Source organism: Nocardia sp. NPDC059240, assembly GCF_042753865.1.
Classification (GTDB): domain Bacteria; phylum Actinomycetota; class Actinomycetes; order Mycobacteriales; family Mycobacteriaceae; genus Nocardia.
In genome coordinates this window covers 168,476-281,871 of sequence record NZ_JBHZAC010000007.1, presented here as the reverse complement: position 1 = coordinate 281,871, position 113,396 = coordinate 168,476, and the positions used below count along the sequence as shown (strand labels likewise).

Below are 113,396 nucleotides of genomic sequence, written 5' to 3'. Positions count from 1 at the left end.
CGCAGAAACCGCCACCGCCTACGTCGTCACGGCCGTGGAGGCCAAGGGCACCGCAACCCGGCACGACTTCGACATCCCGGCCATCGTGAGCGCCACCCACAGCCTCACCGAGAGCTGGGATTTCCACAGCGTGGACCGGGGGATGTTCTGGAACATCGTGGCGACGTTCCTGGAGCACTAGACGCCGTCGACGGACAGCACCGCGGTCATCAGGGCCATCGCCGCCGCGCAGGGATCGGGCCGGGCGGTGTGATCGCGGTTGTGCACCCACCAGGTGACGGTCCCGGTATCGGCCACCGTCACCGCGCAACTGCCCGGATCCTTCGGATCGCGCCAGTACATGCCGCCGAAGTTCCGGACCACCAATCGTTCGATCTGGTAACCGAATTGGCCCGCGACCTGAACCTCGCGGGAAAGCGTGTCGTCTCGCAGCCAGGCATAGGTGAGGTCGACCGCACCACCGCCCGCGTTGACGGCGGTCCAGTCGCAGATGGTGGGCTCGCTGAGCCGCTTCATACCGGTGACATTGATGGCGCTCGCCAGCTTCTGATCTTCCAATGGTCCGCAACCGGCCAGGAAGTTCGGATCCGAGGACACGCGCGCATCGTCCTGTTTGCCCCCGTGCGAGCAGCCGGTCACCGTGGCGATCAGCAACGCCGCCACCGCGATTCGGGAGTACCAGCGTGCCATCAGCCCTGTCCCGCCTGTTGCAACGTGGCCGCGGCCAGCGCTTCGACGCCCGGGCAGGACTGGGTGTTCGAACCGCCGGGCACGGTGTGCCGCACCGTCCAGTCGATGAAGTCGGTATCGCCGAACGCGACCGCCACCTCACACCCGCTCGCGTCCCGCCATTCGATCCCGGCCTGCCCCGCGACCTGAACGGTGGCGGGCTTGCCGGTGGTCACCTGGGTGCGGCGTTCCTCGAGCGAACTGCCCCGGAACCAGTGGAAGATCACCGCGTCGCCACCGCTGCCCGGCTGCCATACGCAACTCAGGGCATTCACCGACACCCGAGCCGGATCGGCGAGCCCCGCCTGCCGCCCGACCTCCGCGTCCGACACCCCACCGCAGAGCCCGATCGTATTCGGTGACGCCAGTACCGCTTTGGGCGCGGCACTCGTGGTCGTGGCCGCCTGCGGCGTCGAGGTGCCGCCGCAGCCCGCGACCGCCACCCCGATCAGGGCGATCCCTGCCGCCACGCCCACCGCTCTCATCACGCCGACCAGCGTAGGCGAACGCCACCGGTCGTGCGATCCACGCCACGATCGAATATGAATTTTGACAATTCACAGGACATTAACTACGTTCGATGTCGCACCTCGATAGGCGAGGCTCCTGTACGAACACAGGCCACTGATCTGACGACGTCGAGAGACGCCCAAGGTTAGGACAGATTTCCCCGGATTAAGGGGTTATCCAAAGTGGCTTTCCCGCGGAAGCGGAATACGTCGCACAGTGCCAAAACTCTGACGAGAGGGTGTTCGTCCCGTTCCGGTTTCGCCGGACGACCTTCCCCCGTGTGCGCTGTCGTATCGCGTTCAACCAGTTTGAGGAGGTCGGGGCAGCCAGATGACGCCCTCTGACAGTCCGGAGTCTCCGGGCCGGCCCCTCCGCCTGCGAGCGGGCCACTAAACATATCGACGTCGCGTCGCCTCGACGCGCGTAAATCCACCGATATTCCGGTGCCGCACACTGCGCGGTTCCGTGATATTCGCATGCCGATTTCCGACTGAATTCGGAATTCCGCCAATGCCATATGCCGTCCGCGCAATCGTGCGCGACGGAATTCACCGCTGCCCGCAATACCGTGCCGGGCGGCGGCAGATGAGGGGACACCATCCTGATGAGAATTCGCATGTTCGCCTGGCTGGCCGCGTTGACCAGCGCCGCCCTGCTGACCACGCACGCCACCGCGCACGCCGAACCCGCGGCCATCGAGGCCCGGGCCACGATCGTCGATCGGACGGTCCAACTGCACACCGACGCGGGCTCGCTGCGGGTCGATCACGACCGCCTGCAGATCCTCGACCCCGCCGGGATCGTCGTGAGCTCGCTGCCGTTGCAGCTGGCCAAGCAGGGCACCATGTACCCGATCGATGCCCGAATCGACGGCAACACGGCCGTTCTCGCGCCGCGCCCCGACCGGGCCCGGCCGCTCACCGACGAGGAGCGCGCCCAGACCGAACAGGCCGTCGGCGCACCCGTGCGGACCTTCGATCTGAGTCCGATCAGCGACAGCGACAGCCCCGAGGATCGCTTCAACAATGCGATGGGCCACGTCAACACCGAGATCGGTGCGGCCGTCGCGGTGGCCACACTGCTCGGAGCCGTCATCGGCGGCCCGCTCGGGTGCCTGTTCGCCGGTGCACTCACCACCGTCGCGGCCGGTCCGGTGGGCGCGATCGTCGGCTGTCTGGCCGGGGCGGTCATCGGCGCGGGCATGGGGGTCGTGGTGTTCAACGTGCTCATCGGCGTGCCCGCGCTGATCGGGTCGGCGATCCACTTCTTCAATGTCGTGAACGCGCCGCCGGCCGCCGAATGAGGTAACAGACATGACTCTGCAAATTGCAATCCCCAACAGCCCCAAGACAACTCCCGAGGTCCGCCGGGCCCGCAACGGGCTGCGCCCGGCCGACTATCTGCTGCTGGCCGCCGGCGTGGTGCTGACGGTGTTGGTGGTCAAGCTCTTTCGCGACATCTCGGTGCCGTGGATGCCGGGCGACAGCCCCGACACCGTCTCCACCGATCCAGCGAACCTGCCCTACTACGCGGCGCGCACCACGCTGCGGATGTTCGCCGGGCTGGTCGCGTCCCTCATCTTCACGCTCGTCGTCGGCCAGTGGGCCGCGCACTCCCGGCGCGCGGAGAAGGTGCTCATCCCGTTGCTCGACATTCTGCAGTCGGTGCCGGTGCTGGCGCTGGTATCGATCACGGTGACGGCGTTCATCGCGCTGTTCCCGGGCTCGTATCTGGGCGCGGAGGCGGCGTGCGTGTTCGCCATCTTCACCGCGATGGCCTGGAACATGACCTTCGCCTACTATCAGGCCCTCCGGAATATGCCGCGTGAGCTGGACGAATCGGCGCGCATGATGCGGCTGACCCGCTGGCAGCGGCTGACCCGGGTCGAGATTCCCGCGGCCATGATCCCCATGGTCTGGAACGGCATGATGAGTTTCGGCGGGGCCTGGTTCATGCTGGCGTCCTCGGAGGTCATCAGCGTGTCCGGCAATGATCAGGCGCTGCCCGGCATGGGTTCGTTCATCGCCGCCGCGACGTCGGAGGCCGCGGTCGGCAAGCTCATGATCGGCGCTGTCGTCATGGTCGCCACCATCGTGCTGGTGAACGTGCTGTTCTGGCGGCCGTTCACGGCCTGGTCGGAGCGATTCCGGGTGGAGCACACCGAATCCGCGCAGGCTCCACGCAGTCTGGTGCTGGATCTGTTGCGGCGCACCACGATTCCCACTCGGATCGCGACCCGGTTGCGGCCGGTCGGCGAGGGCATCGATCGCAGCATGCGGATCTTCGGGCGCGCCACCCGCTCGCCCTACGACGCCAAGCGCGGCAGCCTGGCCGGGGATGCGGTGTTCTTCGCCGTGCTGTTCGCGGCGCTGGGCTGGGGCGCGTGGACGCTGGCCCGATACTTCGAGCGCACAGTCGGTTTCGCCGAGTTCGGGCCCGCCTCGCTGATGGGTCTGGCCAGCCTCAGCCGGGTGGCGGTGCTGCTGGTCTTCTCCACCATCGTGTGGGTGCCGGTCGGCGTGTGGATCGGCATGAATCCGCGCATCTGCCGGTTCGCGCAACCGGTGGTGCAGGTGATGGCGAGTTTCCCGGCCCAGTTCCTGTACATCTTCGTGGTCGCGGGACTGACCTACACCGGCATCTCGCTCAATATCGGCGGCACCGTGCTGATGGCGCTGGGCGCGCAGTGGTACGTGCTGTTCAACGTGATCGCGGCCGCCGGGCAGATCCCCACCGATCTGCGCGAGGCCATGGACGATCTGGGCGTGCACGGGCGGGAACGCTGGAAGTCGTTGATCCTGCCCGCGATCGCCCCCGGCTATGTGGTCGGTGCGATCACCGCGTTCGGCGGTGCGTGGAACGCCACGCTCGTCGGCGAGGTCGTCGAATCCGGCGGCACGCACCTGGAGGCCTTCGGTCTGGGCGCGTACATCACCAATGCCACCACCAACGATCAATTCGCGAAGGTGCTGCTCGGCACGCTCGTGATGTCCGTGGTGACCGTGGCCATCAACCGCCTGGTCTGGCGGCGACTACAGCGCACCGCCGAGACCCGGTACGCGCTCGTCTAGAAAGGAGGACGCCATGTCCGCACCCGTCATCACCGTGGATCGCGTCACCAAGAACTTCACCAACCCGTCCGGCGAACAGCTGGCGGTTCTGTCCGATGTCCGCATGGAACTGCGGGAGGGCGAAATCGTCGCGCTGCTCGGCAAATCCGGCTCCGGCAAGTCCACGCTCATGCGCATCATCGCCGGGCTGGTGCAGCCGTCGGCCGGGACCGCGCGGCTGCGCGAGACCGAGATCACCGAACCGAATCCCAGTACCGCCATGGTGTTTCAGACCTTCGCGCTGCTGCCGTGGCTGACCGTGCGCCAGAATGTCGAACTCGGGCTGCGCGCCCAGGGCATCGCGTCCTACGAACGCGACGAACGGGTCACCGACGCCATCGACATGATCGGGCTCGACGGCTTCGAGAATGCCTATCCCAAGGAGCTTTCCGGCGGCATGCGGCAGCGCGTCGGCTTCGCACGCGCCCTGGTGGTGCGGCCGGAGGTGCTGCTCATGGACGAACCGTTCTCCGCGCTGGACGTGCTCACCGCGGAGAACCTGCGCGGCGAGCTCATGCGGTTGTGGAACGAGACTGCCTTCCCCACCAAGACCATGCTGATGGTCACCCACAATATCGAGGAAGCGGTGCAGCTCGCCGATCGAATCCTGGTGCTGGACAACAATCCCGGGCGGATCAAGGGCGAGATCAAGATCGGGATGGCGCAGCCGCGCGATCCCCGCACCACCCAGTTCCAGAATCTGGTGGACCACGCGTACCGCATGCTCACCGATTCCCCCTACGACGGCGACCACGAGACCGTCACGCCCACACCGACCAACCGGCCGCTGCCCGAGGCCAGTGTGGACGGTATCGCGGGCATGCTCGATCTGGTCGCCATGGGCGGCGGCCGCGCCGATCTGCCGGAGCTGGCCACCGGGCTGCGCTTCGAACTCGACGACATCATGCCGCTGGTCGATGCCGCGCGGCTGTTGGGCCTGGCCACCGCGGCCGACGGCGATCTCGAGCTCACCGTCGACGGCCGGATGTTCATCGATGCCGACATCGACACGGCCAAGGCCATTTTCGCGCGGGTGGCGCGCGCCAAGGCGCCGCTGGTCACGGCCATCGACCACGCCCTGGCCGGAGCCAAGAATCAACGCATCCGCGACGGGTTCTTCCTGGATCTGTTGCGGCGCAACTTCACCGAGGACGCGGCACGGCGGCAGTTGCGCACCGCGGTGGACTGGGGACGCTACGGCGAGCTGTACGAGTACGATGCGGATGAGCGCATGTTCCTGCGGCATCCCGTGCACGCCTAGAACATTCGGCGCTCCCGTAAGGCTCAATCGTCGCGTTTGGCCCGCGCCCGGCGCTTGCCCTCGTGCATGGCCTGCACCCGGGCGACCGGAATGGTGTGTCCCTCGGCGATCAGGTCGGCGGGCAACACCTGTGGTGCGGGCATGAGCTCGGACCACGGGTCTCGATCGCCGAGCTCCTTGACGGCGGTGCGAATCGTGAACTCGCGCGGGTCGATATGAGGAAGATCGGCCCACGCGATCGGGAACGACACCGTCGCGCCCGGCCGGATGCGCGGACTGTAGGCGGCCACTACCGTCGCGCCGCCGGCCCGGGTGGAGTCCAGGAAAACCTTGCCGCCGCGGTCTTCTCGAATGAAGGCCGTGGTGGCGAGGTCCGGGTCGAGGCGTTCCGCGCGGGCCGCGATCGCGCGGGTGGCGGCCGCCGCGTCCTCGAGATCGACGCCGTCGACCACCGGCACGAAGATGTGAACACCCTTGGAGCCCGATGTTTTCACCGCTCCCGCGAGCCCGTCGGCCTCGAGGGCCCGCCGGATCAGTTCGGCCGCGCCGACCACCTGATCGAACCCGGCCTCCGGCGCGGGGTCGATATCCAGCACGAGATGCGTTGGGCTGCCGGAATAGTCGACCAATCCCGCGGCCGTCAGCAGGGTCACGTGATACTCGACCGCCCGCTGATTGCCGAACCACAGCAGCGTGCGTACATCGTCGCACAGCGCATAGGAGATCTCCCGCTTCGAACTTCCCGCCCACAGCGTGGCCCGTTGCACCCAGTCGGGCGTGTACTTGGGCAGGTTCTTCTGCATGAAGGGTTCCTGCCCCGGCCGCACCCGCACCACCGACAGCGGCCGCTCCCGCAGCACCGGCACCATGCGCTCCCCGACGGCCTCCAGGTAGTCGATCAGATCGCCTTTGGTGGCCTCGGCCCCGTCGAACAAGGGACTGTCGAGACTGGAGAACTTCAGTCCGGCCCGCACGTCATCGCCCATCGGCCCACCATGCGCCCCGACAGTTCCGTCGTCAACTACCCGCGTCAGCGCGGGGATTCGAGGTCGGCCTCGATCTCGGCCAGGATTCCTGGATGTCGTCGGCCGGCCAGCCACAACCACCCGCCGCCCAGCAGCAGGTACACCAGGAAGATGTAGGGGAACAGGTCCACCGGCCACGGCGGCAGCGGATAGAAGCTGCCGACGGCGGGGACCAGCAGGAACACGAACCCCGCCACCGCGATCACGACTGCCCGCCGCGACAGCGCGCCGAGCTTGCGCAGATACACCGGCGCGGCCACCACGACCATGAAGTAGACCAGCAGGAAGCCGAAGGCGGCCAGGGTGCCGGCGTCATTGAAGATGGTCAGGGTGTCGGTCCCGGCCGACCAGAACGCGGGCACCGCCACCATGAGCAGGATGTAGGCGGTGAGCGCGATCGACGGAGTCGCGTTGGCGGCGTGCACCTTTCCCAGCGCCGCCGGGAACACGGAATGCCGCGCCATCGGATAGATCAGCCGCGCACCGGCATTCAGACACGACAGCGACAGCGCGAAGAAGCTGATCATCGCGCCGAGGTCGATGGGGAGTTTGAAGAAGCCCACCTTGTCGAGGTCGGCGAGGGTGTTGAGCGGCATGGCCAGCGTGTCGAGGGTGGCGCTGGAATCGCGGGTGCCGTAGACCTCGACATAGCTCATCACCACGAAGAACAGTCCGGCGATGACCAGGCTCCACACCACCGCTCGCGGGATGCTGCGCAACGGATCTCGTGCTTCGCCGCCCATCGCGGTCGCGCTCTCGAAACCCACCAGGCTGAAGATGCAGGCGACGACGGCCAGGCTCATCCCGCGCGCCGAAGTCCCGTGCAGCGCCAGCTGATCGGTGTCGACGTGAATTCCGTGCGCGAACACCACCACGACGGCCAGCGCGAGAATGCAGACCACGGAAATGCCTTCGAGTATCAGCGTGAGCATCGAGGACAGCCGGACATCCTTCACCGCCAGCGCCCACGCGATAACCCCGAGCAGCGCGAAGAAGACGACCGACGGAATATTCGCGTGAATTCCGAGCAAGCTCAGCACTTCCCGGCCGAATATGGCGAACCCGGTCATTCCGGCGATGCCGATGAACAGATAACACCACAGCAATGCCCAGCCCGACAACACGCCGCTGATCGGCCCGAGCCCGCGTCCGATGTAGGCGTACATCGATCCCGGCGACGTCGAGCGCCGCGCGAACTGATTGAGATTGAAGGCCACGAACAGCAGCATCCCGGTGCCGAACAGGTAGGCCATCCAGGTGCCGGAACCGGCCGAGGAGAAGGCCAGCGGGATGATGAGCGCGGCGGTCATGGTCGGCGAGATCAGGGCCACCGACTGCGCCAGCAGCGCGGGGAAGCCGAGCACACCGCTGCGCAGTCCGGTGGCGGGTGATGTCGTGGAGGTGGCCGGTTCGAATTCTGTGTAACTCATTGCGGTGCTTCCTTATTCGCCCCCCGGGAATTTCTGACACCTCAGAGTGTGGGGATATCGCATTTCCGGAGAACGGCGCACCGTTAAGGGGTAGTTAAATGGATCTCACGCAATAATTCGATTGTTCCAATTTCACGAACACGCCGAATATCCGCCCATACGAAGGTAATTCGCACGGACGGATATTCGATATTCCCGATTTCGAATCAGTCGCGGACGGCCTCGATCAGAATCTCCAGCTCATCCACGACCGCAGCCTCCAGCGCGAGCAGCGGCGGGCGGGGATCACCGGCCTCGAAACCGAGGGTGCGCAGCCCAGCCTTCACCGTCGCCGGCAGCGGACGCGAAACCAACAGCCGCAGTAGCGGTTCCAGCCGCGCGAAGAGCCGATCGACCTGGTCGATCTCATTGGCGAGCAGCAGCTTCCAGAACGCCACCACCTGCTCGGGCACCAGACACGGTGCCGCCGTGCACCAGCCGGCCGCACCGGCCTGGAAGGCACTGCGCGCCAGCGGATTACTGCCGTTGAAGAACGGCACCGCACCGCCGGTCAGCTCGGCGATCCGGTGCATCCGCCCGATATCGCCGGTCGACTCCTTGATCATGGTGATGTTGTCGACCTCGGTCACCAACTCCACCAGGAACTCCGGCGGCATGTCGATGCCGGTGGTCCCCGGATTGTTGTAGGCCATCACCGGGATGCCCACCGACTCCGCGACCGCGGTGAAGTGCTGCCGCAGTTCACGTTCGGACAACCGCCAATACGAGATCGGCAGCACCATGATCGCGTCCGCACCCCGGCTCTCCGCGATCCGGGCCCGCTTGATGGTGCCCGCCGTGGTGACCTCGGAAACCCCGACCACCGTGGGCACCCGCCCGGCCGCGCGCTCGATGGATTCGGCGGCGACGGTGGTCCATTCGTCATCGTCGAGGTAGGCGCTCTCCCCCGTACTGCCCAGCGGCGCGAGCGCGTCCACCCCGGCGTCGATCATCCGATCGATCAGGATGTGCAGGGCGGCGGTGTCGATCTTGTTCCCGTCGGCCGTGAACGGGGTCACCGGGTAGGCCACGATTCCAGAAACAGCTACAGGCATTGCTTACTCCAAACCGCAACAGGCATTGCTTACTCCGAATTGTCGAGCTCGAACACATCTGGATGACGCCGGAGCACCCGACGCGCGTAGTAGGCGAAATTGGCCTCGCTACGTTTGGGCCGCAACGTCCAGTCGTGGGCTTCCTGCGCCAGACGTGGAGGCAGCGGCTTGATCTCGCCGGCCGCCATGGCCAGCAGCTGCAGGTGCGCGGCGCGCTCGATGAGATGCGCCAGCGAGCACGCCTCCTCGATGGTCGCACCGACGACGAGTTGCCCGTGATGGGCGAGCAGAATGGCCCGCTTGTCGCCGAGGGCCGCGGAGATGATCTCCCCCTCCTCGTTGCCGACCGGCACGCCGGGCCAGTCGGCCAGGAAGGCGCAGTCGTCGTAAAGCGGCGCGAGATCCATCTGCGAGACCTGCAGCGGCACTTCGAGCATCGACAGCGCCGCCACATGCAGCGAATGCGTGTGCACGATGCAGTTGACGTCGGGCCGGGCGCGGTAGATCCAGCTGTGGAAGCGATTGGCCGGGTTGGCCATTCCCCCGCCCTCGAGCACGGTCAGGTCCTCGTCGACCAGCAGCAGATTCGCATCGGTGATCTCGTCGAAGCCCAGGCCCAACCGCTGGGTGAGGAAGGTGCCGGGCGCGGTCGCGCGCGCCGAGATCTGCCCGGCCAGCCCCGAATCATGTCCGGCATCGGACAGCGCCCGACAGGTCAGGGCGATCTTCTGCCGATCGGTCCAGGACCCGGCCGGGATCTCCGTGCGCATGGCGCGCTCGGCGGCCGCCATCAATTCCGGCTTGCCCAGGTTCATCGTCGTCGCCAAGAGCGGATCTCCCTCCAAGAAACCATGTGCACCATATGACACCTTGTGTCATCAAGATACTCTAGGTTTCCTCATGCGCAACCCCGCGCATGCGAGCGAGGAGACACCGTGGCCGCCTTCCTGAGATCCCATCGCCGCCGGGCGGGCCTGTCCCTGGACGCCCTCGCCGAGCGCACGGGTCTGACGAAGAGCTACCTCTCCAAGATCGAACGCGGCCTCAGCACCCCCTCCATCGCCGTCGCGCTGCGCATCGCGCACGTGCTGGAAGCCGATGTCGCCCAACTGTTCTCCGACAACCCCGACCGCAGCGCGTTGATGGCGATCGAGCGCGGCAGCGAGCGGGCCGAGCCGCCGGCGGCCGGACCCGCGAACTATCAGCCGCTGGCCACCCAGATCGTCGGCAAGGCCATGCAGCCGTTCGTGGTGACGCCCAGCACCGAACCGGTCGCCGACCACACCGAACACCACGGCGACGAATTCGTCTTCGTCCACAAGGGCGCGGTCGAGGTCTCCATCCCGGGCAACGTGCTGACCCTGAACGAGGGCGACAGCCTCTACTTCGACGCCAACACCCCGCACCGGTTGCGGTCGATCTCCCCGCAGCGGGCCGAAGTGATCATCGTCGTGCACGACCGCGATGCCATCGAAAAGGCCCCGGAACCCGAGGGTTCCGAGGCCATCTGACAATCGAACGTTCGCGGCATCACCAGTACGGATCGCGCGGTCGCGGCGCGGGGCGGGTCGGCGGGCTCGGCTGTCGACGCTGCGGCATTGCCGGGACACGCGGTTGCGCCGGCGTGGCGACCGGACCGCTCACCACGAACGCGCCGTCATACGCGGATTCGGCATGCTCGGACTCGTCGATGCCGTTCACCTCCGCTTCGCGGTCGACACGGAATCCGATCAGCTTGTCGACAATCCACGCCAGCAGCAGCGTCGCCAGGAACGAATACGTCATCACGGCCAGCGCCGCGATGGCCTGCCGCAACAGCTGGGTGACCCCGCCGCCGTAGAGCAGCCCGTTGCCGCCGGCCGGATTCACCGAGGCATCGGCGAACAGCCCGATCAGCAACGTCCCCACCAGCCCGCCGACCAGGTGCACGCCCACCACGTCGAGCGAATCGTCATAGCCGAAGCTGAATTTCAGGCTCACCGCGAGCGCGCAGCACACCCCGGCCGCGATGCCGATGACCAGCGCGCCGACCGTGCCCACGAAGCCGCAGGCGGGTGTGATCGCCACCAGTCCGGCGACCGCGCCCGAGGAAGCCCCGAGCGTGGTCGGCTTACCGTCGCGCACCTGCTCGACAATGATCCACGCCAACGAGGCCGCGCCCGTCGCGATGGTGGTGTTGGTGAACGCCAGGGCGGCGAGATCGCCTGCGGTCAAGGCGGATCCGGCATTGAAGCCGTACCACCCGAACCACAGCAGGGACGCGCCCAGCAGCGTGAACGGCACATTGTGCGGACGCGGGACGGTGCGCGGCCAGCCCTGCCGTTTGCCGATCACCAGGGCGACCGCCAGCGCCGCCGCGCCCGCGTTGATGTGCACCGCGGTACCTCCGGCGAAGTCGAAGGCCTTGAGCCGGTTGACAATCCAGCCTCCGATATCCGCGGAATTACCCGACGGGTCGGTATTGGTGAACCCGCTCGCACTGAAAACCCAATGCGCGACAGGGAAATACACGACGGTCACCCACAACACGGTGAAACCCAGCCATGCCCAGAATCGCGTCCGCCCCGCGATCGCCCCGCTGATCAGCGCCGTCGTAATGACCGCGAACATCAACTGGAACATCACGAACGCCATGGTCGGAATCTGATGCCCGGCAGGCCCGGACACCGTCCCCTGCGTCGCCCGCAACAGCGTGTGCGACACCCCGCCCACCAGCCCCCGGAACACATCGCTGCCGAACGCCTCGCTGTACCCGTACAGCAGCCACAACGTCGAAACGACACCTAGACAGATGAAATTCATCATCAACATGTTCAGGACGCTCTTGCCGCCCACCATGCCACCGTAGAAGAACGCCAGCCCCGGCGTCATCAACATGACCAGCGCCGCACTGGCCAGCACCCACGCGGTATCTCCCGGATTCACAAACGCACCTCTATATCCAACAGGAATTCGGGCACAGCATCGAGAACCGCTGTTTCGACCGGACACCCGTCTGGGTTTCGAGACGATGAATTCACCGCGAGGCTCCGGACAGCTCGCCGAAATTCTCGACGGCGCAACGCTGTGCCGGTACCGTCGACTGCGACTACCCGGGGGGTCGTGCCACCGCTGCCGCCGCTCTCCGATTCGATTGAGCTGCAGGACTTGTCATGACAATTGTGTACTCTGCGCCGCAGGTGACCGATGCTCGGCGGCGTGAACTTCTCTACGGCGGCGCGGTGGTTGTCTACCCCGCGAACAAAGCCTCCACGGCCCTGACCGCCTTCGCCCAGGAACTCATCACCGAGGCCTTCGGCCCGCTGGATCCGCAGACCGCACAGCACGAACTACCGGTGGATCGGATGGTGGAGATCCTCGCGGAACTCAAGCCGCGCTTCATCCACCACGAACGCTCCAAGCAATTGGTCGCCGAACTCATGCAATCCCACGGCTGCGACGAGCACACCTACTTCGATGTCCCCCGCCTGCGCACCTCGACCTCCGACGGTTACCTGACCACCGGCATCTCCTACGTCTTCCACGCCCACCGCGACACCTGGTACTCAGCCCCCTTCAACCAGGTCAACTGGTGGCTGCCCATCTTCCCGGTGACCGAACACAACGCGATGTGCTTCCACCCCCGCTACTTCGACGCCCCGGTCCGCAACTCCTCCGACGGCTACGACTACGACGAGTGGAACCGCACCTCCCGCTACAACGCCGCCACCCACGTCGGCGCCGACACCCGGGTGCAGCCCAAAATCCTCGACCCCGCCGCCGATCTGGAGCCGACCGTGACGGTCCTCCCCGAACCGGGTGGTCTGATGATGTTCTCCGGCAACCAATTACACTCGTCGCTGCCGAACACCTCCGGCGTCACCCGCTTCTCCATCGACTTCCGCACCGTCCATATCGGCGATGTCGCCACGATCCGGGGCGCCCGCAATGTGGATTCGGCGTGCACCGGCACCAACCTGCGCGACTTCCTGCACCCGACCACCCACACCCCGATCCCGGAGGAACTGGCGCTGGACTACCAGCGTGCGGTCGGCTCACTACGGCGCAGCCACGCCGCGGGCTGAGATCCATTCGGCCGGCGACTATTTCCCGTCGCGCTTGCGCTTGATCTCGGCGGCGGCCCCCGCGAGGAGCCCCTGCGCGGTCGAGCCCGGGCGTAGCGCGGCCTTCGCCACCCGGAACTTGGAGACCTTGCCGTTCTTCCCGACCAGACCGGCCTGGCGCGCCGCCGCGGCGGCGATATCGACGGCCTCGGCGGCACGAACGACGGCGTCGCCCGCGACCTCTCCGAAAGTCGAAGGGCTTTTGGGTTCATCAGCTTCGGTCATGACAACTCTCCTCGGGAGAACGGGACGCATTCGAGGCTATGGCGCGGTGTTCGCGCCTGCCATCGGCTGAACGGCCGACAGATGGGCGACGGTGATGTTGTCGCCGCCGCCGCCGGACAAGGCGAGATCACGCAGCCGGGCCGCCACATCCGGTGCACCGACCGCGGCTATCCGGGCGATGTCGGCGACATGGGCGAAGTTGTGCAAACCGCCGCTGCACAGCAGCAGGCCCGAGGTATCCGGCAGTCTGCAGGTCTCGAATTCCGGGCGCAGCACAGTACGGCGTCCGGCTCCGAGTGCCTGCCGCACGGCCGCTCCCCTGGTCCGGTGCCGGTCGGCGGTCAGTCGTGCGAGGCGCTGTCCTTCGACTCGATAGCAGCGAGAATCGCCGAGGCTGAACGCTATCGCGTGCCCGTCGGCCAGGATGGTGGCTCCCGCGATCGCGCATCCCATGCCGGAAAGATGGGTCCGCGACGAAGAAATGTCGTTGATGACATCGGAGGCATGCTGCAGTTGCTTCGCCAGTTGTGCGGTCACCGTGTCGGCATTCCCATCCTGCGTGAGAATCCCTGGCTCGGTGAGGATTTCGCAGGCGAGCCGACTGGCCTCCAGACCACCGCTGTGCCCGCCGAGACCGTCGCACACCACCAGCGTCGTGGGCGCGTCGACATCGAGCTCGATCGCGAACGCCGCGGGGCTGTGCCCGTGCATCGACCACCCGTTCCAGCCGACACTGTCCTCGTTGCGCCGTCGTTCCAAACCCCGATGAGTCACGGTCGAGATCCGGATCCTCATGAATTGCCCGATTCCGCCGGCGCACGCCGGCTTGACTGAATGCCGTATCGACCATCGCACAGTCCATACCGGCCGTCTGTCAGCCATATGTCCGACAGGCGTTGCGGGATCGGCGTTGTCGTGTATTCGGCGTACTGACGCGATCGACCGCTCTCGATACGTTTGTCGGTGAAATATCAATGGCGACACCGTGAAAGGACACACCATGGGCGCCGGTCTCAAATGCAAGAAATGCTCCCGCCCGCTGCAGGACTGCCAGGGCTGCGGAGGAAGGGGCGCGACCAGCACTACCACCTGCAGCCGATGTAACAATTCCGGGCAGGTATGCCCGGTGCACGACGGCAACTGGAAATAGCGTGACGGAGTGAATCGATGGAGATTTTTCTGCTCTGGGTCGTGATAGGCGTCGTGGGCTTGTTCGCGGCGGGATCGGCCGGTGCCGGATCGGTCGTGGTCTTCGTGCTGATCTGGGCGGGCGCGCTCATCATCGCCGCATGGGTGATGAGCTTCCAGACCCGGCGACAGCTCGATATCCTGGTGGCCGCACCGATTCAGCCGACGGCCCAGCTGATCGAACAGCATTTCCACGGCGTGGGCTGGCACCGCGTCGACGGCCGCGGACAATTCAATTTTCAGTCGCGCGGATGGGGGCTGGGTTCGCTCCATATGGAGAACCCCGTACTGTCCATCGATCTGGAAGCCGTGGACCCGACCCGCACCGGCGTGAACATCTGGATGTCGTCCTGGTCGAGCAGGTGGGGAATGGTCTCCTCCTGCGACCGGGTACTGACCAAGCGCTGGAAGCTGACCCGAAAACTGGCGACCCTCGGCACGGTTCCGGCCACGGCGTGAACAGCCGAAGACGCGCTGACCGGGGGGTCAGCGCGTCTTCAGGCCGTCGAGTAGCAGGGTGCTGACGAATCCCGCATTGTCCTCCGCCGCAACGCCTCTGCGGGTGAAGCAGCGCAGCAGCATCGTATTGGTGACGAGTGCGGCGATATCGCGTGAGGACAAGTTCTTGTCGAAACGACCGTTGCGCTGGCCTCGCAATACGACCGGCTCCAGCAGCGCCGGGAAATCCAATTCCTCCTTGATCGCCAGCATTCCTTCCGGCTCGCTGTAGGTATCGTGGGCGACCGCGGCCATCAGGGCATCCATGAAGACCGTCTCCTGCGCCACCAGCTGCGCGAACCGTTCCAGGTGCTTGCGCACCACCAGGTCGACGTGGTCGCCGTGGATCATCAGGTCGTCGTCCATCGATTCCGACAGCTTGGCGTATCCGGTACGCAATGCGCCGACGATGATGTGCGGCTTGGTCGGAAAAATCTGCCGGGCAATGGAAACCGGTACACCGGCCACTCCGGCAATGGTGTCCAGCGAGGACGCGAAGTAGCCGCGCTTACCGAATTCGTCCCGGGCGGCTCCGATCATCGCCCCTCTGGGATCGCTCGGAACAGACGCCGCGGCAGCAGGATTCGGGGCGAACACCCCCAATTTGTCGTAGACATCGACATATTCCTGCTCGGCGTTCAACACCGAGCCGGCGATCGCCAGTACGGCGTCGGCGAGCAACTGCGCCGAGACGGCATGCGGATCGATGCGCCGGCGCAGCAACATACCGTCGAGCAGTGCGGTGAGGACCAGCGCAAGCCGCTTCACCGTGAAGGGCTTTCGCAGCGTCGCCCCCCGGCTTCCGACGAGCGTGTTGAATGCCTCCACCGCCGTGGCGTCGCGCCGCCCGTACGTCTCGCGCAGCCGGCGCGCGAACTGCCCTCGGTCATGCCCGAAAACCGTTGCCAGCATGGCCCTATCGGTACCAACCAGTTCGTCTGCCTTGTCGAAGTACGCCTCCGCCATGGCGTGCACGGCGCGCACGACATCACCGTCGTGCGCCTCGAGCATCGTCCTGCTGACCGCCTTGACATCGTCGCCGCGCACGGCGGAGCGCACCAGACCCTCCAGCACGGCGTGAATGAACTGATCCTTGGTCCCATACCGCCGGAAGAACGTGGCGCGACCGAAATGCGCCTGGTCACAGATGCGCTCGATGGGTAGGCCGCGGTCGAGGAGGGCGATCGGATCGTTGAGCATGACGTCGATCGCGGCCTCTGCCAGTTGGCGGTCCGCGGTCTGGTCGTTGTCGGTCATGACAGCCTTCCCACACCGGTTGTCGACGAACCCACCGCGCCGTGGGCATCCCCTCCGCTGGGGTTGATCAGAACATCGAGACACCCTGTTACAGCGGGTGAGACCGATCGATCTCATCGATACGGATTCGACCACAACACGATAGTGCCCGCCCTGTGGCGACGAGCTTGCATGAATAGCAACACCTTCGCATCGAACACATCGCGCGGCGAAGGTCGAACACAGGAAGGCAAGATCGATGAGCGCCGTAGTCGACAATTTCCGAACCGACCGGCCTGACGAATGCCGGGCACCATGCCGACGACCCGCCTTGACCAAACGCGAAGTCGAGGTGGTGAATGCCTGGGTAGTGGCCGACACCAAAACGGAAGTGAGCAAGCGCCTGTACATCTCCATGGGCACGGTGAACACCCACGTGCTGCGGGTGCGCGAGAAATACCGCCTGGTGGGCCGCGACGCACCGACCAAAACCGCACTGCTGCTGCGATTTCTGCAGGACGGATTCGTCACCCTCGAACAATTGCTCGGCGAAACACCGACGGCCGCGCACGAGTCGAGCGACCCGGCGTGAGCATCGTGCGACGATCGATCGTCACCGCATGCGCCCTGACGGGAACAACCGAATTGCTGAGCCGGCACCGCGGCGCGGACCGTGTGGTGCCGAAGGCATGGGTACACCGATTCGCCGGGCTCGGCGGAATCGACGAGACGCTGTTATCGACTCAGCTGCACGGCATTCGATCGTTTCGCGAGCAACCGTGGACGACCTATTGGAATCGAATCGCCCGGTCGCAGCGCACTGCGGCCGCGCTGTCGCCCACCGCGGAACTACTGCTCGACCAGGGAGCCGCCGCCCGCGACATCCACACGGTGGACGCACTGGTGAAATCGACTGTGTACGGATTGATCTCGGCGTGGCCGGGCGGTTCCCCCGCCCGTACGGCGGCATATCACGACACCCGGAGACAACTGGAGCGATTGTCGACGACGCTCGAGCCCGCCCTCGGCGTCGAATTCGAGCCCTTCACCGTGGCCGACGACGGGGAGATCGTTCACGGTTGCCTGCTGCTGCCGAAGGGCAGCGGTCCGGTGCCGGTCGTGCTCATCGTCAACGGTGTCGACGCCACCGTGCAGGAGTCCCTGCTCGCCTTTCTCGGGTATCCCTGCCGCGGAATGGCCGTCGCCGCACTGGAGATGCCGGGCACCTGGGGCTCCCGCACTCGACTGTCGACTGCATCCGCGCAAGTGTTCGACACGGCCTTGCAGCAGCTCGCCGAACATCCCCGGATCGATCGCAACCGCATGGCCATGCTGGGGCTCAGCCTCGGCGGCTACTGGACGGCGGCGGTGGCCACCATCAACCGGCTGCTGCGCTGCGCTGTGGTCAGCGGCGCACCGACCGATCGGAGCTTCGGCCCGGCGGGCATGCTCGGGGTGCCCGCGGTCGTGATCGAGACCATGCGCAATGCCCTGGGCGCGAAGACGGTACGCGATCTCGGCACCCGACTGAGCCGATTCTCACTGCGCGGCCGGTACCCACTGATCGCGATTCCGCTGCTGGTGGTCAACGGTGATGCCGACGAGGTGGTCAGCGTGCGCGACTCACGGGATCTCGCCGCCGGTGCCCTCCGGGCGCAGCTACGGCTGTATCCCGGCGACGGTCATTGTGCCGCGCGGGAATTCGCCGATTGGACGGCCATGGCCGAGCGGTGGATGTGGCGGAACTTCACGGACGACGCAGATCCCACAGCGGCACGATGACGTGTTCGTCTGCCACCCAGCGGGATTCGATACGAGTGGCGGCCAGTTCATAACGGCTGCCCATCAGATGAATGTCCGCTCCGTGCGGGCCGGGCATCAGCACCGCCACCACGTTCGCCACCACCCGCGCCTGATCCCCCGCGATCGACACGGTCACGCCCGCGACGAGATGCTGTGTTTGCCAGAACATCTCATGGTTCTTTCGCGCGACCGCGACGATCTCCTCGACGGAGACGCATACGACGTCCGCCATTCTCAGCACAGCGTCGGGTGCGTAGTAGCGGTGCAGCCTCCCGAAATCCTTCCGATCCAAACATCCGGTGATGCCCGCGACCAGATCACCGAGATCAGCTCGATCCAGCAGTTGTTGCACCCGATCAGACGCAAGCGGCACGACCCCAACCTACCGCGCCCCGCCGATCACCGCGGAGAATCCGTCGTTCGACCGACCCCGACCCGCAAGCGACACATAAAGAAAAGTGAACCTGACCGACCTGATGGCTTTCTGGGAAGAATCCGACCTTCTGACAGCCTGCCAGCCTGTATGGCGCGCCGTGACAAGGGAATCCGGTGGCGACCTACCATTACGCCTTGACAGTTTCTGTAACCGGTTCTAGATTTGGTGCCGCGCCCCGGGCAAGCGGGCAGCGCTACATCACAGATGCGCAATGCATTTGGGGGCTTCTTCCGTCTATACGCGCTACGCGTGGCGGAACTGTTACGCAACCGAATTTTCTGAGCGGTTGGCATCGGGGGGGACTTCGCGACCCTTTGTCGACCGGAAGGGTCCGAGTGTGACTACATCCTATTTGCTCGGTGGTCATATCCCACTGACAGATTCGTCCGTCCAAGAATTCTATGGCCGCTATGCGACAATTCGCCGCGCATTCGACGAGGTCGCCGAATGGACGGAACTTTCCGTCCAGGATCTGCTCGTCGGCGGCGGCAGCGGTCAGGGCAAGGAAGCGTTGCACGCTTTCGACGGATTGCGGCAGGCGACGCTGGTCGTGGGTATGTACGACGTGCTCGCCGACCGCGGCATTCATCCCGACGCCGTCGGCGGCATCAGCCTCGGCGGCGTGATCGCCGCCAGTCTGGCCGGTGCGGTCGAGCGCAGTGAACTGTTCCAGATGCTGCACCACCACCGGCTCATTCCACCGCAGTCGCCCGACTCGCGACCGCAGGGAATGGCGGTGGCCGCCTTGCGATTCGGTGACGACCCGCTCGACTACTACGGCGAGCGTCGCCCCGGAATCTATCTCGCGGCCGACTACGACGCCGCTCACGGCGGCGATGTGCACGTCATCGTGCTGTCCGGATATACCGACGCGCTGGAGAAGTTGGTCGCCGAGCATCCGCGTCGCATGCAGATGCTGGAGGAGTATCCCGGCGCGTTCCACAGTCCCCTCGCGCAGTACGCGACGGACTTCATGGAACCCTATGTCGCCGGGATGACCTTCCGGGATCCGAAGATCACGCTGTTCTCTTCGCACACCCCGGATACCGTGTCCACGGCCGAGGAAGTGCGACAGTTCTTCCGGGACAACCACATTCGTTCCGTCGGAGTCAAGCCGCTGATGACGCAGGTCGAGCGGATCGGAACCACCACGGTGATCGGACTCGGGCCGGGTCTACCGCAGCGTCTGGTGGTGGAGCCGCTGACCATGACGTTGATTCTCACGCCCGATGAGCTGGATGCGGCCACGTCGACGCAAGCGCTCGGGTGACACATGTCGGAATATGTCCCTACCGGTGACGTCATCGCGATCGTCGGCCTGGCCGCCAGTGCGGAACCGGGCGCGTTCGACGCGGAGTTCTTCGGATTCGATCGGGCGGCGGCCGAGGCCACCGATGGCCGGCTCCTGATGCTGCTCGAAACCTCCTGGCAGGCAGTGGAATACGCGGGCATCGACCCGACGACGCTGCACGGGAGCGACACGAGCGTCCATATCGGTGCCGCCGGCGGCGATTTCGGCCGCGCCGCCACCGTGCTGGGCCTGCGCGGTCCGGTGCTGAGCATCGACACCGGCGCGTCCGCCATGCTGGCCGCCCTTGCGCTCGCGACGCGTTCGTTGACCGCCGGTGACTGTTCGCTCGCGCTCGCGGGCGGCGTCGGCGGCCTGGCCGAGGGCGCGGCGGTCTTCGTGCTGGAGCGATTGTCCGACGCCCAGGAGCGCGGCCACCGGGTGCTCGCCCTGGTCCGGGGCTCCGTGATCGATCAGGGCGAATCCACCGACGCCCTGTTGCACACGGCCGGCATCACGGCCGCCGACCTCGATGTCCAGGAACAGTTGCGGGGTGATTCCCCGATGACGGGCATCTCGGCCGTGCTCGACCTGATTCGCGAGCTGGGCGAGGACTCGATGCCGCGCCGGGGCACGGTATCGGTGTTCGGCACCGGTGGCACCGGTGCCCACGTGCTGCTGGAGCGGGCACCGGAGTCCGCGCCGGCCATGCTGTCGGACCGCGGTCACCGGGTGCCGTTGGTCATCTGGCCGCTGTCCGGCAAGTCGCCCGAGGCGCTGGTCGCGCAGGCCGCGCACCTCGCCGACCACGTCCGGGCGCACCCCGAGATCACCGCGCGCGAGGTAGGCCACGCGCTGACCACGACCCGGTCGACCTTCGACCACCGTGCGGTGGTGCTGGGGCGCAATCGGGTCGAATTGCTGGCCGGGCTGACGGCCGTGGCCGCGGGCAATCCGGCGGGGCCGCCTCGGGGCCGCGCCGTGCCCCGCCGGGTGGCGTTCGTCTTCCCCGGCCACGGCCCGCAATTCACGGGTATGGCCGCGCAATTGCTGTCCGAATCCCCGGTTTTCGCGGCGTCCATCGCCGAATGCGATGCGGCTCTGGCCGAATTCGTCGACTGGTCGTTGATCGACGTGCTGAACGAAGCGCCGAGCGCGCCCTCGGTCGAACGTCCCGACGTCGTGCAGCCCGCCCTCTTCGCGGCAATGGTTTCCCTTGCGGCACTGTGGAAGTCGTTCGGAATCGTGCCCGCCGCGGTGATCGGGCACTCGCAGGGCGAGATAGCGGCCGCGTATGTCGCGGGTGCGCTGACCCTGTCCGACGCCGTCAGGATCGTGGTCTCGCGCAGCAAGCTCCTGGTCGAGCTGAAGGGGACCGGCGGGATGGCGGCGGTCAATGCCTCCGCCGCACGGGTGCGTGAACTGATGTCCGGCATCGCGGATTTGCATATCGCGGCCGTCAACTCGCCGTCGGCCACTACCGTCGCGGGCGGGGTGGCGGCGGTGGAGCGAATGCTCGCCGCGTGCGAGCGGGAAGGCGTGCGGGCGCGTCGGCTCGCGGCCGAGGCCGCCGGGCACACCGAACACGTGGATGTGCTGCGCGAACGCTTTTCCGCCGCGGTCGCCCCGGTCACGGCGCGCGCCACCGACGTCACCTTCGTCTCCACGGTTGTCGGCGGCGTGCTGGCGGGCGAGGAACTGGGTCCGGACTATTGGTTCCGGAACATGCGCGAGCCGGTGAATTTCGACGATGGCTGCCGCAGCGTCCACGCGGCGGGCTGCGACGCTCTCATCGAGTTGAGCGTGCACCCGGTCCTGGCCGCCGCCATGCACGAATCGCTGGGCGACGCGGCAGATTCCTGCCTGATTCTCAGCTCGCTCCGGCGCGACGACGCCGGTATCCGCCGGGTGTTGACCGCCATCGGCGAGGGGCATGTCGGCGGTGTGTCCCCGGCGTGGCCGACGATCTACCCGGTCGGCTCCGAGCGGCCGATCGAACTGCCCACCTATGCTTTCCAACGTCGCCGGTATCGACATACGGTCGTCTCCGACGCCGGCCCCGACCTGGGGAACGAGGCTGCGGTCGACGGCTCGCGCCCCGCGTTCTTCGGCGTCGAATGGCTGCCCCTCCAGGCGTGGCGCGGACGCTACTCCGACAGCCGGGGTGGATGGGCGATTGTCGGCGCTGGGCCGCTCGGTGTGCGAGGGGCGGTCGGCACGCACCGTGACCTCGAATCCCTCTATGCCGCGGTGCATCACGAAGACGCCGTGCCGCCCGTGGTGGTGTGGTCGCGGCTGGTCTCCGGGGACACGCGATCCGATGCGCAGCCGCCGCAGGCGCTGCGCGCCGAACTCGCCGGGATGCTGAAGACGATCCAAACATGGCTGGCCGAGCCACGATTCGCCGAGAGCAAGCTTGTCATCCTCGCCCGCGGTGTGCATTCGGCCGAGACCGACGCGGGTGTCTCCGCGCTGGTGGACGCCAGCGCGTGGGCGCTGGTGCGCACCGCGCAGTCCGAACATCCGGACCGCATCGTGCAAATCGATCTCGACGCGGACGATATCAGCCTCGACGAGATCGCGACCGCCCTGCGCCTCGAGGAGCCCGAATTGGCGATGCGCCGTGGCGAATTCCTCGGCCGCCGCCTTCGCTCAGGGGCCGATGTCGCGCCCCCGCCCGAGGCGGCCGCCGCGCCGCCCGCCTTCGATCCGAACCGCACCGTGCTGATCACCGGTGGCACCGGTGCGATCGGTGCGATCATCGCCAGGCACCTGGTCCGCGGCTACGGCGCGAAGCATCTGCTGATCACCAGCCGCAGCGGTGCGGGAGCGGCCGGAATCGCGGAACTGACAGCGGAATTGGCCGCGATGGGCACACAGACGACCGTTGCCGCGTGCGATGTGAGCGATCGCGACGCGCTGGCCGCCGTGCTGGCCCGGGTACCGGACGCGCATCCGGTCGGCGCGGTCGTCCATCTCGCCGCGGCGCTCGCCGACGCGACCTTCACCGCGCTCACCGCCGACCAGCTCGATACCGCGCTGGCCGCGAAGGCCGTCGGCGCGTGGCACCTGCACGAACTCACCGTGCACCTGGACCTGTCGATGTTCGTGCTGTTCTCCTCTGCGGCAGGGGTATTCGGCTGGCCAGGTCAAGCCAACTACAGCGCCGCCAATGTCTTCCTCGACGGTCTGGCCGGGTACCGGCAGCGGCGCGGACTGCCCGCGACCGCACTGGCCTGGGGCTGGTGGGGAGACACCTCCAGTCTCGACGAACTCGACGACGCGGACCGCGCCCGCTTCGGCCGCTTGGGGCTGACCCCGATCACATCCGCGGAGGCCGTCGAATTCTTCGATGCCGCACTGCGCGCCGGGGTGCCCTACGCGCTTCCGGTCGGATTGGACATCGCGAGGGTGGCCGACGGGTCGACCGGCGAACCCGCGCCATTGTTCCGGGCGCTGCCGCACGCCGGGGGCCGAGCCGCGGCGAAGGCCGACGACCCAGCCGCGCTGACGGCTCGGATGGCGGCGCTCGGTCCGGCGGAGCGGCTCTCCGCCATGACCGAACTGCTCAAAGCGCCGGTCTCGATGGTGCTGGGGCACGCCACACCCGATGTGGTGCAATCGGATCGGCAGTTCGCCGAGATGGGTCTCGACTCCCTGGGTTCGATCGAACTCGGTGCGCGGTTGCGGGCGATGACCGGCGTGCGGGTGGGCAATGCCGTGATCTACAAGCATCCGACGGTCCGGCTGCTGGCCGGCCACGTGCTCGAACAGATTATCCCGAGGCCCGCCGACCTGGCCGCCCCGATCGTCGTCGAGGTCGAACAGCTCCTCGATCGCCTCTCGGCCATCTATGACCGAGAACCCTTGCCCACCGACCTCATTGCCCGCCTCACCGAGGCGACGGACCGACTGCGCGACACCGCGGTCGTTACGGCGGAGTCGGTCGGGAGCGTCGGATGACCACCGCGGGGGTGGAGCCCGTCGCGATCGTCGGCATGGCGGGCCGATTTCCGGGCGCGGCGGATATCGAGGCGCTGTGGGAGCTGCTGAACACCGGCGGCGACGCCATTCGCCCGGTGCCCGAACAACGCTGGGACACCGACGCCCCGCTGGACCGAGAGCGCAGGATTCAGGCCGTCGGCGGGTTCATCGACGGCGTCGCGGAATTCGACGCGGCGTTCTTCGCCGTGTCGCCACGCGAAGCCGCCGATATCGATCCGCAGCAGCGTCTGATGCTCGAAATGGCCTGGCGCGCGGTGGAAGACGGCCGTGCGCGCCCGGATGACCTCCGTGGCTCCCGCACCGGCGTCTATATCGGCGCCTCGTGGCACGACTACGAGATTCTGCGCAAGCACCGCGGCCTCGGCGCCAGCCAGCACAGTTCGGTCGGCAATGCGCTCGATGTCATCGCCTCGCGGGTCTCCTACACCCTCGGGTTGACCGGACCGAGCATGACCGTCGAGACGGGTTGTTCCTCGGCCCTGGTCGGATTGGACCTGGCGGTCCGGGCCATCCGGTCCGGGGACATCGACGCGGCCCTGGTCGGCGGCGCGAATCTGATGCTGGCACCGGATGTTTCGGTAGGGCTCACGTATTTCGGCGGGCTGTCGGAGGACGGGCGGTGCGCGGCGTTCGGGGTCGGCGCGAACGGATTCGTCCGTGGCGAGGGCGTGATCGCGATCTATCTCAAGCCGTTGCGGGCGGCCCTGCGCGACGGCGACCGGGTGCGGGCGGTCATCACGGAAACCGTCGTGAACAATGACGGCGGCGGCGAGAGCCTGGTGACACCCTCCTCCGAGGGCCAGCGGGATCTGCTGCGGCGGGCCTACCCGACGCGAGCCCTGGACATCGACACACTCGCCTATGTCGAGGCACACGGAACCGGAACGCGCCGAGGCGATCCCATCGAGGCGCGGGCGCTCGGTGAGATCCTCGGAGCCGGGCGCGCCGCCGCGAGTGGTCCGCTGCTGATCGGTTCGGTGAAGACCAATATCGGTCACCTGGAGGCCGCGGCGGGTATCGCCGGACTGGTGAAGGCCGTGCTGTGCCTCGAGCACGGTGTGGTGCCGCCGAGCCTGCACTCCGGAGAGCTCAGTCCCGATATCGACTTCGACGAACTGAATGTGCGAGTCGTGCGGGAGCACAGCGTGCTCCCGGACGGTGATGACGTCCGCATCGGCGTGAACTCGTTCGGCTGGGGCGGCACCAACGCGCACGTGGTGTTGCGTCGCGCGCCCCGCGTCGCACCGGAGACGGCACCGAGCACCGAGGTCGCGGGATTCCTTCCGGTGTCGGCGCATACCGCGACCGCACTGCGGCAGCGGTGCCGCGATCTCGCGGATCTGCTCGACGCCGAACCCGACCGCGTGGCCCCGATCGTCGCCGCGCTGAGCCTGCGCGCGCCCGCGCAACCACTGCGGGCGGCGGTGCTGAGCACCGCCCCGGACGAACTGGCGGCGGCACTGCGCGCGCACGCCGACGACCCGGCCGCCGAATCGCCGTCCACGCTGTCTGGGCGGGCCCGCGACATCGGCCGTACCGCTTTCGTTTTCCCCGGCCAGGGCGGGCAATGGCACGGCCTGAGCGCCGCGCTCTACGGCCGGGACGCGGAGTTCACCGCGGCCGTGGACACGTGCGCCGGCGCGCTGCGACCCCACGTCGACTGGGATCCGGTCGCGGTGCTGTCGGGCGCCGCGGGCCCGGGCTGGCTCGAGCGGGTGGATCAGGTACAGCCGGTGTTGTGGGCCTTGTCCCTGGGCATCGCGGCCTGCTGGCGGCGGGCGGGCATCGTGCCCGACGTCGTCGTCGGACACAGCCAGGGCGAAATCGCCGCGGCCACGGTGGCCGGTCTGCTCAGCGTGGACGACGCCGCGCTCATCGTGGCTCGGCGCAGTGCCCTGCTGCGGTCGGTCGCGGGGACCGGACGCATGCTGGCCGTCGAGCTGCCGGTCGCCGAGATTCCCGCCGCCATCGCGGGATTCGAGGATCTGGTGGCGCTGGCCGTGCACAACGGCCCGACCTCGTGCGTGCTCTCCGGTGACGCCGACGCCATCGAGGCGCTGAGCGAGATCCTCGGGGCCGACGGCGTCTTCTGCCGAATGGTCAATGTGGACTACGCCTCCCACAGCCCCGGGATGGCGGCCGTACGAATTCCCTTGCAGGCCGAGCTGGCCGGTGTCGCGCCCCTTCCGGGCGAGCGGGAGATGTTCTCGACGGTCCGGGTGGGCACCGTCGGACCGGAAGACCTCATCGGCGACTATTGGGTGGAAAATCTTTGCAACCCGGTACTTTTCGCCGACGCGATGAACGCGCTGTTCGATACCGGCGTCACCCATGTGGTCGAGATCGGCCCGCATCCGGTGCTGTTGCCGGCGGTGGAACAGCTGGCCGCCGAGCGCGCCGACGCGCCGCGGGTGCTGCCGTCCTTCTATCGGGACTGTGATCCCGGCATCGAGTGGCCGCGCAGTCTGGCGCGCGCCTTCGTCGCCGGGCTGCGCCCCTTCGCGGCGGTCGGCTCGACGACGCAGGCGCTGCCGAGGTATCCGCTGCTGCCGCAATCGCATTGGATCCCCGACGCCGGTCCGGCGCGGCTCGAACCGGCGGTAGGAACGCATCGAATCCCCGTGTACCCCAGCACTGTCGAAGCCGGGACCTGGCACGCGACGCTACCGGTCGACCCGGCGGGGATCCCCTGGCTGGCCGATCATGTGGTCGGCGACGCGGTGGTGGTTCCCGGCGCGTTCTGGGCCGTGCTGGCGCTCGCGGTGGCGCGCACCCGATTCGGTGCGGACACGGTGTCGTTGTCGGGGTTGCGGTTCGTGGAAATGCTCACCCTGGGCGCGATGCCGTCCCGGGTCGAAATCACGCTGCGGCAGGACTTCGCGGCCGGGGCGAGCTTCGAGATCGCGGCGCTGGACACGGATGCCGAGACGTGGACGGTGCATGCGCGCGGACGTGCGCTGCGGACCCCCGACAGCCCCGCCGCGCCGCGACCGTTCCCGTCCCTACCCGGCGAACCCTTGCCCGGCGACGAGCTGCCGGTGGCCGAGTTCTACGCCACCTGCGCCCGGCGCGGGGTGGACCTGGGGCCGAATTTCCAAGGGCTGTGCGAGCTCCGGCGCGGGCGCGACGAAGCGGGTGAGTTCGCGCTGGGCAGGATCGTGCTCAGCGAGAGCGCTCGCGCCACGTCGCATCCGGGCGAGTTGCACGCCACGCTCGTGGACTGCGCCATGCAGACGGCGCTGGCGCTGTTCGAGGGCGAGCACACCATGCTGCCCGGCGGCATCGATGAACTGCTGCTGGACGGCCGACCCGCCGGACACCTCGACACCGCCTGGGCCTATGCCGTCCGGCGCTCCGATACCACGGCCGATATTCACGTCTTCGACGCTGAGCGTGCGCCGCTGGCCCGCATCCTGGGCCTCGAACTGCTCGCGATCGAGGACGTGCGCGCCGAGACCGGGACGCACGACCGTGAACTGTCCTTCCTCTGGCAGGCGGCCACCCGGGTGGAAACGGGCAGGCCCGCAGGAACTTTCGCCGTCACCGGGTCCGGAGACGCCGTCGCCGAGCTGACCGCGGCGCTGCGCCGCGGCGGGGCCACCGTCGGCGTCGAGCAGGCCGACACGATAGTGCACCTCGCGCCCCCGGCCGACGCGGGCTTGGACCTCCAGCGCCGAGGGCTGCTCGAACTCCGCGACCTTGTCACCGCATGCGTCCGATCATCCGCCGCCACACCACGGCTGGTGGTGGTGACCACGGCGGCCCAGGCGATCGACCCCGCCGAGTGCCCCGACCCAGGTGGCGCGTTGTACTGGGGATTCGCTCGGGTTCTGCGCCGCGAGCACCCCGAATTGTCCACCGAGATCATCGATCTCGGTGCGCCCGATCTCGCCGCACCGCACCGGCGGTTCGATGAGTGCGCCGCCGAACTCCTGGCGCGAACCGGCGAGGACCAGATCGTGCTGCGCACCGGAGCCGCGCGGTACGTGGGCCGTCTGGAACAGGGCGAGCAGCCGGAAAACACTGCGACAGTGCGTCCTTGGCATGCCACGACGCGTACGTTCCAGCTCGTCGGCGCTGCCGGACGGATCGGAGCCCAAACGCACCCGCGGCCGTTCGAGGTGCGTTCACCCGAGTCGGGCGAGGTGGTGATCGACATCGAGGCGGCGGCGGTGGACAACCGCGACGCGCTACTGGCGGCGGGGACGTCTCCCGGCGACGCCGCAGACCGGAATCCACTGGGCCTCGCGTGCGCGGGTGTCATCCGCGCGGTCGGTCCCGGGGTCACCGATCGCGCCGTCGGCGACCGGGTGGTGGCCTGTGGGTTCGGTTCCCTGGCAACGCATCTGACCGTGCGGGCCGATCACACGCAACCGATTCCGGACGCCATGTCGGCCGAGCTCGCCGCTGCCTTGCCCATGGCGATCACCACCGCCTGGTACGCGTTCACCGCCCTCGCTCGATTGGAGCCGGGCGAGACGGTGCTGATCCACTCCGCCGCAACGGTATCGGGACGAGCCGCACTCCGCGTCGCCCGCGAACTCGGGGCGCGGATCATCGCCACCACCGCCACCGCTGCGGGCCGGGACGAGCTGCGTCGCGACCTCGGCCTCGAGGATGTCTTCGATTCCCGGACGCCGGAGTGGGCGGACGCGGTTCGGGCGGTGACCGGCGGCCGTGGGGTCGACGTGGTGCTCGATCCGCTGACCGGGTCGACCGACGAGCTCGGCCTGCGGGTGCTGGCCGAGGACGGGCGCTATCTCGCGGTCGGTGCATCGGATATCCGGATCGATCGTCGGATCGGGTTGCGGCAGTTAGCGAACGGGATCACCCTCGCGGCAGTCGATGTCCCCGGACTGATGGTTCGTCGTCCCGAACGGTTCGCCGCCGCACTGCGGGAGGCGTGGCAGCGGGTCGGTGTGCGGGCCGCAGCCCCGGGGGCCATCACCGTCGGTGAATTCACCGGGGCAGCGGCCCTGCTGGCAGCTTTCGCAGGGATCGAGCAGGAGAGCCGGGGCGCGCTCGTGCTCACCGGGCCGAGCCGGGTCACCGACATCGCTCCGGATCCCCTGCCGGAGAGGCGTTTCCGCGCACACGGCACCTATGTCATCACCGGCGGTCACGGCGCGCTGGGCCGCAGTCTGGCCGACCACCTGCTCGCCAATGGTGCGGGCGCGGTGGCGTTGATCGGCAGGAACGCACCGGACGCGGTGGAAGCGGCCGGGCTGCACAGCTATCGGGCCGATGTGGCGGACGCGGCCGAGCTCGCCTCGGCACTGGACGCGATCCGCACGCAACTTCCGCCGCTGCGCGGGGTTTTCCACGCCGCCGGCATCCTCGACGACGCCACCATCCTGGGGCTCGAGGCGGACCGGTTGGAGCGCGTGCTTCGGCCCAAGATCGATGGCGCCCGGCACCTGGACACGCTCACCGCCGACGATCCCCTGGACCTGTTCGTCCTGTTCTCCTCGGCCGCCGCCTTGATCGGCAGCTCCGGACAGGCCGCGTACGTAGCGGCCAACGCCTATCTCGACGCGCTCGCGTCGGCGCGTCGGCACGCGGGGCGGCCCGGGTTGAGCATCCAATGGGGGTACTTCGCCGACGTGGGACTGGCCGCGGCACAGGATGATCGGCGTGCTCGGCTCATCGAACGCGGAATCACCAGCCACACCACCGGCGAGGCGTGGCACGCCATGGCCGGCTTCCTCGCCCAGGACCGAGCCGTGGCCGGGTATATGGCCTTCGACCCACGACTGTGGTTCGACGCGTATCCCGACGCCGCCGCCCAACCGAGCTGGCAGCTGCTGCGGCAGCGGAGCGTGCTCGTGTCGGCGGGGGCGGGGGCGGTCGAATTCCATGCGGCGCTGGCGGATTGCACCGCCGCCGGTCGGCACGTCCTGGTCCGGGACAAGATCACCGAAGTGGCCGCGCGCGTATTGCGCATGCAACCGGCCGAGCTCGATTCCCGCACGCCGTTCAAAGCGCTCGGGCTCGATTCCCTCATGAGTCTGGAATTGCGCAACCGCCTGGAATCCGCGTTCGGACTGCGGCTTTCGCCCACCCTGCTGTGGACCTACGGCACCGCCGAGACGCTGGCGGGCGCGATCGGCGAACGACTCACCGACACACTGCCCACGGTCCCCGTGACCGTCGGCTGACATGACATCAGGAGACACTTCCATGGACGATCCGGATTCGACGGCGGCCCTGCGCGCGGCGCTGCGCCGCGCCACCGCGACGATCAAGGAGCTACGCGAGCAGTCGCCGTCGACCCCGGTCGGCGGGCCCATCGCGGTCATCGGGGCGGGCCTGCGCTTCGCCGACGGCATCGAGGATCTGGATGCCTACTGGACGGCACTGCGCGCAGGGCGCAGCCTGATCACCGATATGCCCAGGCACCGGCGCTGGCCCTTCGAGGACGAATGGGACTACCTGCCGACGCGGGGCAGTTTCGTCACCGACCCGCTCTCCTTCGACCCCGGCTTCTTCGGCTTCGCCCCCAAGGCGGCCCAGGCCATGGACCCCCAGCATCGACTGATGCTGGAGGTGGCCTGGGAGGCGCTGGCGCACGCCGGGATGGACCCGAACGGGGAGCTTCCGGAATCGGTAGGCACCTACGTGGGCATTGCCGGACGTCAGGACTACGCGGCCTGGGAACCCGAACATGTCGATCCGCACTGGGCGCTGGCCATCGGCGGTGGTTTCGCCGCGGGCCGCATCGCCTATCACTTCGGATTCAGCGGCGGCGCGGCCGGTTTCGACACCGCGTGCTCCTCCTCGCTGGTGGCCGTCCACCACGCGGTGGCCGCGCTGCGACGCGGTGAATCCGACCTCGCGCTCGCGGGCGGTGTGAGCCTGATGCTGTCGCCGCGCTCCACCGCGGTCATCCAGCAGACCGGCGCCATGGCCCCCGACGGCTTGTGCAAGGCCTTCGACGCGCGGGCCAACGGCTATGTCCGGGGCGAGGGCGGCGCCTTGCTCGTACTGAAGCGGCTGGCCGACGCCGTCCGCGACAACGATCGGGTGCTGGGTGTCATTCACGGCAGCGCGGTCAACCAGGACGCACGCTCCTCGGGTTTCACCGCACCGAACGCCGAGGCTCAGCGCCGGGTGATCGAGGCGGCGCTCGCCGACGCCGGATGCAAGCCCGAGGAGATCGGACTGCTGGAAGCGCACGGCACCGGCACCTCCCTCGGCGACCCCATCGAGGCGAGCGCCATTGTCGCCGCGCTGGGTACCCGAAACGGCGGCAAGCCATTGCATGTGGGCGCGGTGAAGGCCAACCTCGGCCATCTCGAGGCCGCCGCCGGAGTGGCCGGGCTGATCAAGGCGCTGCTGTGTGTTCGCGAACGGACGGTGCCGCCGCTGGCGCACTTCCAGACGCTGAACCCGCGAATCGATTTGGAGGGCAGCGATATTCGGTTCTCCGGGCACGAAGTCCCGTGGTCGCTCGAAGAGGCGGGCCCGCTCGCCGGGGTGAGTTCGTTCGGCGCCATCGGCACCAATGCTCATGTCATCGTCGGCCCCGCGCCGGAGGGCACCCCGGCGCTGCCGCCGGGCGGCGACATCCAGCGACCCGGATGGAATCGGATCCCTTGCGCCCCGGCATTTCTCGGTACGGCGCCGAGAGTTCCGCGGTAGCGACCGGCTGAAACATGTCCAACTCAGTGCAATTCGAGATCGACAGGGGTATGGCGTAGTGGCTGCCTTCTTCGAAAACGTCGGCGGACAGTATGTCGCGACCGAATGGGCGGTCAGCCCATGGGCGCCGTCGCAGGTGGCCGGGACGGCGGTCTGCGGGCTCCTGGCGCGGGAGGCCGAAACACACGATCCCGGAACGCTGTTCGTGCCGGCGCGGTTCACGGTCGATCTGTTCCGACCGGTGGTCTACGAACCGATCCGGTTTCGCAGCGCGGTGGTTCGCGACGGCAGGCGGGTGCGTGTCGTCGATGTCGCGCTCGAGCAGGCCGGTGAGGTCCGAGTGCGTGCGACCCTGATGTACCTGGCCGCAGGGGAGCAATCGCCGGGACAGGTCTGGCAGCCGGACCGGCAGTTCGCGGCGCCGCCGCCGAGCGCCGAATGGAATCCGATCCAGTTCAAATTCGGCGAGCAGGACTGGACCGGTGATTTCGCGGCGGGTCTGAACGGCGATCGCAAGTCCGTGTGGCACGACGTAGCCCCGATGGTCGAGGGTGAGTCCAACTCGCCGCTCCAGATGGCCGCCTATGCCGCCGATACCACCAGCATGCTCTGCAATTGGGGAAGCGCGGGCATCGGTTACATCAATTGTGATGTGACACTTACGCTTTCACGCCTGCCCGAGAGCTCCGAGGTGGGCTTGCAGGCCCAGGAACGGATCACCGCGGGTGGCATCGCGATCGGCGCGGCCACCCTGTACGACCGGAGCGGCCCGCTGGGCGTCTCCGTCGCGTCCGGCATCTCGAACACGCGCCGGGCCGTGGACCCGGCCGCCTTCGCCGCCGAGATCTCCGCGACAGCGCAGGCCCAGTGAGCGATGGCCATCGGATGAGAACTCCACGGATCGCCATCATCGGCGCCGGAATCTCCGGCATCTGCATGGGAGTTGCGCTGCAGCGGGCCGGATTCACCGACTTCGTCATTTATGAGAAGGCTGATGACTTCGGCGGCACCTGGCGGGACAACACCTATCCCGGGCTGGTCTGCGATGTGCCGTCGCGGTATTACCAGTTGACCTTCGCCCCGAATACGCAATGGCGGCACCTGTATTCGTCGGGCCCGGACATCCAGCGGTATCTCCTCGGGGTGGCCCGCGCGCAGGGGCTGCACCGATGGACGCGTTTCGGTGTGGAGGTGACCGCCGCTACGTTCGACAGAGCGCGCTGGCAGGTCAGCGCCTCGGACGAGACGGCCGAGGATTTCGACTTCGTGCTGTGCGCGACGGGTTTTCTGCATCACCCGAGTTGGCCCGATATCGCCGGCCTGGACGAATTCGGCGGCGACGTCATGCATTCGGCGCGCTGGCGGCACGATATCGAGCTGACCGGCGCGCGGGTCGGCGTGATCGGCACCGGATCCACCGGCACGCAGCTGGTCGGTGCGCTGGCGGGCAACGCAGCCGAAGTCGTTGTGTTCCAGCGAACTCCGCAGTGGATTCTGCCGACCGTCAATCGGAAATACACGCCGCTGTCGAAGGCGCTGTATCGGCGGGCGCCGGTGCTCGGCGTGGCGTCCTACTGGTTCTTTCGCGCCGCCTTCGCCGCCGCCTCGCAGGGTCTGGTGCATCCGGGCCGGATGCGCCGGTTCATCCAGTGGGTGGTGGAACAACATCTGCGGTCGGTCCGGGATCCCGAGCTACGCCGCAAGCTGACACCGGACTACCCGGCCATGTGCAAGCGCATGGTGGTGTCGGACAGCTTCTACCGGGCCGTTCAGCGTCCCGACGTCACCGTGGTGACCGACGGCATCGACCGCGTCGAGAAGCGCGGCGTGGTCACGGTCGACGGGCGGCTGCGTGAACTCGATGTCCTCGTGCTGGCCACCGGGTTCGACTCGCACGCGTACATGCGACCGATGGCGATCACCGGCCTCGGCGGCCACACCCTGGACCAGGCGTGGGCGAACGGCCCGCGCGCCCACGAAAGCGTCATGATCCCGGAGTTCCCCAACCTGTTCATGCTCATCGGCCCACACAGCCCGGTCGCCAACCATCCGCTGACCGCGATCGCCGAGGCGCAGACGGTCCGCATTGTCGGCTGGTTGCGACGCTGGCGCGCAGGCGAATTCGAGACCGTCGCGCCGACCCGGGAGGCCACCGACCGCTATAACGCCCGCATGCGCGAGGCCGCGCCGAACACGGCATTGGCAAGCGGCTGCCGCAGCTGGTATCTGGGCGCGGACGGCGTGCCGGAAGTGTGGCCATGGAGCCCGCACCGCTACGAGAAGCTGATCCGCAGCGTCCCGAACCCACTCGACTACCACCTGATGCCGTGCCCGGCGGAACGGAAATGACACTGTGGACACGCTGCTCTGGCGCTTCCTCACCCGCGTGGTGAGCCGCTGGTGGTTCGGCCCGGCCCCGGACTGGCCCACGGTCCGTGCCCGGATCGACGCGGGCACGACCTACGCTCGTGCCCCGCGCGGTGTCGCCGTGCGAACCGGTCGGCTCGGCGGCCTACCCGTCGAAGTCCTGAAGCCCCGCGCGGCTCCTCCCGACGCCGCCGTGCTCTATCTGCACGGTGGCGGGTACGCTCTCGGCACTCCGCGCATGGCCCGCACCCTCGCCGGTGCGCTGGCCGCCGCCATGGACACCACGGTGCACGTCCTGGATTACCGCCTGGCTCCCGAACACCCCTATCCGGCGGCGATCGAGGACACCGTGGCCGCGTATCGGGCGCTCGTCGATGCTGGAATACCCGCTGATCGCATTGCGGTCGTGGGTGATTCGGCCGGAGGAGGACTGGCGCTGGACCTCGCCCTGCAGCTGCGCGGTGATCCCTTGCCGCAGCCCGCCATGCTGGGACTCATCTGCCCGATGCTGGACCTGACTTCGAATTCCTCTGCCTTCCAGGGCATTACGAACAGAGACGCGGTATTGACTCCGTCGTTGCTGGCCGGGCTGATCGACGCTTATCTGCCGGGTGTCCCGGAGTCCGAACGGCGAGATCGCTCGCCGCTCTACCGCGATATCGCCGGGATTGCCCCGATCGTCATGCATTCGGCCGGTGACGACCTGCTGAGCGGGGACGCCCGCCGCTTCGCCGCGCACGCGGCGGAATTCGGTGTGCCCCTGCGGCATCGCGAATTCCGCGGGCTGTGGCACGTCTTTCACAGCATGCCCATCGGCGTCGCCGAGGCAGCCGTCGAGGATCTCGCCGCCGCCCTGTCGGAATGTATCAATTCAACACGGTGAATATTGAGAAAGGTTGGCGCAGTGGCGTATTCGAACGCACGCGTCGATGGGGAGGGCACAATGGACATAACGCAATGTCCCGTACATCGGTATCCCTCGGAGACGAGGAGATCGTTGCACCTGGATCCGGTCATGGACGAGGTCCGGAGATCGGGCGGCATCGCGCGGGTGCAATACCCCTACGGTGACGCGGCATGGCTGGTCACCGGATACGAAGACGTACGAACCGTCTACTCTCAGAAGGCATTCAGCCGCACCGGCATGTCGCAGGAGTCCGCACCGCGGCTCACCGCCGGCCTGCTGCTCCAGGGCGGTATCGGCAGCCTCGACGACAGCATCCACACCAAACTGCGGCGGGTCATCGGCCGGGAACTGACCCCGGCGCGGATGGCCACGTTGCGCACCGCCGCCGCGGCGATCATGACCCGGCGGCTCGCGGAACTGGCCGCGACGGAACAGGGCGACTACGTATCCGTTGTCGCCAAACCCTACTCACTGAATGTGCTGGGGGAGCTGGTCGGCATCGCCGAGGGCGATCAACAGGACGTAGCGGAGTGGGTGAGCGCGCTGCTGGCCGATGCCTCGGTGGCGGACGCCGGCGCGCGCAGCGCCGAGACCGCACTGCAGGATCTCGGCAAGTACGTACTGGGGCTCATCAAGGCCCGGAGGACCACGCCCACCGGCGATTTCGTCTCCGACCTGGTGATGCACGGCGACGACCTGGAGAAGTGGGAACTGGTCACCGTCGTCTTCGCCCTCATCGTCGGCGGCTACGAATCGTCCGCGCACATGCTGAGCAAGATCGTCCTGCGGCTGCTGCTCAGCCCCGGCCTCCGCGCCGAAATGCGGGCACATCCGGATCGGATCCCAGGTGCGGTCGACGAGCTGTTGCGCACCATCGCCCTGGCCGGCGGTGAGGGACTGCCGTGGCGGGTTCGTGAGCCCATCTCGCTGGGCGGCGTGGACATGATGCCCGGCGACTTCGTTGTCCCGTCCATCGGCGCGGCCAATTTGGATCCGACCGTCTACGCCGATCCGGAGCGGGTGGATCCCACCCGAAATGCCAAGCCCCACATGGCCTTCGGCTACGGCGCGCGCTACTGCCTGGGCATCCAGATCGCGCGTATGGAACTCGAGGTCGCGATCGGCATGCTACTGCGCGATTATCCCGACGCGCGGTTGGCCCTCGAGCCCGAACAGGTGCGCTGGCACGACGGATCGGCGGTATGGCAGCTGGCCGACCTGCCGGTCGCGCTGGGCGCGCCTTCCTACGCCGATGGGGCGATTCTCGAAGTCAATGGAGGTGTGATGTGAGCCTGACCGATCAGCGCAACAACCCGTTCACCGAACCCGAGCGAGCCAAACTCATCGAGCTCGGGCGCAAACATGTCATGGGCATGGAATTCACCGATATGGAAGAGGTCTGGATCAGCTCGGGGATGGAGCATCTGCTGTTGCAGACGGTCGGCCGCAGAAGCGGGAAGACCCACAAGGTGGCGCTGCCCTTCTGGGTGGACGAGGCGGGGCACCGCATCGTGGTGGCGTCCTTCATCGGAGCGCCCCAGCATCCGGCCTGGTACTGGAACCTCACCGACACCGGCGCCAATGCCGAGGTGCGGGTCAAGGTGCGGTCCGCCTCCTTCCGAGCACAGCCGGAGATCATCGAAGAACCCGAGTACGAACGGCTTTGGGCGGCCTTGACCACAGACCGGCCGTTCTACCAGGAGTATCAATCCCGCACCGAGCGCCGGATTCCCCTCGTGCGATTGCGCGAACTGTGAGCGAGATTTCCGTGGCAGCGTTGCAGGGGGTTCCGGTCACGGCCCTGTGGACGCTGTGGACCCGGGCGGTCGAATCCGCGGCATCCTATACGGATTTTCGTGACCCTCTCGCCGAAGAGCTGTGTGAAGCAATCGATTTCGACTTCCGGACCTTCGGGCACCCCGCCCGAACCCAGGTGCTGCGGGCCCGCACCATCGACGCGGAAATACAGCGCTTTCACCGGGATTCGCCCGGCGGCACCGTCGTGGCGCTCGGTGAGGGCCTCCAGACGACCTACTGGCGACTCGGCGCACCGGACCTGAACTGGATCTCGGTGGATCTGCCGGAGATGATCGACCTGCGGCGGCAGTTGTTACCGACCGAAGCACGGATGCGGTCGGTGGCCATGTCGGCCCTGGACCGCGCCTGGTTCGACCTGGTCGACGGCACGGATGTGCTGATCACCGCCGAGGGGCTGTTCATGTACCTGTCGCCGGATGAGGTCTTCTCTCTCATCGGCGATATGGCCCAACGGTTTCCGGGTGCGAGCCTGATCTTCGACGTGCTGCCGCCCGGGTTCACCAAGCGCACGGCGAAGGGCGTGCGGCTATCACGCAAATCGGACTACATGGTTCCGCACATGCCGTTCGGCCTCACCGTGCCGCAAACTCGCGCACTGCCGCTACGAATTCCGGGAGTCGCGTCCTACCGAGAGCTTCGGATGATTCCGGGGCGCGGCTGGTCCGGTCCGCTGGCTCTCGGGGCCCAACGTCGGCTGCCGCTCATTCGCGACCATCGGCACCTGATCGCGCAGTTGACCTTCCAGTAGCCAAAAAGACCGGCTCACACTCGATGAGTGTGAGCCAGTCTTTTGAAGTGGAGCTAAGGGGACTCGAACCCCTGACCCCCACACTGCCAGTGTGGTGCGCTACCAGCTGCGCCATAGCCCCGTATTCACTTCTTTGCCAGCTGGGCGTTGCCCCGCTTGCTTGAACGAAGTTACACGACACGCGTCGAACAAACCAAATCGCCTGCGTAGAGGCTGGTGGCTGCGATCTTCTCGAGGTAGTCTCGAACGCATGTTCGATAGCCGAGAGGTGGAGGCGATGGGCGAAGAGGAGCTGATCGACGCGCTGCGGCGGGCACACGGGGCGGCGGCGTTCGCACAGGCGGCGGAGATCACGGCGGTGCGGGAGGTGTATCGCCGGCATCGGGCCGGGAATGCCGCGCCGGGGGCGGGCGGGGTGCGTGCCGGGGAGTTCGCCGCGGCGGAGGTCGCGGTGGCGGTGCACGTGTCCGAGGCGGTGGCCACGGCGCTGATCGATATCGGGTTGGCGCTGGACTCGCTACCGCAGACCAAGCTGGCCTTCGCGGCCGGGCGGATCGATCTGTCCCGGGTGCAGGTGATCGCGGACAGTCTGCGCGGGCTCGCGCGCGAGGTGCGAGAAGTGTTGGAGCCCAAGCTGATCGACGCGGCATTACGCTCGGATCCGGCTCGATTACGGCAGACCGCGCAGCGCTGGGTGGCCCGGCTCGATCCCGAGGGTGAAACCCGGCGCCGGACCGAACGCGAGCAGGACCGCGACATTCGGATTCGCGCGGTGCAAGACGGGATGGCGGTCTTCGACGGGCTGCTGCCCGCCGCAGGCGCGCAGGCCCTGGCCATGCGGCTGCGCGAAATGAGTCTGCAGGTCTGCGACGACGATCCGCGCAGCATGGCGCAGCGCCGGGCCGACGCCCTGATCGCGCTCGCCGACGGCTCGGGCCGCGTGCACTGCGAGTGCGGCAAGGACCTCGACTGCCCGAAGGCCGCGACGCCCGCCACCCCGCGCCGCCCGCTCATCCAGGTCGGAGTCTCCGCCGAAACCCTGCTCGGCCTGCGTGACGACCCGGCCTTCCTGTCCGGATACGGGCCGGTCGACGCCGCACTCGCCCGAACACTGGCCGAACATGCCCGGTTCCAGGTGATCCCGGAATACTTCCCGCAAGAAACACCCACGGCAGCAACAACACAGACGGCCGAATCACCCGCGGAGACATCGGAGGCATCGGACATTCCCGAGGCATCGAGCGCCCCCATCGCCTCCGCCCGGCCCGCCGTCGCCAAGGCTCCCTGGGAGCGCGCACTAGAGGCTCGAGAGCACCTCGCCACGGCACTCGATGACTCCGAACCCACGCCCGGCGTCGACCGTGGCCGCCTCACCTCGACCCCCGACTCCACCGAGCCCCGGGTCAAACCCACGAAAATCACCGCCGTGCGCCCCTTTTCCGCCGCCCCCGCCCGCGAGGTGCGCGCCCTCGACGGCCTGTGCCGCTTCCCCGGCTGCACCATGCCGGCCGCGGAAACCTCACTGGTCCAGTTCGATTCCCTCCCCGGCCAGCCCGTCCCGCAGCCGAGCACGGCCTACCGCGCAGTCCTGTGCACCCATCACCACCGCCTGAAGTCCTTGGCCGACAAGGGAAAACACCCGTGGCGCGTCTACCTCGCCGACACCGACCGCATGCGCTGGATCGACCCGAGCGGTGAACCACACGAAACCGTCCGCGAGGGCGCGCGCTACCTCTTTCCCCACACGGACATAGACGCCCCACCCCGCCTTTCCCCCGCACCGCTGCGCATCCTCCCGGATCTCACCGAAACCCCCACGCCGGCACGCGCTTTCACGTCGGACCTGGCCTATCCGATGGAGAACCACATCCTCATCCACCCCCAACTCTCGCGCACCACCCCCGACAACGACATCCCCGAATCCCCCACCCGAGCCGCCACCCGCTAGCCCCTCCCCGACCACGGAGCCGAGCACCCAGCCCGGCTCCCTCCCCGGGGTGCGGCTCAACTTCCGTTCCCCCGATGGGCCGCACCCCACCCAGCCCGCCGAGCATGCAGTGGCGCACGAAAAAGTCCGAATCCCCGTGCGCCACTGCATGCTGGTGACATGAGCGATCATGTAGCGGACCTACGCGACCCGGCATTGCTGGACGAGCGTCGACTTCTTCTACGAGAGCGACTGCAACAACTACGCGCCGACCTGTCCGAGCTGCGCGCCGCCTACCGCGACCTGCCGGACTCCGGCCTGCTCCTCGACACCCCCGGCACAGGCGCACTCACCTCCCCGGCCTACTGCATCGCCGGTGCCGCAGAGGTTTTCGAGGAATCCCTCATCGAACTGGACGCCGCCGACGATGCCCTCGGCCGGGCAGGCGACTACACCACCCGCCTCCGCCGCCCGGCACTCGATTCCTGAATCAAGCCCGCCTGAATCGAGCCCGCACGCAACCTATTTGGCGGCGTCGAGGACCCAGTTCGGGTTGGTGTGGTCGATCTTCTTGCCGTCGACGAGTACCGACGGGGTGGATTCGAGGCCCTTCGCCGCCGCTTCGGCGTGGGCGCGGGCGGAGTCGGCGCGTTCGCCGGAGGTGATGCACTTGGCGACATCGTCGCCCGCACCCGCCTGCTTGGCGATGTCGGCCAGTTCCTTGTTGTCATGGTCCGGGCCGCCCTCGGAGGGCTGCTGGGTGGTGAACAGCAGGGTGTGGAACTTGGCGTAGACCGGGCCGTCACCCGCCTGGGCGACGCACTCGTTGGCCGCGACCGCGCGGGTCGAGTAGTCCTTGCTCTTGGAGCTGCGGTCCAGGAAGTTCACCAGGCGGTATCGCACCTCGATCTTGCCCAGATCCACCTGCTGGGCGATCTCCTGGCCGTAGATCTTCTCCAGATGCCCGCACGCCGGGCACAGCGGATCTTCGAAGATCTCAACGGTTTTCGCCACATTCGGCTTCCCGAGCACAATGGCCCCGTCCGAATCCAGCGCCACTGTCACCGCCGGATCGTGCGCCGACCCGTACCCGTCGTTGCGGACCGTGTCCGAGGTGGAGGCCCCCCGATTCCACAGATACAGCGCGCCCACGATGGCGACAACCACCACCAGGGCCACTCCGGCCAGCGCATAGGTGGTCCGGCTGGAAACCGGCTGCGGCGTGTGCTTCGAAGTCGGATTGCTCACCCGCAACACTCTGCACCACAGGCCCGGCCGAGCAACACCCACCCCGGCCCACGAAAACAACTCGCCCGACGACATCGGATTCGACATGCTCGCCCCATGACCGACATCGCCCCGGCCCGCTATGACCGTAAAGCACTCATGCACGCGTACTTGGATGCGGTGCAAGAACTCTCCCGGCTCAACTGGGCGACCGGGGACGAAGCGGAAGCCGCGTACGCGCGATGGTCGCAGGACGCGGCCATCCGCTCCAAAACGCGACTCGCCTACCTGGTGGAGTTGGAGGCGTTGTTCCAGGTGAACCTGATGCTGGAGGATCCCTTCCCGGACGCCCCGCTGCTGATGTTGCTGCGCAGCACGGCCCGCTCGTACCACGCCATCCAGACGCCGTTCTCCAATTACCTGGCGGCGGGACTGATCGTGGAGGCCTTGGAGGAGGCAGGCATCGAGGAATCGGTTTCCGAATGCCACGACCGCATGCTGAGAGCCACCGACGCGCTGCACAAGCAACATCTGGAAATGCTCGACACGCTTCTGCGCACGGTGCTCGGCGACCAGGCTGACGCCGTCTACGAACTCGACGACCCGGCGGCCGCCGCCATCGTTCTGCCCGAGTACGGGAATCCGTGGGACGACTGGTGATCGATCAGGCGGCGACAGGTTCCTTGCGCCGCAAGGTTTCCGGGGCGACCAGCCATACCGCCGAGGCCGAGGCCAGCAGGACCGCTGTGACGCCCAGAGCGACGCCGTAGGAGACGCGGTCGGCGAGCATGCCGATCGCGTAGGGGCCCAGGAAGGTGCCCAGGTCGGCGGACATTTGGTAGCCCGCGAGCACCGGGCCCCCGCGGCGGCCGGGGCCGATGATGTCCGCCACGGACGCTTGCAGGGCTGGGGAGAACATGCCGGAGCCGATGCCCGCGACGCAGGAGGCTGCGAGTAGCCAAGGCAGCGTGGGCGACAGGCCGATTCCGGCGGTGCCCACCGCACAGACGAGCGTGCCCGCGATCAGGAACGGCTTGCGCCCCAGCGTGTCCGACCAGCGACCGGCGAGGAACAGCACCGAAGCATTGCCCAGTGCGAAGGCCGTCAAGGCCACGCCCGCGAGGGCGGCATCCTGCTTCAGCACCTCGACCACGATCAACGGCACCAGCGCCATCCGAACGCCGAAAACGGCTGCGCCATTGCCGAAGTTGGCCCACAGCGCGGCTCGATAGGCAGGCTGCGCAATCCCTTCACGGAAGGTCATGGCGGGTGTCCCGGTGCTGGTTTCCGGCAACGCCAGGGGCGAGTTCCGCAGCGCCACATAAACGATCAGGCTGGCGATGAGCAGCGCGATGCAGTAGATGACGAACGGTGCGCGCAACCCGAGGAATGAGAGAGCACCACCCACCAGCGGCCCGCTGATGGACCCGATCAGAAAGCTGGTCGAATACACCCCCGACACCCGCCCCCGTTCAGCGGGCGGCGACATCCGAATCACCAGTCCCAGCGAGGACACCGTGAACATGGTCGACCCGATCCCACCGAGCGACCGCAATACCAACAGCTGCCAATAACTTTGCGCGAACGCGCACGCACCGGTCGACACCGCCACGATCAGCAGCCCGGTCAGATAAACCGGCCGCTCCCCCAGCTTCTGCAACAACCGCCCCGCCATGGGCGCGAAGATCAACCGCATCAACGCGAACGCACTCACGATGAACGAGGCCGCCGCCACCCCGACATGAAAACTCCGCGCGAATTGCGGCAAAGCCGGCGCGACCAACCCGAACCCGATAGCGATCGTGAACGCCGACCCCACCAGCACCCAGATCTCCACCGGCAGCCGGTGCTTCCCAGCCCCGCCGTCCACCTGCTCACTCACCACAACACATCCAATTCACCGCTCCACGTGGCGTCCGCCCCACCGCAGCCGCACCGATCCCCTTGCCATCGAGCCGAATCCACGAGCTCGACCCGCCACGCCGAACGGCAGCAACTGCTGTAAGCCCAGCGCGGGCCCCGATGCCGTGCCGGCGCCGGCTGATCACGATGGCGAGCATCCATCCCGTGCGTCTGGCCGGGATCGCCCCACCGCGTTGGATTCCGGCCGAAAGCACGCCGGAATGACGGGGTGAGGCCAGGCCGGAGTGGCAGCGCGCCCTGGACCGGGCGATCACTCACCGGATGTACCGGACAGGGCCTGTCCGACGATCTCTTCCGCTGCCGCCTGCACCTGGGCCAGATGTTCGGGCCCTTGGAAGGATTCGGCGTAGATCTTGTATTTGTCCTCGGTCCCCGACGGTCGCGCGGCGAACCAGGCGTTCTCGGTGGTGACCTTGACTCCGCCCAGGGCCGCGCCGTTGCCGCGGGCGCGGGTTTGGATGGCGGTGACGGGCTCGCCGGCGATTTCGGTGGCGGTGATCATGTCCGGCGTCAACGCCGCGAGGCGGGCCTTCTGTTCCGCGGTGGCGGCGGCGTCGATGCGGGTGTAGGCGGGTGAGCCGTAGCGTTTTTCGAGTTCGGCGTAGCGGGTGGAGGGGCTCTGCCCGGTGACGGCGGTGATTTCCGCGGCCAGCAGGGCGAGCAGGATGCCGTCCTTGTCGGTAGTCCAGACGGTGCCGTCCATGCGCAGGAATGAGGCCCCGGCGGATTCCTCGCCGCCGAAAGCCAGGCTGCCGCTGAACAATCCGGGCACGAACCATTTGAAACCGACCGGTACCTCGTAGACGTCGCGTCCGAGGACCCCAACCACGCGGTCGATCATGCCGGACGTCACCACCGTCTTGCCGATCTTGGTCAGCGCATCCCACCCCATCCGATTGGCGATCATGTACTCGATCGCCACCGCCAGGTAGTGGTTCGGATTCATCAGTCCCGCATCGGGAGTCACGATCCCGTGCCGGTCCGCGTCCGCGTCGTTGCCGGTCGAAATGTCGTAATCATCGCGAATCGCCACCAGCGAGGCCATGGCGTACCGCGACGACGGATCCATCCGGATCCGCCCGTCCGCGTCCAGCGTCATGAACCGCCACGTCGGGTCGACGAACGGATTCACCACCTCGAGCTCGAGGTCGTAGCGCTGCCCGATCTCCTCCCAGTAATCCACGGAAGCCCCGCCCATGGGGTCCGCGCCCAGCCGAATCCCGGCGCCCCGAATGGCGTCCAGATTCAGCACATTGGGTAGGTCCGAGATGTAGCGATCCAGATAGTCGTAGCGCTCCACATTGGTCGCCAGCGCGTGCGCGAGGGAGGTGCGCCGCACATCGGCGAGCCCGGTACGCAACAGTTCGTTCGCCCGGGTGGCGATCGCGTCGGTGGCGATGGTGTCGGCCGGACCACCGTGCGGCGGATTGTATTTGAACCCGCCGTCACGCGGCGGATTGTGCGAGGGCGTCACCACGATGCCGTCGGCCTGATGCCGCGTCCCGCCCCGATTGTGCCGCAGCACCGCATGACTCAAAGCCGGTGTAGGCGTGTACCGGTCCCGCGAATCGATGATGGCGGTGACGTCATTGGCGGCCAGCACCTCGAGCGCCGTGGTCCAGGCCGGCTCCGACAGCGCGTGCGTATCCCGCGCCAGATACACCGGCCCGGTAATCCCCCGCGACGCACGGTATTCCACGATCGCCTGGGTGATGGCCAGGATGTGCGCCTCGTTGAAGGCATTGTCCAGACTGGACCCGCGATGCCCGGAGGTGCCGAAGGACACCAGCTGCGCCGGATCGGCCGGATCGGGAATCCGGCTGTAGTAGGAGGTCACCAAATGCGCGATATCTTCGAGGTCCGTGGCCCGCGCCGGTCGCCCGGCTCGATCGTGGGCCATGCTCGCACCTCCCTTCCGAATCGCCTGTGCCCGGCTGGTCATGAGAATCACGGCCACACCCACTGCCCGAGGAAGGCACCGAGGTAGGCCGCGCACAGGCTTGCGCCGACGCCGATCACGACGTTCGCCACCGCATAGCTGTAAGCGCCCTCCTCGGCCAATCGAACCGTTTCGTATCCGAACGTACTGAACGTGGTCAGCGCACCGCAGAATCCCGTTCCCACGGTGGCGAGCAGCCAATGATTTGCTCCCGCACCGATCAACGCGCCGAGTATCGCCGAACCGCCCACGTTCACCGCCAGTGTGCCCAGGGGGAGAACACTATCGAATCGATGGGCAAGAGCGCGATCCACCAGATATCTGGTCGGCGCTCCGACGACCGCGCCGAGGATCACCAGCAACGGCGTCACCGCCGTACCCCGTCGAAGACTTCGACGGGTGAGAGCGCCACGGTCACCGAATCCAGCAGGTCCGCATTGCTTTCCACGAACGCCCGCAGCCGCGCGGTGTCGTCGATGATCATCACCAGCACCGGCAGCCGCTCGGCCAGATCGAGCAGGCGCGCGGTGTGAATATGGGAGGACACTCCGTATCCCTCGATGCCGCGCCACACGCTGGCCCCGGCCAGTCCGGCATCCCGGGCGCGCCGCACGATCTCGTGATAGCGGGGCCGATGCCGGTACAGGTCGTCCTCGCCGAGCAGCACCGTCAGTCGTGACGCCGGAACCCAGTGCCGAGAAGTCTCACTCATCGCCTGCCCCCATTCGTCGTGCCGTACCGGATATCGATCGCGTCGCACTCACGCCGAGCACGACCGACAGCAGCCCTGTCACCACCGTCCCCCCGAGGTAGCCGATCCCGTAGCCGATTCGGCCCGATTCGAGCAGTGTACGAACTTCGGTGGCATAGGTGGACATGGTGGTGAATCCGCCGAGGATGCCGACGCCGAGAAACGGCCGCAGCAGCCGGTGCGCCACCCAGATCTCGGTGATGCACACCATGAGTACCCCGATGAGGAAGCATCCGATCACGTTGACCGCCAAGGTCTGCCACGGAATCGCGCCGCGCTGCGGCAGCCACCGGCTCACGCCGTAGCGTGCGACGGCGCCGACGGCCCCGCCCAGGGCGATGACACCGAGCACGTCCGCGTCGATCCGCGCGGCTTTCGCTGCCACCACCCCTCCTTCTCCAATTAGCTAAATAGTTGCTGTTCGGCGTGTTGCTGAGCCCGAACAGTAGCCCGGAACTGCGAGGATAGTGCCGCTTGCCCGGAGTTGTCCCATCGGCCTCGAGGAGCCAAGTTGGCGGCGCTGCAGTCGATCAGAAAGATGCTGGTCCAAGGCGTCGGCATCGCCACAACGCTGGTGGCCGTGGTGGCCGCCGCGCCCGCGGCCCATGCCGGAGCGATATACCCCTTCGCGGACCCGGACGGGTTCTACTACGCCGCAGGGAATCTCGGCGGCGCGCAGAACGGCGATGTCCTGAATGTCCGACAGGTCCCCAGCCCGTGGGCCGGAGCGACCGTGTGGCAGATCCTCTTCCGCTCCACCAATTCCACGGGTGCCGCCATCCCGGCCGTCACCACCCTCATCACCCCCGGCCCCGGCCCGCGACCGCTGCTGTCGTACCAGCCGTTCGTGAATTCCCTGGGCATGCAATGCGCTCCGTCGCACGCCCTGTTCGACGGCAGCCTCAAGGAATCCGCCGCCTTCCCGCTGCTGCTGGCGCGGGGCTGGGCGATCGCGGTACCCGACCATCTGGGCCCCGACAGCGCCTACGGTGCGGCACGCATGGGCGGGCAGATCACCCTGGACGGCATTCGCGCGGTGAAACGTTTCGCCCCGGCCGGTTTGGGCAATTCCCCGGTCGGTCTGGCCGGATACTCCGGCGGTGCGATGGCCACCGGCTTCGCGGCCGCCATCGCCCCGGACTACGCCCCGGAACTGCCCATCGTCGGTGTCGCCGAGGGCGGCGTCCCGGTGAATCCCGGCAAGCTGGCCATCGAGGCGGGCGATTCGCCGCAGCCGCTGTTCGGGCTCGGTTTCGCCGTGGCCGAGGGCATGGAACGCGAGTACCCCGCCCAGATGCGGCTCGACGATTCGCTCACGCCGTTCGGTTTCTGGATGCGCGACCGCATGGCCAATTCCTGTGTGGACGACATCATCTCGGTCGGCGCGAACCATCACATCAGCGAGGTCTTCCACGCCGGCGCCGAGAACGATCCGGCCCTGATCGCCACCTTCCACGAGAACGCGCTCGAGATCATTCCCGAGCTCATCCACCAGCCGCTCTACGAATGGCACGGCGGCAACGACCAGGTACCGCTGAATCTCGCCCAGTACACGGCGGGCCGCTACTGCGCCGCGGGCACCCCGGTCCAGTTCGACGTCATCCCGGGCGCGGATCACGGCACCGCCATCTTCCCGGGCGCGATCAACGCCATGAACTACCTCTCCGACCGGTTCGCGGGCCTGGCCCCGCCCAGCAACTGCCGCTGAAGCGCGGTAAGCCGGAAAAGAAGCGGCCCCACTCCGAAAGGAGTGGGGCCGCTTTCATTTCGGACTCCGTTGTCCGAGGGGGGAGGCGGAACTCAGTGCACGAGAACGGGTTCGCCCTCGGCGGGCACCGGCACCTTGTTGGGCATGATCGCCCCGGTGACCACCGCGCCGACCACGAAGATCGCGGCGGCCCACCAGAAGGTGGTGGTGTAGCTGTGCACCGCGGCCTGCGCCAGCACCGCCGGCGACGGCGGAACGTGGTCGGACGCATAGTTGTTGAACGCGGTCGCGGCCAGCGTGCTCAGCAGCGCGGTACCGATCGAGCCGCCCACCTGCTGGCTGGTGTTCACCATGGCCGAGGCCACACCCGCGTCCTGGTGCTCGATGCCCGAGGTGGCGCCGGAGAACGCGGTGGACATCGCCATACCCAGACCCAGACCCATCAGGATCAGGCTCGGCAGGATGTGGGAGGCGTAGCCGGTGTCCACGCCGATGCGGGTCAGCAGCACCATTCCCAGGGTGGCAAGCAGGAATCCGCTCACCACGGTCACCTTCGGGCCGACCCGCGGGATCAGCAGCGCCGGCACCGTGGTGGACGACGCGATCATGCCCGCGACCATCGGCAGGAAGGCCACGCCGGTGATGATCGGCGAGTACCCCAGCTGCTGCTGCATGTAGTAGGTCAGGAACAGGAACATGGCGAACATGCCGATGCCGATGGTGAACACGGTGACGTAGGACGCGCCACGGGTCTTGTTCAGCACCACGCGCAGCGGCAGCAGCGGATGCGCGACCCGCTGTTCCAGCCACACGAACACGCCGAGCAGCACCACGCCGCCGATCAGGAAGAACAGTGTCACGTTGTTGGTCCAGCCGTCGGACTCGGCGTGCGAGAAGCCGTACACGATGCCGAACAGCGCGGCGCTGACCGCCAGCGTGCCGGGCAGGTCCAGCTTGGGCCGCTGGGTGGCGGTGTGCTTGGCCAGCAGCAGGATCGCGCCGACCAGCGCGATGGCCGCGAACACCAGGTTCACGTACATCACCCAGCGCCACGAGGCCCACTCGGTGAGCGCGCCGCCCAGCAGCAGACCCAGTGCGCCACCGGCGCCCGCGATGGCACCGAAAATGCCGAAAGCCTTTGCGCGCTCGGAAGGTTCGGTGAAGGTCACGGTCAGCAGCGACAGCGCGGCGGGCGCCAGCAGTGCCGCGAACACACCCTGCGCGACGCGCGAGGCGACGAGCATCTCGAAGTTCCCGGCGGCGCCGCCGATGGCCGAGGCGGCCGCGAAGCCGATCAGTCCGACGATGAAGGTGGTGCGGCGACCGAAGAGGTCGGAGAGCCGTCCGCCCAGCAGCAGCAGGCTGCCGAAGGCGAGCGCGTACCCGGTGATGACCCACTGTCGGTCCCCATTGGAGAATCCGAGGTCGGCCTGGGCGTGCGGCAGCGCGATATTCACGACGGTCGCGTCCAGCACGACCATCAACTGGGCGACGCCCAGTACGGCCAGCACCCACCAGCGCAGGGCGTGCGATCCACGCCGCCCGGCCGCGGTGGGGGCGGCCACGTCTTTCTCGAGAGCTGTTGTCATGGTGTTTTCCTCGTCCCCTAGGATTAACGGAGATCCCGTCTCCGTTTACCGAATCAAGCTACCATGCCAAACGGAGACATAGCCTCCGGATAATCCCGATTACTGTTAGGATTAGCCTGTGAATCCCGTCACCACCGCGCCACCACCTCGGCGTCTGCGCGCGGACGCCGCTCGCAATCAGCAGCGCATCATCGCGGCCGCCCGCGAGCTGTTCGCCGATCGCGGACTCGAGGTCACCCTCGACGACGTGGCCGAGCGCGCAGGCGTCGGCGTCGGCACGGTCTACCGCCGCTTCGCCAACAAGCAGGAGCTCATCTCCGAGGTCTTCGACCAGATGGTCACCGAACTGGGCGGAGCCGTGGATGTCGCACTGCACCACCCGGATCCCTGGCAGGGCCTGGTCGATCTGTTCGAGTACTCCTGCCGCCACATCGCGGTCAATCGCGGTTTCGGCGAGGTGATCCTCGAACTGCACGACAGCATGGACCGCTTCTGCGTCATGAAGGACCGCATCCGGCCCGGCATGCAGGCGGTCATCCAGCGCGCCAAGGACGTCGGCGCACTGCAGCCGGATGTCGAGGCGGGCGATTTCTTCGCCATGGTGAACATGGTCGACGGCATCGCAGGCTTCGCCCGGCCGGTCAATCCCGACGTCTGGGAGCGCTATATGGCGCTGATCCTCAATGGCGTGCGTGGTGACGGCGTGCCACGCATGCCGCTGACGCAACCGCCCTTGACCGAGGAAGAGGTGGAACGCGCGAAAGCCGCGGCGTGCCCACCGCGCAAACGGTAGCGCACATCACACTCCCGGTTTAGAGTTGGTCGCATGACCAACTCTTGGGTGAACTGGGCCGGAGATCAGAGCTGTACTCCGGCGTCCATTGCCGTACCCAGCTCGCCCGAGGACGTCGCGGCAGTACTGGCCCAGGCCGAGGCGAAAGGCCATACCGTCCGGGTCGCCGGATCCGGGCATTCCTTCACCGAGACCGTGCTCACCGACGGCACGCTCATGCGCCTCAACAAGCTCGACCGCATCCTGCACGTGGACCGCGCCACCGGCCTGGTCCGCGCCGAGGCCGGCCTGACGCTCAATGCCGCCAGCAATGCGCTGCACCCGCTGGGCCTGGCCTTCCCGAACCTCGGCGACATCGACGTGCAGTCGATCGCGGGCGCGACGGCCACCGGCACCCACGGGACCGGATCCAAGCTCCAGAACCTTTCCGCCGCACTGCAATCGGTGGAGCTCATGCTCGCCGACGGCAGCACGGTCGAGCTCAACGAGCAGACCGATCCGGACGGCTGGCGGGCAGCGCGGGTGAATGTGGGCGCGCTCGGCGTGGTCACCGCCGTCACCCTGCAGATGGTGCCGTCGTTCGTGCTCGAGGGCGTCGAGCGGCCACTGCCGGTCGAGGAGGTGCTCGCCGATCTCGACACCCATGTCGACGGCAACGAGCACTTCGAGTTCTACATGTTCGCGCACAGCCCGCTGGCCATGACCAAGCGCAACAACACCGTCGACCTGCCCGAGCAACCGCGCGGCAAAGCCGTGGACTGGTTCTCGGACATCCTGATGACCAACTACACCTTCGACGCCCTGTGCCGTCTGACGCGGCGCCGCCCGAGCCTGATCCCCACCATCCAGCGTGCCGCCGCCTACGCGGGCAGCTACCGCCGCCAGGTCGAGCGCTCCTACCGGGTCTTCGCCAGCCCCCGGCTGTTCCGCTTCACCGAAATGGAATACGCACTGCCACGCGAACATTCGGCCGACGCCATCCGCGAGATCAAGGAGGTGGCCAAGCACTTCGACACGGCGATGCCGATCGAGGTGCGCTGGGTCGCCCCCGATGACGCCTTCCTGTCCCCCGCCGGTGGCCGCGACACCTGCTACATCGCCGTGCACCAGTACCAGGGCATGGACTACGAACCGTATTTCCGTGCCTGCGAACGCGTTTTCGATCGATACAACGGCCGCCCGCACTGGGGCAAGCGGCACTTCCAGACCGCCGAGACGCTGCGCGAGCGCTACCCGGACTGGGAGAAGTTCGCCGAGGTCCGCCGCCGCTTCGACCCCAAGGGCCGATTCACCAACGCCTACATCGAACGCGTACTCGGCCCGGTGAATTGAACCCGGTGAACTGAAACAGGGCTAGTATCGGTTGCTGAAAGATCGCTGTAACTACCCGAGCGTGACCAACGTAGGGAGGTTCCGATGTCTTCTTTCGGCGACATGATGAACGAGGCCGGTGACAAGGCCAAGGATATGGCCCAGGACATGGGCGACAAGGCGCGCGAGGCCGCCGACAAGGCCCGCGACGATATGCAGCACGCGGGCGACGACATGAAGGAAAAGGTCGGCGGCCTCATGGGCAAGGTCAAGGAGAAACTGCACGGCGGATCGAAGTAAGGGACCCGCACCGATGCCGACGAATGACGACTTCGACGCCAACGCCGAGCGCCTGACCGACGACCTCCGCACCACCGCCGACGACCTGACCACCGATCTCGGGGTCACCGCCGCCGATCTGCGGGACCGAGCCGAGGCCGCCGCCGGGCAACTGGCCGAACGGGCCAGTGGCGCCGCCGCCGAACTCGCCGACCGTGCCCAGAACGCGGCCGCCGATCTCGCCGATATGGCGAAGGCATTCGCCGACAAGATCACTCCCGAAGATCTGCAATCCACCCTGGAACAGGTGCGGGCCAATCTGGATCACGCGGCGCAGGATGTGCTGGCCGCGGTGAACGAGATCGTCACCGCCGTGAAGAACAGGGCCGGAAAATAGTGCGGGCCACCGATTCCGGGTCGTCGGACCCGGAATCGGTTTCCGTTCATCACCGCGCGGCCGTCGCCCCCCGGGTCTTCTGGCCCGCCGCGATCGTGGTCACCGCGTTCACCCTCTACGCCATCGTCTTCCGCGACACCGCCGCCCGGCAGGCGAAAGCCCTGCAGGACAATGTGATCGGCGGATTCGGCTGGTACTACATCGTGATCGTCACCCTGTTCGTGGTGTTCGCGATCTGGCTGGGACTCGGCCGCTTCGGCGACATCACCCTCGGCGAGGACGGGGAGAAGGCCGAATACTCGCTGGGCGCTTGGCTTTCCATGCTGTTCGCGGCGGGCATGGGCATCGGCCTGGTGTTCTGGGGCGTGGCCGAACCGCTGTTCCACTACGAGGATCCGCGCCCGGGTGTCGGTTCGACGCCCGCGCAGCGCGCGGACTCGGCCATGGTGCAGACGTTTCTGCACTGGGGCATCCACCCGTGGGCCATCTACGTGGTGGTCGGCCTGGCCATCGCCTACTCGATCCACCGCAAGGGCCGCCCGGTGTCGATCCGCTGGTCGCTGGAATCGCTTGTCGGCGACCGCATTCGCGGCTGGCGCGGCGACATCATCGATATCGTGGCCGTGATCGGCACCGTCTTCGGCGTGGCCACCTCACTGGGCCTGGGCGTGCTGCAGATCTCGGCCGGATTGAATTACCAAGGCTGGCTGCACGAACCGGGCAAGGGCCTGCAGGTGGTGCTGGTAGTCGTAGTGACCGCGCTGGCCACCGTGTCGGTCGCGACCGGCGTCGACAAGGGCATCAAGCTGCTCTCGCAGGCGAATATGGGCGTGGCCGGTCTGCTGCTGCTCTACGTGCTGATCGCCGGCCCGACCCTGTTCATCGTCAACGACCTGGTGCAGAACATCGGCCAGTACCTGCAGACCCTGCCGAAGATCAGCCTCTACACCGGCGCGACCGAGGGCCCGGACGGCACCGCCTGGACCCAGCAGTGGACGGTCTTCTATTGGGGCTGGTGGATCAGCTGGGCCCCGTTCGTCGGTGTCTTCATCGCGCGCATTTCGCGCGGCCGCACCGTGCGCGAATTCGTGGCGGGCGTGCTGCTGGTGCCGACGGTGCTGACCTTCGTCTGGTTCGAGGTCTTCGGCGGCGCGGCCCTGCATCGCGAAATGCTCGGCGGCGGTGGACTGGTCGGCCCCGACGGTCCCGATCGCGACAGTTCACTGTTCGCGCTGCTCAATACGCTGCCTGGCGGATCGGTCACCGCGGGCCTGGCCGTGCTGGTGATCGTGTTGTTCTTCGTCACGTCCGCCGACTCCGGCGCGCTGGTGGTGAACATGCTGTCCTCGGGCGGCAATCCGGAACCGCCGACCTGGAGCCGGGCCTTCTGGACCTGCGCTCAAGGTGCGGTAGCCGTCGCATTGCTGGTGGCCAGCGGGACCGGCGCGACGGCCCTGACGACCTTGCAGACGGTGGCGATTCTCATAGCCCTGCCGTTCAGTGTCGTCATGCTCGCGATGTGTGTGGCGTTGGTGCGCACTTTCCGCCTCGAGGCCCCTTAGACTTCCATCCGGAAGATTACGAAATCGTCTCGGATTGGATTCACCGCGTCATGCTCAAAGGCTTCAAAGACTTCCTGATGAGGGGCAATGTCATCGATCTTGCGGTGGCGGTGGTCATGGGCACCGCCTTCACCGCCATCGTCACCTCGGTGACCAAGGGTGTGATCGAACCGCTGCTCGCGACCCTCGGCGGCAACAAGGAATACGGTCTGGGATTCCAGTTGCTGGCCGACAAGCCGTCCACCTTCGTGGCGCTCGGACCGATCATCAGCGCCGCGATCAACTTCGTCTGCGTGGCGGCGGTCCTCTACTTCGTGCTCATCCTGCCGATGAACACCTTCAAGAACCGGCTCACCAAGCCCACCGAGGTGAAGGCCGATCCGACCGAGCTGGAACTGCTCACCGAGATCCGCGACCTGCTGGCGAAGCAGAACGCGAACAAGTAGGTACGGGAGTCTCCACTAGGCTTAGCCGAGTTGTTGCCAGCAGCTCGACCACAAGCCTAGAGGAGACATTCATGGCATCCGCCCCGGCGAGCCGGTGGGCCATGCTCGCCGTCCTGTGCGCGAGCCTGCTGCTGGTGGCGATGGACGCGACGATTCTCAATGTCGCGCTGCCGTCGCTCATCGATCACATGGAACCCAGTCCCATGGAACAGCTTTGGATCGTCGACCTGTACGGACTGGTGCTCGGCGGCCTGCTCATCACCTGCGGCGCGATCGGTGACCGCTACGGGCGCAAGCGGTTGTTCCTCTACGGCTTCGTGCTTTTCGGCCTGGCCTCGATCGTCGCGGCGACGGCGCACGCCCCCGCCCAGCTGATCGCCGGACGTGCGCTGCTCGGCGTCGGTGGCGCGATGGTCATGCCGTCCACACTCTCGTTGATCCGCAATATCTTCACCGATGACAAGGAACGCACCCTGGCCATCGGCATCTGGGCGTCGGTGGCGGGCGCGGGCGCGGCCATCGGCCCGCTGGTCGGTGGCCATCTGGTCGAGGCGTTCGGCTGGTCGGCGGCCTTCTGGCTGAACGTGCCGGTGGTCATCATCACGGTGGCGGCCGGAGTGTGGCTGCTGCCGGAGTACAGCGCACCGGGCCACGGCAGCTTGGACTGGATCAGTGCGGTGGCGTCCGTGCTCGGCGTTGTCGCCCTCGCCTGGGGCATCAAGCATGTCGCCAAGGGCAATCCGGCGCTGATCGACCTGGTGATCCTGGTCGCGGCGTTCGTCCTGCTGGGGTACTTCGCCTATCGCCAGTTGCGCTCGCCGGACCCCTTGCTGGACGTCCGGCTGTTCAAGAATCGGGCCTTCACCGCCGCGGCGCTGGCCACCCTGCTGGCCATGCTCGCCATCGGCGCGGCCCTGTTCCTGATCTCCTTGTGGCTGCAATACATTCACGGCTACTCGCCCTCGCAGGCCGGTGTCCGCACGCTGCCCGCCGCCATCGCGACGCTGCTCGGATCGCTGGCCACCCCGTGGCTCATGCAGCATGTCGGCGTGCGCGCCCTCATGGGTTTCGCCTTGGGTGCGCTGGCAACGGGTTTCGCGGTGCTGGCCGCGGTGCCCGACACCACCTATCCGCTGGTCGCGTTCATCCTGGTCTGCCTCGGCATCGGCGACGGCGTGGCGATCACCACGGCCGCCGCCGTACTGGTGTCCGCGGTCCCGCCCGAGCGCGCGGGTCAGGCGGGCGCGGTCGAGGAGACGAACTACGAGCTCGGTATCGGTCTGGGCGTGGCGCTGCTGGGCAGCATTCACGGCCGCCTGTTCACCTCGCACATGACCGGATTGCCGCTACAGGGCGACGATCTGGCCGATGCGCAAGGCTCGGTGGGCGGCGCGGCCTACGTGGCCGAGAAGATCGGCGGACAGACCGGCGATCAGGTGCTCAGCATCGCCCAGCACGCCTACGATTCCGCCCTCACCACCACCTCCTGGATCTCCACCGCCATGGTCGGCTCAGTGGCGGTACTGACGGTGATCCTGGTACCCCGCGGCTTCAAGGCCACCGCCTCACACTGAGTGCCGTTATGCCAGTGACAGTTTGAGCTGCGCCAGCCCGGACCGGATGCGCGCCTTCACCGCCGGCAGCCCGATCCCCAACTGCGCTGCCACCTGCGCGTAGGTGAGCCCGCCGTAGAAGGCGAGCACCACCGATTCCCGCTGAAATGGTGTGAGCGAGGCCAATCCGAGCCGGATGGCCCGTTCTTCCTGGCGGCGCAGGATCTCCTCGGCCACCACATCGGTCGCGGGCCGGTAATCGCAAACGCCCCAGCGGTGTTCGTGACCGGCGGCGGTGCATTCCCGGCGCACTCGATCCACGGCCTGATGGTGAGCCAGCGTGGTGAGCCAGGTCAGCGCATTGCCGCGGGCCGGGTCGAAGCTGCCCGCGCTGCGCCAAACCTGCAGGTAGACCTCATGGCAGGTCTCCTCGGCATATCCGGTGTCGCACACGATGTTCAGGACGCGGGAGTAGATGAGCCCGCGGGTCCGACGGTAGAGCTCGGCATAGGCAGCCCGGTCGCCTTGCGCGACACGAACTACGAGTTGGTCGAATTCACTGCCTCGCCGGGTGCGGCGGGCAGCATGCGGATGAACTGCCTTGTGGGCAGCGGAAATTTGCGATGCACGTGAGGAATTCACGATCGCCCCCAGATCGACGGATATCGAGCACACAGGTCGATACGAGCCGTCGAGGACTGGGACGGTCGATAATTCGCACGGAAATCGGCCGGGGACAGGGGCTTTCGTTTCCGCCAGTTGTCCAGGCTACGCCCGGCTCAGCCGCACCGATACACGTTCCAATTAACCGAACGGCTTCCCGGCAAACCCCCGTGCGTCAAATATGCAGGCCCAGTTCGACTATCCCGTGCGACACCGCGTGCACGGTCACCCGATTGCGCCGGGCATGCGCGCGAATCAGCTCGAACGCCGCGTCCGGTGTCGTGTGATGCGCGTGCGCGATCACGCCTTTGGCCTGTTCCACCACGATCCGCGTGCTCAGCGCGTGCTGTAGCTCTTCGGTCACCCGCCGATGCCGCGCCACCAGATTGGAGGTGACGATATGACCGGTGGCCATGCCCGCCAGCAGGGTCGCCACCGACAGATCCTTCCCGGTCCAGGTCCGGGGCGCGCGCGAATACAGGCTCAGTACGCCGGCTTCGGTCTCGTCGAGGCGCATGGGGATCGCGGCCACCGAGGAAATCCGGTGCCGCCCAGCCAGATTGGTGTATTCCGGCCAGAGATCACCGTAGCTGCCGAGCTCGGTGACGGTCACCGGCGCGCCACAGGCGTACGCCACCACGCCCGGTCCCCGGTCGTGATCCCGCTGGCAGACCTCGAGATCCAGCAGTTCCTCCGGCACACCCATAAAAAATTCGGACCGGTCGCCTCGCAATTGCGGGGACAGCGCCACCGTCACACCACCCGGTTCCAGCACATCGATGGCACTGCGCATCAATTCGTCCAGAATCCGGGGCAGTTCATGTGCCGCGGGTAGCAGCCGCGCGAACCGCGCCAATACCGCTACCAGCAACTCACTGTCGGACACCGCCATCACCCCGCTCGGCGAACGCCGAAGCGCCCGCCACGTAAGTTCCTGTGCCGCTCTTGCCGTCAGCTCATGGTATTTGCCCGGCGGGGTGCCGCGGAACAGTTGCGCTCATTCCGCCTCGATCCGAATGCTGCGCTCCACCACCCGCCGTGCCACCTCGACCAGCGAAAGCCCGTGCGTGAAGGCGTATCCGCGCAGGCGGGCGTAGGCATCGGCGATATCGATCCCCAGTTGCGCGCTGGTCATGCCCGCCGCCTGATGAATCCACCTGCTGGACAACGGCTGTGCCCACTGCTGCGCCTCGTCCCCGGTGGCCAGCACCAGGCTGGCGGTGACCAGGTCGGCGATGTGCAAGGCCGCGGACAACAGTCGCGGTCCCGGACGGCCGATCGCATCCCGGTACAGATCCACCGCCCCGAGCCGAATCGACCCCAGCCGCAACGGCACCGCGAACAGCGATCCGGACACCGTCCCTGGCGACGCCGCCAGCGCCTCCGCGAAGCCCGGCCAGTGCTCGCAGTCCACGCTCAGCTCCGAGACCACCACCGGCACCCCGTCGGCCACCGCCGTGACCGCGGGCCCCTCACCGGCCGTGGCCTGTGCGAGCTCTACCCGTTCGGCGAATTCGTCACTGGCGCACCAGGGTTGCATACCCGCGTCGCGCTCTTCCAGCACGATGGCGGCCCGGCTCACCGGCAGCACCCGCACGCACGCGGAGCAGACGGCGACCAGTCCGCCACCCGCATCCCGCACGGCGCGCAGGAACTGTCCCGTCAACTGATCGAACTGCGACGAAGCCATCACCATCGAACCGCCCCACAATCATCGCCCGGCGATGAGTTATTCGGTGCCCGGGGCCAGTATCACTGTCACAGCTCGACAACGAACAGGGCCGAAAGTCACTGGGGGGCATGCGAAACACCGAGGCGGTAGAGCCCGCGCAGGTCGTAGGTGTGCGTGGCGACCGCACCCAGCGCCAGCCCGAAGCCCAGCCCGAACAGCGTCATCCAGATGCCGGTGCTCAGCCCCGCCTCCAGATGCCCGTCGAAGAACAGGATCGCCCGCACCGACAGATAGATCTGATGCATCGGCTCGAAGCTCGACAGCGCCGCGATCCAGCGCGGAATCGCCTCGACCGGAATCGAACCCGACGAGGACGGCAGGCCCAGCACCACGAACACGATCATGTTGATCAGCAGGCCCATGGTCCCGAAGGCCGCCAGCACCGACAACCCGGTCACCGCCACCGCGATGATGGCCAGCGTGCCGTAGAGGTACAGCGGCAGCGGCTGATCGATCGGCATGCCGAAGAGCCTGGCGATGCCCATGAACATGCCCGAGAGCACCGGCGCGGTGAGCGCGGCGATGGCCCACTTGATCAGCAGGGTGCGCCAGCGGCTGATGTTCGTCGGCTCGGGCGCGCGGAACCACGGACCGTATTCGGCCGGAAGATAACCCAGCACATTGTCGATCATCGAGTGGATGATCATGGCCCCGCTGAAGCCCGCGAACAGCAACACCAGCGTGTAGAAGAACGCCGACAGCCCCTGCCCGGTCCCGGCGGGCAGCGGTCGGTACGGACTGACCACCACGTCGATCGGCTGGGCCAGCTGCAACCGTGCCGCACCGCTCAATTCGGTGGCGGGCGCGCCGTCCTTCGGTGCCAGCGCGGCCTTCACCTGATCGGTCAACTGCGCGCCGACGGTCGTATTGACCGTGGCCATGGCCCGATCGCTGACCCGCTGCATGATCGAGGACGCGTAGGTGCCCGCGCGCGGATTGGTCTGCACGGTGATCACCGGGCGCTCGATATCGCCGGGCACCACCGCGGCCGCCCCGAGAATCGACAGCCGCTTGGTGAAGTCGCCGGGAATGATGATCGCGCCGTAGATCTGCCCGTTGCTCAGCTGCTGCCGCGCCTCGTTGATGCCGACCACTCGCAGGTCGATCTTGTCGGCCGGGATCTTCTCGGTCAGCGCGGCCGCGATCTGGTCGCCGACATTGACGGTCTTACCGTTCATCACGTCACCGACGTCCTGGTTGACCAGGGCGATCGGGAAGTCGTGCAGGTTCTTCTCCGGGTCGGAGGTGTAGCCGAGGTACATGGTGCCGATCAGGGCCGCGAGCACCGTCAGCACCAGGGCCGGCGCGAGCCGGCCGCGCAGCGGCACCTTGCCCGTCACGGGCGCACCATCTTTCGTCATGCGACTGAATGTAGGCAGCGACAACAAAGTAGTCAACGTCAACATAGGCGAGTGTGTCCGATATCCTGCTCTCACCATGACCATCGCCAAGCGCAAGGCCCGCGAAGTGGTCGAGCGCGCGCGCTCCTACCACCACGGAGACCTGCGCGCCGAACTGCTGCGCCGCGCCGAGGAGACCCTCGGCGCGTCCGGGGTGGACGGTCTGTCGCTACGCCAGCTCGCGCGCGACACCGGCGTCAGCCACGCCGCGCCGAGCCGCCACTTCCGCGACAAACAGGCCCTGCTGGACGCCTTGACCGTAGCCGGATTCGACCGGCTGGCAGCCGGATTCGAGCAGGCCGCCGCCACCGGCACCTTCCCCGAGCGCCTGCGCGCCATGGCTCATGCCTATCTGCGTTTCGCCATCGACAATCCGGCCCTGCTGGCGCTGATGTTCGCGCGCAAGAACAGTCCCAGCGTCGCGATCGGCGAGGCCGCGGCCCATGCCTTCGCCGTGCCCATCGAGATGGTCGCCGACGCGCAGGCCGGTGGCGAAGTGGTACCCGGCGAGCCGCGCCGCATCTGCCTCTCCGCGGTGGCCGCGTTGCACGGACTGGCCGCCATCCTCGGCTCCGGCCTGGTTCCGGGCGAGGAGGCCGACAGTCTCTTCGACGAGATGGTCGGCCACATGATGGACGGTTTGCGCCCGCGACAGTGAGCCCGTTTGCGCCCTCGACGCTGAGGTGAAGCATTCACCCGTAACCTTTCGGGCGTGACGATCGAGAAACGACAGTGACGATCGAAGGCAGGCAGTACGGCGGACGCGCCGTGACCGAACGAAAAGCAGAACGCCGGCAGCGTTTCCTCGACGCGGCCATCCACATCTTCGGTGAGCGCGGCTACGCCAACTGTTCACTGGCGGATGTCTGTGCGGCCGCCGGACTCTCCAAACGCCAGTTCTACGAGGAGTTCCAGACCCGTGAAGACGTCCTGGTCGCGGCATACGACCAGATCCAGGACATGTCCGCGCTGGCCCTGGCGACCGCGGTGAGCACCATGGGCCCCGATCCGGACCCGACCGATACCGTGACCCGGGCGGTGACCGCCTTCCTGAACTCCATCGGCGCCGACCCCTTCCGCGCCAAGGTCGCCTTCGTCGAGGTGGTCGGTGTGAGCGAGCGGATGGAACGCCACCGCCGCGACCGCCGCCATGCCTGGGTCGACACCATCCGCCTGGCCATCGGGCCGCTGGCCGGATCCAACGCCACCATTCGCGGCAACGCCGAACTCGCGGGCAGCGCCCTGATCGGCGCGATCAACGGTCTGGCCCACGAATGGCTGCTGTCGGACCCGCGGCCACCGGTCGGTGAACTGGTGGAAGTGCTGGTCCCCATGGCGGTTTCGCTGATCACGCGCGAGCCTGCCTGAGCGGTTACATGAGTTGTCGCATGAAGTAGGTGTATTCGAGGGCGCTGGTGTGCGCCTTCTCGTCGTTGTTGGCCCCGCCCCCGTGGCCACCCTGCGTGGCCTCGTAGAACAGGTAGGGATCGCCGAATTCGGCTAGTCGGGCGGCGAACTTGCGGGCATGTTGTGGCCCGACGCGATCGTCTTTGGTAGTGGTCCACACCAGCGGCCGCGGATACTTCACGCCCGGCTTCAACTGCGCATAGGGCGAAATGGAAGCCAGGAAGGCCCGCTCGTCCGGATTGGACACCGAGCCGTACTCGCCCACCCACGACGCGCCCGCAGCGATGTGCTCGTAGCGCAGCATGTCCAGCAGCGGTACCTGAATGTCCACGGCGCTGAACAGCTCCGGATGCTGAGTGAACTCGACGCCCATCAGCAACCCGCCGTTGGACCCGCCCTGAATGCCCAGCCGCCGCGGCGAAGTGATCTTGCGTGCGATGAGATCGTTCGCGACCGCCGCGAAATCGTCATAGGCCTTCTGCCGGTGCGTCTTCAACGCCGCATCGTGCCAGGCCGGACCGTACTCGCCGCCGCCCCGGATGTTCGCGATGACGTAGGCCCCGCCGTGTTCGAGCCACGACTTGCCGAGTTGCCCGTTGTACCCGGGTGTGGACGAGGACGCGAATCCGCCGTAACCCCACACGATGGTCGGCGTGCTGCCGTCGTAGGCCAGGTTGGCCGGATGCACGATGAAATACGGCACCTGCGTGCCGTCGGCCGAGGTGGCCTTCAGCTGCTCGACCGTCAGATGCGAGGAATCGAACCGTGCCACTGCGGCTTTGACCTGGTTCAGCGCTCCGGTCGCGGTGTCGATACGCCAGAACGTGGTCGGGGTCAGCATCGAGGTGACCGAGAGGTAGGCGGTCTCGCCCTGCGAGTCGGCGTCGATCCCGGAGATGGTGGCGTTGTCGGGCAAGGCAATCGGCGCGGACGTCCAGCCGGTGGGCGTCGGGGTGTAGACGGTGGCACGGCCCTTCACGTCGTAGAGCGAGGTCACTACGACGTGACCGCGCGTCGTCATGACGCCCTGCAAGGTCTCCTGCGGCCCGGGTTGGTACACGAGCGTGGCCTTCAGCGCATCCGGATGGGCCGTCAACTCGTCCGCATCGAGCGATACCAGCGAGCCGGACCGGAAGCCCGCCCAATCCTCTTGCAGCGCGACCAGAACCCGGTTCCCCACCATCCCCTGCACCTCGGACTTGGCCGGCAACGCGACCCGCGTCCCATCGACCAGGCTCACCCGCGCCTCGTAGAACGACGGCCGCCGCACAACGAGGTTCAGCCGTTTGCCGTCACCGCCGTCGAGCAGCACGGCGGCGGTGGCCAGCCCATCGCTCTGCTCACCGCGAGCGACCTCGACCGCCTGGTCCAGGTTCTGCCCACGCTGCAACCGCTTCAGCACGTACGGATACCCCGAGGTGGTCTTCTCCCCCGGCTGCCACTCCCGCGACACCAGCAGCGTGTCCGTATCCACCCAGGTGACGTTCTGCTTGCCCCGCGCCAGCGTGAAACCGCCGTCCACGAACCTGCCGGTCCCGAAATCGAATTCCCGCACGGTGACGGCGTCCTCACCGCCCTCGGACAACTGCACCAGGCACCGCTCATGCGTCACCGGATCGCAGGTCATCCCCTTCCACACCCAATTCTTGCCCTCGTCCCGGGCCAGCGCGTCCAGATCCAGCACGGTCCGCCAGTTCGGCTGCGGCGATTCGTAATCCGCGACCGTCGTCTCCCGCCAGATCCCGCGTTGATGGTCGGCGTCCTGCCAGAAGTTCCCGATCATCCCGTGATGGAACTCCGGCACCGGTAGCCGGTCGGCCGCGTTGGCCAGGGCCTTGGCCTGCGCGAAATTCTCGGCGTAGCGCGGATCCTGCTCCAGCACCCCGAGCGTCTTGGCGTTCTCCGCCGCCACCCACGCATCCACTCGCGGACCGCTGAGCTCCTCGAGCCACTGGTACGGGTCGCTCGCGGCCGTCGATCCGCCACACGCGGCCAGCAGCAGCGCCGCGAATCCCACCACAGCGGCCCGCATCCCACTCTGCCGAACGACCATGAACTCCCCCGTCCGATGCCCTGCGCGTCAGCGAGCAACCCTACCGCCGCGCACAGACAATCTGTCGGTGCCCGACGGCATGATCACGGATGTGAGCGACGAGCGCTGGGCCGATCCGCACGCCACCGTGGCGCTGCGGAAGCTGCTGCGCCGCCATCGCGACATCGTCACCACCGTGCTGGCGGCGGCGCGCTTGGACGGCTTGAACGAACTCGCGGACGCCGCAGCGGAATACGTCGTCACTCCCGAGGGACCGTGCACACCGCAGGGCGCGGCGGTCGCCTTCGCCATCGCACAGCATGCGGCGGTCGCGTATCGGACCGGTCCGCAGCGGGAGCGCGAGTTCATCGACCGGTTCATCGACAGCTGGATGGTCGAGCACGGGCACGAGTTCACCACCGCCGTCGCGGCAGCGAGACAAGGGATTCGGGTGGAGGATCCCGACCCACGCGCCGGCCGGATGACACCCTGGCTGCGCGCAACGGCCCCCGGCGAGGACCCCGCCCGCGGTGCCGAGGTCCTGACACGGCGAGTCGCGGCCCGGCTCGATCCACCGGCAGCCGGCGAGCCCACGCGCGCGGACGCGAAATCGGTGACCACCGACCAGATTCGGCGGTTCGAGGCCGCCATGGTCGACGGCCGCCGGTGGCGGGCTCACGCGTATCGCCGCCTTATCCTGGACGATCCGGCACTGAGCCAATTGGCGCGGTGGCTGGTCTGGGCCTGCTTCGACCGCCACGGCACCCCGACCAGCGCCTTCCGGCTCGATGCGGAGCACGCCTTGCAGGACGTCACCGGCACCCCGGTCGAGCTACCGGCGGACGCGCTACTCGGCGTGGCGCACCCGATTCATCTCGGCGATTCGCTCCCCGGCTGGCAGAACACGTTTGCCGACAACCGAATACGACAGCCGTTCGAACAGCTCGACCGCCGCACCTACACCCTGACCACCGCCGAGTCGGAGTCGAATCACCTGTCCCGCTTCGCCGATCGCCAGATCCGCACGAATCGCATCTTCGCGCTCCAGGAGCTGGGTTGGACGGTCACGCGTGAGGCACTGCACCGCCGCTTCGGCCCGACCCGCGAGCTCACGGTCGCCCTCGACCCCGGCATCGAGGGCGGTTACCGCTACGAGCCAGAGCGGCAACGCATCCTGTCGGTGGAGCTCCGAGGCGGCAGCTTCGGAGTCCTGGACCCGGTCACCGCTTCGGAGCTGATCCGTCAGCTGGAACGATTGGCGGCGTGACGCCCCGCCCGGCGGCCGAAGAACGATCCGGATCCGAGCTGGGTGCCACTCGAATACCCCCTACCGTCCTGCGCCAGCGTCGAGGCGGTGGCACCGGCCGCATACAGCCCCGGAATCGTTGATCCGTTGTCGCGCAGCACTTCCCCGTCGACGGAGGTGCTCAGTCCGCCGAGCGTGAACCCCGCGTACAACGCCTTGCCCAACGTCAGATCGAACGCCGCCCACGGCCCGCTGTCCTGCGCTGCCAGCCACTCACCTGCCTTGTGGAAATCCGGATCCTCGCCGCGCGCCGCATGCTCGTTGTACCGATCGAGCGTGGATTGCAGTGTCTCGTAAGGAATTCCGAGTGCCGCCGCCATCTCCTCCACGGTTTCCCACCCGTCGATGAACGGTGCGAGCGGGAACATCGGCCGTTCCATATGCTCGGAATCCACGATCAAATACGCCACCGCCCCCGGCTGGTCGAGCACGAACGCCGAAGTCCGCGAATGATACGAATCCTCGGCGACGAACCGTTCCCCCTTGCGGTTCACAATGATCCCCGTCAACAGCTTCGACGGCGGATACACCGGCGCGGTCACGAACGCCTGATCCATCATGCGGGTACCCGCACCCGCGGACACCCCCAGCCGAATCCCGAGCCCGTCATCGAACGGCGTGCCGAGCACGAACGGTTTCTCGGTCAGCCACGGCACATGCTCGGCCACCATCTCCGTGTTCATGACGAACCCGCCCGCCGCCAGCACCACCGACTTCGCCCGCACCGCACCGGTATTGCCGAGGTTCTTCCAGCCCACCCCGGCCACCGCACCGTCGGCGTCGACGATCAACTGGGTCACCCCGGTCTCGTACCGCACCTCGACGCCCAGCGCGGCAGCCCGCTTCACCAGCAGTTCGATGATCATGGCCGCACCCTGGGTATCCCCCGGCACCGGCACCTTGTGCCCGCGCGGCGCGGGTGTCGCCTGTTCCCGGTAGGGCCAGACCTTTTCGTTGCCGGTGTACATCAGTCCCTGGGTGCCCGGCTGGATGACGGCCTTCTCCGGGTAGTAGCTGCGCTCGAATTCGAACCCGAGGCTCTCGAGCCAGTCGAAATGCTCGACACTGCCGTCGCAGTAGGCGCGGATCTTGTCCGGTTCTGGATCGCGCGACACCGAGAGGAGGTATTTGTACATCTCCTCGGCCGAATCCTGATGTCCGGTCGCCTGTTGCACGGCGGTCCCGCCACCGAGATAAAAATGCCCGCCCGCGAGCGCGGTGGTCCCACCCGCGACTCCCGCCCGTTCGAGCACCAGCACGCGGGCCCCCCGCGCCGCCGCCTCGACCGCCGCGCAGCCGCCCGCGATCCCGAATCCGACGACTACCACATCGACATCATCCGACCACGAGGTAACCGTCTCGGCCGCAAGGGTTTCCGGAATCATCGTGCTCATTGCGCATCCCTCTTGATCTGCTCGAAGAACAGCCGCATATTCGGCCCGATCTCGGCGAGTTCGACGAACGGCACGCCCGCCGCCGCCCCGTCCAGATAAGCGAACCGCATCTGCCCGCCCATGTCCCCTTGCTGCACCACATCGATCCCCTGTGCCGCAAAGTCTTTCAGCGCCGCATCGAAGTCGGCGGGTTCCAGGCAGATGTGATGCAGACCCGGCCCCCCACGCTCGAGGAACTCGGTGTAGATCGACGCCCCCGCCACCGGCTGGATGAGTTCGAGCTGCATGTCACCGGCGTACGACAACGAGATGTGCGCGGTGAAATCGGCAGCCTCCCCCTGGTACACCGTGGTTTCCGGCCCGAACCGCACCTCCGGCATCCGCATCCACTTCCGCGCCCCGAGGAGTGGGCCGAGGAACTTCTCCCCCGCCGCGATGTCCTCGACGACCCAGGCGATCTGTGTGACGGGCCCGCCGGCCACGCTCATGCTGTCCACCCGGCCGAGTTAATCACACACGCTTAAATCCGCAAGGCCTACTCTTCGTCCGGATCCGGTTCACTCGGCGAGGTCCACCCCTTGTTGCTCACCCCGTAGAACGTCGAGACCAGCAGATACAGCACCAACGCCACGATCGGCGACAGGAATCCGATCCCGATGGTCACCGCGTAAACCAGCAGCCCCGGCCAGGCCCGCCACCGCTCCCGCCGCGCATAATCGGCCCCCAGCCCCGGCTTCAACATCTCGGGCCGCTTCTCGAGCTGCCGCCACATGGGAGCCCACGGCAGCGTCATGATCACCCCGACGATCCCGTACAGCGCGACCGCCACCACGGAATCACGTCGAGTCCCGTGCGCCAGACTGTCCGCGACCACGATCGTCGGGAACGGCACCAGCGAAACCCCCAGCAGCAGCATGAGATTCCACCACCTCAGCACATGATCGATGCGCCGCAACCGCCCGAAGAACGTGTGGTGGTTCATCCACACCACGCCGATGGTGATGAACGACGCCAGATAGGCCAGATACGACGGCCAGATGTGCCACAACTCCGACAAGAGCCGCCCCGGCTGGTGGGGCGGCACTTGCAGATTCAAAATCAAAAGGGTGATGGCAATCGCCATCACCCCGTCGCTGAACGCTTCGACCCGTGCGGTTCCGGTCAATGTGCTCTTCGAAACCGAACCCTCACTCATGCCCCGAAGCGTAACCCGATTCCATCCACGCCTCGGATCGCTTGGCCTGCTTGATAGTTCGCACGGTGATCGACATCAGTACCGCGGTGACACCGATCATCAGCACACTGGACAGCCAAGCCATGGTGTGGATGGGCAGCTGGTAGGCGAGCACCACCCGCAGCGCCGACTCCCCGATCATCCCCACACCCCACATGGCCGCGATCCGGTTGTGCGTCCGCCGCACCATCGGGATGTTGTCGAACTTGTACTGCATCTCCGCCAGCTTCTGCGGCGACCCCGAAAACGCCTTCCGCGCAGCCACATACGTGAGCGGCTTGCCCATCAGCGCACTGATCCCGAACGCCAACCCGATAACCCCGGTAGTCAGCGAATCTCGCACGATCATCATGCGAGCGTCACCGCTGATCATCGAACTGGCGATCCCGAAAACGAAGCCCGCCAGGATGAGCGCCGACATGACGTCCACCCGCCGAGCCCGAACCACCTCGATGACAACCATGACCCCCGAGATCACCGCACCCGCCAGCAGCGCGATGAAGTCGGAGTACCCCGCGGCATGCAGTCCGTAGTACGCGGCCAACGGCACCGCGATATCGCGGATGGTCGGTGCCAGCATGCGCAGCAGATTCGGACGAGTCTCCGCCCCCTGCGGCGCGTTCACAGCGAGAGTGTGATCAGCCATTTCGGAACTCCTGTAATCGTTTGATCGCTACAGGTAGAACGGTACGAAGATCCGCCCCGCCCCGAATCTGCCAACCATCACTTCTCCGCCATGACAGTTGTCATGCCGCCCACCGCCGCAGCCGATTCCAGCCGATGCCCCTTGGTCTCCGGAGCACCCCACACACAGATCCCGAACCCCACGGCCGTCACCGCCGCCGCGAACAGAAACGTCGGTCCCATCCCGAGGTGATCAAGCGACCAGGGCAGCAGATAGGTCCCCAACGCCGCCCCCACCCGGCTGATCGAGGTCGCGAACCCGACTGCCGTGGCACGAATGTGGGTGGGGAACAACTCATTCGGATAGGTCCAGTCCAGCACATTGGGCCCGCCACAGAAGAACGCGTACAGGCACAGCATCCCGAACCCCAGCACCGCGGGCATCGCCGGCCAGACTCCGATGAACAGCACCGGAATGATCATCAGCCCGAAGCACCAGACAATCGTCGGCCGCCGCCCGACCGTATCGATCAACCGCATGGCGGGCAGGCAGCCGAGCAGGAACACCAAGCTGATCAGCGCAGTCCCCAGCGTGTCCATCCAGGTCCCCGCAGGCAGACCGAAGGACGCCAGAATCTGCGGCCCGAAAGTCAGCATGGCGAACAACACCGCCACCTGGCACAGGAAGAACCCACTGCAGAAGATCGTCCGCTTGCGATAGGCAGGCCGAAACAACTCCCGCAACGACCCATGCGGCACCGGCTCATCCGACTCCACCAGCGACGCCGGATCCACCCGCACATGCAGATACTTCTGAATCATCTCGGCCGCCCGATCCGCCTTCCCATGCTGAGCCAACCACCGAGGCGACTCCGGCGCCGTACTCTGCCGGATCACCAGAAAGAACGCACACAACACCGCCCCGCTAGCCAACTGCCACCGCCAACTCCCGTTCCCCCCGAACGTCAACAGCAAATACCCCACCACATAAGCCAACACCGACCCCGCATACCAAGCCACAATCTGAAACCCGAGCAACTTCCCCCGCTGCCTCACCGGCAACCACTCCCCCAGCAACGAGGTCGCAATCGGATAGTCCGCCGCCACCGCCATCCCGAGCACGAACCGCAAAATCACAATAAGCCAAATAGATTCGGCCCAGAACGACGCAATCGAGCAGGCCCCCATCACAATCAGATCCGCCGTATACATAACCTCCCGCCCCACCTTGTCCGTCAAAACCCCGAACAAGGCCCCACCCACAAACATCCCGATAAGGGCAGAAGCCCCAATCAACTGAACATCCCCCGTACTCAAATCCAACTCGGCATTCATCCCGATGAGCGCCGTCCCCACAATGCTCAAGATGTACCCATCAAGCAACGGCCCCCCAGAACAAGCCACAGCCAACCTCTTATGAAACGAGGTAAACGGCGCATCATCAATAACCGAACTCACGCAGCCTCCTAAACCCAGGAAAACCAAAGCAATCGTTCAGCAACCCCAGGAACGTACCCGCCGCACCCCCACCTCAACGCCGGACACGCACCCCTCCCCCCGTTTTGTCTCTGGAAGGTGATCCGCTATCTCCGAACGGGCTCCGGGGCGTCAGACGCAGCTGAGATCACGCCCGTGACCACCTGCTGCTTGAGCAGCAGGCGGTGGGCGACGTAGTAGGCGGGTACCACAACAAAGGCGATCGGTTCGTCGGGGTCGCACACACCCCAAGGCTCCTGGGTGTCGGCGTCGAGCGGAGTTCCGGGCTCGTGGCCGAATTCCCATCGATGGTCATGCCCGAGATCGGCTGCCGCCTGCCGTATTTCGGTTGCCCGTTGCAGAAGGTCGTATTCGAGTTGCGCGGTGTCGGTCGATGCGGATCCGAAGATCTTCTCGACCGCGGCGCGGTCGATCTCCGGATACTTGAAAAGTGCTGCTGCACAGCGACTTATAAGATGAGCACGGTCGATGGACGGGGAACCCGAAGGAAGCAGCTGCGCGACGGCACGACGCAGATCCTGCTCGACGAATGAACGCAGCTGGTGCGAGATCTCGTAGTGGCCCAGATGGTCGGTGGTGGTGGCGTCGGGCTGTTCGGACCTGTGCTGGTTGGCCAGAATGACCGTTACCCGTGCGTTCATCTCCGCAAACTCGGACGAGAGCCTTGCGATGTCAGAAAAGAGCCGGTCGATGTCGAAGTGCATCTTCGGCAACGTCTCCCGATCCAGATGCTGACAGTAGATCGATAATCGCTGCAGGTAATCTTCGAGCTCGTCGAGTCGAATCGGAGCGGATCGAGATCCGGCGCGGTGGTCACGTTCCTTCATCTGCGCATCACTTCCGAATCTTTCGTGTCGCCGCGGCAGGGCCCGGACCGTCCGGTTCAGTGGAATGATCAGTCACGAAATCGATGGTGACCCGGACGTTCCGATCGGACTCGAGGTCCCTACCTTTTACGGTGATCTCGGTCCCGCCGAAGGCCATGGTGACCTCTGCCCTACGGTCTGCCGTCGGAAGGGACAGGGAATCGGTCGCGTCGACTGTCATGTCACCGACCTCGTTGCAGCCGCTGTCGGTCACATACCGAGGTTCCGGATTCGTCGAGGTGACGATCTTGAAATTCATCGATTTCTGGCCTTCCTTCAGCGGCCAATAGGTTCGCCTGACTTCGTGTCCCGCACCGATGATCTCGCCGGCACGGACGAAGGTGTCGAATCTGTTGTTGCAGTACGCCGTGCCCGCATAGTCGTGCGTCCGGTACTTCTCGGGATCGAGCCCCTGTTCGAACGTCATGGCCGTGGAAACACCGTAAGTGAACCGAGAGCGACGTCCGACGATCGCAGTCGATGGCGCGAGCGCATAGTGCACGGCGCCGATCAACACCGCCCAGGCCGGCTTCGACGGAACCACCAGCGTCGAGCGGGATCCGATGCGCGCACGCAGCTGGTTCTGCAGATGCCTGGACTGGGCGAACCCGCCCACCAACAGAATCCGGCCCACACCCGCATCGCCGATGCGTGCGAGCTGGTCGTCGACCAGATCGAGAATCGGCTCCACCGTGCGGTCGAACAGACCAATGGCCTCCTCGGGATCGAGGATGATCTCGTCGTCGATTCCGTGTTGCGCGCGTGCCAGTTTCGCGCGTGCGTCAGTATCGAGATTGCGGTACAGACGATTGCTCAGCGGAACGACCAGGGCGTGCCCCGCCGTCGGATCGAAGCTGAGCTTCGCGCGCTCCCAAGCATCGAGCAAATCGGCGAACGCACCTCGATCTGCGTCGTAGGCCGCGTCGAGCGCACCCCGACCGAGCCGCCGGACCATTGCCTGACCGATGAAATCCTGGTCCACGTAGGTCGACCCGTGGCCGCCCCCGGAGGTGTAACCGATCTCGGTCAGGCCCGTGGCGGCAACCTCGTACGCGGTGATGTCGACGGTACCGCCACCCGCATCGACAACCATGAACCGGTCACCCTGCTTGTCGGCACCGGGCAACCCGGCATCGTGGCGGCAGTACAGCGCCGCGACCTCAGGTTCGACCGCGAGTAGCAGTCGCTTACCGGGTATACCAGCGCTTTCCGCGCACTGGCGCATGATCTGACGCTCCCGATCCCGCCAGATCGCGGGAACGGTGAGACACCAGAGGATTTCCTTCTCGGTGACCCCACTCCGAGCCACGATGTCCTGCAGCGCGAACCCGAAGAAGAGCTGCAGATACGTGGTGACCAGATAGGTACTCATATCGGCGCGGCGCGCCACCGAGGTGCCCGGCACATTCGGATCAGGATCCTGCAGCAAATCCATCTTGAACTGATCCACATACTCGAAAGCTCCTGTCCGAGAATCGGTATGGAACCTTCGCCGAGCCTGATGCCCCCACTCCACCGGCGTACCATCAGACCCGAGCAACAGTGCGGTGCGATTCTTGATGTAGCTGCTGGGCTGCCCCGCCCATTCGTCGAAGAAATGAATACTGCGCTGCCGCGGCTCCCGATCCCGCTCCGAAGTGAACGCCCACGCAAACCCCGTCCCGTGCGTCCCGAAGTCAATAGCCGCGACAATCCTGTGTTTCACGACATACCCCCGTATCTCTCAGTCCGCCAGAATATTCCGACTCCAGGCGACACGCAGAGACATTCGAACAACCAACCCAGATACCAACTGGTCCCCCCACAAATCCCGCAAGCCCCCAACCCGACCAACAACAAGAGCACCACAATCCAACCGTGATCTGTCTTGTCCCTGAAGGGTGATCCGTGCAGTCCGCAGGCCGGTAGGCGAGTCACGTCCCCCAAGTCGCGTCAGCTCAAGTCCGGTAGGGCAGGCGACGCAACCACACCGCCTGGTACATCCCACCGCGACGCAATCCCGTTGCGACCCAATCACGCAAGTAGTCTTCCCCCCGAGTTACCTGGCCTCGAGCATCTGAATCACATGTTGAGCCCAGCCCGACGCGAAGCCCGGGCGCGTGACTGCTGACGACGTTGCTCCGGGGTCGTGTAGACCTGCATCAACTCGGTCATGATGTTGACCGCGACACCCGGATCGAAGATCGACCCGGTCGGCTCCGCGTCCGGGACTCCGGCGGCGGTGACCGGCGGCACGACGGTGGTCGGGAAAAGGTAGAGGCTGCCTTCAGGCTCGGTGGTGACCGATTCCCCAGTGGGCGTGCACCATTCGACGACCCGCCCGGGGTGGTGACGCACGGTCCACCCGTTGGTATGGTTGTCGGCCAATGTCTTGAGCCGGTGGTGACGGCGGCAACGTGCCCCGAGGTTGGCTTCGGTGGTGCGGCCCCCGGCCTGCGGGTTGATGTGGTCGAACCGGTCCTGGTGGTCGAGATCGCTGGCCGCGGCGGGGATGTGGCAGCCGGGCGCCCGGCAGATCCCATCGATCGCACGGGCTTGCCGCGCGGTGCGGGCACTGGGCCGGTAGCGCAATTCGGTGGTGCTGTCGGTGTTTTCGGCCCGGCGGGTGGTGGTGGTGGGCGGGGAGGTGGTGTCTGCAGCGGCGGAGCCGGTTTCCGCACCAGCGGCGGTCGCAGTGCCGGTGGCGGTGTTGATGGACGCGGTGGTGACGGTGGGGGATCCCGCAGCGCGAGCTGCAGTGGTGGGTGTATCGGTGTCGACAATCGAGGTCATGACCGCAGCCGGGGCGGCGTAGCCGGTTTCCGCAACAGCGATGGTCGCAGCGTGGCCGGTGGTGACGCCGTCGGTCGCGGTGGTGACGATGAGGGATCCCGCGGCGGGGGTGGCCGCACCAGGCCTGGCGGTGGCCCGTTGACTGGTGATAGCAGTCGAGGTGGCGACCGGAGCGAGGGCGGCGGAGCCGGTTTCCGCACCAGCGGCGGTCGCAGGGTTGGTGGCAGCGTTGATGGTCGCGGTAGTGGCAATGAGGGATGCCGCAGCAGGTGTGGTGGTCACGGGGGTAGCAGCAGCCGCGCAGAGGATTACGGCGGGCGAGGTGGTGTCGGCGACGGCGTCCGCCGCCGCGACGATTCCCGTGGCGATTGCGACGGTGTTGGTGGTGGAGCAGGTGTCGGTGATGATTTCGAAGCGGGCGTGGCGGGCGATCTGGCGGGCCAGGTCGGGGTCGATGGCGCCGAAGCCGGAGAGGAGGGCCGGGTTGTCTTGCAGGCCGGCCAGGGTTTCGGCGGAGACGCCCACTTGGACGAGGGCTTTACGGGCTACGGGGAGATCGCCGAGTACAGCGCGGGGGCAGTCGGCGTGGCCGCACTGGCACAGCAGGCGGCCGGTGCCGTCGGCGAGGGAGACGAGGGCGTCGGCGCGGCGTTGGGCGACGGTGCGGGGGTCCTTGGCGCAGCACTGGGTTGACGCCATCTCGCGGAGGCGCTCGTAGAGGGTTTGGCCGCCCGCGGCGGGGAGGACGCCGTCGAGGAGGGCGGTGCCGTCGTCGTGGGCGGTGATGGAGACGTAGCGGTCGGCTTCGGCGGACTTGCGGCGGGCCGCCTGACCGGCAGGGTCGGCTTCGAGGAGGCGGCGACGCGCGGTGCGGCGGATGCGCTGCGGCTCAGACTTTTCCGCGTACGCGGCCAGGTCGGGCTCCAGCTCGGTGAGCAGCTCGTCGGAGGCGTTCGTGAGGGACTTGCTGATCGCGCGGGTCTGAGCCAGATCGATACGGCCTTCGGCGAAGGCCTCGCGGGTGGCCGGGTAGCGGTTCTCCAGATCCAGGCCGAGGGCGATCAGGCCGTCGGCGGAGGCTTGCGAAACCTTCAGTGCGATACCGATTTCGGTGGCGGTGTCCTCACCCGCGTTCAGGTTGCTGACACCCAGGTCGAGCTGCTGGGTGCGACGCAGGTGGTAGAGGCTGGTCATCAACGCGATCTCTTCGGATTGCAGGGCAGCAATCTGCGAGTGCACGGCACGCAGATGCGCGACAACCGCTTGCGCGGTAACGAGCTCATCTGCGATATCGGTCATGCATTCGATCATAGTTTCGAATTTGACGACACGGCAGGATGATCAGACAGACACGCCTGTAAACCTTTGGCTAATAATGCTTCTCGACAGCAAAGGCTCTTTGCAAACACTCTTTGCAACGCTACCGTTGAGAGATGGCCGATCAGCCGGAGACCGAGTTCATTACCGATGTGGCAGTCCTGCGCCTCCTCGCACACCCACTGCGGCGGCGGATCGAGGAGCATCTCCGGGCCGGGCCGGTCAATGCCACGAGCCTTGCGCAGGCGCTCGGCGAGAACACCGGGCTGACCAGTTATCACCTGCGGCAACTGGCCAAGCACGGGTTCGTCGAGGAAGTACCCGAGCTTTCCAATGGCAAGGAGCGGTGGTGGCGGGCGGTGCCACGGGATCGCCGTTTCCCTCGGTACAGCGGTCAGAGCGAGGAGATGCGCACGGCCAGTGGCGAAGTCGCACGGCAGCACCTGGCCGAGGTGGTGGAGCTGTACGAGTCCTTCGAGCGCAATGCCGACGAGATGGGTTCGTGGGCAGATGCTTTCGTTTACTCCCGGTCCACAATCCGGGTTGATCAGGCTCGTTTCGAGGAGTTCTTCGAGGAGTACATCGCGCTCGTCAAGCGTTTCGGCGCGCCCGAGGGTGATACCGATGACGGCCGAAAAGCCGTGCTGCTACGCATGTTCAGCTTCCCGGAGATGTAGTCCGGGCCGATAGCGGAGACAACCGAAAATGCCGATTCAACCGACGGCCGGAGCCGGACGGGCTCTCCTCGTCTGCGCTCTGACAGCCCTTTTGGGCGGCTTGTCCTTTCTCACGACAACCCCGGCGAGAGCGACACCGACCCCGGGTGAGCACGAAGTCACCTTCACGGGAGTCCAAGGGCTCAGCCTGCACGGAACCGTAATCACCCCCACCACAACGTATTTCGACACCCCGGGCATCGTCCTGGTCGGCGGATCCGGCCCGGGTCCACGACAGGAGTACCGCCGAGAAGCCGAAGCCTTCGCCGCGATGGGCATCACCACCCTCATCTACGACAAACGCACCGACGGCTATTCCATCAGTCACCGCGATTTGGGCCTCCTGGCTGACGACGCCCTGTCCGCCGTCCGAGTCCTCCGCGAAACACCCGGAGTGCGACCGAACCAGGTAGGCCTGTGGGGTTTCAGCGAGGGTGGCTGGGTGGCCCCGCTCGCGGCCGCCCGCTCGAACGACGTGGCATTCCTGATCACCCTCGGCGCGTCCGGCTTCACGCCGCTCCGGACCCAGACCTGGAATCTCGCGAATCAACTACGCCACAAAGGCGATTCCAGTCCCCTCGCGACCACCGTCTCCGGTCCGGCCGCCCGCCTCATCGATGCCGCCGGCCTGTTCCCCGCCGCTGATTTCGACCCGCTCCCCGCCCTGCGCAGTCTGCGAATTCCGGTACTCGGGCTGTGGGGACGCCACGATGTCCAGGAACCCCCGGCCGAGAGCGCGGCGGTAGTGCGTGCGGCTCTGGCCGCGGATCCCAGCGTGACCATCCGATTCCTCGACGGCGCGCACAATGGCCGCGCCACCACCAATGGCTTCGACCGCGTCGGCCAGTCGTATGAATCCCCCATCCCACCAGGAGATTTCGCCCCCGGCTACCTGGATGCCATGAGCACCTGGCTGCGGCAGATCGCCGACGGAACCCCACCCGCCTCCTCGGCCGACCCGTCTCCGACGCAGGCCGCGAACAGCCACGATCCCGGCCACGACCTGTTGTCCTCCCCCGCCGTGCAAGCGACCGCTCTCGCTCTGATCGTCGCAGTCTTCCTCGGATACCTGGGAATCTCGTTCGCGAACAAGGGAATACGCACCGCACAGCAAGCCCGCCGAGTCCCCCGCTGGCTGGCCGCGACCGGACTACTCACCACCCTCGCCACGGTGGCCTACGTCCTGTCCATCTACGCGACCGGCGCGCATTCCCTCGGCCCCGTCGTCCTGCACCGCCCGCTCCCCTGGCTCACCCTGCAACTCCTGGCCCTGGCAACCGTGGCCCTGCTGGCCACCACCACCGTCACCACGATCCGGCACCGAGCCGTACTGTCCGCAACCCACCGGTTCGCCATTACCGCGCTGACCTGTACCGGCTTCGTATGGTTGGCCTGGACCCTGAACTGGTCCCTGCTCGTCCGATGAGTTCCCGGGCCGTGCCCCGTCTGCATTCCCGGGACCGAAAGACACCGATCCGAGGAGTACACATGTCCTACCCAGTGCGACCGGGCGACCCGATCTGGACCGACCTGTTCACCACCGACACCGACGGCGCGATCGCGTTCTACGGCGAGTTGTTCGGCTGGACCGCCGATATCGCGCCGGAGCACGGCAACTACATCACCTTCCGCAAGGACGGCAAGGCGGTCGCGGGCGGCATGGTCAACGACGGCAATGGCGGCCCGAACCAGTGGACCATCTACCTGGCCGGCGACGCCGAGAAGACCGCGCAGGCAGTGACCGCGTCGGGCGGCATGGTCGTGGTCCCGCCGATGGCTGTCGGCGATCTCGGCAAGTTCGCGGTGTTCGGCGACAACGGTGGTGTCGGCATCGGCGTCTGGGAGTCCGGCACCATGACCGGTTTCGAGCAGCGCGGCACCGTCGGTGGCGGGCATTGGGAGGATCACGTCGGTGCGCCGTCCTGGTTCGAACTCCACACCCGCAGCTACGACGACGCGTTGAAGTTCTACCGCGAGGTCTACGGCTGGCAAGACCCGTTCACGATCTCCGACGTGCCTGAATTCCGCTACACCACAATCCATTCCACCACCCCCATGCTGGGCGGCGTGATGGACTCGACCAGCTTCCTGCCGCCGGGTGTGCCCGGCTACTGGACCGTCTACTTCGGTGTCGAGGATGTGGATGCCGGCGTGGCCAAGGTGCTCGAGCTGGGCGGCAGCGTTATCGCGGCCGCCGAGGACACCCCCTACGGGCGGATGGCCGCCGTCGCCGACAACAACGGCGTGCGATTCAGCCTGGGCGGCAACAAGTCTTAAACAGGACGAACGGCCCGGTCTCCACAGCGACCGGGCCGTTCGAATACTCCCGCGGCGACGTACCTGGCACCCCAGCTGCGCCTACCACGCCGTCTCGGGAATCCTCACCCGCGCACGCCGGTGGCCAATGTCTGTTGCCGACCCAGCCCCGCGACCTCCACGACGATGACATCACCGTCGCGCAGATACGGTTTCGGTTCCGGCCGACTGACGGCGACGCCCGCAGGCGTGCCCGTGAGCACCAGGTCGCCGGGTTCCAGCGTCATCAGCGAGCTCAGGTACACCAGCAGTTCGCCGACCCCGGAAACCATGTCCCCGGTCGAACCCGACTGCCGCCGTTCACCGTTCACCCACAGCTGCAGCGAAAGCGACTGCGGCGAGTCGACCTCGTCCGGAGTGACCAGCCACGGCCCGATCGGCGTGAAGGTGTCGTAGGACTTGCCCTTCACCCAGGTCGGTTCGCCCGCAATGCCATTGCGCTCGGTGACGTCGTTGGCGGTGACGTACCCGCCGACCGCCCCCAGCGCGGTGGCGGGATCGGTGCAGTCGCGCAGTCGCTGCCCGAGCACCACACCCAGCTCCACCTCGTGATCGGTGGCGCGGCTGCCGCGCGGAATCTCGATGGCGTCGTACGGCCCGGAAACCGTGGTGCCCGGCTTGAGGAACACCACGGGGCTGTCCGGAATGGCCGCGCCGATAGCCGCGGCGTGATCGGTGTAGTTGAGTCCGACGCCGATCACCTTGCCCGGCCGCGCGATCGGCGCACCGATGCGCTCGGTGTGCTCCAGTTCCGGCAGCGCACCGGACGCCAGCGCCCGCGTGATCGCGGCCAGCGCGGCGGGATCACCCAGCAGCGCACCGTCGATCTCGGTGGTGAGCGCCGACAGGTCGCGCAGCACACCGGAATCATCCAGCGCGGCAGGCTTTTCGGAGCCCTTCGCGCCTACTCGCAACAGTTTCACGAAACGCCTCCCGCCTGTTCGGCGACCAGCAGATAGTCTTCGGCAACCCGGAAACCGAGCTGCTGCAACAACATTGCCCCGGCGGTCAGGCAGCGCGCCTCGTCCGGCTCGATCTCGATGAGCGAGTACGCCGCGGCGAATCCGGCACCGTGCAACCGATCCTCGGACAATGTGTTGCGCCCGCAGACCGCGACCACCGGCACGCCCGCAGCGCGTGCGGCGGCGGCGACCCCGGCCGGGGCCTTACCGTGCAGGGTCTGCTCGTCGAGCTTGCCCTCACCGGTGATCACCAGATCGACTCCCGGCAGCTGCTGATCGAAACCGACCAGCTCAAGCATCAATTCGATGCCCGGACGCAGCGTGGCACCCAGCACCGCGAGCGCGGCGAATCCGACACCCCCCGCGGCGCCGGCGCCCGCCGTCTCACGCCGATCCGACCCGAGTTCCGCGGCCAGACGCTGCGCCCACTGCCCGAGAGCGGCATCCAGCTCGGCCACCTGGGCCGGATCGGCGCCCTTCTGCGGTCCGTAGACCGCAGCGGCTCCGGTAGGTCCGGTGAGCGGATTGTCGACATCGCAGGCCACGATGACCTCGACGCCGTCCATCAGCTCCCGCAGGGCGGTCAGGTCGATGGAGTGCACCCGGGTGAGAGCCGCTCCGCCGTCGCCGACGGGATTCCCGTCGGCGTCCAGCAGGCGAGCGCCGAGTGCCTCCAACATGCCTGCGCCACCGTCGGTTCCGGCGCTGCCGCCGATACCGAGCACGATGCGGCGGCATCCCGCCGCGACCGCCGACGCGATCACCTCGCCGGTTCCCCGGCTGGTGGCGGTCATCGGTCGCAGCAGGCCGTCCGGCAGCCGCACCAGGCCCGACACGTCCGCCATCTCGACAACGGCGAGATCCTCTCGGCGGGCGTAGGCGGTCAGCACCGGTTCCCCGGTCGGCCCCGACGCGGTCAAGGGAACCGCGTCGAAGCCTGCCGCGAGTGCGGCGGCGACGGTGCCGTCACCGCCGTCGGCCACGGGCACCACCGACACCTGGGCGTCGGGACGTGCCCGCCGGATTCCGGCCCGCACGGCCGCCCCGACCTGCACCGCGGTCAGCGAGCCCTTGAATTTGTCGGAGGCGATCAGTACACGAGCCATGAATGGAATCCTTTTAGTCCAGCGGGACGGTTGCGGTGGGGGCGTCGGCGAACGCGGAGGCCAGCTCCTCGAACTCCGTGATCGCGTCGATCCCGGCCGCACCCATAGACACGTTGGTGACACGCTCGAGAATGCACTCGACCACGACCGGCACCTTGTACTCGGCCATCAGCGACTTGGCCTTCTCGAAGGCCGGACCGATGTCCTCCGGGTTGAAGACGCGAATCGCCTTGCAGCCCAGTCCCTCTGCCACCTTCACGTGGTCCACGCCGTAGCCGTTGACCTCGGGAGAGTTGATGTTCTCGAAGTCCAGCTGCACGTAGTAGTCCATGTCGAACGCCCGCTGCGCCTGACGGATCAGGCCCAGGTACGAGTTGTTCACCAGCACATGGATGTACGGGATGTTGAACTGCGCGCCGACGGCCAATTCCTCGATCAGGAACTGGAAGTCGTAGTCACCCGACAGGGCGACGACCGGCTCGTCCTTGACGGCGGTGGCCACACCCAGCGCGGCGGGCAGGGTCCAGCCCAGCGGCCCGGCCTGACCGGCGTTGATCCAGTGCCGCGGCTTGTACACGTGCAGCATCTGCGACGCCTGGATCTGCGACAGACCGATGGTGGTCACGTAGCGGGTTTCCGGGCCGAACGCCTTGTTCATCTCTTCGTACACACGCGCCGGCTTCAGCGGCACGTTGTCGAAGTGGGTCTTGCGCTGACCGGTGGCGCGCTTGGCACGCACCTGCTTGACCCACTCGCTGTGATCGGCCAAAGAGCCGACCTTGTCGAGGGATTCGGCGACGGCGATGAACGCCTCCAGCGCGGCACCGGCATCGGAGACGACGCCGTAGTCGGGCGCGAACACGCGGCCGATCTGCGTCGGCTCGATGTCGACGTGCACGAACTTGCGGTCCTTGGTGTACACATCCAGCGCGCCGGTGTGGCGGTTGGCCCACCGGTTACCGATGCCCAGCACGAAGTCCGACGCCAGCAGCGCCTCGTTGCCGTAGATGTGCGAGGTCTGCAGACCGACCATGCCCGCGTTCAGCTCGTGGTCGTCCGGGATCGTGCCCCAGCCCATCAGGGTCGGGACCACCGGAACACCGGTCAGCTCGGCGAACTTCACCAGCAGCTCGTCGGCGTCGGCGTTGATGATGCCGCCGCCCGCGATGATCAGCGGACGCTCGGCGGCGTTCAGCATCGCCAGCACCTTGGCGGCCTGCGCCGGGGTGGCGGCGGGGCGCACGACCGGCAGCGGCTCGTAGGTCTCGATGTCGAACTCGATCTCGGCGAGCTGCACGTCGATCGGCAGGTCCAGCAGCACCGGGCCCGGACGGCCTTCGCGCATCAGCCAGAACGCCTTCTGGAACGCGCCGGGGACCTGCGCGGGCTCCAGCACGGTGTGCGCCCACTTGGCCAGCGGCTTCGCGATGGACGCGATGTCGACGGCCTGGAAGTCCTCCTTGTGGAGCTTCGCGACCGGGGCCTGGCCGGTGATGCACAGGATCGGAATCGAGTCCGCCGCAGCGGCATACAGGCCGGTCACCATGTCGGTGCCCGCGGGACCCGAGGTGCCGATGCAGATGCCGATGTTGCCGGGCTGGGCCCGGGTGAAGCCCTCGGCCATGTGCGAAGCGGCCTCGACGTGGCGGGCCAGCACGTGCTTGATGCCACCGTGCTTCTTCATGGCGGAGTAGAACGGGTTGATCGCGGCGCCGGGCAGGCCGAAAGCCTGTGTGGCCCCTTCCTTCTCCAGGATCAGGACCGCCGCGTCGACGGTACGCATGCGTGCCATAGTGATCAGTTCTCCTTGTCCAGCTTGCCGCTCAGGCGCTCGACGCCGCGCAGCAGTGCAGAGTGGTCCAGGTGGCCGTCGCCGTTGGCGCGGGCCGAGGCAACCAGCTGCGCGATCAGCGAGCCGGCGGGGGTCACCAGTCCGGCCTCACGGGCGGCGGTGGTGAAGATGCCCATGTCCTTGTGGTGCAGGTCGATCCGGAAGCCCGGGGCGAACTCGCGGTTGGCCATCTTGTCGCGCTTCTGGTTCAGCACGGCCGAACCGGCAAGACCGCCACCGAGCACATCGAGGGCCGGGCCCAGGTCGACGCCATAGGCCTCGAGGAAGACGACAGCCTCGGCGAGCGCCTGGATGTTGGTGGCCACGATGAGCTGGTTGGCCGACTTCACGGTCTGGCCCGCGCCATTGGTGCCCACGTGCACGACGGTCTTGCCGACGGTGTCCAGGAACGGCTTCGCGGTGGCGAAGTCCTCGGCCGAACCGCCGACCATGATCGACAGGGTGGCGTTGACCGCACCCGGCTCGCCGCCGGAGACCGGGGCGTCGATCAGACGGAAGCCACGCTCGGCGGCCTGCTTGGCCAGATCCTGGGTGACGTCCGGGCGGATGGACGAGAAGTCGATGATGAGCGCGCCGGCCTCGGCGGTCTCGAAAACGCCCTTCTCACCGGCGAGTACGGCCTGCACGTGCGGGGAGTCCGGAACCATCACGGCGATGACGTCCGCGCCGCGCACGGCGTCGGCGATCGAGGTGACGGCACGGCCGCCGGCGTCGACCAGCTTCTGCGCGTTCGACGGGTTCAGGTCGAAGCCCTTGACGGTGTTGCCCGCGTTCTGCAGGTGCACGGCCATCGGGCTGCCCATGATGCCGAGGCCGATGAAAGCGATATTGGTCATGATCTGTTCCTAAGTCGTTGTGTACGAAAGTCTTCGGGGATTACTTGGCGGCGCGGCGCTCGAGCGGGAGCCACGCGAAGCTGTCCGCGGAGACGCCGGTCGAGGGCTTGTACTCCAGGCCGACCCAGCCGCGGTAGCCGTTGGCCTCGAGGGCCGTGAGCTGCTCGTCGAGCTTCAGCTCGCCGGTGCCCGGCTCGTTGCGGCCCGGGTTGTCGGCGATCTGTACGTGCGCGACGCGGGCGGTGTGCTCGGCGATCACCTTGTCCACGTCGTCGCCGTTCACGGCGAGGTGGTAGAGGTCCGCGAGCAGGCCGATGTTGGAGACACCGGAGGCCGCCTGCACCTTGTCGATCACGGCCAGGCCGTCGACGGCCTTCAGCAGCGGGTAACGGGGAGCGCCGGAGGCGGGCTCGACCAGGATGGTGGCACCGATGCGGTTCGCCGCGATGGCAGCCGCGGCCAGGTTCGCCACGGCCAGCTCGTCCTGGGCCTCGGGGGTGGAGTCGTCCACACGGTTGCCGTAGAGGGCGTTGAAAGCCTTGGTGCCCAGGCGCTCTCCGATACCGACGGTGACGTCGATGTTGTCCTTGAACTCGGCCGCGCGAGCAGGCCACGACACCAGGCCACGGTCGCCACCCGGCATGTCACCGGCGAAGAAGTTGAGCCCGATCAGCTGCACGCCCGCGTCCTGCACGGACGCCACGAACGCATCCACGTCCTTGTCGGCCGGCACGGCCTCGGCGAACGGCCACCAGAACTCGATGGCGTCGAAACCCGCTGCCTTGGAAGCGGCGGCGCGCTCCAGGATCGGCAGCTCGGTGAACAGCAGCGAGCAGTTGACCGCGTAGTTGAGCGAGTGAGTCATGGAATCCCTCCAGTCGTTTCCGCAGAGCGTCTTGCGAGCTTCTGCCCTATTTTCCGCAATGCGGAAATGTTTTTCTGGGATATGAAAATGCTAATGCTCCCAGAACAATCCCGTCAAGGAGTCCCGGGAGCTACTAGCCAGTACTGTGCGGACCTACGAGGGGCGAATGTCGTCCTCGAGACGATCGCCCAGTTCGTCCTTCGCGTCGTCGGCCGCCGCGAACACCGAAGCGCCGGGCTTGTTTCCACGCTTGATCTCGTTGAACGCCACGTTCAACACGATCGCCGCGATGGCTGTCGCCGAGATGCCGGAGTGCATGACCACTCCGATGCCGGTCGGGAACTTGTCCCAAAATGTCGGTGCGGCAATGGGAATCACGCCCACTCCGACCGCCACGGCCACCAGGACCATATTCAGATTGTCGGTGAAGTCGACCCGGGCCAGCGTGCGGATACCGCTCGCCGCAACCGAACCGAACAACACGATGCCCGCGCCGCCGAGGACGGGATACGGAATCCCGGCCACCACGGCTCCCACGACGGGGAACAGGCCCAGCAGTGCCAGCACGACACCGCCTGTCGCGACCACGAATCGGCTCTTGATGCCGGTGAGCGCGACCAGCCCCACGTTCTGCGCGAAGGCGCTGCACGGGAAGCTGCCGAACAGTGGAGCGACGCCCGAGGACAGCATGTCGGCCCGCAGACCGGCCGCCACCCGCTTGGAATCGGCTTCGGTACCGACGATTTCGCTGATGGCGAGCACGTCGGCGGTGGTCTCCACCATGATCACCAGGATCACGATGGTCATGGACACGATGGCGCCGACCTGGAAGGTCGGACTGCCGAAGTGCATGATCGGCGGCAGCGCGAAGATGTCGGCCTTGCGGACTCCGGAGAAGTCCGTGTGGCCGGTCAGCGCCGCGATGATCGTGCCGATCACCAGGCCGATGAGGATCGACAGCCGCGAGATCGCGCCCTGGAACAGGCGACTGATCACCAGGATGATGACCAGGGTCAGCCCCGCGAAGCCGATATTGCCCATCGAGCCGTAGTCGGCGGCCTTGGCGTTGTTGCCCATCGCCCACCGGAATGCGGTGGGCAGCAACGAGAGCCCGATCACCGTGATGATCGTTCCCGTCACCACGGAGGGGAAGAACCGGACCAGTTTCGCGAAGAAACTGGAGAGCACCAGGCCGATCGCACCCGCAACGATGATCGCGCCGAAGACCGGCCGCAGCCCGTCCTCACTCGCGATGGCGACCATCGTCGAGACGCTGACGAACGAAATGCCCTGCACGATCGGCAATCTGGAGCCGACCGGCCCGACGCCGAGCGTTTGTAGCAGTGTTGCCAGACCCGAGACGAACAGGCCCGCTGTCACCAGCAGTGCCATATCCGACGCCGAGAGCCCGGCCGCACCTCCCACGATGAGCGGCGGTGCGATCACACCGCCGTACATCGTCAGGATGTGCTGAGTTCCGTAGACCAGTGACTGCCAGAGCGAATAACGCTGATCCTCTGGACGAGTGACGGTCACTTGCACGCGGCTATGGTCATCGCCCATCGCCGCACCTCCTACCAACTGTACGAAGAAGAACTCAGCGCGGTGCTGATCAGCAAAAGCCTGGGATCGCAGTCCAGGCGTTTCCGGCGTCGCGCGCGTCGTCACGCTCGACGGTGGCCTCGATGAGGCCGTAGGGGCGGTCGGCGGCAATGAAGACCTCGCCCGGGTTCTCCAGGGCGAAGGGGCTCAGGTCCACCAGGAAGTGGTGCTTGTTCGGGGCCGAGAACTTGATCTCCGCGACCTCGGTGAACTGCTCCAGCACAGCGCGACCCATCGAGTAGAGGGTCTGCTGCAGCGCGTAGGAGTGCACCACGGCGAACTGACGCAGCAGCACCTTGAGGATGGCGTCATAGGACTTGTCCCAGTCGACATCGGTGTGGTTGTAGCGCCACTGGGCCACCAGCGAGGTCGCCATGATGCGATCGTTGGTCGGCTGCAGGGTGGTGTACTTGTCCTTGAAGAAGCCGTGGAACTCGGACCCGGTGGTCTTGAGCAGGGTCAGGTCCTTCACACCGGAGACGATGTGCGCCACGCGATCCGGGCCGACGCCGTCGACGTTCGCCACGGTGGTGCGGATGCCCTGGTTGGACTTCACGAACGAGTGATCGTGCGGCTGGCCGTCGACCTCGAGGCGATCCCAGGAGTACTCCTCGACCTCGATGCGCGCACCGGTGGCGGTGGGGGCCCGGGAGATGAAGTGATCCGCGAGGGTGAGGGCGTACTCCTCGATGGAGTGCACACCCTTCTCCTTGGCGAAGGCGAACGCGGTGTTCTTCTGGGTGTCGGTGGGCAGCACGTCGGCCTGGTCACCGGTGATGTGCGCGTCGGAGAACTCACCGCGCAGCGAGGTCGAGACGTTCAGATCGCGGATCTGATGGCGCGGGGTGTCGCGGTAGATCCGGACGACGCGGTTCTCGGCCTTGCCGTACTGGTTCTGTCCCAGCTTGATTGCCATGTGAGTTCAGCTTCCTCGGTAGGTGGAATAGGCGAAGGGGCTCATGAGCAGGGGCACGTGGTAGTGCTCGCCCGCTTGCCCGGCGACCTTGAAGGTGATCGAGACCGACGGGTAGAAATACGTCTGATTCGTTGCGGCGGCATAGCTTTCGATGTCGAAGGTGAGGCGGTAGTTACCGGCCTCGAGGCCTTCGGGGCCGAGATCCTTGATCCGGCCGTCGTCATCGGTCTTGCCCGCGGCCACGATCCGGGCTTCCGGAGTGACCTGTTCCAGCAACACCTCGACGCCGGCCGCGGGCTTGCCCAGCGCGGAGTCGAGGATGTGCGTCGTAATGGTGCTCACGCGTCGAATACCTTTCGCAGTCGGAGAACGGCGATCTTGCGGAGTTCCTCGGCGACCACTGCCGCCTCGGTCTCGTCATCGTTGGTGAGGCGCGTGTTCAGGCTGGCGAGAATCTGCTCGGCCGCGAGGCCGGTGGCGCAGATCAGGAAGACCCTGCCGAAACGCTTCTCATAAGCGAGGTTGCCCTCCAGCAGCTGCGCGGCCACGGATTCGTCCTGGCTGACGCCGGACTGTTCCTGACGCGACCACGCGGAGTGGGTGTCACTGCCCTGGACCCGGTCGCCGATGCGGGGGTGTGCTGACAGTGCGCGGTCGACCTCGTCGGCCGGCAGGTTGCCGGCCAGTTCGTCCGCTCGGGCCAGCACGCCGTCGATATCGGCGTAGGGCCGGGCCGCCAGCACGCCGTCCGCCCAGCTGGGGGCTTCACAGCAGGTCAGCAGGACCGGCAAGAGTTCTTCACTCGCTGTCGAATTGAATTCGACCAACGTCACCATTGGCGCTACCTCTCTCGGATAACGGAAGGGTGATTCCGCTACTTGAGAAGAGTGTCACGGGCCACAAGGTTTCGTCAACATTTTGTTGAAAATGTACGGAAACTGCTGGTCAGGGAGCTACACAAGCAGGTTTTTCAACAGTTTTGACGCGGGGACAGCGGCGTACGGGCGATCTGGATCGACCCATCGCCGCTGATCATCGCATCCGATCCGATTACGGATTCTGAGGGGTGGCCGTTCCTGTTGCCAGCACGTTGCTGCGGTTGCGGAACAGCTGGTTGAGCACCAGAGCCGTGACGCAGCCCGCGCTGATGCCCGAGGCCAGGATGATCGAGAACGGGCCCGGCAGACCGGCGTAGAAGGACGGGGCGACGGTGGGGGTCATGCCGATGAACAGCGAGACGCCGACGATCAGCGAATTGATCGGGTCGCCCAGATCGGCCTTGGCGAGGGTACGGATGCCGCTGGCGGCGACCGTGCCGAACAGAACCAGACCGGTACCGCCGAGAGCGGGCTTGGGGACGAGCTCGACCACGGCACTGGCCACGGGGAACAGGCCGAGTAGGACCAGCAGTGCACCGCTGGCCGCGACCACGTACCGGCTGTACATGCGGGTCAGCGCGACCAAGCCGACGTTCTGCGCGAATGCGCCGCAGGCGAATCCACCCATGACCGAGGCCAGCACGGTGCCGATGCCCGCCGCGCGCAGGCCGCCCGCGATGTGGTGCTCCTCGGCCGGGCGGTCGACGATCTCGCCGAGCGCGATCATGGTCGCGGTGGATTCGGTCATCACCACGAGCATCACGATGCAGAGCGAGACGATCGCGCCGATCTGGAATTCGGGCGCGCCGAAGTGCCAGGGCGGGATGAAGCCGACGAGGGCGGCGCTGTGCACGGGAGCCGTATCCAGCAGTCCCAGTGGCCAACCCAGCAGAGAACCCGCGATCAGGCCGATGAGCAGGGCCAGCTGGCGACCGAAGCCTTTCAGGAAACGGTGACACAGCAGCACCACGACGAGTGCGAAGGCGGCGTCGGCCAGGTTCTTCAGCGGTACGTGCGCCTCGCCCATGGCACCCTCGCCCGCGCCGCTGATCCAGCCCAGCGCGACCGGCAGCAGCGACAGGCCGATCAGCGAGATGACCGTGCCGCCGACGATCGGCGGGAAGAACCGGTGCAGCCGTGAGAAATACGGGGCCGCGAAGACGGCCATGGCACCGGCTACCAGGGTTGCTCCGAAGATGACCGGGAGCGCTTTGCCCGGAGCCGCATCCTTGGCGATCGCCAGGATCGGGCCGACCGCGGCGAACGAACCGCCGTTGATCAGCGGCAGCCGCGCGCCGAACTTCCACCAGCCCAGCGACTGCAACAGCGTGGCCAATCCGGCCGTGAACAGGCTCGCGGTAATGAGCATGACCGTTTCGGGAGTGCTCAAACCGACTGCCGCGCCGACGATCAGCGGCGGTGCGACGACCCCGGCGACCATGGCCGCGATGTGCTGTAGCCCGCCCGCGAGGAGTTGGAACGGCGGTGGAACGACATCGACGGGATGTCGTCCGGGGGCGGATCCCGCATTGCGGCCCGGGGTGGATTCAGCCTCACGGCTCGTCTCCATTGGCGCTACCTCTCTCGGACAGCGGAAGGGTCATTCCGCTAGACGAGAACAGTGGCACGCACCACAAAGCAGGGTCAACAATCCGTTGAATATATATCTGTCGGCCGATTGGGTGCGCCTACGCCCGTTCGCGGTTCAGGTAGTTGTAGACCGTGAAGCGGGTGACGCCCAGCGCCGCCGCGACCGTCTCAGCGGACTTGCGGAAGGTGAACGCGCCCCGCTCTTCCAGCAATCGCACGGCACGCTGCTTGTCGACGCGCGGCAGCCCGGTCAGCGGACCGCCCAGTTCGACCGCCACGTCTTCCAGGATCTTCTCCAGGCCGCCGAGCGTGTCGGGCTCGGGCGCGCCGAAGCGCACGCAGGCCAGGGTCTCGCCCTCCCAGACCACGGGAATGTCGTCGGCCGTGGCCTTTTCGGCGGCCACCAGGCGGCCGCCGGTCTTCTCCAGAATCGGGGCGAGGGTCACCAGCACCGGGTGCGCCTCGCCCGGCGAACGTTCAGTCATCCGTCTCGACCTGCATCGTCACTCTCGTCGCGCCGTGTGCGAAGGCGGCGACCATGATCTCGCCCAGCACCGGCAGTAGTTTGTCGTCCGTACCCGCCACCGAGGTGCCGAGCGGACCGAAATCGCATTCCAGACCGGCCGATTCGGCGAGGTCGAGGGCTGCCAGCGCATGCGGCGGCGCCTCCCCTTCGCCATGGAACGGTTCGGTCGTGAACTCCGCGCGTAGCCGCATGGGGCTCAGGCTACTATTCCGGCATTCGGAAAAGTGAAGGAGGACTTGGAGTGCCCGCAGCAAAGGGACCCAAGGCCGGTACCGGCGGCGTGCAATCCATCGAGCGCGCGTTCGGTCTGCTCGAACTCATGGCGGACGAGGGCGGCATGATGGGCCTGTCCCAGCTCGCCACCCAGTCGGGGCTGCCGCTGCCCACCATTCATCGGCTGGTGCGCACCCTGGTCGACCTGGGCTATCTGCATCAGGAGCCGACACGCAAATATGTGCTGGGCCCCAAGCTGATCAAGCTCGGCGAGAGCTCCTCGCAGATGCTGTCGGTGCTGGCACGGCCGCATCTGCAGCGGCTGGTCGACGAGCTCGGTGAGTCCGCGAATATGGCGATGCTGGACGGGGATCAGATCGTCTATGTCGCGCAGGTGCAGTCGCGGCACTCCATGCGCATGTTCACCGAGGTCGGCCGGCGCGCGCTGCCGCACTGCACGGCCGTGGGCAAGGCGATACTGGCCGGATCACCGCCGGATTTGACGCGGGAGTTGCTGGCGCGCACCGGAATGCCGCGCTACACCGACAGCACCATCACCGAGCCGGAGGAGTTCGCCCGGCAGCTGGCCGAGGCCGCGCGCGTCGGGTACGCCATGGACGAGGGCGAGCAGGAGATGGGTGTGCGCTGCGTGGCGGTGGCGGTGCCCAAAGCCCCGGCACGGCTGGCGATTTCGGTATCCGGTCCGGTGGGGCGGATGACCGAGGAGCTCGTCGACCGGGCCGCGCCGCTGCTGACCGAGGTGGCCGAAGCACTCTCCGGCGACCTGCAATAACAGCGGTTGCCCCGCGGTAGCGCTGATAGCCCGCAGCTATCTCACCGGCGGTTCACTGTCGATTACCAGACACCGGGTGCGTAATCGACGCATAGAGCTCGCGAAAACTCGCGGACCAGGCAATTCGAAAAGGAATCCGCCATGACGACCCCGGACCCCGCCGCTACGCCCGACGAGCCCCGAACAACCGAGCTGCCCGCGGCGACCGCAGCACCCGTTAACACCCAGCCACCGGCACCGGTCCGGCCCGCCAACAATATCGGCTGGGCCGTGGCCTCCCTGCTGTTCTTCTGGCCGCTGTCCTTCTCGGCGTTCACGCACGCCCTCAATGTCTTCCCGCTGTGGAGCGAGGGCGACGGCGACGGGGCGCGGCATGCCTCGCACAGAGCCCGTTATCTCGGGATCCTGTCGCTGTGGATCGGCGGCGCGCTGTTCGTGGTGTTCGCGGTGCTCTACATCGTGTTCATGGTCGTGATGATGCATCACGGCCATCATCACCATCACGGTGGTGGCGGCTGGGGTGGCGGCGGTGGCCGCGGCCCGCGCATGAACCACCCGTAAACGTAGTGGCCCGGGAACGAACGTTCCTGGGCCACAATCATTTTCCATCTTGGCGGATTCGGCACATATCCGAACCGGCGCCCGTTTCGAATCAAGCTGCGGTAGGCATCGATGTTTCGGAATGAGGTTCCCTATGGGCACAGAGCAGCCCACCCGCCCGGTTCGTCTCGTATCTCACCGCGTGTCCCGGTTCGCCCTGGCCGCGACCCTTCCCCTGGCACTCGCCTTACTCGGCACCACGCCCGCCCTGGCCGACGAGGTACCGGTTCCGGCCACCCAACCGGCGGCCGATATCCCCGATTCGCAGATCCGCATCGGCACCGTCCAGCTCGAGCAGCCGTTCTGGCTCACCACCGAGCAGACCCAGCAGATCAATGCGACCGCCGCCGGGGCCGAGACCGCCCTGACACAATCGCTCGAGGCGGCTGGTCTCGATCCGGCTCGCGCGACACACATCGCCAAGACGGTGATCGGTGACGCCGCGGTCGGCGGGGCCGTCGGAGCCACCGCCGCCGCCCCGATCGCGAGCACCGGGGCGGTCATCGGCGTGGTGTCGGGTCTGATCGCCGGACTGCCGTTCGCCCCCATCGGGCTGGTCATCGTCCCGGTCGTCGGTGCGGCGCTGGGCTACGCCATGGTCGCCGCCCCGTTCGCGGCACTCGGTGCGGGAGTCGGCGCGGCCGTGGGCGCGGTCGACGGGTTCGTCAGCCCCGCCCCGGCAGCGGAGTTGCCACCCCTCTGAGGCTGCCGCTCAGTTCTATTGCGCGACCACGAGTTCCAGCAGTGCGTACAGCTCGCGGCGTTGCCGGTCGTCGAGGACGGCCAGCGCGGGAACCGAGGTGAAGACCTCGGCGTCGAGCTGTGCGCGCAGCGCCTCACCGGATTCGGTCAGGGTGATCACCCGGGCGCGGCGGTCGGTGGGGTGAATCTGCTTACGTACCAGGCCCTGTGACTCCAGGCGGTCGATGGAGGTGGCCGTGTTGGACAGGTCCGCGCCGAGCCGGGCCGAGAGTTCCTTGAGCGTCAGCGGTTCCGCGAGCTGCCCCAGCGCCTTGGCCTGCACCGGCGTCACGCCGAGCCGGGTCGTGCTGGCCGCGAAGTGGTTTCGGACCAGGGCGACCGCGCGCTGCAGCACATCGACCAGTTCGGCGGTGGTGGGCTGACGCTGCTGTTCGGTCACCCGGTCACTCTACCTGCGTCTTCGTTATTAGTGGTTGACCACCAACAGTTTCGGCCCCACACTCTTCACTTATTAGTGGTCAACCACCAATAAATGGAGAGTCATGACGACCGCACCACCCGTGGCGAGCCGCGCCACCACCATCCGCTACCTCACCCTGGGCCTGCTCTGCTCGGTGCAGATGATGCTCAACCTCGACGACACCATCGTGAATGTCGCGCTGCCGACCATTCAGCAGCACCTGCACATGTCCGAGACCGATCTGACCTGGATCATCAACGCGTATCTGCTGCTGTTCGGCGGGTTCCTGCTGGTCGGGGGACGCAGCGCGGATCTGTTCGGCGGCAAACGCGTATTCCTGATCGGCGTCGCCGTTTTCGGTGTCGCGTCGCTGACGACCGGGCTGGCGCAGAACGCGGACATGCTCATCGCCAGCCGGGCGGCCCAGGGCATCGGTGGCGCGCTCGCCAGTCCGGCGGCGCTCAGCATCGTGGCGGGACTGTTCACCGAGGCTCGCGAACGCACTCGCGCGCTGGGCATCTGGGCCGGGCTGGGCGGGCTGGCGGCGACACTCGGCGTCGTCCTGTCCGGTGTCATCACCGAATTCGCCGGGTGGCGTTGGTGTTTCCTGATCAACGTGCCGGTGGCCATCGCCGCACTGGTCCTGGTCCAGCGCCTGCTACCCGACCATCGACCTGCCCGCACCGACACTCGACTCGACGGCCTCAGCGCCGCGTTGATCACCGGTGCGATCGCGGCCTTCGACCTGGCCCTCATCGACAGCGGCCATTCCGCCGGCTCGGCCACCGCTTTCCGAGCCGGGCTCGGCGTGATCCTGCTGACCGGATTCTTGTTGCGCGCCGGGCGATCTCGCTCGCCGATGATCCCGCTGTCCTTCTTCCGAGATCGTGACCGGGCCGTCGCCAATTTCGCCAACGTGCTGTTCTGCTCGACCATCCTGTCGATGCTGTTCTTCTTGACGCTGTTCTTGCAGCAGGTCCTGCACTTCAGCCCGCTGCGCACCGGTGTGGCCTGGCTTCCGTTCTGCGCCTTGGTCATTGCCGGGTTCGCGACCGCGGCCGGCCTGGTCACGAAGCTCGGCGTGCGGCCGGTACTGGTGGCCGCCATGGCATCCGGCGCGGTGGGCATGTACCTGCTCGCCCAGGTCTCGGAGACGTCCAGTTATGTAGCGCTGCTGCCGGGCATGCTCATCGCCGGTTTCGGCATGGGCCTGGGCTTCGTGTCCATCACCGTGGCCGCGGTCGGTGAGACGCACGCCGATATCACCGGACTCGCATCCGGATTCGTCACCACCACACAGCAACTCGGCGGCGCCCTGGGACTCGGCGTGCTGAGCACGGTTGCCCTGCACCATCACACGGCTGCGAGCGAGTCCCCCGCCCAGGCTCTGACCGCGGGCTTCCAATCCGCCTACCTGGTGAGCGCCGTAATCCTCACCTGCACAGCGGTTCTCGCCGGCGTCGGCATCCGCGCCGCCACCGGGCGAACTACTTCTTCGTGACCGACCACAAAGCTGCGGGGGAGCCGGGCGAATAGGTCAGGCTGCCGTCGGTGTCCGAGTAAGAATGCGGATACCGCAGGCAGAACTTGAACGATTCACCGGTTCCAACCCTGTGCCCGTTCGCACTGTCCGAATCTTCGGGCGTGACAGTGCTGGAGTTCTTGACGTAAGTGAATTGGTCCGTGTTAACCGTGAATCCGGCGTAGCCGCCGATGATCGTCCAGCACGAACTCGAGGCCACCTGCACCGAGAACTGCACCACCACCGTGATGCGGCTGCCCTTCGGGGTCGTATAGGTACCCGACTCCACGCCATTGTCCGGAGTATTCAGCGGTAGCTTCACGGCCGCGACGTCCGTCCCCTTGACCGCGGCGAGCCGAGCCTGCGAGATGCTCAAAGCACAGTCACCCGCTCTCAGCCCATCGATTGTGCCGCCGGTCTGCGGTTCCGCACCACACACGGTGGGCCGGGCCGCCAGCCATGCACTGTCGTCATCGAGGATCGCTTGCCGGTCGGCGGCGGTCGCCTGATCGAACTTGGCCTTCTGCACCACGTCGATCTGCGCATCGACATCCTCGATCTGCCGGTCCTTGCAGTCCTCCATATCCACGGTCGAATACGCGGTCTTGGAACAGGTCTCGGCGGTCGGCTGTCGCTTGGCCGGTTGCTTGTCCTTCGAGTTGAATTCGATGATCGGCACATATCCCGACGCGGGCGCGGCACTCGTCGACGGCGCTCCGGCAACCGGCACCGGAGCCACACTCGTCGCTACTGCGCTGGGCTTGTCCTTCCCGCCGATGATCCCCGCGAAGTACAACCCGCCGACCGTCGCAGCCGCAGCAATTACAGCCGTGACCGCTCCGAGCGCCACGGCCCGCCCGGCCCCCGACCGCCGCCGCGGCGGCGGCTCGTAATCGTCCCTGATCGGCTCGAACACATCGGTGTCCTGCGACCACACATCTACCGGTCGACGCCGATTATCCGGTGACATCGATGTCCCCTCCACCCAAAGTTCCACTGGCACATCGAAACCCGACCCGCCCCACTCCGAATAATACAAAACGCCCGGTCCGCGCGAAGTTCAAAAGCAGACCGCTCGGCATGGTGGGCGAGTAGATTCCTGGACGGACGCCGTTAGAACCGTTTGCCTAGGCAAGGGAGTCACGGTGATGAACGAATCGTCTCGGCGCAGGGCGTGCGCGATGCTGGCCATCGCGCTCACCATGGCCCTCAGCGCCTGCGGATCGAGCAAGGACCAAGGTTCCCAGCCCACGGTCTCCCCCGAGTCCACCCAGATCACCGACATCGTGCGCAGCAAACTGAGCGAACTCGGCCTCACCGCTGCCGTATTCGGGGTGTGGCGTGGCGACAAGTCGCTCGCCCTCGGTGCGGTGGGCGAGTCGCCGTTGGGTGTGCCCGCCACCGCCGACATGCGACTACGGGTCGGCCAGCCCATGGAGCCGATGCTCTCCACCGTGCTGTGGCATCTGGACGAGCAGGGCGTGGTGGGCCTGGATCAGCCCATCAACCGCTGGCTGCCGGACTTCCCGCGCGCCGATCGCATCACCCCGCGCATGCTGGCCGACAGCACCTCCGGCATTTCCGACTACGTCACCAACCCGGACTTCCTGAAACGCTTCACCGACAACCCGTTCCACACCTGGACCGCCCAGGAACTGTTCGACCTGGCGAATGCCCGCCCGCCGCTGTTCGATCCCGGCACCAGTTTCGCGTACGCGCACAGCGATCTGGTCGTACTCGGCGAGGTGCTGCAGAAGGCCACCGGCAAACCGCTCGGCGAGCTGATCCGCCGCTATGTGCTGGACCCCCTGCGCATGCGTGACTCCGAGGTGGTGCTGAACGCGCGCATCGACGAGCCGGTCCTGCACGGCTACACCACCGAACGCAAGGTCTTCGAGGACGCCACCAACTGGAACCCCACCGCTTTCATCCACAGCGGCAATATGAACTCCACCGTCACCGACGTCGGCCGCTGGGTCCGTGCGCTCGGCAAGGGAGAACTCCTCTCCGCCAAGCAGTTCCAGCAGATGATGGCGCCCTCCACCGCGGGCCTCGGACCCCTCACCGACCAGAAATTCTTCGCCTTCGGACTGCCGCATCTCGGCGACTGGTTCTTCATGAACCCGTCGTACGGCGGCTACTACGGCGTCGCTCTCTACGACACGAAGACCGCGACCACGATCGTCGTCTACGCCACCCTCGGCCCCACCTCGGACCCGAACAAGAACGGTGCCATCTCCATCGGCTCCGCCCTCGCCACCCTGCTGGTTCCCGACCGCCCACCGCAGATCCCCGCCTGAGCATTCCAACCGGTCGGCAGCCATTGCACAGCAAACCCGTGGTCAGCGGCTAGGCTGGCTCCCACACCCGGGTCTTGACGCAGGTCGGCCGAGAGGAGTTAGCGATGAGCGCCGAGGATGCCGCTACCGCACCGGCGATGGCCGGCGATCTGTCGGGGATCGTGGGGCAACACCTCATCTACGCCTACGACAACGGGTGGAAATACGAGCTCTACGTGCGTAATTCGCAGACGGTCGCCTTCCGCTGCCTGATGGGCCCCATGTTCGGCCGCTGGTCCACCGACCAACCGGCGAAAATGATCCAACTCAAAGGCGACATGTACAAGATCGCCTGGGTCGAGCCCACCGGCACCGTCACCGTCCTCATCGCCTGGCTCTGCGAACGCCGCGTCCACACCACCATCTGCTACCCGCAATGGATGCTCGACTACCCCGAAAGCACGCTGGGTCGCTACGAGGACAGCCTCCCCGAGATCGTGAGCGAACGCGACAAGGGCCCGACCTACCCGCAAACCCTGGTCGCCTCCACCGGCCGCATCACCTACCTCGCCACCCGCTCCCCCGACGACGACACCGTCATCGACTGCCCACCGGGCAAACTCCCCCACGACTACGCCAACCGCACCAATTAGCCGCTGCTGGTTCCGGTCATGAGGTCGTAGCAGTAGTTCACCCAGGACGTGACGAAGCGGTCCTCGTCGACGCCGAGCGGGGGTTGGCCGTAGGTCCAGCGGGTGTGGCAGTAGTTGAAGACCGCGCCGATCATGATGGCGGCGGAGGCTTCCGGATCGCTGGACGGGTGACTCGTCTCGGTTGCCCATCCGGTCGTGAACGCCACGGCGGCCAGGTGGGAGGCGTCGACGAGGTGGACGCGGCAGCGGTCGCGCAACTCGGGGAAGCGGTCGCCGTCGCGTTCGACGACGCGGAGCAGATCGCGTTGCTTTTCGATCGCGGTCAGCAGCCAACGGCACACCAGCGTCAATTCCGAGCGCAGGTCGCCCAGCGGAAGCAGGCCCAGCACCGCCGCCTGCCCCTGCTCGATTTCGCGGATCTGGTTGTCGATGGCCGCGGTCAGCACGCCTTCCTTGGATTGGAAGTGCCGGTAGAAGCCGCCGCCGCGCACGGCCAGCCCGGCGTCGCCCTCGATATCGCCGACGGTGGTGCCCGCGAACCCCTTGTCCGCGAACAGCTTCAGCGCCGATCGCATCAGCCGCTCCCGCGTCGAACCGCCGGTTCTGTCTGTCGCAGGTGCGTTCATCTGCACATTATTACCCGGCCCACCAGGCGTGCAATCACATGCATTGACGATGCCATCAATTGATTACTAGAATCAGCGAACGATTACTTCGGGTCCGAGGAGACCGCCATGACGAAGAAGAATCTGTCCGCGACCATCGAGATCGACGCCGCGCCCGAACAGGTGTGGAGCATCGTCTCCGACCTGCGGCGCATGCCCCAGTGGAGTGAACAGTGCCGGTGGATGCGGCCATTGGGCCCCCTGCGGGAGGGCGCTCGCACCGTCAATATGAATCGGCAGGGCCGCAAGTACTGGCCGACGGCCTCGCGCATCGAACGGTTCGCCCCCAACCGCGAGCTCGCCTTCCGCACCCTCACCAACAACAGCGTCTGGTCCTTCGAGATCACCCCGACCGACACCGGCACGCGCCTGACCCACCGCCGCACGGTCCCGCCGGAGGGAACCACCTGGATCTCCCGGACCATCGTCGACCACGTGCTCGGCGGCGAAGACAACTTCGATGTCGAGATGGCCGACGGCATGTACGCGACACTCACGAAAATCAAGTCGGCAATCGAGCATTCGCGCACACCGTAGGGTGGTGCCATGGCCGATGAAAACGAAGTCCCCGCCGATCTCGCGGGCGAAGCAACCGAGTCGCCGGAGGAAGCGAACAAGCGCAAGTTCCGGGAAGCCCTCGAACGCAAGAACGGCCACGCCTCAGCGGGCAGTTACCACAATGACGGCAAGGTCCGGGGCGCGCACGCCCAAGCAGGCGGCAAACGCGCCTTCCGCCGCCGCGCCGGCGGATAGCGATACCGAAAACGACGAAGGCCCGGTCTGTATGGACCGGGCCTTCGTGCTTGTCACGAGTCACGCTGCGGGAGCGGGCTCTTCCTCGAGCACGGCCTCACCACGGGCCACCATGCCCGCCTGATCCGACAACTTCAGATGCGGAATGAACAGCGCCAGTACGAAAGCCAGCAACGCACCCGGAATCAGGTACCAGAAGCCGGGGACCAGGGCGTTCACATAGGCGCCCACGATGGCGTCGTGCAGACCGCTGGGCAGGTGCTTGACCACGGTCGGCACCAGGCTGCTCGGGTCGAGGTGGGCGGCCATCGCCTCCTGCGGATGCGCGCGGAAGGCCTCGGTGAGACCGTCGGTCAGGCGGTGGGTGAAGATCGAGCCGAAGATGGAAACACCGATCGCGCCGCCCATTTCACGGAAATAGTTGTTGGCGCTGGTGGCCGTGCCGATCTGGTCCGGGCTCACCGCGTTCTGCACGACCAGCACGATGATCTGCATGATCAGGCCGAGGCCCGCGCCGACCGCGAACAGCATGCCGCCGATCACCCACATCGAGGTGTGGGCGTCCAAGCGGGTCAGCCACAGCATGGCGGCCACCATGATCAGCGCGCCCACCGGCGGATAGACCCGGTAGCGGCCGGTCTTGTTGATGGCGTTCATCGACGTGATCAGGGTGGCCATCATGCCGATCATCATGGGAATCAACAGCAGACCCGACACCGCGGCCGTCGCGCCGGTGGCCATCTGCAGGTAGGTCGGCAGGAAGCCCAGCGCCGCGAACATGACCAGACCGACGACCAGACCGATCGCCGAGGTGAGGACGAAGGTCCGGTTGCGGAACAGCCACAGCGGCAGCATCGGTTCCTCGGCGCGCGCCTCCACGGCGATGAACGCCGCGACCACCAGCACCAGCGCCGCGATCATGGACACGATCACCGCGGAACCCCACGCATACTGCTTGCCGCCCCAATCGGTGACGAGGATCAGCAGCGTCGTCGCCGACGACATCAGCACCACGCCGAGGTAATCGGGCTTGGTCTTGGGCCGGTGGCTCGGAATCGCCAGGGACTTGTAGGCGATCACCAAGGCCGCCAACCCGAACGGCACGTTCAGCCAGAAGCACCAGCGCCAGCTCAGCGAGTCGGCGAAGAAACCGCCGAGCAGTGGGCCCGCCACCGACGTAATGCCGAAGATCGCGCCCATCGGGGCCATGTACTTGGCGCGATCCTTCGCGGGCACCACATCGGCGATGATGGCCTGCGCCAGGATCATTAGACCGCCGCCGCCCACGCCCTGCAGGCCGCGGAAGGCCACGAACTCCCAGAAACCGGTCGACAGGGCCGCGCCGACCGACGCCGCCGTGAACACCGCGATGGCGAACAGGAAAAGCCAACGGCGGCCGAACAAGTCGCCGAACTTGCCGTAGATCGGCATGACGATGGTGGTGGCCAGCAGGTAGGAGGTCGCGGTCCAGGCCATGTTCGAGATGCCGCCGAGGTCGCCCACGATGGTCGGCATGGCGGTGCCCACGATGGTCTGATCCAGGCTGGCCAGGAACATGCCCGCGATCAGCGCGGAAAAGATCAGCCAGATTCGCTTCTGGGTCAGGACGATCGGGGTGGGCGACGGGTCAGTCGTCGTCGCGGTCATCACTTCTCCTTGCGTCGGTTCGGTGGAACAGCCGAGCGGCCATGATGGATTGGTCGTGCAGCGCCGCGGCCAGCGACCGGCTCGGGTCGTTGGCCAGTGACATGGCGGCCCGGGTGGTCAGGGCCGACATGAGTCCCGCTGTGAGCGAGGCGAATTCGGGGGAGGTCGGTTCGCCGGCACGGGCGTCGAGCAGTTCGGTGAGCGCGGCCTCGTGGCGCACACCGGCGGCGAGGAATCCACCCAGCACCCGCGGCTCGCTCTTGATGAGCTGGGTGACGAGCAAAATGTTCTCGCGCGCTTCGTCTTCCGGTTCGTAGGCGGAGGCGTAGAGCACCGTCAGGTCGTCGATGAGCACGCCGGTCGGCCCGCCCGCGACGAAGACCACCCGCGAGGCAGGCGTCCCGATCTCCCCCACCGGCCCGACGACGGCGTCCAGCTTGGTCTCGTAGTAGTTGAAGAACGTCCGCGACGAAACCCCTGCCGCCTTCGCCACCTCGTCGACATTCATGGCGTCGAGCCCGCGCTCGACGGCCAGCCGCCGCGCGGCCGTGCACAGCTCCAGCAGCGTCCGCAGCTTCTTCTGTTCGCGCCAGCCGATCGCCGGCTCACCCTGCTCCGAGGCCATGCCGAAAATTTAGCAGATTCTGCAATTTTTCATAATCCGCAATTTTGTGAGGCGCGCTACGCGGCGGCGTCGAGCGTTTCCACCGCACCGGGACTAGGTTGGCGACATGGCACTCTTGGGCACCACCGACCTCGATATCTACCCGCTCTGCCTGGGCGGCAACGTATTCGGCTGGACCGCGGATCAGGAGCAGTCCTTCGCCGTGCTCGACGCCTTCACAGCGGCGGGCGGCAACCTCATCGACACCGCCGACGCCTACAGCGCCTGGGTACCGGGGAATTCCGGCGGCGAATCGGAGTCGATCATCGGCGACTGGATGGCGGCGCGCGGCAACCGGGACACGACCTACATCGCCACCAAGGTGGCCAAGTCGCCCGCCCGCCCCGGCCTCAGCGCAGCCAACATCCGTGCGGCCGCCGATGATTCACTGCGCCGCCTACGCACCGACCACATCGACCTCTACTACGCCCACCACGACGACAAAGAAATCCCCCTGGCCGAGACCCTGGGCGCGTTCGACGAACTGGTCCGCGCGGGCAAGGTCCGCCACCTGGGCGCCTCCCAGCACACCGCCCCGCGTCTGGCCGAGGCCCTGGCCATCTCCGACCGCGAGGGCCTGGCCCGCTACAAGGTGGTGCAGCCCCAGTACAACCTGATGGACCGCACCGTCTACGAAGGCGACCTAGCCGACCTGTGCGTCCGCGAAAAGCTCGCGGTACTCCCGTACTACGGCCTCGCCATGGGCTTCCTCACCGGAAAATACCGCCCCGACACCACCCCCACCGACGCCAGCCCCCGCGCAGCCGGAGCCCTCCGCTACCTCGACGACCGAGGCCTCCGCGTCCTGTCAGCCCTGGACGAGATCGCCGCCACCCACACCGTCCCCGTCGCCTCCGTAGCCCTCGCCTGGCTCCGCACCCAACCCGCCATCGCCGCCCCCATCGCCAGCGCCCGCAACGTGAACCAACTCCCAGCCCTACTGACCTCCGCCGAACTCACCCTGTCCACCGCCGAGGTCGACAGTCTCAGCGCGGCATCCCGATGACCCCACCCCAGCCCCGCCGCCCGGTCCGCCCCGTCCGCCCCCGACGCTCCTTCCGCCTCCGCTACCTGATCCTCGGAATCCTCACCCTCCCCATCGTTTTCGGCTTCGGCTCCCTACTCCTGATCATCCTCATCGCCCCGCACTCCTCCAGCAGCTCCGACCAACCCCACCTCTCGTCGATCCCGACCATCAGCCAATCCTCGCCCCCGACACCCGAACCCACCCGCCGCTCCTGCTACCCCTTCCAACCGAACTGCTGATCACTGAAACGACGAAGCCTCTACCGGCAATACTGATCCCCAGCAGCGCCCGCGTCCTACCGGTCTGTACGGACTACGCGCGGGTTCTCATGCTGCGGAGGGGGAATTCAATGGGCTATCCACAAGGCACGCCGGGTCCGTATGCACCACAAGGCTTTGGCCAACGACCGCCTGAACCCAACGGCGTCACTGCGATTTTGGCGGCAGCGATATCGCTGGGGACCGGTGGGTTGTGCGTGTTCGGCGCGATCAGCGTGGGCATCCACACGTTCACGAAAGTCGAACCGGAATACCGGTCCAGCGATGCGGTGTCACTCCCGCTGTATGTCGGCCTCGCAGGGTTCTTCTGTCTACTCGGCGGCTTACTACTCGCACTTCGGACGACGGTCGGCCGGGTATTCGTGATCGTCACGTCCGTCGTCGGACTGATCTTCTCCGTCATCCAGATCACCAACGTCGCCCACAACGGGCCGGGCTTGACGATGTTCGCGCTCGTGGAATCCGCAGTGCCGCTGGCTGCCCTGATTCTGGCGGCGGTGCCCCCGACGGGCCGCTGGATCGCCGCCAAGCCTTAGCCACGAAAAAGCCCTCTGATCCGGAATCCGGATCAGAGGGCCTTTGGTGGAGCTGCCGGGAATCGAACCCGGGTCCTCCGCCGCATTTTCAGGGCTTCTCCGTGTGCAGTTCGCTATGCCTCTGCTCGGATCTCCCGGTCACGCGAACAAGCCGGAATGACGATCCCAGTCGCTGTTAGATGTCCCATCCGACGCCGCGACCGCGCCGGACAGTAGAGCCCTCTAGCTGATGCCAGGGACCGGGTCGAGGGCGAACCCGGGCTGACAGACACGCTTCGTTGCTTAGGCAGCGAGAGCGTAGTCGCGCTGATTGGAATCGGCGCTTATAAGGTTGCAGCGACGCTCATACAGTGGTCTCCTGCCTGCACTGACACGCTTCCCCTGAATCAACGTACGCAGTCGAAACCGTTCAGCCCCGAGTGTGTTCACCGATTCAAATGAACTGCCCGGCTCTCACCGGGCTACTCATCCTAACACCGAACAAACCTTGGTTCATTCCATTAACGCGCCGTCAGCGCGGGGACGCGGCTTCAGCCGCGCATGCCCTTGATGCGGCGGCCGAGCTCGCGGGTGATCTCGCGTTCGCTGTCGCGACGGGCCAGGTCCTGGCGCTTGTCGTAGTCCTGCTTGCCCTTGGCCAACGCCAGCTCGACCTTGACCTTGCCGTCGGAGAAGTACATCGACAGCGGGACCAGGGTCAGGCTCGACTCCTTGGTCTTGCCGAGCAGCTTGTCGATCTCGCGGCGATGCAACAGCAACTTGCGGGTGCGACGGGGTGCGTGGTTGGTCCAGGTGCCGTGCCCGTACTCGGGTACGTGCAGTCCGCGCAGCCACACCTCGCCGTCATCGATGGAGGCGTAGGCGTCGACCAGCGAGGCCTTGCCCTCGCGCAGGCTCTTCACCTCGGTACCGACCAGCGCCACCCCGGCCTCGTAGGTCTCGAGGATCGCGTAGTTGTGCCGCGCCTTCTTGTTGCTGGCGATGACCTTGCGCCCCTTTTCCTTCATAACGGTCAACTCTAATTGCCGGGGCGACTCATTTATTCCTGGCCGGGGGTCACAGCGAGCGGGCCGCGCCGCCGTCGATGCGGATCGACTCGCCGTTGATGTAGGAGGCGTCGTCGGAGACGAGGAAGCGGGCGAGTTTGCCGATCTCGGCGGTGGTGGCGTAGCGGCCGGCGGGGATCTTGGCGAGGAAGCGCGGGTCCTCGGGCCAGCTGTCCACGAAGCCGGGCATGAGGTTGTTCATGCGGATTCCCTTGGCCGCGTGACCGTCCGCGTAGAGCTTGGTGAAGCTGGTGAGGGCGGCGCGCATCGTCGAGTTGACGGGGATCTCGGCCATCGGCTCGAAGGCCGTATAGGAGGAGAGGTTGACGAAGGCCCCCTTGCCGGCGGCCTCCATGTGCGGCGTGACCAGCCGGGCCATGCGGACGACGCTGAGCAGCAGCATGTCGAGTCCGTCGTGCCACTCCCCATCGGTCACCGACAGCAGGTCGTTGTTGCGGGCGTGACCGCCGCCGTTGACGACCGCGTCGATGCGGCCGTATCGCTCGATCGTGGCGTCGACCAGGCGCGCGAGGTCGTCGAGGTCGGTGAGTGAGCCGACCGTCGCGAGGCCACCGAGTTCGACGGCCAGATTCTCGACTCCGGGGTCGATGTCGAAGAGCGAGACGGAGTAACCGGAGGCCGCGAGCGCGGCGGCCATGCCACAGCCGATGCCGGAGCCGGCTGCGGTGACGATGGCGACGGGGGCGGTGGAGGTGGGCATGCTGTTCCTTCCGGGAAAGTATGAATGTACGACAATCAACGTACAGTCATCCTCGGCTAGGTACGACAGTATGTGAGTAGTCGTACAATCGAGGCATGGTCGACTACCACCCCACCCGCGCGCAGCTCGTCGTCGAGGACGTGCTGACCGCTCTCGGCAATCCCGTACGGCTGGGCATCGTGCGTGACCTGGCCCAATCCGATGCCGCGCGAACCTGCGGCAGCTTCCCGGTGGCGGTGACGAAGGCGACCGCGACCTTCCATTGGCGAGTGCTCCGCGAATCCGGCATCACCCGCGAACACAAGGAGGGCCGGACGAAAACCGTGGAACTGCGGCGCGCGGACCTCGATGCCCGCTTCCCGGGACTGCTCGACGCCATCCTGGCCGCCTCACCACCGGTCACCGACACCGACGCGTAGCGCGTGATCCAACGGGAGAGATAGCGACGAAATACGAAAAGGCCCTTCAGTTTTCACTGAAGGGCCTTTCGAAGTAGTCCCGACGGGATTCGAACCCGCGCTACCGCCTTGAGAGGGCGGCGTCCTAGGCCTCTAGACGACGGGACCAGGATACTCACTGCGATCCGGGGACCGCGGCAGCTCCGAAAGCTTATCGTGCCCCTGCCCAGCAACCAAATCGCCTGATTATGGCCGTGCGGAAGGTCACGAAGTCCGCCTCGGAGATCAGCTGGCGGCACCGGAAGATCAGCTCTCGGGCTCCTCTTCGCGCCAGCCGCGGTCGAAGATCACGGCGAGCTTGCCGGCGATCGCGGCGTCCAAGTCGATGCCGAGTTCGGCGGCGGCCATCCACGCGCAGATGACCACATCGGCCAGCTCGGCCCCCATTTCGTCGAATGTCCCTGTGCGGCGGGCCTGTCCGGACCACCGGCGGTACGCGCCGACGAACTCGCCGGCCTCTTCGGCCAGCGCGAGTACCGAGCGATTCGCTGCCCCCTCGGCCGGAAACCCGGCCTCGCGGAGGCGCACCAAGATCTCAGCGGCAACCTGAGGCATCGGAGATGTCATGGCGGACCGTCCTACTGGTAGTCGGGCGGCAGGTCGTCGAAGTCCGGTGGCAGCTCATCCGGCCAGGGGATGTCGTCCGCAGCACCGAAGGTCGACGGGGCTGGGCGCTCGAAGCGTGAACCGCTGCGAGATGCCGGGCTCGCCGCCTTCGGTGCTGCGACCGATGTTGCGGGGGGCGAGGTTTCGGATGTTCCGGCGGAACCACCCTCGGCGGCGATTACTTCCAGCACGCCCTCGCCGTACTTGGCGCGCTTGTTCTCGCCGATGCCGGAGATGCCGGCCAGGTCGGCGAGGGTCGCCGGTTTACGAGCCGCGATTTCGCGCAGGGTGGCGTCGTGGAAGACGACGTAGGCGGGGACGCCCTGTTCCTTGGCGGTGGCTCCGCGCCAGGCGCGGAGCTTTTCGAACAGGTCGGTGTCGGACTTGCTCAGGTCGGCGGCGGCGAGGCGGGATGCCTTGGCGGGCTTGGTGGCTCGGGCCGCCTTGGCGCGTTCGGGCTCACGGCGGAGCATGACTTCGCGCTTTTCGAAGAGGACCTGGTTGCTGGCCTCGGTGAGGGTGAGCACGCCGTAGTCGCCGTGGACGGCGAGCAGGCCCTGGGCGAGGAGTTGGCGGACCACGCCGCGCCATTCGATATCGCGCAGTTCGGTGCCGATGCCGAAGACCTTGAGCTCGTGGTGGGCGTGCTGTTCGACCTTGGGGTTGCGCTTGCCGATGAGGATGTCGACGATGTGGCCCGCGCCGAAGCTCTGGCCGCGTTCACGTTTCAGACGCAGGATCGTGGAGAGCACCTTCTGGGCGGGCACGGTGCCGTCCCAGGATTCGGGGGCGTTCAGGCAGGTGTCGCAGTTGCCGCAGCGCTCCCCCGGCTGGCCGAAGTAGGCGAGCAGCTGGACGCGACGGCATTGGACGGTCTCGCAGAGCGCGAGCATGGCGTCCAGGTGCAGCTGCAGCTGGCGGCGGTGGGCGGCGTCACCGTCGGAGGAATCGATCATCTTGCGTTGCTGCACAACGTCACTGAGGCCGTACACCATCCACGCGGTGGACGACTGCCCGTCGCGGCCCGCACGCCCGGTCTCCTGGTAGTAGCCTTCGACCGATTTGGGCAGGTCCAGGTGCGCGACGAAGCGCACGTCCGGCTTGTCGATGCCCATGCCGAAGGCGATGGTGGCGACCACCACCAGACCGTCCTCGCGCAGGAACCGGGACTGGTTCTGCGCGCGGATCCGGTTGTCGAGCCCGGCGTGATACGGCACCGCCTCGACACCGTTGGCGCTCAGGAAAGCAGCGGTCTTCTCCACCGAATTGCGGGACAGGCAGTACACGATGCCCGCGTCACCGGCGTGCTCGTTCTGGATGAACGACAGCAGCTGATGCTCGGGCCGGTTCTTGGCCTCGATCCGGTACTGGATATTGGGCCGGTCGAAGCTGGCCACGAAATGCTTGGCCCGGGTGAGGTCGAGCCGCTCGGCGATCTCCTTGCGGGTGGCCTCGGTGGCCGTCGCGGTGAGCGCGATGCGCGGCACGTCCGGCCAGCGCTCGTGCACCATGGACAGGCCCAGATAGTCGGGCCGGAAGTCGTGACCCCACTGCGAGACACAGTGCGCCTCGTCGATGGCGAAGACCGAGATCTTGCCCTTGTCCAGCAACTGGGCGGTGGATTCCAGCCGCAGCCGTTCCGGCGCGAGGTAGAGCACATCCAGCTCACCGGCGATGAATTGCGCTTCGACCGTGCGCCGTTCGTCGGGGAACTGGGTCGAGTTGAGGAAGCCCGCCCGCACACCCACGGCCTGCAGCGCGTCCACCTGATCCTGCATGAGCGCGATCAGCGGCGAGACGACCACACCGACACCCGGGCGCACCAGCGCCGGAATCTGATAGCACAGCGACTTACCGCCACCGGTCGGCATCAACACCAGCGCATCGCCGCCGGAGATCACCTGTTCGACGATCTCCCGCTGCGGCCCGCGAAAACTGTCGTACCCGAAGGTCTTTCGCAAAACCTGGTGTGCCGGATCACTTCCGGCGTCCACCAGGTTCCCGACAGTTTCCTCGACCTCCGACGCAGTCACGACGGCAATCCTACGGACACCACCCGACAGCGAGAACCGCGTTGGCGCGTATCCGCCGAACTTCGCACCCTTACTCGCGGACGTAATACCGCAATGCGGCATATGAGGTGAGGGCGGCGAATCCGATGCCGATGGGTGTGACGGTCATCGCAACGGCCGCGATGTCGTCGCTCGTGATGCGGGGCAGCACCTGGTCATTGAAGAGCGAACCGAGTGCCCGGTTGATCACCAGTGGTTGCGCGATGAACAAACCCGCTACGGCGAGAACCGATCCCACCAGCGCGGCGAGTACGGCTTCCAGCAGGAACGGCAACTGCGTGTACCAGCGCGTGGCGCCGACCAGTCGCATGATGCCGACTTCGGTCTTTCGCGCCAGCGCGGCCACCTGAACCATGTTGGCGATCAACAACAGTGCGGCCAGTGCCTGCAGTGCCGCCAAACCGAAGGCGGCATTGCGCAATCCGACGAAGAAGCTGGTCAGCCGGTCGACGATGTCCATGTCGTTGAGCACCGTGGTGACGCCGGGCCGCTTGGAGAAATCGTCATAGATGGCGCGGTATTTGGTGACGTCGGTCAGCTTCACCCGGAACGAGGCGGGCAGGCCGTCCTTGCTCACCTCGTCGGCGAGGCCGGGCTGATCCTTGAAGGTGGTCTCCTTGACCTCCTTGACCGCGTCGGCGCTGTTGACGAACTGGACATTCGCCACGTCGGCGTGGTTCTTGAGATCCGACATCAGCGACGCGCACGGCTGCCCGGTGCAGTCCGGGTCGGTGCGCGAGGTCTGATCGTCGAGGTACAGCCGGATCTCCACGCGCTGCACGTAGTAGTCCTGGATCTTGTCGGCCATCCGCACCGCCAGCAGGCCGCCGCCGAGCATGGTCAGCGAGACCGCGGTGGTCAGGATCATGGCCAGCGTCATGGTGACGTTGCGGCGTAGGCCGGTGAAGACCTCGCTGAAAAGGAATCCCGCGCGCATTACCGGCCCACCCCGTAGACGCCCATCTCGTCGTCGCGCACGATGCGCCCGCGATCGAGTTCGACCACGCGCCGGCGCATGGCGTCGACGATGGTGTTGTCGTGGGTGGCCATCACCACCGTGGTTCCGGTGCGGTTGATGCGTTCGAGCAGAGTCATGATGTCCGCACTCGTCTCCGGATCGAGGTTGCCGGTCGGTTCGTCGGCCAGCAGGACCAGCGGCCGGTTGACGAAGGCACGGGCGAGAGCCACGCGCTGCTGTTCGCCGCCGGAGAGCTCACCCGGCAGCCGATCGGCCTTGCCGGCCAGCCCGACCATGTCGAGGGCCTCCGGCACCGAGCGATTGATGAATGCTCGAGATTTGCCGATCACTTCCAACGCGAACGCCACATTTTGTTCGACGGTCTTCTGCTGCAGCAGCCGGAAGTCCTGGAACACGCAGCCCATGCGCTGACGCAGCTGCGGGACCTTGCGGCCGGGCAGTTTGTCGACGCGGAAGTCGGCCACCCAGACTTCACCGGTGGTCGGTGTTTCGTCCTTGAGCAGCAGCGACATGAACGTGGACTTACCCGAGCCCGAGGGCCCGATGACGAAGACGAACTCGCCTTTTCCGATATCGACGGAGACGTTGTCCAGCGCTGGCCGCGTCGAGGTCTGATAAGACTTGGTGACGTTGCGCAGGGTTATCACGGGGAGCCAGTGTAGCCACGGCGAGCCGGTGGCCGACCACACCGCGCTGACGTCAACTCACCTTGCCGGGGGCTCCGGAGTGTTTGGCAGATAGTTGCTGAGCATGGTGTTCACAATCGCCGGAGCGGTCTTGGACTCGTGTTCTGCGGGCTTGACGAAGATGTACAGGACGAACGTTGCTACCCACACGGCCATCAGGATCGCCGTGGACTTACGTGTTCTCACTCAAACCCTCCCGGCGCAGCGCCGCGGCTACCCGCACCCGCAACTCGCGTCCGACTTCGAACTGTTTGCCCGGGAGCGTCCGGGCCACCATCTTGATGTTCATTTGATTCACGGTGAGATCTTCGACACCCATGACGCTGGGTTCGTCCAGCAGCAGGGTTTTCAGTTTGCGGTCGGCGAAGGCCTTGGCCCCCACGTCACGCAGGATCTCGTTGACCTTGTTGATGTCGGCGGTGGCGGGTACGGGCACGTCGATGGCGGCGCGCGCCCAATCCTTCGACAGGTTGGTCACTTTCACGATCTGACCGTTCGGGACTGTTATCACTTCACCGTCGGCGCTACGCAGAGTCGTGATGCGCAACGTGACGTCCTCGACCGTACCCTCGGCCTCGGCGGAGTTGCCAGTGACGGCGATGCGCACGACATCGCCGAAGCCGTACTGCCTTTCGGTGATCAGGAAGAATCCGGCGAGCAGGTCCTGCACTATCCGCTGCGCGCCGAAGCCGATCGCGGCACCGAGCACCGCGGCCGGGGCGACCAGACCGCCGAGTTCGAAACCCAAGCGCCGCAATACTTCCAGCGAGATCAGGAAGTAGACGACCGACAACACCACCCAGGTGATGACCTGCGCCAGCGCATGCCGGTGCTTGGCCGCCTCCGAACGCACCAGCGAATCGCTGCTGCGGAATTCGGCGTCGATCTTGCGGGTGATCCGGTCGCGCACATACGTCGCGGCCCGGCTGAACAGCATGGCGCCGACGATCAACAGCACGATCTCGAGACCGCTGGATCGGAGCCAGTTCCCGAGATCGGCCCCCGTGCCAGCGGCGAGAAGATTCATGCCCTAACCCCTAATTGGTCGTCTGTTCCTTCATGCGCCAGCGAATTCCGCTCTCGATGAAAGCATCGATATCGCCGTCGAGCACGGCGGAGGGGTTGTTGACCTCGTAGCCGGTGCGCAGGTCCTTGACCATCTGGTACGGGTGCAGCACATAGGAGCGCATCTGGTTGCCCCAGGACGCGCCCTCGTTGGTCTTGAGCGCATCCATCTGGGCGCGTTCTTCCTGCCGCTTGCGTTCCAGCAGCTTGGCCTGCAGCACGCGCATGGCCGAAATCTTGTTCTGCAGCTGGGATTTCTCGTTCTGGCAGGTGACGACGATGCCGGTCGGGATGTGCGTGAGGCGGACCGCGGAGTCGGTGGTGTTGACCGACTGGCCGCCGGGGCCCGAGGACCGGTACACGTCGACGCGGATCTCGCCCTCGGGAATCTCGATGTGGTCGGTGGTCTCGACGACGGGCAGCACCTCGACCTCGGCGAAGGAGGTCTGGCGGCGGCCCTGGTTGTCGAACGGGCTGATACGAACCAGTCGGTGCGTACCCATTTCGACGGATAGCGTGCCGTACGCGTACGGCGACTTCACCGCGAAGGTCGCCGACTTGATGCCCGCCTCTTCCGCATACGAGGTGTCGTAGATCTCGACCGAGTACTTGTGGCTCTCGGCCCAGCGCACGTACATGCGCATCAGCATCTGCGCCCAGTCCGCGGCGTCCACGCCACCCGCGCCGGAGCGAATATTGACCAGCGCCTCACGCTTGTCGTACTCGCCCGACAGCAGGGTCCGGACTTCCATCGCCTCGACGTCGGCGTGCAGGTTCTTCCGCTCAGCGTCGGCGTCGGCCAGGGCGGCGGTTTGATCCGCGCCCTCCTCGGCCTCGGCGAGCTCGTAAAGCACCGGCAGATCCTCGAGCCGCTGCCGCAGATCCCGCACCCGGCGCAGTTCGCTCTGCGCGTGCGAGAGCTCACTGGTCACGGCTTGCGCGTGCTCCTGGTTGTTCCACAGCTCCGGGTCCGCGGCCTGCTGTTCCAGCTCATCGATGCGGCGAGCGAGCTCCTCGATGTCGAGCACGGACTCGATGGTCTTCAGAGTCGTGTCGAGTTCGGCCAGATCAGCAGAGACGTCAGGATGCACGATGGTCAAATCTACAGCTCCGCCGCACCACGCCGAAACTTCGGCGGCCGCGCCGCGGCAATGCTCAGCCCGCGACGGCGCGCAGCCCACCCGGACGACGGCCCACGAGGCGGTCCAGGGCGGTTGCCGTGGCGTCGTCGGCGGGCAGGTAGACCATGAGGAACTGGTCGTCGTCGGCCGAGAGATTCAAGGTTTCGTAGGCCAGTCGAAGGGGGCCTGCCTCCGGGTGGATGAGGCGCCCGACGCCATTGGTGTCGGGCAGGCCGGGGATGGTGTCGAGGCGGTGGGTGAATTCCGGACCGACGGTGGCCGCCAGGTTCTCGATGAGCGCGTTGACGTGCGGGTCGGCCCGGCCCGGCCCCTGTTTGAGCTGGGCAACGCACTTGTCGGCCTTGTGTTCCCAGTCCGGGTAGGCGGTGCGGGCACGCGGGTCGGACAGCACGTAGCGGGCGTAGCTGCCGGGCAGCCCATCGTCGAGCAGGCCGATGGGGCCGAAGAGTGCGCGGTAGCCGTCGGTCACGGCGAGGATCTCGCTGAGCCGGTTCATGAGCGCGGCAGGCGCGGGTTCGAGCTGATCCAGCATCGCCTGGACCGCCGGGCGTACGCGTCGGTTGGGTCCGGAACCGCCGCGGCAGTTGAAGTTCGGATCCCCGGCCTTGGCGAAATTGAGCAGATGCACCCGTTGCGCGGGAGTCAATCGCAGCGCGTCGGCCAGTGCGATCAGCACCGACGCCGATGGATGCCGATCCCGCCCCTGCTCGAGCCGCGTCAGATACTCCACCGAAACCCCGGCGAGCGTGGCCAATTCGGCGCGCCGCAATCCGGGCGTCCGCCGCCGCGCCCCCGACGGCAACCCCACCTCGGCCGGCGTCACCGCCTCCCGCCGCAACCGCAGGAACAGCCCCAACTCGTTCTCGCTCACGAATTCGACGCTAGCAACGCCCGCCGCCCTTGTGGTGTCCCTGCCACTACCACCCTATTTTCCCTTGGCGTATCGCGGAGTGCCCGATTAGTCTCACGGACCGAAGAATGAAAACTTAAGGGGGGAACGTGTTTTCACGTCTTATCACGGTCGGAACGACTGTTGTCGCGTCAACTGTGACGGGGCTTGCGCTGGCCGCACCGGCCCATGCTCAGGACTTGTACACCGCTGTCATCTTCTACTCCGACGGCACCGACTACCACTCCTCGAACTACGGCAGCGAGCAAGAGGCCATCGACGCGGTTCAGCAGTATTGCCGCGACAAGAACCCGGCCCATTGGATCGATACCGGTTCCGGCAACGGGCATGTCGGCACCACCGTGGACTGCACGTGGAGCGCGTCGATTTCCAGCGGCGAATGTGCCGCCTATGCCAAAGGGCTGCAATTGGATTCGGACGGGAAGATCTCCGGCAACAGCTCGACCACGTATTCGATCGGGTTCGGACGTTCGATCGGCGAGGCGGACTACGACGCCATCGCCAAGAACGGCGGCTACAGCGTGCAGGTGCTCGACAACCTCTGCCAGAGCTGACCCGCAAAGTATCCCTGCCACTACCACTCTCGGTGTGGTCTCTCTAAAGGTTTCGCCGGATCGCAGAGTTGATCTCGAGCGGCCGAGCGGTCGCGGCGAAACGTGAGGGAGATCCACAATGAGCAGCACGAATCCGCGTCTCGCGGTGATCATCGGCAGTGTCCGGGAGGGGCGGTTCGGGCCGGTGGTGGCGAATTGGTTCGCCGAGCAGGCCCGGGCGCACGGGGCGTTCGAGGTGGACGTCGTCGATCTGGCGGATTACGACCTGCCGCACGCCCTGCCCGCGGTGTCGCCGTTGATGGAGCCGAATCCGGTCCGGCCGGGCAATGGCGACGCATTGGCCCGGCGGCTCGCGGACGCTGACGCGTTCGTGGTCGTGACACCCGATATCAATCGGAGCTTCCCGGCCTCGTTGAAGACGGCCATCGACTGGCATTACACCCAGTGGGATCGCAAGACCATCGGGTTCGTCGGCTACAGCGGCAAGTCCGGCGGCCTGCTGGCCATCGAGGGCCTGCGGGCGATCTTCAACGAGCTCAATGCCCACACGGTGAAGGACTACGTCTCCTTCCCGCGCTACTTCCTGCTGTTCGACCAGTCGGGTGCGCTGCGGGAGCCCGCGGAATTCGAGGCCGCTGCCACCCAACTGCTGAATCAACTCGAATGGTGGTCGACCGCGCTGGCCGCGGCCCGCAACCCAGCCGTCCTCGCCTGAGGCGTCGGTGGGACACCGGGCGTTAACGGGGGAGGACTAACGTGATCTCGCGTGACCGATTACTCCGCTGACCTGGAACTTGCGCTGAGGCTGGCCGACGCGGCCGACGCTATTACCCGTGAGCGGTTCGGCGCGCTCGACTTGAAGATCGATTCGAAGCCGGATCTGACGCCGGTGTCGGACGCCGATCTGGCGGTCGAGCGCACCGTGCGGGAGCTGTTGGCGACCGAGCGGCCGGGGGATCTGGTGCTCGGTGAGGAGTTCGGCGGGGATGTCGAATTCAACGGCCGGCAGTGGGTCATCGACCCGATCGACGGGACCAAGAACTTCGTGCGCGGGGTTCCCGTGTGGGCGTCGCTGATCTCGCTGCTCGAGGACGGTGTGCCGGTGGTGGGCGTGGTGAGCGCTCCGGCGCTGTCGCGGCGCTGGTGGGCGGCTTCCGGCGCGGGCTCGTGGAGCAGCTTCGAGGGTGGTGAGGCGCGCGCGATCTCGGTGTCGGCGGTGGCCGAACTGGGTGCCGCGAGCCTGGCCATCTCGAGCCTGTCGGGCTGGCGGGCGATCGGCCGCCGCGCCAAGCTGATCGCCCTCACCGACGAGGTGTGGCGGGTGCGCGGCTACGGCGACTTCTTCGGCTACGCCCTGCTGGCCGAGGGCGCGGTCGACATCGTCACCGAACCCGAACTGTCGCTGTGGGATATGGCGGCGCTGGACATTCTGATCCGCGAGGCCGGTGGCACCTTCACCGCGCTGGACGGCAAGCCGGGACCGCACGGCGGCAGCGCGGTGGCGACCAATTCGCATCTGCAGGATCAGGTGCTGGCGGCCCTGCAGGCGTAGCACTCAGCCGAGATGCCGCATGGCGGGCCACATCTCGGACCAGGGGCGGCGCGGCGTCCGGCAGAGGATGATCGCGCGGCCCTGCTCGATATTGTGGATGCCGCGGCCATTGTCGATGCGGCCCAAGGGTTCCGGGTCGAGGCAGAAGCGGGCGACCTGGTCGGCGGACATGCCGATGACGATCACGGGGTGCGCACCGCTCGGCGGCCCCCACCACCAGTAGGCGTTGTCCACACTGTGCGGGGTCGGCAGGCCGAAGGGTCCGCCGAACTGCTCCATCGCGCCGGCCTCGCCGTAGTTGGCGGTGAGCAGGTCGGCGTCGGGTGCGGAATGTGCACGGATATCGGCGATCCGGGCCGTGAACTGCGGCCAGCCGACGGTCTCCCCCGCCTCCTTGTTGATGGCGAGCACCGGCGACGGGTTGCGCAGTACGGATATCGGCAGCATGGGCAGGAAGACCAGCACCGAGAACACCGCATCGGCGACGATCGCTGAAACCAGTGTGGCAGTGCGTATTCGATGCCCGGCCAGCCATGGTTCGGCCGCGACGGCCCCGGCCGCGAGTAGCAGCGGATACATTCCGCCCAGGTAGTACGCCTTGCCGACCATGATCAGATAGACGAGGAACTGCACCCCGTAGGCCAGGGTGAAGGCGCGATAGCGCGATCGCCACAACCACCGCAGGCCGACTATCCACAAAGGGAACACCAGCAGGCCGATCATCCCGAATTGCAGGAGCACGAACTGGATTCGGGTGTTCGAACTGCCCGAGGAGCCGCCCGCGATGGCCTTGCTCAACGCCCACTGCGGCCAGCCGTTGCGCGCCTGCCAGAGCACGTAGGGCGCGCTGATGACCGCCGCCATGCCGATGGCGGCCGGAAAGTATCTGGTGGCGAATACTTCTCGCGGACCGGTCACGAGCAGCGAGAGCGCCAGCGCGGCAATCGGAACCACGATGAGGGCCTTGTTCTGCACGCCGATCCCGGCGACAACGCCGATCGCGAGCCACCAGCGCGGTTCGAAAGGCGTTCGCAGCAGGCGCAGTACGAGCAGCATCAGCACCGACCACACGGCCAGATCGACGATCGCGGTGCTGAGTGTGTGCCCGGCCCCGGCGAGCAGTGCCGCCGACGCCACCGCGCCGGCCGCGATCGCCTGCGCCTTGCGCCCGCCACCGAACTCGCGGGCATAGCGGGCTGCGCAGATCACCACGACGGTCGCGGCCAGGGTGGCCGGAACGCGCAGCAGCATTACGGAATTCGAATCGATGGCCGACATCGCGCGGGCCAGCAATGGCACCAGCGGCGGCTGATCGGGGTATCCCCAGTCCACATGCCGCCCGGCGGCCAGGAAGTAGAGCTCGTCACGGTGATAGCCGTAGCGGCCGGAGAGCGCGGTCATGACTGCCGCGAAAATCCCCGCTATCCAGTAGGTTTCACCACCCGTGGCGGTCACCGGCCGTTCTTGCATCCCCCACATCGTCGCATTTCCGGGGCGGCCGGACCACCGGTTGTGCGGGTGTACCCGGCGCGGGCTGCGGTCCCGACGCCGGGGCGTTGGCTTGCCGTCAGATGTCG

General features: G+C 66.8%; 109 protein-coding genes, 2 tRNA genes, 1 other RNA gene and 1 riboswitch (1 of these 113 cut by a window edge). Of the genes, 51 read left to right on the top strand and 61 right to left on the bottom strand.

The features are described 5' to 3' along the window. A protein-coding gene (locus ACFXHA_RS26400; protein ID WP_379361225.1) for a hypothetical protein crosses the window boundary here: on the top strand, window positions 1–181 show its 3' portion. The gene continues 11 nt to the left of window position 1, outside the view; 181 of the gene's 192 nt are visible here — the last part of the coding sequence; its start codon lies beyond the left edge, outside the window; its stop codon occupies window positions 179–181. On the opposite strand, the gene ACFXHA_RS26395 is transcribed toward ACFXHA_RS26400, so the two are convergent. Further along, on the bottom strand, window positions 178–690 hold the full coding sequence (locus tag ACFXHA_RS26395; RefSeq protein WP_379361223.1) for a DUF3558 domain-containing protein: 513 nt from the start codon (window positions 688–690) through the stop codon (window positions 178–180). The two genes, ACFXHA_RS26400 and ACFXHA_RS26395, sit on opposite strands and share 4 nt — an antisense overlap. Next, entirely contained in the window at window positions 690–1,214 is a 525-nt protein-coding gene (locus tag ACFXHA_RS26390; RefSeq protein WP_379361614.1) for a DUF3558 family protein, read from the bottom strand. Before ACFXHA_RS26390 ends, ACFXHA_RS26395 begins: the two co-directional genes overlap by 1 nt. A 97-nt stretch (window positions 1,215–1,311) precedes the next feature. After that, a riboswitch (M-box (ykoK) riboswitch) is annotated at window positions 1,312–1,484 on the top strand. A gap of 359 nt (window positions 1,485–1,843) precedes the next feature. Here ACFXHA_RS26390 and ACFXHA_RS26385 point away from each other — a divergent pair. Genes ACFXHA_RS26385 through ACFXHA_RS26375 form a run of 3 tightly spaced genes read left to right on the top strand, consistent with a single transcriptional unit; the run spans window position 1,844 to window position 5,610 of the window. Then, the gene (locus ACFXHA_RS26385) at window positions 1,844–2,542 is read left to right on the top strand and encodes a hypothetical protein (protein ID WP_379361221.1); all 699 of its coding nucleotides are present in this window, start codon (window positions 1,844–1,846) and stop codon (window positions 2,540–2,542) included. 10 nt (window positions 2,543–2,552) lie between these two features. Beyond that, the gene (locus ACFXHA_RS26380; protein ID WP_379361219.1) at window positions 2,553–4,310 is read left to right on the top strand and encodes an ABC transporter permease; all 1,758 of its coding nucleotides are present in this window, start codon (window positions 2,553–2,555) and stop codon (window positions 4,308–4,310) included. 13 nt (window positions 4,311–4,323) lie between these two features. Beyond that, window positions 4,324–5,610, top strand: coding sequence for a nitrate/sulfonate/bicarbonate ABC transporter ATP-binding protein (locus ACFXHA_RS26375; RefSeq protein ID WP_379361217.1), 1,287 nt, complete (start codon window positions 4,324–4,326; stop codon window positions 5,608–5,610). A gap of 23 nt (window positions 5,611–5,633) precedes the next feature. Here ACFXHA_RS26375 and ACFXHA_RS26370 read toward each other — a convergent pair whose 3' ends face one another. The 4 genes from ACFXHA_RS26370 to ACFXHA_RS26355 form a co-directional block, all read right to left on the bottom strand. Beyond that, window positions 5,634–6,596, bottom strand: a complete 963-nt coding sequence (locus ACFXHA_RS26370) for a DNA polymerase domain-containing protein (protein WP_379361216.1) — start codon at window positions 6,594–6,596, stop codon at window positions 5,634–5,636. Between the two features lie 44 nt (window positions 6,597–6,640). Continuing rightward, window positions 6,641–8,065 (bottom strand): APC family permease, encoded by a 1,425-nt coding sequence (locus ACFXHA_RS26365; RefSeq protein WP_379361214.1) that lies wholly within the window; start codon window positions 8,063–8,065, stop codon window positions 6,641–6,643. 206 nt (window positions 8,066–8,271) lie between these two features. Next, the gene (locus ACFXHA_RS26360; RefSeq protein ID WP_379361212.1) at window positions 8,272–9,159 is read right to left on the bottom strand and encodes a dihydrodipicolinate synthase family protein; all 888 of its coding nucleotides are present in this window, start codon (window positions 9,157–9,159) and stop codon (window positions 8,272–8,274) included. A gap of 29 nt (window positions 9,160–9,188) precedes the next feature. Continuing rightward, the gene (locus ACFXHA_RS26355; RefSeq protein ID WP_379361612.1) at window positions 9,189–9,974 is read right to left on the bottom strand and encodes an aldolase; all 786 of its coding nucleotides are present in this window, start codon (window positions 9,972–9,974) and stop codon (window positions 9,189–9,191) included. 120 nt (window positions 9,975–10,094) lie between these two features. On the opposite strand from ACFXHA_RS26355, the gene ACFXHA_RS26350 reads away from it, so the two are divergent. Beyond that, window positions 10,095–10,670, top strand: coding sequence for a helix-turn-helix domain-containing protein (locus ACFXHA_RS26350; RefSeq protein ID WP_379361210.1), 576 nt, complete (start codon window positions 10,095–10,097; stop codon window positions 10,668–10,670). Window positions 10,671–10,689: 19 nt separating this feature from the next. On the opposite strand, the gene ACFXHA_RS26345 is transcribed toward ACFXHA_RS26350, so the two are convergent. Continuing rightward, the gene (locus ACFXHA_RS26345) at window positions 10,690–12,084 is read right to left on the bottom strand and encodes an ammonium transporter (RefSeq protein WP_379361208.1); all 1,395 of its coding nucleotides are present in this window, start codon (window positions 12,082–12,084) and stop codon (window positions 10,690–10,692) included. Between the two features lie 227 nt (window positions 12,085–12,311). Here ACFXHA_RS26345 and ACFXHA_RS26340 point away from each other — a divergent pair, with 227 nt between their 5' ends. Beyond that, a complete protein-coding gene (locus ACFXHA_RS26340) occupies window positions 12,312–13,223 on the top strand; it encodes a phytanoyl-CoA dioxygenase family protein (RefSeq protein ID WP_379361206.1) in 912 nt (303 codons plus the stop codon). Window positions 13,224–13,241: 18 nt separating this feature from the next. On the opposite strand, the gene ACFXHA_RS26335 is transcribed toward ACFXHA_RS26340, so the two are convergent. Both ACFXHA_RS26335 and ACFXHA_RS26330 read right to left on the bottom strand, forming a co-directional pair. Beyond that, window positions 13,242–13,487: a hypothetical protein gene (locus ACFXHA_RS26335; protein ID WP_379361204.1), complete on the bottom strand. Its 246-nt coding sequence runs from the start codon at window positions 13,485–13,487 to the stop codon at window positions 13,242–13,244. A 36-nt stretch (window positions 13,488–13,523) separates the two neighbouring features. Further along, on the bottom strand, window positions 13,524–14,261 hold the full coding sequence (locus tag ACFXHA_RS26330; protein WP_379361202.1) for a PP2C family protein-serine/threonine phosphatase: 738 nt from the start codon (window positions 14,259–14,261) through the stop codon (window positions 13,524–13,526). A gap of 393 nt (window positions 14,262–14,654) precedes the next feature. On the opposite strand from ACFXHA_RS26330, the gene ACFXHA_RS26325 reads away from it, so the two are divergent. Next, window positions 14,655–15,134 carry a hypothetical protein gene (locus ACFXHA_RS26325; RefSeq protein WP_379361200.1) on the top strand — a complete coding sequence of 160 codons (480 nt, stop codon included), beginning with the start codon at window positions 14,655–14,657 and terminating at the stop codon, window positions 15,132–15,134. A gap of 27 nt (window positions 15,135–15,161) precedes the next feature. On the opposite strand, the gene ACFXHA_RS26320 is transcribed toward ACFXHA_RS26325, so the two are convergent. Further along, window positions 15,162–16,688, bottom strand: coding sequence for a TetR family transcriptional regulator (locus tag ACFXHA_RS26320; protein WP_379361199.1), 1,527 nt, complete (start codon window positions 16,686–16,688; stop codon window positions 15,162–15,164). Window positions 16,689–16,740: 52 nt separating this feature from the next. Between ACFXHA_RS26320 and ACFXHA_RS26315 the strand changes: the two genes are divergently transcribed. Together ACFXHA_RS26315 and ACFXHA_RS26310 are read left to right on the top strand one after the other, a co-directional pair. After that, window positions 16,741–17,001: a helix-turn-helix transcriptional regulator gene (locus ACFXHA_RS26315; RefSeq protein WP_379361197.1), complete on the top strand. Its 261-nt coding sequence runs from the start codon at window positions 16,741–16,743 to the stop codon at window positions 16,999–17,001. Continuing rightward, a complete protein-coding gene (locus tag ACFXHA_RS26310; RefSeq protein ID WP_379361195.1) occupies window positions 16,998–18,191 on the top strand; it encodes an alpha/beta hydrolase family protein in 1,194 nt (397 codons plus the stop codon). The genes ACFXHA_RS26315 and ACFXHA_RS26310 overlap by 4 nt, the downstream gene beginning before the upstream one ends. On the opposite strand, the gene ACFXHA_RS26305 is transcribed toward ACFXHA_RS26310, so the two are convergent. Beyond that, window positions 18,157–18,585: a nuclear transport factor 2 family protein gene (locus ACFXHA_RS26305; protein ID WP_379361193.1), complete on the bottom strand. Its 429-nt coding sequence runs from the start codon at window positions 18,583–18,585 to the stop codon at window positions 18,157–18,159. The two genes, ACFXHA_RS26310 and ACFXHA_RS26305, sit on opposite strands and share 35 nt — an antisense overlap. Window positions 18,586–18,985: 400 nt before the next feature. On the opposite strand from ACFXHA_RS26305, the gene ACFXHA_RS26300 reads away from it, so the two are divergent. The 10 genes from ACFXHA_RS26300 to ACFXHA_RS26255 all read left to right on the top strand — a co-directional run bounded on the left by ACFXHA_RS26300 (window position 18,986) and on the right by ACFXHA_RS26255 (window position 37,422). Next, window positions 18,986–19,918 (top strand): acyltransferase domain-containing protein, encoded by a 933-nt coding sequence (locus ACFXHA_RS26300; protein ID WP_379361191.1) that lies wholly within the window; start codon window positions 18,986–18,988, stop codon window positions 19,916–19,918. Between the two features lie 3 nt (window positions 19,919–19,921). Further along, the gene (locus ACFXHA_RS26295; RefSeq protein WP_379361189.1) at window positions 19,922–23,899 is read left to right on the top strand and encodes an SDR family NAD(P)-dependent oxidoreductase; all 3,978 of its coding nucleotides are present in this window, start codon (window positions 19,922–19,924) and stop codon (window positions 23,897–23,899) included. Then, a complete protein-coding gene (locus tag ACFXHA_RS26290; protein WP_379361187.1) occupies window positions 23,896–30,099 on the top strand; it encodes an SDR family NAD(P)-dependent oxidoreductase in 6,204 nt (2,067 codons plus the stop codon). Before ACFXHA_RS26295 ends, ACFXHA_RS26290 begins: the two co-directional genes overlap by 4 nt. A 22-nt stretch (window positions 30,100–30,121) precedes the next feature. Continuing rightward, complete coding sequence (locus ACFXHA_RS26285; protein WP_379361185.1) at window positions 30,122–31,582, top strand: polyketide synthase; 1,461 nt, start codon at window positions 30,122–30,124, stop codon at window positions 31,580–31,582. Window positions 31,583–31,640: 58 nt separating this feature from the next. Next, window positions 31,641–32,453: an acyl-CoA thioesterase domain-containing protein gene (locus ACFXHA_RS26280; RefSeq protein ID WP_379361183.1), complete on the top strand. Its 813-nt coding sequence runs from the start codon at window positions 31,641–31,643 to the stop codon at window positions 32,451–32,453. A gap of 14 nt (window positions 32,454–32,467) precedes the next feature. Continuing rightward, window positions 32,468–33,931 carry a flavin-containing monooxygenase gene (locus ACFXHA_RS26275; RefSeq protein ID WP_379361181.1) on the top strand — a complete coding sequence of 488 codons (1,464 nt, stop codon included), beginning with the start codon at window positions 32,468–32,470 and terminating at the stop codon, window positions 33,929–33,931. A gap of 4 nt (window positions 33,932–33,935) precedes the next feature. Continuing rightward, window positions 33,936–34,832, top strand: a complete 897-nt coding sequence (locus ACFXHA_RS26270; RefSeq protein WP_379361179.1) for an alpha/beta hydrolase — start codon at window positions 33,936–33,938, stop codon at window positions 34,830–34,832. A 132-nt stretch (window positions 34,833–34,964) separates the two neighbouring features. After that, a complete protein-coding gene (locus ACFXHA_RS26265; protein WP_379361177.1) occupies window positions 34,965–36,146 on the top strand; it encodes a cytochrome P450 in 1,182 nt (393 codons plus the stop codon). Further along, window positions 36,143–36,613, top strand: coding sequence for a nitroreductase/quinone reductase family protein (locus ACFXHA_RS26260; RefSeq protein ID WP_379361175.1), 471 nt, complete (start codon window positions 36,143–36,145; stop codon window positions 36,611–36,613). Before ACFXHA_RS26265 ends, ACFXHA_RS26260 begins: the two co-directional genes overlap by 4 nt. 11 nt (window positions 36,614–36,624) lie before the next feature. Then, complete coding sequence (locus tag ACFXHA_RS26255) at window positions 36,625–37,422, top strand: class I SAM-dependent methyltransferase (RefSeq protein WP_379361173.1); 798 nt, start codon at window positions 36,625–36,627, stop codon at window positions 37,420–37,422. Window positions 37,423–37,470: 48 nt separating this feature from the next. Here ACFXHA_RS26255 and ACFXHA_RS26250 read toward each other — a convergent pair. Next, a tRNA-Ala gene (locus tag ACFXHA_RS26250) sits at window positions 37,471–37,543 on the bottom strand. A gap of 129 nt (window positions 37,544–37,672) precedes the next feature. Between ACFXHA_RS26250 and ACFXHA_RS26245 the strand changes: the two genes are divergently transcribed. Both ACFXHA_RS26245 and ACFXHA_RS26240 read left to right on the top strand, forming a co-directional pair. Then, a complete protein-coding gene (locus ACFXHA_RS26245; RefSeq protein WP_379361172.1) occupies window positions 37,673–39,370 on the top strand; it encodes a DUF222 domain-containing protein in 1,698 nt (565 codons plus the stop codon). A 159-nt stretch (window positions 39,371–39,529) separates the two neighbouring features. Then, the gene (locus ACFXHA_RS26240; protein ID WP_379361170.1) at window positions 39,530–39,838 is read left to right on the top strand and encodes a hypothetical protein; all 309 of its coding nucleotides are present in this window, start codon (window positions 39,530–39,532) and stop codon (window positions 39,836–39,838) included. Between the two features lie 33 nt (window positions 39,839–39,871). On the opposite strand, the gene ACFXHA_RS26235 is transcribed toward ACFXHA_RS26240, so the two are convergent. Further along, window positions 39,872–40,597 carry a DsbA family protein gene (locus tag ACFXHA_RS26235; protein WP_379361168.1) on the bottom strand — a complete coding sequence of 242 codons (726 nt, stop codon included), beginning with the start codon at window positions 40,595–40,597 and terminating at the stop codon, window positions 39,872–39,874. Window positions 40,598–40,693: 96 nt separating this feature from the next. Here ACFXHA_RS26235 and ACFXHA_RS26230 point away from each other — a divergent pair, with 96 nt between their 5' ends. Next, window positions 40,694–41,236 (top strand): hypothetical protein, encoded by a 543-nt coding sequence (locus ACFXHA_RS26230; protein WP_379361166.1) that lies wholly within the window; start codon window positions 40,694–40,696, stop codon window positions 41,234–41,236. 4 nt (window positions 41,237–41,240) lie between these two features. On the opposite strand, the gene ACFXHA_RS26225 is transcribed toward ACFXHA_RS26230, so the two are convergent. From ACFXHA_RS26225 to crcB (ACFXHA_RS26205), 5 genes are all read right to left on the bottom strand, one after another. After that, complete coding sequence (locus tag ACFXHA_RS26225) at window positions 41,241–42,458, bottom strand: MFS transporter (RefSeq protein WP_379361164.1); 1,218 nt, start codon at window positions 42,456–42,458, stop codon at window positions 41,241–41,243. A gap of 291 nt (window positions 42,459–42,749) precedes the next feature. After that, window positions 42,750–44,399 (bottom strand): phosphoglucomutase (alpha-D-glucose-1,6-bisphosphate-dependent), encoded by a 1,650-nt coding sequence (gene pgm / locus ACFXHA_RS26220; protein WP_379361162.1) that lies wholly within the window; start codon window positions 44,397–44,399, stop codon window positions 42,750–42,752. Between the two features lie 47 nt (window positions 44,400–44,446). Beyond that, window positions 44,447–44,809, bottom strand: a complete 363-nt coding sequence (gene crcB, locus ACFXHA_RS26215; RefSeq protein ID WP_379361161.1) for a fluoride efflux transporter CrcB — start codon at window positions 44,807–44,809, stop codon at window positions 44,447–44,449. Continuing rightward, window positions 44,806–45,150, bottom strand: a complete 345-nt coding sequence (locus tag ACFXHA_RS26210; RefSeq protein WP_379361160.1) for a DUF190 domain-containing protein — start codon at window positions 45,148–45,150, stop codon at window positions 44,806–44,808. Before ACFXHA_RS26210 ends, crcB (ACFXHA_RS26215) begins: the two co-directional genes overlap by 4 nt. After that, window positions 45,143–45,574 carry a fluoride efflux transporter CrcB gene (gene crcB / locus ACFXHA_RS26205; RefSeq protein ID WP_379361159.1) on the bottom strand — a complete coding sequence of 144 codons (432 nt, stop codon included), beginning with the start codon at window positions 45,572–45,574 and terminating at the stop codon, window positions 45,143–45,145. Before crcB (ACFXHA_RS26205) ends, ACFXHA_RS26210 begins: the two co-directional genes overlap by 8 nt. A 126-nt stretch (window positions 45,575–45,700) precedes the next feature. On the opposite strand from crcB (ACFXHA_RS26205), the gene ACFXHA_RS26200 reads away from it, so the two are divergent. Then, the gene (locus ACFXHA_RS26200) at window positions 45,701–46,897 is read left to right on the top strand and encodes a lipase family protein (protein ID WP_379361157.1); all 1,197 of its coding nucleotides are present in this window, start codon (window positions 45,701–45,703) and stop codon (window positions 46,895–46,897) included. 92 nt (window positions 46,898–46,989) lie between these two features. Here the strand turns inward: ACFXHA_RS26200 and ACFXHA_RS26195 are convergent, their stop codons facing one another. Further along, window positions 46,990–48,486 (bottom strand): MFS transporter, encoded by a 1,497-nt coding sequence (locus ACFXHA_RS26195; RefSeq protein WP_379361155.1) that lies wholly within the window; start codon window positions 48,484–48,486, stop codon window positions 46,990–46,992. A 118-nt stretch (window positions 48,487–48,604) separates the two neighbouring features. Here ACFXHA_RS26195 and ACFXHA_RS26190 point away from each other — a divergent pair, with 118 nt between their 5' ends. The 7 genes from ACFXHA_RS26190 (at window position 48,605) to ACFXHA_RS26160 (ending at window position 54,848) form a co-directional block, all read left to right on the top strand. Next, window positions 48,605–49,279, top strand: coding sequence for a TetR/AcrR family transcriptional regulator (locus ACFXHA_RS26190; RefSeq protein ID WP_379361153.1), 675 nt, complete (start codon window positions 48,605–48,607; stop codon window positions 49,277–49,279). A gap of 33 nt (window positions 49,280–49,312) precedes the next feature. Then, window positions 49,313–50,611 (top strand): D-arabinono-1,4-lactone oxidase, encoded by a 1,299-nt coding sequence (locus ACFXHA_RS26185; RefSeq protein ID WP_379361151.1) that lies wholly within the window; start codon window positions 49,313–49,315, stop codon window positions 50,609–50,611. An 84-nt stretch (window positions 50,612–50,695) separates the two neighbouring features. Further along, the gene (locus ACFXHA_RS26180; protein ID WP_379361149.1) at window positions 50,696–50,890 is read left to right on the top strand and encodes a CsbD family protein; all 195 of its coding nucleotides are present in this window, start codon (window positions 50,696–50,698) and stop codon (window positions 50,888–50,890) included. 13 nt (window positions 50,891–50,903) lie between these two features. Next, complete coding sequence (locus tag ACFXHA_RS26175) at window positions 50,904–51,266, top strand: hypothetical protein (RefSeq protein ID WP_379361147.1); 363 nt, start codon at window positions 50,904–50,906, stop codon at window positions 51,264–51,266. Beyond that, complete coding sequence (locus ACFXHA_RS26170; protein WP_379361145.1) at window positions 51,266–52,828, top strand: BCCT family transporter; 1,563 nt, start codon at window positions 51,266–51,268, stop codon at window positions 52,826–52,828. The genes ACFXHA_RS26175 and ACFXHA_RS26170 overlap by 1 nt, the downstream gene beginning before the upstream one ends. A 50-nt stretch (window positions 52,829–52,878) precedes the next feature. Then, entirely contained in the window at window positions 52,879–53,274 is a 396-nt protein-coding gene (gene mscL / locus ACFXHA_RS26165) for a large conductance mechanosensitive channel protein MscL (protein WP_379361143.1), read from the top strand. Between the two features lie 71 nt (window positions 53,275–53,345). Beyond that, entirely contained in the window at window positions 53,346–54,848 is a 1,503-nt protein-coding gene (locus ACFXHA_RS26160; protein WP_379361141.1) for an MFS transporter, read from the top strand. A gap of 6 nt (window positions 54,849–54,854) precedes the next feature. Here the strand turns inward: ACFXHA_RS26160 and ACFXHA_RS26155 are convergent, their stop codons facing one another. The 4 genes from ACFXHA_RS26155 to ACFXHA_RS26140 all read right to left on the bottom strand — a co-directional run bounded on the left by ACFXHA_RS26155 (window position 54,855) and on the right by ACFXHA_RS26140 (window position 58,583). Next, complete coding sequence (locus tag ACFXHA_RS26155; protein ID WP_379361140.1) at window positions 54,855–55,469, bottom strand: sigma-70 family RNA polymerase sigma factor; 615 nt, start codon at window positions 55,467–55,469, stop codon at window positions 54,855–54,857. Between the two features lie 196 nt (window positions 55,470–55,665). Next, window positions 55,666–56,376 (bottom strand): ANTAR domain-containing protein, encoded by a 711-nt coding sequence (locus tag ACFXHA_RS26150; RefSeq protein WP_379361138.1) that lies wholly within the window; start codon window positions 56,374–56,376, stop codon window positions 55,666–55,668. A 111-nt stretch (window positions 56,377–56,487) separates the two neighbouring features. Then, the gene (locus ACFXHA_RS26145; protein ID WP_379361136.1) at window positions 56,488–57,180 is read right to left on the bottom strand and encodes a GAF and ANTAR domain-containing protein; all 693 of its coding nucleotides are present in this window, start codon (window positions 57,178–57,180) and stop codon (window positions 56,488–56,490) included. Window positions 57,181–57,278: 98 nt separating this feature from the next. Next, entirely contained in the window at window positions 57,279–58,583 is a 1,305-nt protein-coding gene (locus tag ACFXHA_RS26140) for a DUF3533 domain-containing protein (protein WP_379361134.1), read from the bottom strand. 76 nt (window positions 58,584–58,659) lie between these two features. Here ACFXHA_RS26140 and ACFXHA_RS26135 point away from each other — a divergent pair, with 76 nt between their 5' ends. Further along, the gene (locus ACFXHA_RS26135) at window positions 58,660–59,280 is read left to right on the top strand and encodes a TetR/AcrR family transcriptional regulator (RefSeq protein ID WP_379361132.1); all 621 of its coding nucleotides are present in this window, start codon (window positions 58,660–58,662) and stop codon (window positions 59,278–59,280) included. 110 nt (window positions 59,281–59,390) lie between these two features. Next, window positions 59,391–59,990 (top strand): TetR/AcrR family transcriptional regulator, encoded by a 600-nt coding sequence (locus tag ACFXHA_RS26130; protein WP_379361130.1) that lies wholly within the window; start codon window positions 59,391–59,393, stop codon window positions 59,988–59,990. A 4-nt stretch (window positions 59,991–59,994) separates the two neighbouring features. Here the strand turns inward: ACFXHA_RS26130 and ACFXHA_RS26125 are convergent, their stop codons facing one another. Continuing rightward, window positions 59,995–62,082, bottom strand: coding sequence for a prolyl oligopeptidase family protein (locus tag ACFXHA_RS26125; protein ID WP_379361128.1), 2,088 nt, complete (start codon window positions 62,080–62,082; stop codon window positions 59,995–59,997). A gap of 67 nt (window positions 62,083–62,149) precedes the next feature. On the opposite strand from ACFXHA_RS26125, the gene ACFXHA_RS26120 reads away from it, so the two are divergent. Further along, window positions 62,150–63,328, top strand: a complete 1,179-nt coding sequence (locus ACFXHA_RS26120) for a DUF4132 domain-containing protein (RefSeq protein WP_379361126.1) — start codon at window positions 62,150–62,152, stop codon at window positions 63,326–63,328. On the opposite strand, the gene ACFXHA_RS26115 is transcribed toward ACFXHA_RS26120, so the two are convergent. The 8 genes from ACFXHA_RS26115 to ACFXHA_RS26080 form a co-directional block, all read right to left on the bottom strand. After that, window positions 63,304–64,761, bottom strand: coding sequence for an FAD-binding protein (locus ACFXHA_RS26115; RefSeq protein ID WP_379361124.1), 1,458 nt, complete (start codon window positions 64,759–64,761; stop codon window positions 63,304–63,306). The two genes, ACFXHA_RS26120 and ACFXHA_RS26115, sit on opposite strands and share 25 nt — an antisense overlap. Next, a complete protein-coding gene (locus tag ACFXHA_RS26110; RefSeq protein ID WP_379361122.1) occupies window positions 64,758–65,249 on the bottom strand; it encodes a VOC family protein in 492 nt (163 codons plus the stop codon). Before ACFXHA_RS26110 ends, ACFXHA_RS26115 begins: the two co-directional genes overlap by 4 nt. Window positions 65,250–65,296: 47 nt before the next feature. Next, the gene (locus tag ACFXHA_RS26105) at window positions 65,297–65,956 is read right to left on the bottom strand and encodes a TMEM175 family protein (RefSeq protein WP_379361120.1); all 660 of its coding nucleotides are present in this window, start codon (window positions 65,954–65,956) and stop codon (window positions 65,297–65,299) included. Next, entirely contained in the window at window positions 65,949–66,641 is a 693-nt protein-coding gene (locus tag ACFXHA_RS26100) for a VC0807 family protein (RefSeq protein ID WP_379361118.1), read from the bottom strand. Before ACFXHA_RS26100 ends, ACFXHA_RS26105 begins: the two co-directional genes overlap by 8 nt. 77 nt (window positions 66,642–66,718) lie before the next feature. Continuing rightward, on the bottom strand, window positions 66,719–68,077 hold the full coding sequence (locus ACFXHA_RS26095; RefSeq protein ID WP_379361116.1) for an MFS transporter: 1,359 nt from the start codon (window positions 68,075–68,077) through the stop codon (window positions 66,719–66,721). A 125-nt stretch (window positions 68,078–68,202) separates the two neighbouring features. Then, on the bottom strand, window positions 68,203–68,943 hold the full coding sequence (locus tag ACFXHA_RS26090) for a hypothetical protein (protein ID WP_379361114.1): 741 nt from the start codon (window positions 68,941–68,943) through the stop codon (window positions 68,203–68,205). Window positions 68,944–68,950: 7 nt separating this feature from the next. Continuing rightward, window positions 68,951–70,354 (bottom strand): Hsp70 family protein, encoded by a 1,404-nt coding sequence (locus ACFXHA_RS26085; RefSeq protein WP_379361610.1) that lies wholly within the window; start codon window positions 70,352–70,354, stop codon window positions 68,951–68,953. Between the two features lie 689 nt (window positions 70,355–71,043). Next, window positions 71,044–73,053, bottom strand: coding sequence for a DUF222 domain-containing protein (locus ACFXHA_RS26080; protein WP_379361112.1), 2,010 nt, complete (start codon window positions 73,051–73,053; stop codon window positions 71,044–71,046). A 134-nt stretch (window positions 73,054–73,187) separates the two neighbouring features. Here ACFXHA_RS26080 and ACFXHA_RS26075 point away from each other — a divergent pair, with 134 nt between their 5' ends. The 3 genes from ACFXHA_RS26075 (at window position 73,188) to ACFXHA_RS26065 (ending at window position 76,064) form a co-directional block, all read left to right on the top strand. Next, window positions 73,188–73,748, top strand: coding sequence for an ArsR/SmtB family transcription factor (locus ACFXHA_RS26075; RefSeq protein WP_379361110.1), 561 nt, complete (start codon window positions 73,188–73,190; stop codon window positions 73,746–73,748). A gap of 28 nt (window positions 73,749–73,776) precedes the next feature. Continuing rightward, a complete protein-coding gene (locus tag ACFXHA_RS26070) occupies window positions 73,777–75,213 on the top strand; it encodes an alpha/beta hydrolase family protein (protein ID WP_379361108.1) in 1,437 nt (478 codons plus the stop codon). Window positions 75,214–75,275: 62 nt separating this feature from the next. Beyond that, entirely contained in the window at window positions 75,276–76,064 is a 789-nt protein-coding gene (locus ACFXHA_RS26065; RefSeq protein WP_379361106.1) for a VOC family protein, read from the top strand. Between the two features lie 104 nt (window positions 76,065–76,168). Here the strand turns inward: ACFXHA_RS26065 and ACFXHA_RS26060 are convergent, their stop codons facing one another. The 12 genes from ACFXHA_RS26060 to ACFXHA_RS26005 all read right to left on the bottom strand — a co-directional run bounded on the left by ACFXHA_RS26060 (window position 76,169) and on the right by ACFXHA_RS26005 (window position 87,427). Continuing rightward, complete coding sequence (locus ACFXHA_RS26060; protein ID WP_379361104.1) at window positions 76,169–77,026, bottom strand: fumarylacetoacetate hydrolase family protein; 858 nt, start codon at window positions 77,024–77,026, stop codon at window positions 76,169–76,171. Beyond that, window positions 77,023–78,171: a glycerate kinase gene (locus tag ACFXHA_RS26055; RefSeq protein ID WP_379361102.1), complete on the bottom strand. Its 1,149-nt coding sequence runs from the start codon at window positions 78,169–78,171 to the stop codon at window positions 77,023–77,025. Before ACFXHA_RS26055 ends, ACFXHA_RS26060 begins: the two co-directional genes overlap by 4 nt. 13 nt (window positions 78,172–78,184) lie before the next feature. Beyond that, the gene (gcl, locus tag ACFXHA_RS26050) at window positions 78,185–79,963 is read right to left on the bottom strand and encodes a glyoxylate carboligase (RefSeq protein ID WP_379361100.1); all 1,779 of its coding nucleotides are present in this window, start codon (window positions 79,961–79,963) and stop codon (window positions 78,185–78,187) included. Between the two features lie 5 nt (window positions 79,964–79,968). Then, window positions 79,969–80,859, bottom strand: a complete 891-nt coding sequence (locus ACFXHA_RS26045; RefSeq protein WP_379361098.1) for a 2-hydroxy-3-oxopropionate reductase — start codon at window positions 80,857–80,859, stop codon at window positions 79,969–79,971. 40 nt (window positions 80,860–80,899) lie between these two features. Further along, window positions 80,900–81,724 carry a hydroxypyruvate isomerase family protein gene (locus ACFXHA_RS26040; RefSeq protein ID WP_379361096.1) on the bottom strand — a complete coding sequence of 275 codons (825 nt, stop codon included), beginning with the start codon at window positions 81,722–81,724 and terminating at the stop codon, window positions 80,900–80,902. 153 nt (window positions 81,725–81,877) lie between these two features. Beyond that, a complete protein-coding gene (locus ACFXHA_RS26035; protein ID WP_379361094.1) occupies window positions 81,878–83,287 on the bottom strand; it encodes a nucleobase:cation symporter-2 family protein in 1,410 nt (469 codons plus the stop codon). A gap of 49 nt (window positions 83,288–83,336) precedes the next feature. Beyond that, window positions 83,337–84,242: a factor-independent urate hydroxylase gene (pucL, locus tag ACFXHA_RS26030; RefSeq protein WP_379361092.1), complete on the bottom strand. Its 906-nt coding sequence runs from the start codon at window positions 84,240–84,242 to the stop codon at window positions 83,337–83,339. Between the two features lie 6 nt (window positions 84,243–84,248). Further along, window positions 84,249–84,593 carry a hydroxyisourate hydrolase gene (gene uraH, locus ACFXHA_RS26025; protein ID WP_379361608.1) on the bottom strand — a complete coding sequence of 115 codons (345 nt, stop codon included), beginning with the start codon at window positions 84,591–84,593 and terminating at the stop codon, window positions 84,249–84,251. Continuing rightward, window positions 84,581–85,078: a 2-oxo-4-hydroxy-4-carboxy-5-ureidoimidazoline decarboxylase gene (uraD, locus tag ACFXHA_RS26020; protein WP_379361090.1), complete on the bottom strand. Its 498-nt coding sequence runs from the start codon at window positions 85,076–85,078 to the stop codon at window positions 84,581–84,583. Before uraD ends, uraH begins: the two co-directional genes overlap by 13 nt. 214 nt (window positions 85,079–85,292) lie before the next feature. Further along, window positions 85,293–86,690 carry a nucleobase:cation symporter-2 family protein gene (locus ACFXHA_RS26015; protein WP_379361089.1) on the bottom strand — a complete coding sequence of 466 codons (1,398 nt, stop codon included), beginning with the start codon at window positions 86,688–86,690 and terminating at the stop codon, window positions 85,293–85,295. A 118-nt stretch (window positions 86,691–86,808) separates the two neighbouring features. Further along, window positions 86,809–87,195 carry a helix-turn-helix domain-containing protein gene (locus ACFXHA_RS26010; protein WP_379361087.1) on the bottom strand — a complete coding sequence of 129 codons (387 nt, stop codon included), beginning with the start codon at window positions 87,193–87,195 and terminating at the stop codon, window positions 86,809–86,811. Beyond that, window positions 87,188–87,427, bottom strand: coding sequence for a thiamine-binding protein (locus ACFXHA_RS26005; protein WP_379361085.1), 240 nt, complete (start codon window positions 87,425–87,427; stop codon window positions 87,188–87,190). Before ACFXHA_RS26005 ends, ACFXHA_RS26010 begins: the two co-directional genes overlap by 8 nt. Window positions 87,428–87,477: 50 nt before the next feature. On the opposite strand from ACFXHA_RS26005, the gene ACFXHA_RS26000 reads away from it, so the two are divergent. From ACFXHA_RS26000 to ACFXHA_RS25990, 3 genes are all read left to right on the top strand, one after another. Continuing rightward, on the top strand, window positions 87,478–88,242 hold the full coding sequence (locus ACFXHA_RS26000; RefSeq protein ID WP_379361083.1) for an IclR family transcriptional regulator: 765 nt from the start codon (window positions 87,478–87,480) through the stop codon (window positions 88,240–88,242). Between the two features lie 141 nt (window positions 88,243–88,383). Beyond that, window positions 88,384–88,803, top strand: coding sequence for a CD225/dispanin family protein (locus tag ACFXHA_RS25995; protein WP_379361081.1), 420 nt, complete (start codon window positions 88,384–88,386; stop codon window positions 88,801–88,803). A gap of 181 nt (window positions 88,804–88,984) precedes the next feature. Beyond that, entirely contained in the window at window positions 88,985–89,545 is a 561-nt protein-coding gene (locus tag ACFXHA_RS25990; RefSeq protein ID WP_379361079.1) for a hypothetical protein, read from the top strand. A 15-nt stretch (window positions 89,546–89,560) separates the two neighbouring features. On the opposite strand, the gene ACFXHA_RS25985 is transcribed toward ACFXHA_RS25990, so the two are convergent. After that, entirely contained in the window at window positions 89,561–89,983 is a 423-nt protein-coding gene (locus ACFXHA_RS25985) for a MarR family winged helix-turn-helix transcriptional regulator (protein WP_379361077.1), read from the bottom strand. A gap of 103 nt (window positions 89,984–90,086) precedes the next feature. Here ACFXHA_RS25985 and ACFXHA_RS25980 point away from each other — a divergent pair, with 103 nt between their 5' ends. After that, on the top strand, window positions 90,087–91,505 hold the full coding sequence (locus tag ACFXHA_RS25980; protein ID WP_379361075.1) for an MFS transporter: 1,419 nt from the start codon (window positions 90,087–90,089) through the stop codon (window positions 91,503–91,505). On the opposite strand, the gene ACFXHA_RS25975 is transcribed toward ACFXHA_RS25980, so the two are convergent. Then, a complete protein-coding gene (locus tag ACFXHA_RS25975) occupies window positions 91,492–92,496 on the bottom strand; it encodes a lysozyme inhibitor LprI family protein (RefSeq protein WP_379361073.1) in 1,005 nt (334 codons plus the stop codon). The genes ACFXHA_RS25980 and ACFXHA_RS25975 overlap by 14 nt on opposite strands. A 178-nt stretch (window positions 92,497–92,674) precedes the next feature. Between ACFXHA_RS25975 and ACFXHA_RS25970 the strand changes: the two genes are divergently transcribed. Together ACFXHA_RS25970 and ACFXHA_RS25965 are read left to right on the top strand one after the other, a co-directional pair. After that, window positions 92,675–93,826: a serine hydrolase domain-containing protein gene (locus ACFXHA_RS25970; RefSeq protein ID WP_379361071.1), complete on the top strand. Its 1,152-nt coding sequence runs from the start codon at window positions 92,675–92,677 to the stop codon at window positions 93,824–93,826. A 104-nt stretch (window positions 93,827–93,930) separates the two neighbouring features. Then, window positions 93,931–94,458: a phenolic acid decarboxylase gene (locus ACFXHA_RS25965; protein WP_379361069.1), complete on the top strand. Its 528-nt coding sequence runs from the start codon at window positions 93,931–93,933 to the stop codon at window positions 94,456–94,458. On the opposite strand, the gene ACFXHA_RS25960 is transcribed toward ACFXHA_RS25965, so the two are convergent. After that, window positions 94,455–95,033, bottom strand: coding sequence for a TetR/AcrR family transcriptional regulator (locus ACFXHA_RS25960; RefSeq protein WP_379361067.1), 579 nt, complete (start codon window positions 95,031–95,033; stop codon window positions 94,455–94,457). The two genes, ACFXHA_RS25965 and ACFXHA_RS25960, sit on opposite strands and share 4 nt — an antisense overlap. Before the next feature lie 159 nt (window positions 95,034–95,192). Between ACFXHA_RS25960 and ACFXHA_RS25955 the strand changes: the two genes are divergently transcribed. Further along, entirely contained in the window at window positions 95,193–95,660 is a 468-nt protein-coding gene (locus ACFXHA_RS25955; protein ID WP_379361065.1) for an SRPBCC family protein, read from the top strand. A gap of 9 nt (window positions 95,661–95,669) precedes the next feature. Further along, window positions 95,670–95,876: a DUF5302 domain-containing protein gene (locus ACFXHA_RS25950; protein ID WP_379361064.1), complete on the top strand. Its 207-nt coding sequence runs from the start codon at window positions 95,670–95,672 to the stop codon at window positions 95,874–95,876. A gap of 60 nt (window positions 95,877–95,936) precedes the next feature. Here the strand turns inward: ACFXHA_RS25950 and ACFXHA_RS25945 are convergent, their stop codons facing one another. Next, window positions 95,937–97,523 (bottom strand): MDR family MFS transporter, encoded by a 1,587-nt coding sequence (locus ACFXHA_RS25945; RefSeq protein ID WP_379361062.1) that lies wholly within the window; start codon window positions 97,521–97,523, stop codon window positions 95,937–95,939. Then, the gene (locus tag ACFXHA_RS25940) at window positions 97,504–98,148 is read right to left on the bottom strand and encodes a TetR/AcrR family transcriptional regulator (protein WP_379361060.1); all 645 of its coding nucleotides are present in this window, start codon (window positions 98,146–98,148) and stop codon (window positions 97,504–97,506) included. The genes ACFXHA_RS25945 and ACFXHA_RS25940 overlap by 20 nt, the downstream gene beginning before the upstream one ends. Window positions 98,149–98,254: 106 nt before the next feature. On the opposite strand from ACFXHA_RS25940, the gene ACFXHA_RS25935 reads away from it, so the two are divergent. From ACFXHA_RS25935 to ACFXHA_RS25925, 3 genes are all read left to right on the top strand, one after another. After that, window positions 98,255–99,193, top strand: coding sequence for an aldo/keto reductase (locus ACFXHA_RS25935; protein WP_379361058.1), 939 nt, complete (start codon window positions 98,255–98,257; stop codon window positions 99,191–99,193). Next, window positions 99,190–99,453 carry a hypothetical protein gene (locus ACFXHA_RS25930; protein ID WP_379361056.1) on the top strand — a complete coding sequence of 88 codons (264 nt, stop codon included), beginning with the start codon at window positions 99,190–99,192 and terminating at the stop codon, window positions 99,451–99,453. Before ACFXHA_RS25935 ends, ACFXHA_RS25930 begins: the two co-directional genes overlap by 4 nt. Before the next feature lie 110 nt (window positions 99,454–99,563). After that, window positions 99,564–100,028 carry a hypothetical protein gene (locus ACFXHA_RS25925; RefSeq protein ID WP_379361054.1) on the top strand — a complete coding sequence of 155 codons (465 nt, stop codon included), beginning with the start codon at window positions 99,564–99,566 and terminating at the stop codon, window positions 100,026–100,028. Window positions 100,029–100,072: 44 nt separating this feature from the next. On the opposite strand, the gene ssrA is transcribed toward ACFXHA_RS25925, so the two are convergent. The 3 genes from ssrA to ACFXHA_RS25910 all read right to left on the bottom strand — a co-directional run bounded on the left by ssrA (window position 100,073) and on the right by ACFXHA_RS25910 (window position 101,795). Then, window positions 100,073–100,445: a transfer-messenger RNA gene (gene ssrA, locus ACFXHA_RS25920) on the bottom strand. Window positions 100,446–100,558: 113 nt separating this feature from the next. Further along, entirely contained in the window at window positions 100,559–101,035 is a 477-nt protein-coding gene (gene smpB / locus ACFXHA_RS25915; RefSeq protein ID WP_379361052.1) for an SsrA-binding protein SmpB, read from the bottom strand. A 49-nt stretch (window positions 101,036–101,084) separates the two neighbouring features. Further along, entirely contained in the window at window positions 101,085–101,795 is a 711-nt protein-coding gene (locus ACFXHA_RS25910; protein WP_379361050.1) for an SDR family oxidoreductase, read from the bottom strand. A gap of 95 nt (window positions 101,796–101,890) precedes the next feature. Between ACFXHA_RS25910 and ACFXHA_RS25905 the strand changes: the two genes are divergently transcribed. Continuing rightward, window positions 101,891–102,214: an ArsR/SmtB family transcription factor gene (locus ACFXHA_RS25905; protein WP_379361048.1), complete on the top strand. Its 324-nt coding sequence runs from the start codon at window positions 101,891–101,893 to the stop codon at window positions 102,212–102,214. Window positions 102,215–102,288: 74 nt separating this feature from the next. Here the strand turns inward: ACFXHA_RS25905 and ACFXHA_RS25900 are convergent. From ACFXHA_RS25900 to ACFXHA_RS25865, 8 genes are all read right to left on the bottom strand, one after another. Further along, window positions 102,289–102,361: transfer RNA gene (locus ACFXHA_RS25900), tRNA-Glu, on the bottom strand. A gap of 138 nt (window positions 102,362–102,499) precedes the next feature. Continuing rightward, a complete protein-coding gene (locus ACFXHA_RS25895; protein ID WP_379361046.1) occupies window positions 102,500–102,820 on the bottom strand; it encodes a hypothetical protein in 321 nt (106 codons plus the stop codon). Window positions 102,821–102,831: 11 nt separating this feature from the next. Beyond that, window positions 102,832–104,892, bottom strand: coding sequence for a DNA helicase RecQ (gene recQ / locus ACFXHA_RS25890; protein WP_379361044.1), 2,061 nt, complete (start codon window positions 104,890–104,892; stop codon window positions 102,832–102,834). Window positions 104,893–104,962: 70 nt separating this feature from the next. Then, on the bottom strand, window positions 104,963–105,868 hold the full coding sequence (gene ftsX, locus ACFXHA_RS25885) for a permease-like cell division protein FtsX (protein WP_379361042.1): 906 nt from the start codon (window positions 105,866–105,868) through the stop codon (window positions 104,963–104,965). Beyond that, on the bottom strand, window positions 105,868–106,557 hold the full coding sequence (gene ftsE / locus ACFXHA_RS25880) for a cell division ATP-binding protein FtsE (protein ID WP_379361040.1): 690 nt from the start codon (window positions 106,555–106,557) through the stop codon (window positions 105,868–105,870). The genes ftsX and ftsE overlap by 1 nt, the downstream gene beginning before the upstream one ends. Before the next feature lie 211 nt (window positions 106,558–106,768). Then, window positions 106,769–107,623 (bottom strand): mechanosensitive ion channel family protein, encoded by an 855-nt coding sequence (locus ACFXHA_RS25875; RefSeq protein ID WP_379361038.1) that lies wholly within the window; start codon window positions 107,621–107,623, stop codon window positions 106,769–106,771. A 10-nt stretch (window positions 107,624–107,633) separates the two neighbouring features. After that, window positions 107,634–108,752, bottom strand: a complete 1,119-nt coding sequence (gene prfB / locus ACFXHA_RS25870) for a peptide chain release factor 2 (RefSeq protein ID WP_379361036.1) — start codon at window positions 108,750–108,752, stop codon at window positions 107,634–107,636. 64 nt (window positions 108,753–108,816) lie between these two features. Continuing rightward, window positions 108,817–109,674, bottom strand: coding sequence for a helix-turn-helix transcriptional regulator (locus ACFXHA_RS25865; protein ID WP_379361034.1), 858 nt, complete (start codon window positions 109,672–109,674; stop codon window positions 108,817–108,819). A 218-nt stretch (window positions 109,675–109,892) separates the two neighbouring features. Here ACFXHA_RS25865 and ACFXHA_RS25860 point away from each other — a divergent pair, with 218 nt between their 5' ends. The 3 genes from ACFXHA_RS25860 to hisN all read left to right on the top strand — a co-directional run bounded on the left by ACFXHA_RS25860 (window position 109,893) and on the right by hisN (window position 111,819). After that, the gene (locus ACFXHA_RS25860) at window positions 109,893–110,267 is read left to right on the top strand and encodes a hypothetical protein (RefSeq protein ID WP_379361032.1); all 375 of its coding nucleotides are present in this window, start codon (window positions 109,893–109,895) and stop codon (window positions 110,265–110,267) included. A 118-nt stretch (window positions 110,268–110,385) separates the two neighbouring features. Next, entirely contained in the window at window positions 110,386–110,982 is a 597-nt protein-coding gene (locus tag ACFXHA_RS25855; RefSeq protein ID WP_379361030.1) for an NADPH-dependent FMN reductase, read from the top strand. 51 nt (window positions 110,983–111,033) lie between these two features. Then, window positions 111,034–111,819 carry a histidinol-phosphatase gene (gene hisN, locus ACFXHA_RS25850; protein WP_379361028.1) on the top strand — a complete coding sequence of 262 codons (786 nt, stop codon included), beginning with the start codon at window positions 111,034–111,036 and terminating at the stop codon, window positions 111,817–111,819. Window positions 111,820–111,822: 3 nt separating this feature from the next. Here the strand turns inward: hisN and ACFXHA_RS25845 are convergent, their stop codons facing one another. Continuing rightward, the gene (locus tag ACFXHA_RS25845; protein WP_379361026.1) at window positions 111,823–113,289 is read right to left on the bottom strand and encodes an ArnT family glycosyltransferase; all 1,467 of its coding nucleotides are present in this window, start codon (window positions 113,287–113,289) and stop codon (window positions 111,823–111,825) included. Between the last annotated feature and the right edge of the window lie 107 nt (window positions 113,290–113,396).

What these genes read in the sequence shown, in the direction of transcription:
- ACFXHA_RS25910 (WP_379361050.1), bottom strand. Translation starts at nt 101,795, where the DNA reads ATGCCCACCTCCACCGCCCCCGTCGCCATCGTCACCGCAGCCGGCTCC.
- ACFXHA_RS26105 (WP_379361120.1), bottom strand. Translation starts at nt 65,956, where the DNA reads ATGAGTGAGGGTTCGGTTTCGAAGAGCACATTGACCGGAACCGCACGG.
- ACFXHA_RS25960 (WP_379361067.1), bottom strand. Translation starts at nt 95,033, where the DNA reads ATGCGATCGGCGCTGAAGCTGTTCGCGGACAAGGGGTTCGCGGGCACC.
- ACFXHA_RS26035 (WP_379361094.1), bottom strand. Translation starts at nt 83,287, where the DNA reads ATGGGCGATGACCATAGCCGCGTGCAAGTGACCGTCACTCGTCCAGAG.
- ACFXHA_RS25995 (WP_379361081.1), top strand. Translation starts at nt 88,384, where the DNA reads ATGACGACCCCGGACCCCGCCGCTACGCCCGACGAGCCCCGAACAACC.
- ACFXHA_RS25905 (WP_379361048.1), top strand. Translation starts at nt 101,891, where the DNA reads ATGGTCGACTACCACCCCACCCGCGCGCAGCTCGTCGTCGAGGACGTG.
- ACFXHA_RS26385 (WP_379361221.1), top strand. Translation starts at nt 1,844, where the DNA reads ATGAGAATTCGCATGTTCGCCTGGCTGGCCGCGTTGACCAGCGCCGCC.
- ACFXHA_RS25965 (WP_379361069.1), top strand. Translation starts at nt 93,931, where the DNA reads ATGAGCGCCGAGGATGCCGCTACCGCACCGGCGATGGCCGGCGATCTG.
- gcl (WP_379361100.1), bottom strand. Translation starts at nt 79,963, where the DNA reads ATGGCACGCATGCGTACCGTCGACGCGGCGGTCCTGATCCTGGAGAAG.
- ACFXHA_RS26195 (WP_379361155.1), bottom strand. Translation starts at nt 48,486, where the DNA reads ATGACAACAGCTCTCGAGAAAGACGTGGCCGCCCCCACCGCGGCCGGG.
- ACFXHA_RS26065 (WP_379361106.1), top strand. Translation starts at nt 75,276, where the DNA reads ATGTCCTACCCAGTGCGACCGGGCGACCCGATCTGGACCGACCTGTTC.
- ACFXHA_RS25945 (WP_379361062.1), bottom strand. Translation starts at nt 97,523, where the DNA reads ATGACCGCGACGACGACTGACCCGTCGCCCACCCCGATCGTCCTGACC.
- ACFXHA_RS25955 (WP_379361065.1), top strand. Translation starts at nt 95,193, where the DNA reads ATGACGAAGAAGAATCTGTCCGCGACCATCGAGATCGACGCCGCGCCC.
- ACFXHA_RS26275 (WP_379361181.1), top strand. Translation starts at nt 32,468, where the DNA reads ATGAGAACTCCACGGATCGCCATCATCGGCGCCGGAATCTCCGGCATC.
- ACFXHA_RS26125 (WP_379361128.1), bottom strand. Translation starts at nt 62,082, where the DNA reads ATGGTCGTTCGGCAGAGTGGGATGCGGGCCGCTGTGGTGGGATTCGCG.
- ACFXHA_RS26180 (WP_379361149.1), top strand. Translation starts at nt 50,696, where the DNA reads ATGTCTTCTTTCGGCGACATGATGAACGAGGCCGGTGACAAGGCCAAG.
- smpB (WP_379361052.1), bottom strand. Translation starts at nt 101,035, where the DNA reads ATGAAGGAAAAGGGGCGCAAGGTCATCGCCAGCAACAAGAAGGCGCGG.
- ACFXHA_RS26005 (WP_379361085.1), bottom strand. Translation starts at nt 87,427, where the DNA reads ATGCGGCTACGCGCGGAGTTCACGACCGAACCGTTCCATGGCGAAGGG.
- ACFXHA_RS26210 (WP_379361160.1), bottom strand. Translation starts at nt 45,150, where the DNA reads ATGAGTGAGACTTCTCGGCACTGGGTTCCGGCGTCACGACTGACGGTG.
- ACFXHA_RS25935 (WP_379361058.1), top strand. Translation starts at nt 98,255, where the DNA reads ATGGCACTCTTGGGCACCACCGACCTCGATATCTACCCGCTCTGCCTG.
- ACFXHA_RS26325 (WP_379361200.1), top strand. Translation starts at nt 14,655, where the DNA reads ATGGAGATTTTTCTGCTCTGGGTCGTGATAGGCGTCGTGGGCTTGTTC.
- ACFXHA_RS26355 (WP_379361612.1), bottom strand. Translation starts at nt 9,974, where the DNA reads ATGAACCTGGGCAAGCCGGAATTGATGGCGGCCGCCGAGCGCGCCATG.
- ACFXHA_RS26175 (WP_379361147.1), top strand. Translation starts at nt 50,904, where the DNA reads ATGCCGACGAATGACGACTTCGACGCCAACGCCGAGCGCCTGACCGAC.
- ACFXHA_RS26265 (WP_379361177.1), top strand. Translation starts at nt 34,965, where the DNA reads ATGGACGAGGTCCGGAGATCGGGCGGCATCGCGCGGGTGCAATACCCC.
- ACFXHA_RS25925 (WP_379361054.1), top strand. Translation starts at nt 99,564, where the DNA reads ATGGGCTATCCACAAGGCACGCCGGGTCCGTATGCACCACAAGGCTTT.
- ACFXHA_RS26295 (WP_379361189.1), top strand. Translation starts at nt 19,922, where the DNA reads ATGTCGGAATATGTCCCTACCGGTGACGTCATCGCGATCGTCGGCCTG.
- ACFXHA_RS26340 (WP_379361206.1), top strand. Translation starts at nt 12,312, where the DNA reads ATGACAATTGTGTACTCTGCGCCGCAGGTGACCGATGCTCGGCGGCGT.
- ACFXHA_RS26245 (WP_379361172.1), top strand. Translation starts at nt 37,673, where the DNA reads ATGTTCGATAGCCGAGAGGTGGAGGCGATGGGCGAAGAGGAGCTGATC.
- ACFXHA_RS25975 (WP_379361073.1), bottom strand. Translation starts at nt 92,496, where the DNA reads ATGTCACCGGATAATCGGCGTCGACCGGTAGATGTGTGGTCGCAGGAC.
- ACFXHA_RS25950 (WP_379361064.1), top strand. Translation starts at nt 95,670, where the DNA reads ATGGCCGATGAAAACGAAGTCCCCGCCGATCTCGCGGGCGAAGCAACC.
- ACFXHA_RS25875 (WP_379361038.1), bottom strand. Translation starts at nt 107,623, where the DNA reads ATGAATCTTCTCGCCGCTGGCACGGGGGCCGATCTCGGGAACTGGCTC.
- ACFXHA_RS26100 (WP_379361118.1), bottom strand. Translation starts at nt 66,641, where the DNA reads ATGGCTGATCACACTCTCGCTGTGAACGCGCCGCAGGGGGCGGAGACT.
- ACFXHA_RS26390 (WP_379361614.1), bottom strand. Translation starts at nt 1,214, where the DNA reads ATGAGAGCGGTGGGCGTGGCGGCAGGGATCGCCCTGATCGGGGTGGCG.
- ACFXHA_RS26075 (WP_379361110.1), top strand. Translation starts at nt 73,188, where the DNA reads ATGGCCGATCAGCCGGAGACCGAGTTCATTACCGATGTGGCAGTCCTG.
- ACFXHA_RS26145 (WP_379361136.1), bottom strand. Translation starts at nt 57,180, where the DNA reads ATGGCTTCGTCGCAGTTCGATCAGTTGACGGGACAGTTCCTGCGCGCC.
- uraD (WP_379361090.1), bottom strand. Translation starts at nt 85,078, where the DNA reads ATGGTGACGTTGGTCGAATTCAATTCGACAGCGAGTGAAGAACTCTTG.
- ACFXHA_RS25855 (WP_379361030.1), top strand. Translation starts at nt 110,386, where the DNA reads ATGAGCAGCACGAATCCGCGTCTCGCGGTGATCATCGGCAGTGTCCGG.
- ACFXHA_RS25980 (WP_379361075.1), top strand. Translation starts at nt 90,087, where the DNA reads ATGACGACCGCACCACCCGTGGCGAGCCGCGCCACCACCATCCGCTAC.
- ACFXHA_RS26085 (WP_379361610.1), bottom strand. Translation starts at nt 70,354, where the DNA reads ATGAGTACCTATCTGGTCACCACGTATCTGCAGCTCTTCTTCGGGTTC.
- ACFXHA_RS26395 (WP_379361223.1), bottom strand. Translation starts at nt 690, where the DNA reads ATGGCACGCTGGTACTCCCGAATCGCGGTGGCGGCGTTGCTGATCGCC.
- ACFXHA_RS26115 (WP_379361124.1), bottom strand. Translation starts at nt 64,761, where the DNA reads ATGAGCACGATGATTCCGGAAACCCTTGCGGCCGAGACGGTTACCTCG.
- ACFXHA_RS26110 (WP_379361122.1), bottom strand. Translation starts at nt 65,249, where the DNA reads ATGAGCGTGGCCGGCGGGCCCGTCACACAGATCGCCTGGGTCGTCGAG.
- ACFXHA_RS26140 (WP_379361134.1), bottom strand. Translation starts at nt 58,583, where the DNA reads ATGACGAAAGATGGTGCGCCCGTGACGGGCAAGGTGCCGCTGCGCGGC.
- ftsX (WP_379361042.1), bottom strand. Translation starts at nt 105,868, where the DNA reads ATGCGCGCGGGATTCCTTTTCAGCGAGGTCTTCACCGGCCTACGCCGC.
- ACFXHA_RS25845 (WP_379361026.1), bottom strand. Translation starts at nt 113,289, where the DNA reads ATGCAAGAACGGCCGGTGACCGCCACGGGTGGTGAAACCTACTGGATA.
- ACFXHA_RS26375 (WP_379361217.1), top strand. Translation starts at nt 4,324, where the DNA reads ATGTCCGCACCCGTCATCACCGTGGATCGCGTCACCAAGAACTTCACC.
- ACFXHA_RS26090 (WP_379361114.1), bottom strand. Translation starts at nt 68,943, where the DNA reads ATGAAGGAACGTGACCACCGCGCCGGATCTCGATCCGCTCCGATTCGA.
- ACFXHA_RS26080 (WP_379361112.1), bottom strand. Translation starts at nt 73,053, where the DNA reads ATGACCGATATCGCAGATGAGCTCGTTACCGCGCAAGCGGTTGTCGCG.
- pucL (WP_379361092.1), bottom strand. Translation starts at nt 84,242, where the DNA reads ATGGCAATCAAGCTGGGACAGAACCAGTACGGCAAGGCCGAGAACCGC.
- pgm (WP_379361162.1), bottom strand. Translation starts at nt 44,399, where the DNA reads ATGGCCCACGATCGAGCCGGGCGACCGGCGCGGGCCACGGACCTCGAA.
- ACFXHA_RS26285 (WP_379361185.1), top strand. Translation starts at nt 30,122, where the DNA reads ATGGACGATCCGGATTCGACGGCGGCCCTGCGCGCGGCGCTGCGCCGC.
- ACFXHA_RS26045 (WP_379361098.1), bottom strand. Translation starts at nt 80,859, where the DNA reads ATGACCAATATCGCTTTCATCGGCCTCGGCATCATGGGCAGCCCGATG.
- ACFXHA_RS26290 (WP_379361187.1), top strand. Translation starts at nt 23,896, where the DNA reads ATGACCACCGCGGGGGTGGAGCCCGTCGCGATCGTCGGCATGGCGGGC.
- ACFXHA_RS26070 (WP_379361108.1), top strand. Translation starts at nt 73,777, where the DNA reads ATGCCGATTCAACCGACGGCCGGAGCCGGACGGGCTCTCCTCGTCTGC.
- ACFXHA_RS26365 (WP_379361214.1), bottom strand. Translation starts at nt 8,065, where the DNA reads ATGAGTTACACAGAATTCGAACCGGCCACCTCCACGACATCACCCGCC.
- ACFXHA_RS26370 (WP_379361216.1), bottom strand. Translation starts at nt 6,596, where the DNA reads ATGGGCGATGACGTGCGGGCCGGACTGAAGTTCTCCAGTCTCGACAGT.
- ACFXHA_RS25895 (WP_379361046.1), bottom strand. Translation starts at nt 102,820, where the DNA reads ATGACATCTCCGATGCCTCAGGTTGCCGCTGAGATCTTGGTGCGCCTC.
- ACFXHA_RS26135 (WP_379361132.1), top strand. Translation starts at nt 58,660, where the DNA reads ATGACCATCGCCAAGCGCAAGGCCCGCGAAGTGGTCGAGCGCGCGCGC.
- ACFXHA_RS26040 (WP_379361096.1), bottom strand. Translation starts at nt 81,724, where the DNA reads ATGACTCACTCGCTCAACTACGCGGTCAACTGCTCGCTGCTGTTCACC.
- ACFXHA_RS26160 (WP_379361141.1), top strand. Translation starts at nt 53,346, where the DNA reads ATGGCATCCGCCCCGGCGAGCCGGTGGGCCATGCTCGCCGTCCTGTGC.
- ACFXHA_RS26380 (WP_379361219.1), top strand. Translation starts at nt 2,553, where the DNA reads ATGACTCTGCAAATTGCAATCCCCAACAGCCCCAAGACAACTCCCGAG.
- ACFXHA_RS26335 (WP_379361204.1), bottom strand. Translation starts at nt 13,487, where the DNA reads ATGACCGAAGCTGATGAACCCAAAAGCCCTTCGACTTTCGGAGAGGTC.
- ACFXHA_RS26360 (WP_379361212.1), bottom strand. Translation starts at nt 9,159, where the DNA reads ATGCCTGTAGCTGTTTCTGGAATCGTGGCCTACCCGGTGACCCCGTTC.
- ACFXHA_RS26055 (WP_379361102.1), bottom strand. Translation starts at nt 78,171, where the DNA reads ATGGCTCGTGTACTGATCGCCTCCGACAAATTCAAGGGCTCGCTGACC.
- mscL (WP_379361143.1), top strand. Translation starts at nt 52,879, where the DNA reads ATGCTCAAAGGCTTCAAAGACTTCCTGATGAGGGGCAATGTCATCGAT.
- ACFXHA_RS26010 (WP_379361087.1), bottom strand. Translation starts at nt 87,195, where the DNA reads ATGACTGAACGTTCGCCGGGCGAGGCGCACCCGGTGCTGGTGACCCTC.
- ACFXHA_RS26015 (WP_379361089.1), bottom strand. Translation starts at nt 86,690, where the DNA reads ATGGAGACGAGCCGTGAGGCTGAATCCACCCCGGGCCGCAATGCGGGA.
- ACFXHA_RS25970 (WP_379361071.1), top strand. Translation starts at nt 92,675, where the DNA reads ATGAACGAATCGTCTCGGCGCAGGGCGTGCGCGATGCTGGCCATCGCG.
- ACFXHA_RS26230 (WP_379361166.1), top strand. Translation starts at nt 40,694, where the DNA reads ATGACCGACATCGCCCCGGCCCGCTATGACCGTAAAGCACTCATGCAC.
- ACFXHA_RS26240 (WP_379361170.1), top strand. Translation starts at nt 39,530, where the DNA reads ATGAGCGATCATGTAGCGGACCTACGCGACCCGGCATTGCTGGACGAG.
- ACFXHA_RS26185 (WP_379361151.1), top strand. Translation starts at nt 49,313, where the DNA reads ATGACCAACTCTTGGGTGAACTGGGCCGGAGATCAGAGCTGTACTCCG.
- ACFXHA_RS25930 (WP_379361056.1), top strand. Translation starts at nt 99,190, where the DNA reads ATGACCCCACCCCAGCCCCGCCGCCCGGTCCGCCCCGTCCGCCCCCGA.
- ACFXHA_RS25940 (WP_379361060.1), bottom strand. Translation starts at nt 98,148, where the DNA reads ATGGCCTCGGAGCAGGGTGAGCCGGCGATCGGCTGGCGCGAACAGAAG.